This window comes from Bradyrhizobium sp. STM 3566 (assembly GCF_045571445.1).
Taxonomy (GTDB): domain Bacteria; phylum Pseudomonadota; class Alphaproteobacteria; order Rhizobiales; family Xanthobacteraceae; genus Bradyrhizobium; species Bradyrhizobium vignae.
Genome location: NZ_CP120692.1, coordinates 5997456 through 6112798 on the forward strand (window position 1 = coordinate 5997456; position 115343 = coordinate 6112798).

The 115343-nt window shown below is 62.1% G+C and carries 93 protein-coding genes, 1 tRNA gene and 14 pseudogenes (2 of these 108 cut by a window edge); 32 read left to right on the plus strand and 76 right to left on the minus strand.

The annotated features are described in order from the left end of the window. Positions 1-91, minus strand: partial view of a transglutaminase-like cysteine peptidase gene (locus P6U27_RS28900; RefSeq protein WP_407192948.1) — the beginning only. The gene continues 536 nt to the left of window position 1, outside the view; 91 of the gene's 627 nt are visible here — the first part of the coding sequence; its start codon is at positions 89-91; its stop codon lies beyond the left edge, outside the window. A gap of 193 nt (positions 92-284) precedes the next feature. Between P6U27_RS28900 and P6U27_RS28905 the strand changes: the two genes are divergently transcribed. Both P6U27_RS28905 and P6U27_RS28910 read left to right on the plus strand, forming a co-directional pair. Next, positions 285-1022: a metallophosphoesterase family protein gene (locus tag P6U27_RS28905; RefSeq protein WP_122405042.1), complete on the plus strand. Its 738-nt coding sequence runs from the start codon at positions 285-287 to the stop codon at positions 1020-1022. Further along, the gene (locus P6U27_RS28910; protein ID WP_407121650.1) at positions 1022-1720 is read left to right on the plus strand and encodes a hypothetical protein; all 699 of its coding nucleotides are present in this window, start codon (positions 1022-1024) and stop codon (positions 1718-1720) included. Before P6U27_RS28905 ends, P6U27_RS28910 begins: the two co-directional genes overlap by 1 nt. Position 1721: 1 nt before the next feature. On the opposite strand, the gene P6U27_RS28915 is transcribed toward P6U27_RS28910, so the two are convergent. Next, on the minus strand, positions 1722-2168 hold the full coding sequence (locus P6U27_RS28915; RefSeq protein WP_407121649.1) for a hypothetical protein: 447 nt from the start codon (positions 2166-2168) through the stop codon (positions 1722-1724). Between the two features lie 369 nt (positions 2169-2537). Between P6U27_RS28915 and P6U27_RS28920 the strand changes: the two genes are divergently transcribed. After that, positions 2538-2915, plus strand: coding sequence for a hypothetical protein (locus P6U27_RS28920; protein WP_122405044.1), 378 nt, complete (start codon positions 2538-2540; stop codon positions 2913-2915). A 29-nt stretch (positions 2916-2944) separates the two neighbouring features. Here the strand turns inward: P6U27_RS28920 and P6U27_RS28925 are convergent, their stop codons facing one another. Both P6U27_RS28925 and P6U27_RS28930 read right to left on the minus strand, forming a co-directional pair. Further along, positions 2945-3187: a hypothetical protein gene (locus P6U27_RS28925; RefSeq protein WP_129145935.1), complete on the minus strand. Its 243-nt coding sequence runs from the start codon at positions 3185-3187 to the stop codon at positions 2945-2947. 117 nt (positions 3188-3304) lie between these two features. Continuing rightward, on the minus strand, positions 3305-3550 hold the full coding sequence (locus P6U27_RS28930) for a hypothetical protein (RefSeq protein ID WP_122405045.1): 246 nt from the start codon (positions 3548-3550) through the stop codon (positions 3305-3307). A 185-nt stretch (positions 3551-3735) separates the two neighbouring features. On the opposite strand from P6U27_RS28930, the gene P6U27_RS28935 reads away from it, so the two are divergent. After that, the gene (locus P6U27_RS28935; RefSeq protein WP_209294442.1) at positions 3736-4923 is read left to right on the plus strand and encodes a hypothetical protein; all 1188 of its coding nucleotides are present in this window, start codon (positions 3736-3738) and stop codon (positions 4921-4923) included. 17 nt (positions 4924-4940) lie between these two features. Here the strand turns inward: P6U27_RS28935 and P6U27_RS28940 are convergent, their stop codons facing one another. The 3 genes from P6U27_RS28940 to P6U27_RS28950 all read right to left on the minus strand — a co-directional run bounded on the left by P6U27_RS28940 (position 4941) and on the right by P6U27_RS28950 (position 6269). Beyond that, positions 4941-5174 carry a hypothetical protein gene (locus tag P6U27_RS28940; protein ID WP_245162647.1) on the minus strand — a complete coding sequence of 78 codons (234 nt, stop codon included), beginning with the start codon at positions 5172-5174 and terminating at the stop codon, positions 4941-4943. 346 nt (positions 5175-5520) lie between these two features. Continuing rightward, positions 5521-5937: a hypothetical protein gene (locus tag P6U27_RS28945; RefSeq protein WP_122406856.1), complete on the minus strand. Its 417-nt coding sequence runs from the start codon at positions 5935-5937 to the stop codon at positions 5521-5523. Between the two features lie 41 nt (positions 5938-5978). Further along, the gene (locus P6U27_RS28950; protein ID WP_122405048.1) at positions 5979-6269 is read right to left on the minus strand and encodes a hypothetical protein; all 291 of its coding nucleotides are present in this window, start codon (positions 6267-6269) and stop codon (positions 5979-5981) included. A 1258-nt stretch (positions 6270-7527) separates the two neighbouring features. On the opposite strand from P6U27_RS28950, the gene P6U27_RS28955 reads away from it, so the two are divergent. The 3 genes from P6U27_RS28955 (at position 7528) to P6U27_RS28965 (ending at position 10728) form a co-directional block, all read left to right on the plus strand. Then, a complete protein-coding gene (locus P6U27_RS28955; RefSeq protein ID WP_164936902.1) occupies positions 7528-7701 on the plus strand; it encodes a hypothetical protein in 174 nt (57 codons plus the stop codon). 996 nt (positions 7702-8697) lie between these two features. Next, positions 8698-10290, plus strand: a complete 1593-nt coding sequence (locus P6U27_RS28960; protein ID WP_407192949.1) for an EAL domain-containing protein — start codon at positions 8698-8700, stop codon at positions 10288-10290. A gap of 72 nt (positions 10291-10362) precedes the next feature. Further along, on the plus strand, positions 10363-10728 hold the full coding sequence (locus tag P6U27_RS28965; protein ID WP_122405052.1) for a VanZ family protein: 366 nt from the start codon (positions 10363-10365) through the stop codon (positions 10726-10728). Positions 10729-10772: 44 nt separating this feature from the next. Here the strand turns inward: P6U27_RS28965 and P6U27_RS28970 are convergent, their stop codons facing one another. From P6U27_RS28970 to P6U27_RS29025, 12 genes are all read right to left on the minus strand, one after another. Further along, on the minus strand, positions 10773-11201 hold the full coding sequence (locus P6U27_RS28970; RefSeq protein WP_129143594.1) for a CHRD domain-containing protein: 429 nt from the start codon (positions 11199-11201) through the stop codon (positions 10773-10775). A gap of 76 nt (positions 11202-11277) precedes the next feature. Continuing rightward, entirely contained in the window at positions 11278-11739 is a 462-nt protein-coding gene (locus P6U27_RS28975; RefSeq protein ID WP_129143595.1) for a hypothetical protein, read from the minus strand. 150 nt (positions 11740-11889) lie between these two features. Continuing rightward, on the minus strand, positions 11890-13617 hold the full coding sequence (locus tag P6U27_RS28980) for a chemotaxis protein (protein ID WP_407192950.1): 1728 nt from the start codon (positions 13615-13617) through the stop codon (positions 11890-11892). 5 nt (positions 13618-13622) lie between these two features. After that, complete coding sequence (locus tag P6U27_RS28985) at positions 13623-14714, minus strand: chemotaxis response regulator protein-glutamate methylesterase (RefSeq protein ID WP_122405055.1); 1092 nt, start codon at positions 14712-14714, stop codon at positions 13623-13625. 16 nt (positions 14715-14730) lie between these two features. Beyond that, positions 14731-15585, minus strand: a complete 855-nt coding sequence (locus tag P6U27_RS28990) for a protein-glutamate O-methyltransferase CheR (protein ID WP_122405056.1) — start codon at positions 15583-15585, stop codon at positions 14731-14733. Positions 15586-15724: 139 nt separating this feature from the next. Next, positions 15725-17524, minus strand: coding sequence for a methyl-accepting chemotaxis protein (locus P6U27_RS28995; protein WP_407192951.1), 1800 nt, complete (start codon positions 17522-17524; stop codon positions 15725-15727). A 61-nt stretch (positions 17525-17585) separates the two neighbouring features. After that, positions 17586-18074, minus strand: coding sequence for a chemotaxis protein CheW (locus tag P6U27_RS29000; RefSeq protein ID WP_122405058.1), 489 nt, complete (start codon positions 18072-18074; stop codon positions 17586-17588). Between the two features lie 45 nt (positions 18075-18119). Then, on the minus strand, positions 18120-20207 hold the full coding sequence (locus P6U27_RS29005; protein WP_407192952.1) for a methyl-accepting chemotaxis protein: 2088 nt from the start codon (positions 20205-20207) through the stop codon (positions 18120-18122). Between the two features lie 38 nt (positions 20208-20245). After that, a complete protein-coding gene (locus P6U27_RS29010; protein ID WP_407192953.1) occupies positions 20246-20707 on the minus strand; it encodes a chemotaxis protein CheW in 462 nt (153 codons plus the stop codon). Beyond that, positions 20707-22803, minus strand: coding sequence for a chemotaxis protein CheA (locus P6U27_RS29015; protein WP_407192954.1), 2097 nt, complete (start codon positions 22801-22803; stop codon positions 20707-20709). Before P6U27_RS29015 ends, P6U27_RS29010 begins: the two co-directional genes overlap by 1 nt. Then, positions 22800-23165, minus strand: a complete 366-nt coding sequence (locus tag P6U27_RS29020; protein ID WP_122405062.1) for a response regulator — start codon at positions 23163-23165, stop codon at positions 22800-22802. The genes P6U27_RS29015 and P6U27_RS29020 overlap by 4 nt, the downstream gene beginning before the upstream one ends. Then, positions 23165-23488 carry an STAS domain-containing protein gene (locus P6U27_RS29025; RefSeq protein ID WP_407192955.1) on the minus strand — a complete coding sequence of 108 codons (324 nt, stop codon included), beginning with the start codon at positions 23486-23488 and terminating at the stop codon, positions 23165-23167. Before P6U27_RS29025 ends, P6U27_RS29020 begins: the two co-directional genes overlap by 1 nt. 264 nt (positions 23489-23752) lie before the next feature. Between P6U27_RS29025 and P6U27_RS29030 the strand changes: the two genes are divergently transcribed. The 3 genes from P6U27_RS29030 (at position 23753) to P6U27_RS29040 (ending at position 27901) form a co-directional block, all read left to right on the plus strand. Next, complete coding sequence (locus tag P6U27_RS29030; RefSeq protein WP_407192956.1) at positions 23753-24880, plus strand: HD domain-containing phosphohydrolase; 1128 nt, start codon at positions 23753-23755, stop codon at positions 24878-24880. Positions 24881-25065: 185 nt separating this feature from the next. Further along, the gene (locus tag P6U27_RS29035) at positions 25066-25734 is read left to right on the plus strand and encodes a hypothetical protein (RefSeq protein WP_407121640.1); all 669 of its coding nucleotides are present in this window, start codon (positions 25066-25068) and stop codon (positions 25732-25734) included. Positions 25735-25753: 19 nt separating this feature from the next. Further along, complete coding sequence (locus P6U27_RS29040) at positions 25754-27901, plus strand: CHASE2 domain-containing protein (protein WP_407192957.1); 2148 nt, start codon at positions 25754-25756, stop codon at positions 27899-27901. Between the two features lie 85 nt (positions 27902-27986). Here the strand turns inward: P6U27_RS29040 and pobA are convergent, their stop codons facing one another. Beyond that, on the minus strand, positions 27987-29159 hold the full coding sequence (pobA, locus tag P6U27_RS29045; RefSeq protein ID WP_407192958.1) for a 4-hydroxybenzoate 3-monooxygenase: 1173 nt from the start codon (positions 29157-29159) through the stop codon (positions 27987-27989). Positions 29160-29209: 50 nt separating this feature from the next. On the opposite strand from pobA, the gene P6U27_RS29050 reads away from it, so the two are divergent. Then, positions 29210-30115, plus strand: a complete 906-nt coding sequence (locus P6U27_RS29050; RefSeq protein ID WP_407192959.1) for a helix-turn-helix domain-containing protein — start codon at positions 29210-29212, stop codon at positions 30113-30115. A gap of 361 nt (positions 30116-30476) precedes the next feature. Then, entirely contained in the window at positions 30477-31088 is a 612-nt protein-coding gene (locus P6U27_RS29055) for an NYN domain-containing protein (protein ID WP_407194492.1), read from the plus strand. A 24-nt stretch (positions 31089-31112) separates the two neighbouring features. Here P6U27_RS29055 and pcaG read toward each other — a convergent pair whose 3' ends face one another. After that, a complete protein-coding gene (gene pcaG, locus P6U27_RS29060; protein WP_122405070.1) occupies positions 31113-31739 on the minus strand; it encodes a protocatechuate 3,4-dioxygenase subunit alpha in 627 nt (208 codons plus the stop codon). A gap of 5 nt (positions 31740-31744) precedes the next feature. Beyond that, positions 31745-32533, minus strand: a complete 789-nt coding sequence (pcaH, locus tag P6U27_RS29065) for a protocatechuate 3,4-dioxygenase subunit beta (RefSeq protein WP_407192960.1) — start codon at positions 32531-32533, stop codon at positions 31745-31747. Positions 32534-32635: 102 nt separating this feature from the next. Between pcaH and P6U27_RS29070 the strand changes: the two genes are divergently transcribed. Further along, on the plus strand, positions 32636-33556 hold the full coding sequence (locus P6U27_RS29070) for a LysR family transcriptional regulator (protein ID WP_407192961.1): 921 nt from the start codon (positions 32636-32638) through the stop codon (positions 33554-33556). A 143-nt stretch (positions 33557-33699) separates the two neighbouring features. Next, on the plus strand, positions 33700-35004 hold the full coding sequence (pncB, locus tag P6U27_RS29075) for a nicotinate phosphoribosyltransferase (protein ID WP_129143609.1): 1305 nt from the start codon (positions 33700-33702) through the stop codon (positions 35002-35004). Positions 35005-35090: 86 nt separating this feature from the next. Here the strand turns inward: pncB and tcuB are convergent, their stop codons facing one another. After that, entirely contained in the window at positions 35091-36191 is a 1101-nt protein-coding gene (gene tcuB, locus P6U27_RS29080) for a tricarballylate utilization 4Fe-4S protein TcuB (RefSeq protein WP_407192962.1), read from the minus strand. Next, entirely contained in the window at positions 36178-37557 is a 1380-nt protein-coding gene (tcuA, locus tag P6U27_RS29085) for an FAD-dependent tricarballylate dehydrogenase TcuA (protein ID WP_407192963.1), read from the minus strand. The genes tcuB and tcuA overlap by 14 nt, the downstream gene beginning before the upstream one ends. Positions 37558-37708: 151 nt before the next feature. Here tcuA and P6U27_RS29090 point away from each other — a divergent pair, with 151 nt between their 5' ends. Continuing rightward, positions 37709-38392 (plus strand): GntR family transcriptional regulator, encoded by a 684-nt coding sequence (locus P6U27_RS29090; RefSeq protein ID WP_122405076.1) that lies wholly within the window; start codon positions 37709-37711, stop codon positions 38390-38392. Between the two features lie 10 nt (positions 38393-38402). Here P6U27_RS29090 and ybaK read toward each other — a convergent pair whose 3' ends face one another. The 9 genes and pseudogenes from ybaK to mobB all read right to left on the minus strand — a co-directional run bounded on the left by ybaK (position 38403) and on the right by mobB (position 51408). Then, positions 38403-38876 (minus strand): Cys-tRNA(Pro) deacylase, encoded by a 474-nt coding sequence (ybaK, locus tag P6U27_RS29095; protein ID WP_122405077.1) that lies wholly within the window; start codon positions 38874-38876, stop codon positions 38403-38405. Between the two features lie 140 nt (positions 38877-39016). Next, the gene (gene fdhF, locus P6U27_RS29100) at positions 39017-41782 is read right to left on the minus strand and encodes a formate dehydrogenase subunit alpha (protein WP_407192964.1); all 2766 of its coding nucleotides are present in this window, start codon (positions 41780-41782) and stop codon (positions 39017-39019) included. Beyond that, complete coding sequence (locus P6U27_RS29105) at positions 41779-43482, minus strand: NADH-ubiquinone oxidoreductase-F iron-sulfur binding region domain-containing protein (protein WP_407192965.1); 1704 nt, start codon at positions 43480-43482, stop codon at positions 41779-41781. Before P6U27_RS29105 ends, fdhF begins: the two co-directional genes overlap by 4 nt. A gap of 293 nt (positions 43483-43775) precedes the next feature. Further along, positions 43776-45428, minus strand: a complete 1653-nt coding sequence (locus tag P6U27_RS29110; protein ID WP_209294453.1) for an OFA family MFS transporter — start codon at positions 45426-45428, stop codon at positions 43776-43778. 337 nt (positions 45429-45765) lie between these two features. Next, the gene (locus tag P6U27_RS29115) at positions 45766-47790 is read right to left on the minus strand and encodes a cache domain-containing protein (RefSeq protein ID WP_122405081.1); all 2025 of its coding nucleotides are present in this window, start codon (positions 47788-47790) and stop codon (positions 45766-45768) included. After that, positions 47783-49211 (minus strand): annotated as a pseudogene (locus P6U27_RS29120) (sigma-54-dependent transcriptional regulator). Before P6U27_RS29120 ends, P6U27_RS29115 begins: the two are co-directional and overlap by 8 nt. Before the next feature lie 124 nt (positions 49212-49335). Next, on the minus strand, positions 49336-49569 hold the full coding sequence (locus P6U27_RS29125; protein WP_122405083.1) for a sulfurtransferase TusA family protein: 234 nt from the start codon (positions 49567-49569) through the stop codon (positions 49336-49338). A gap of 45 nt (positions 49570-49614) precedes the next feature. Next, positions 49615-50871, minus strand: a complete 1257-nt coding sequence (gene glp, locus P6U27_RS29130; protein ID WP_407121632.1) for a gephyrin-like molybdotransferase Glp — start codon at positions 50869-50871, stop codon at positions 49615-49617. A 9-nt stretch (positions 50872-50880) separates the two neighbouring features. Further along, on the minus strand, positions 50881-51408 hold the full coding sequence (gene mobB, locus P6U27_RS29135) for a molybdopterin-guanine dinucleotide biosynthesis protein B (RefSeq protein ID WP_122405085.1): 528 nt from the start codon (positions 51406-51408) through the stop codon (positions 50881-50883). A 206-nt stretch (positions 51409-51614) separates the two neighbouring features. Between mobB and P6U27_RS29140 the strand changes: the two genes are divergently transcribed. After that, complete coding sequence (locus P6U27_RS29140) at positions 51615-52505, plus strand: formate dehydrogenase accessory sulfurtransferase FdhD (RefSeq protein ID WP_122405086.1); 891 nt, start codon at positions 51615-51617, stop codon at positions 52503-52505. Then, positions 52450-53142 (plus strand): molybdenum cofactor guanylyltransferase MobA, encoded by a 693-nt coding sequence (gene mobA, locus P6U27_RS29145; protein ID WP_407121631.1) that lies wholly within the window; start codon positions 52450-52452, stop codon positions 53140-53142. Before P6U27_RS29140 ends, mobA begins: the two co-directional genes overlap by 56 nt. Before the next feature lie 49 nt (positions 53143-53191). On the opposite strand, the gene P6U27_RS29150 is transcribed toward mobA, so the two are convergent. The 3 genes from P6U27_RS29150 to P6U27_RS29160 are packed head-to-tail and all read right to left on the minus strand — an operon-like array spanning position 53192 to position 57143. Then, complete coding sequence (locus P6U27_RS29150) at positions 53192-55141, minus strand: molybdopterin biosynthesis protein (protein ID WP_407192966.1); 1950 nt, start codon at positions 55139-55141, stop codon at positions 53192-53194. Between the two features lie 13 nt (positions 55142-55154). Continuing rightward, positions 55155-56261 (minus strand): molybdopterin-binding protein, encoded by a 1107-nt coding sequence (locus P6U27_RS29155; RefSeq protein ID WP_122405089.1) that lies wholly within the window; start codon positions 56259-56261, stop codon positions 55155-55157. A 54-nt stretch (positions 56262-56315) separates the two neighbouring features. Then, complete coding sequence (locus P6U27_RS29160; RefSeq protein ID WP_122405090.1) at positions 56316-57143, minus strand: substrate-binding domain-containing protein; 828 nt, start codon at positions 57141-57143, stop codon at positions 56316-56318. Positions 57144-57272: 129 nt separating this feature from the next. On the opposite strand from P6U27_RS29160, the gene P6U27_RS29165 reads away from it, so the two are divergent. Beyond that, complete coding sequence (locus P6U27_RS29165) at positions 57273-57575, plus strand: substrate-binding domain-containing protein (RefSeq protein WP_407194493.1); 303 nt, start codon at positions 57273-57275, stop codon at positions 57573-57575. 98 nt (positions 57576-57673) lie between these two features. Next, complete coding sequence (locus P6U27_RS29170; protein WP_129143619.1) at positions 57674-58888, plus strand: ABC transporter substrate-binding protein; 1215 nt, start codon at positions 57674-57676, stop codon at positions 58886-58888. A 119-nt stretch (positions 58889-59007) separates the two neighbouring features. Here P6U27_RS29170 and P6U27_RS29175 read toward each other — a convergent pair whose 3' ends face one another. After that, positions 59008-59958 carry a TAXI family TRAP transporter solute-binding subunit gene (locus tag P6U27_RS29175; protein ID WP_407192967.1) on the minus strand — a complete coding sequence of 317 codons (951 nt, stop codon included), beginning with the start codon at positions 59956-59958 and terminating at the stop codon, positions 59008-59010. Between the two features lie 119 nt (positions 59959-60077). On the opposite strand from P6U27_RS29175, the gene P6U27_RS29180 reads away from it, so the two are divergent. Then, a complete protein-coding gene (locus tag P6U27_RS29180; RefSeq protein ID WP_164936908.1) occupies positions 60078-61052 on the plus strand; it encodes a tripartite tricarboxylate transporter substrate binding protein in 975 nt (324 codons plus the stop codon). A 426-nt stretch (positions 61053-61478) separates the two neighbouring features. Further along, positions 61479-61554: transfer RNA gene (locus P6U27_RS29185), tRNA-Ile, on the plus strand. Positions 61555-61983: 429 nt separating this feature from the next. Here the strand turns inward: P6U27_RS29185 and P6U27_RS29190 are convergent. Both P6U27_RS29190 and P6U27_RS29195 read right to left on the minus strand, forming a co-directional pair. Continuing rightward, complete coding sequence (locus P6U27_RS29190; protein ID WP_407121627.1) at positions 61984-62295, minus strand: hypothetical protein; 312 nt, start codon at positions 62293-62295, stop codon at positions 61984-61986. 1588 nt (positions 62296-63883) lie between these two features. After that, complete coding sequence (locus P6U27_RS29195) at positions 63884-64105, minus strand: hypothetical protein (protein WP_407192968.1); 222 nt, start codon at positions 64103-64105, stop codon at positions 63884-63886. Between the two features lie 1420 nt (positions 64106-65525). Between P6U27_RS29195 and P6U27_RS29200 the strand changes: the two genes are divergently transcribed. Then, positions 65526-65738 (plus strand): hypothetical protein, encoded by a 213-nt coding sequence (locus P6U27_RS29200; protein ID WP_209294464.1) that lies wholly within the window; start codon positions 65526-65528, stop codon positions 65736-65738. 1896 nt (positions 65739-67634) lie between these two features. Here P6U27_RS29200 and istB (P6U27_RS29205) read toward each other — a convergent pair. The 8 genes and pseudogenes from istB (P6U27_RS29205) to P6U27_RS29240 form a co-directional block, all read right to left on the minus strand. Beyond that, complete coding sequence (gene istB, locus P6U27_RS29205) at positions 67635-68378, minus strand: IS21-like element helper ATPase IstB (RefSeq protein WP_407192969.1); 744 nt, start codon at positions 68376-68378, stop codon at positions 67635-67637. Positions 68379-68391: 13 nt separating this feature from the next. Further along, positions 68392-69929, minus strand: a pseudogene (gene istA / locus P6U27_RS29210) (IS21 family transposase). Between the two features lie 1332 nt (positions 69930-71261). Continuing rightward, positions 71262-71921, minus strand: a pseudogene (gene istB / locus P6U27_RS29215) (IS21-like element helper ATPase IstB). Positions 71922-72139: 218 nt separating this feature from the next. Next, a pseudogene (locus P6U27_RS29220) lies at positions 72140-72703 on the minus strand (Mu transposase domain-containing protein); the annotation flags it as partial. A gap of 764 nt (positions 72704-73467) precedes the next feature. Beyond that, complete coding sequence (locus tag P6U27_RS29225) at positions 73468-74436, minus strand: restriction endonuclease (protein WP_407192970.1); 969 nt, start codon at positions 74434-74436, stop codon at positions 73468-73470. A 767-nt stretch (positions 74437-75203) separates the two neighbouring features. Then, on the minus strand, positions 75204-76637 hold the full coding sequence (locus P6U27_RS29230; protein WP_407192971.1) for an NEL-type E3 ubiquitin ligase domain-containing protein: 1434 nt from the start codon (positions 76635-76637) through the stop codon (positions 75204-75206). Between the two features lie 691 nt (positions 76638-77328). Further along, a complete protein-coding gene (locus tag P6U27_RS29235) occupies positions 77329-78579 on the minus strand; it encodes a tyrosine-type recombinase/integrase (protein ID WP_162500423.1) in 1251 nt (416 codons plus the stop codon). 3241 nt (positions 78580-81820) lie between these two features. Beyond that, a complete protein-coding gene (locus P6U27_RS29240) occupies positions 81821-82630 on the minus strand; it encodes an effector protein NopP (RefSeq protein ID WP_283809907.1) in 810 nt (269 codons plus the stop codon). A 217-nt stretch (positions 82631-82847) separates the two neighbouring features. On the opposite strand from P6U27_RS29240, the gene P6U27_RS29245 reads away from it, so the two are divergent. Further along, positions 82848-83330 carry an Lrp/AsnC family transcriptional regulator gene (locus P6U27_RS29245; RefSeq protein ID WP_122405115.1) on the plus strand — a complete coding sequence of 161 codons (483 nt, stop codon included), beginning with the start codon at positions 82848-82850 and terminating at the stop codon, positions 83328-83330. A 15-nt stretch (positions 83331-83345) separates the two neighbouring features. Here P6U27_RS29245 and P6U27_RS29250 read toward each other — a convergent pair whose 3' ends face one another. Further along, entirely contained in the window at positions 83346-84569 is a 1224-nt protein-coding gene (locus P6U27_RS29250; protein ID WP_407192972.1) for a diaminopropionate ammonia-lyase, read from the minus strand. Positions 84570-84829: 260 nt separating this feature from the next. Between P6U27_RS29250 and P6U27_RS29255 the strand changes: the two genes are divergently transcribed. Then, the gene (locus P6U27_RS29255; protein WP_407194494.1) at positions 84830-86020 is read left to right on the plus strand and encodes an aminotransferase class V-fold PLP-dependent enzyme; all 1191 of its coding nucleotides are present in this window, start codon (positions 84830-84832) and stop codon (positions 86018-86020) included. Positions 86021-86178: 158 nt separating this feature from the next. On the opposite strand, the gene P6U27_RS29260 is transcribed toward P6U27_RS29255, so the two are convergent. Further along, positions 86179-87318: a TlpA disulfide reductase family protein gene (locus P6U27_RS29260; RefSeq protein ID WP_407192973.1), complete on the minus strand. Its 1140-nt coding sequence runs from the start codon at positions 87316-87318 to the stop codon at positions 86179-86181. A 1365-nt stretch (positions 87319-88683) separates the two neighbouring features. Here P6U27_RS29260 and P6U27_RS29265 point away from each other — a divergent pair. Further along, positions 88684-90003: a DUF3422 family protein gene (locus P6U27_RS29265; RefSeq protein ID WP_122405118.1), complete on the plus strand. Its 1320-nt coding sequence runs from the start codon at positions 88684-88686 to the stop codon at positions 90001-90003. Here P6U27_RS29265 and P6U27_RS29270 read toward each other — a convergent pair. Together P6U27_RS29270 and P6U27_RS29275 are read right to left on the minus strand one after the other, a co-directional pair. Then, entirely contained in the window at positions 89996-90328 is a 333-nt protein-coding gene (locus P6U27_RS29270; RefSeq protein WP_244607765.1) for a hypothetical protein, read from the minus strand. The two genes, P6U27_RS29265 and P6U27_RS29270, sit on opposite strands and share 8 nt — an antisense overlap. Positions 90329-90356: 28 nt before the next feature. Further along, positions 90357-91280, minus strand: a pseudogene (locus P6U27_RS29275) (TauD/TfdA dioxygenase family protein). Positions 91281-91846: 566 nt separating this feature from the next. On the opposite strand from P6U27_RS29275, the pseudogene P6U27_RS29280 reads away from it, so the two are divergent. Continuing rightward, positions 91847-92245, plus strand: a pseudogene (locus tag P6U27_RS29280) (hypothetical protein). Positions 92246-92817: 572 nt separating this feature from the next. On the opposite strand, the gene P6U27_RS29285 reads toward P6U27_RS29280, so the two are convergent. From P6U27_RS29285 to P6U27_RS29315, 7 genes and pseudogenes are all read right to left on the minus strand, one after another. Then, entirely contained in the window at positions 92818-93009 is a 192-nt protein-coding gene (locus tag P6U27_RS29285) for a hypothetical protein (protein ID WP_407192974.1), read from the minus strand. Positions 93010-93012: 3 nt separating this feature from the next. Continuing rightward, positions 93013-93243: a nucleoside monophosphate kinase gene (locus P6U27_RS29290; RefSeq protein WP_407192975.1), complete on the minus strand. Its 231-nt coding sequence runs from the start codon at positions 93241-93243 to the stop codon at positions 93013-93015. 79 nt (positions 93244-93322) lie between these two features. Beyond that, positions 93323-93388, minus strand: a pseudogene (locus P6U27_RS29295) (adenylate kinase); the annotation flags it as partial. Between the two features lie 87 nt (positions 93389-93475). Then, a pseudogene (locus P6U27_RS29300) lies at positions 93476-94525 on the minus strand (AMP-binding protein); the annotation flags it as partial. A 578-nt stretch (positions 94526-95103) separates the two neighbouring features. Next, positions 95104-96384, minus strand: a complete 1281-nt coding sequence (locus P6U27_RS29305; RefSeq protein ID WP_407121620.1) for a type II toxin-antitoxin system HipA family toxin — start codon at positions 96382-96384, stop codon at positions 95104-95106. After that, on the minus strand, positions 96374-96712 hold the full coding sequence (locus P6U27_RS29310; RefSeq protein WP_122405123.1) for a helix-turn-helix transcriptional regulator: 339 nt from the start codon (positions 96710-96712) through the stop codon (positions 96374-96376). Before P6U27_RS29310 ends, P6U27_RS29305 begins: the two co-directional genes overlap by 11 nt. A gap of 402 nt (positions 96713-97114) precedes the next feature. Continuing rightward, positions 97115-97404, minus strand: a pseudogene (locus P6U27_RS29315) (transposase); the annotation flags it as partial. Between P6U27_RS29315 and P6U27_RS29320 the strand changes: the two are divergent. Next, positions 97400-97703, plus strand: a pseudogene (locus P6U27_RS29320) (IS5/IS1182 family transposase); the annotation flags it as partial. The pseudogenes P6U27_RS29315 and P6U27_RS29320 overlap by 5 nt on opposite strands. On the opposite strand, the pseudogene P6U27_RS29325 reads toward P6U27_RS29320, so the two are convergent. Both P6U27_RS29325 and P6U27_RS29330 read right to left on the minus strand, forming a co-directional pair. Further along, positions 97700-97827 (minus strand): annotated as a pseudogene (locus P6U27_RS29325) (IS5/IS1182 family transposase); the annotation flags it as partial. The pseudogenes P6U27_RS29320 and P6U27_RS29325 overlap by 4 nt on opposite strands. A 66-nt stretch (positions 97828-97893) precedes the next feature. After that, positions 97894-98367: a MarR family winged helix-turn-helix transcriptional regulator gene (locus P6U27_RS29330; RefSeq protein ID WP_122405124.1), complete on the minus strand. Its 474-nt coding sequence runs from the start codon at positions 98365-98367 to the stop codon at positions 97894-97896. Between the two features lie 84 nt (positions 98368-98451). Here P6U27_RS29330 and P6U27_RS29335 point away from each other — a divergent pair, with 84 nt between their 5' ends. From P6U27_RS29335 to P6U27_RS29345, 3 genes are all read left to right on the plus strand, one after another. Then, the gene (locus P6U27_RS29335) at positions 98452-98832 is read left to right on the plus strand and encodes an antibiotic biosynthesis monooxygenase family protein (RefSeq protein WP_407192976.1); all 381 of its coding nucleotides are present in this window, start codon (positions 98452-98454) and stop codon (positions 98830-98832) included. Positions 98833-98862: 30 nt separating this feature from the next. Then, positions 98863-99309, plus strand: coding sequence for a hypothetical protein (locus tag P6U27_RS29340; RefSeq protein ID WP_122405126.1), 447 nt, complete (start codon positions 98863-98865; stop codon positions 99307-99309). Positions 99310-99555: 246 nt separating this feature from the next. Beyond that, on the plus strand, positions 99556-100071 hold the full coding sequence (locus tag P6U27_RS29345) for a hypothetical protein (protein WP_122405127.1): 516 nt from the start codon (positions 99556-99558) through the stop codon (positions 100069-100071). Positions 100072-100123: 52 nt separating this feature from the next. On the opposite strand, the pseudogene P6U27_RS29350 reads toward P6U27_RS29345, so the two are convergent. The 7 genes and pseudogenes from P6U27_RS29350 to P6U27_RS29380 form a co-directional block, all read right to left on the minus strand. Continuing rightward, positions 100124-100918 (minus strand): annotated as a pseudogene (locus P6U27_RS29350) (transposase). 244 nt (positions 100919-101162) lie between these two features. Then, a complete protein-coding gene (locus P6U27_RS29355) occupies positions 101163-101405 on the minus strand; it encodes a hypothetical protein (RefSeq protein ID WP_209296668.1) in 243 nt (80 codons plus the stop codon). Between the two features lie 2 nt (positions 101406-101407). Further along, positions 101408-103057 carry an IS66 family transposase gene (gene tnpC, locus P6U27_RS29360; RefSeq protein ID WP_407121193.1) on the minus strand — a complete coding sequence of 550 codons (1650 nt, stop codon included), beginning with the start codon at positions 103055-103057 and terminating at the stop codon, positions 101408-101410. Positions 103058-103102: 45 nt separating this feature from the next. Further along, on the minus strand, positions 103103-103450 hold the full coding sequence (gene tnpB, locus P6U27_RS29365) for an IS66 family insertion sequence element accessory protein TnpB (protein WP_209296670.1): 348 nt from the start codon (positions 103448-103450) through the stop codon (positions 103103-103105). After that, positions 103447-103854, minus strand: a complete 408-nt coding sequence (gene tnpA, locus P6U27_RS29370) for an IS66-like element accessory protein TnpA (protein WP_209296671.1) — start codon at positions 103852-103854, stop codon at positions 103447-103449. The genes tnpB and tnpA overlap by 4 nt, the downstream gene beginning before the upstream one ends. A gap of 185 nt (positions 103855-104039) precedes the next feature. Then, positions 104040-104418: pseudogene (locus P6U27_RS29375) on the minus strand (ectoine synthase). Positions 104419-105225: 807 nt separating this feature from the next. Further along, entirely contained in the window at positions 105226-105435 is a 210-nt protein-coding gene (locus P6U27_RS29380) for a hypothetical protein (RefSeq protein ID WP_407192977.1), read from the minus strand. Positions 105436-105827: 392 nt separating this feature from the next. Between P6U27_RS29380 and P6U27_RS29385 the strand changes: the two genes are divergently transcribed. Next, positions 105828-106031, plus strand: coding sequence for a hypothetical protein (locus tag P6U27_RS29385; RefSeq protein ID WP_209294474.1), 204 nt, complete (start codon positions 105828-105830; stop codon positions 106029-106031). Between the two features lie 645 nt (positions 106032-106676). On the opposite strand, the gene P6U27_RS29390 is transcribed toward P6U27_RS29385, so the two are convergent. Beyond that, entirely contained in the window at positions 106677-106883 is a 207-nt protein-coding gene (locus P6U27_RS29390) for a hypothetical protein (protein ID WP_209294475.1), read from the minus strand. Positions 106884-108036: 1153 nt separating this feature from the next. Here P6U27_RS29390 and P6U27_RS29395 point away from each other — a divergent pair. Next, complete coding sequence (locus P6U27_RS29395) at positions 108037-108240, plus strand: hypothetical protein (protein WP_209294476.1); 204 nt, start codon at positions 108037-108039, stop codon at positions 108238-108240. 223 nt (positions 108241-108463) lie between these two features. Here P6U27_RS29395 and panC read toward each other — a convergent pair whose 3' ends face one another. The 8 genes and pseudogenes from panC to bioB all read right to left on the minus strand — a co-directional run. Further along, a complete protein-coding gene (panC, locus tag P6U27_RS29400; protein ID WP_407192978.1) occupies positions 108464-109303 on the minus strand; it encodes a pantoate--beta-alanine ligase in 840 nt (279 codons plus the stop codon). 12 nt (positions 109304-109315) lie between these two features. Continuing rightward, positions 109316-110188 (minus strand): 3-methyl-2-oxobutanoate hydroxymethyltransferase, encoded by an 873-nt coding sequence (gene panB / locus P6U27_RS29405; RefSeq protein ID WP_407192979.1) that lies wholly within the window; start codon positions 110186-110188, stop codon positions 109316-109318. 357 nt (positions 110189-110545) lie between these two features. Further along, positions 110546-110755 carry a hypothetical protein gene (locus P6U27_RS29410; protein ID WP_407192980.1) on the minus strand — a complete coding sequence of 70 codons (210 nt, stop codon included), beginning with the start codon at positions 110753-110755 and terminating at the stop codon, positions 110546-110548. 708 nt (positions 110756-111463) lie between these two features. Next, positions 111464-112729, minus strand: coding sequence for an adenosylmethionine--8-amino-7-oxononanoate transaminase (locus P6U27_RS29415; RefSeq protein WP_407121607.1), 1266 nt, complete (start codon positions 112727-112729; stop codon positions 111464-111466). Beyond that, positions 112726-113361 (minus strand): dethiobiotin synthase, encoded by a 636-nt coding sequence (bioD, locus tag P6U27_RS29420; protein WP_407194495.1) that lies wholly within the window; start codon positions 113359-113361, stop codon positions 112726-112728. Before bioD ends, P6U27_RS29415 begins: the two co-directional genes overlap by 4 nt. Then, positions 113361-114512 (minus strand): 8-amino-7-oxononanoate synthase, encoded by a 1152-nt coding sequence (locus P6U27_RS29425; RefSeq protein WP_407192981.1) that lies wholly within the window; start codon positions 114510-114512, stop codon positions 113361-113363. The genes bioD and P6U27_RS29425 overlap by 1 nt, the downstream gene beginning before the upstream one ends. Positions 114513-114588: 76 nt before the next feature. Continuing rightward, on the minus strand, positions 114589-114942 hold the full coding sequence (panD, locus tag P6U27_RS29430; protein WP_122405139.1) for an aspartate 1-decarboxylase: 354 nt from the start codon (positions 114940-114942) through the stop codon (positions 114589-114591). Then, positions 114933-115343 (minus strand): annotated as a pseudogene (bioB, locus tag P6U27_RS29435) (biotin synthase BioB) (its annotated part continues 573 nt past the right edge of the window); the annotation flags it as partial. The gene panD and the pseudogene bioB, both read right to left, overlap by 10 nt.

Here is a 115343-nt window from a genome sequence, read left to right on the forward strand (position 1 = left end):
CACCGACGAAAGCGGCTTCCGCGCGCTGCTGCACCCCCGCAGCAACGACGATGGCGGCGGCAGCCGCCAGGAACTTTACAACTTTGCGCATGTCGCGCTCCCCGTTCTTGTTGGGGAGACGCTACGCGAGACGTCTTGAAATACGGCTCAAAGGCCGCGCAATGCTTGAATCAAAATGCGGGCCCGTTGGTCAGAGACAATTAAGAATACCGATGCGTGACTTGTTCTGCTAAGAGCGGGCACGACGTTCTGCTCGTGGCGCTAGAAGCGATTCGACCGACCTGATGGGCCTTTCCAGCCGCTTTCGCAAGAAGACCAAGCCTCGGCTTCCCGACGGCGTTCGCGTCTATGCGATCGGCGACGTGCATGGCCGCGCCGATTTGCTTCAATCGCTGTTAACCGTGATCGACGTCGATCTCGCCCGCTCGGCGCCCGAACGCGCCATTCAGGTCTTCCTCGGCGACTATGTCGACCGCGGCCCGGACTCACGCGCTGTTCTTGATCTCTTGATCGAACGCTCGAAATCGCACGAGACGGTTTGTCTGAAGGGCAACCACGAGGTCTTCCTGCTCGAGGTGCTCAAGGACCCCGCCCGCCTGCAGGAGTGGCGCCACTATGGCGGCCTCTTGACGCTGGTCTCCTACGGCATCACGCCGACCATGAATCCGTCCGCGGAGCAGCAGGTCGAGCTGATCGAGGGACTGAAACGCGCGCTGCCGCCGGAGCACTTGGCCTTCCTCCAGCAACTGCCTTCGTCCTTTACCTGCGGCGACTTCTTCTTCGTCCATGCCGGCGTCAAGCCGGGCGTCGCGCTCGATCGCCAGAAGGATGAGGATCTGCTCTGGATCCGCGAGGAATTCCTGAACTCGGAGGAGCGCTTCGGCAAATATATCGTTCACGGTCATACGCCGGTCAGCGCGCCCGATATCCGTCCGAACCGCATCAACATCGACACCGGCGCCTACGCGACCGGAAACTTGACGCTGCTAACGATCCAAGGCGATAGTCTGCTCGCAATTTAATGGTCTGGCCGAACCTCGGCCCCGTCAACTCCTCCATGAACCGCATCAACCTGCTTCGCGTCATCGGCATCTGCACCGCCATCGTGCTGGCGCTTCATGCCTGCATGACGTTCTATGGCGATCTGATCCGACCGAGCTTTCGCGCCAGCGACTTGTTCTCGGGCGAGATCCCGCCCGACAAGGAGAAGCTGGCAGCCGCCGGCGGCCTGGCATCTTTCTCATGGGATGGCGATCTGCTGGCGAATTACGCGGCAGCGATGGCGGCTGGCATTCTTCACTTTCCGTCGATCGACGCAGGCGGAAGGGCCAGCGAGAACAAGACGGTCCAAGCCGCGATCATCGCTGCCTTGAAAGTCTCACCGATCCGACCCGCGCTGTGGCTCACGCTCGGCACGCTGCAGGCGCAGGCCGGCGCGGCGGTCACGCCCGCCGTGAAGATGTCCTACCTGACCGGGGCGGTGCCGATCGACGTTGCCTTCTCTCGTGTCCAGACCGTAACCTCGGGCGCAGCTGCAACCGACGAAGAGGTCAGGCTGCTGGCGCAATCCGACATCCGGTCGGCGCTGGCCAATCGCTCGCGTTACGAGCCCCTGCTGATCGCGGCCTATGTGCAGGCAACTCCGCAAGGCAAGTCGCTGCTGCTCGAGACCACAGAAGTGACCGATCCCAAATTCAACGAGATCTTGCGGCGGTACTAGCTCAGCGCGCCGATTTCGGGTGAACGGGCACGAAGTCCTGATCCCGGCGCGGCTGGTCGGAACGGCCCTGATAGACGAACATGCCCTTCTTGGTCGCGACGATGTCGCCTCGCTGCAGGCTGTCGTCGCGGAGGAGACGTTCGGTCGCGACAAGATCCGGATCTTCCGGAATCGGCTTGTAGAGCTCCGGATGCTCCCGCCGCTCGCGCGAGACCTCCTTGGCCCGCCGCCGCGCCTCCTCGATCCGCTGCCGCCATTCGTGGCGCGAGACTTCCGGCTCGCTTGGTGGAAGATAGTCGTTGACCGACGGCTCCCGCTCGGTCTGAGCAAGGCATGAAAGCGGACAGGCATGGAGGACCAATCCGACAGCGGCGGCCACGGTCGCCTTGACCGGCGCGCGCCCCAGCATCCAGCGATCTGATACGGACTTGCGGCGAGTGGATCGCACTCCGATGACTCCCAAATGGGCCGAGCGGCCGCGAGGCCGCCGCAACTTCAGCTCATGAGGGCGCCAATTGCAATATTTTAAGAGCGCTGGGCGCCGTCCCATCAAAAAGCGAAAAACAACCCCATGCACAGTAGCGGACACCAGTCGAATCAATGAGTTACGTATTTCCCGAAATTCGATTTGATCCGTCGGGCAAAACAGGGCTAGGATGGCATGGTCTGGGAAAGGCCGACCGGATGGATTGGCGCACCCGAGATCCACGTCGTATGATCGGCCTAAGGGCGAACAGCTCCGTTCTAAGACCGTCGTTCTAAGACCGCATTAGGTCATTGCTGCTAACTTCGGCATCCGCTCCTGGAGTTACCGAGAATGCGTGCAAGGCCAGTATTGCTGTTGGGTGTTGCCGTTGCGGCGTCCGCCGTGCCTAGCCTCGCGGCGCACGCCAGTCCCCTCTGCATCAAGGAACGCACGCCGTTCGCCTTGTCGCACGATACGGTGAAATGGACGATGTCGATCGCCCCTGGGGCGGACTGCATCCAGGGCCTGCGTTGGTCGTACATGCAGATCTTCAAGGTATCGGTCGTGAGCGGGCCATCACGGGGACAATTGGCGGTGCTCGGATCGGGCTTCCGCTATTCGGCGGAAAACGAAACGCGCGGCAGCGACAAGTTCACACTGCTGATCTCGGGCAAGAACCGTAACGTTGCAGGGACATCGACAGTGGAGGTCGAGGTCAATCCGCAATAGCCCGCCCTGCATCCTGGTGTTCAGCGCGACTAACGGGGGCTCGAGCCGCTGCCCCGGGTTCTATTCCCGTGATAGGGCCGGGCGTATCCGCCCCTCGTCACGGGCGGCTCGATCCGGCTCGGGATATTCGGCGTCGCGTTAGGGGGCGAGGGCTGCGACGGGTTGACGATGATCACGTTGCGATTGGGCGTCGAGGGGTCATTGACGCCCTGGGCCCAGGCGCCGGCAGCAGGCCCGACAAGCGCGAGTGTGATCAAGACTAGTCGTTTCATGCGGGATCTCCCGAGCAAGAACGTCAGGGAGGCGAACAGCGTTCCTTCACGGCGGCATCACGGTTCATTGCGTGACCTCAGCGAGGCACGGGTGATCTCAGCGAGGCACGGGTGACCTCACCGAGGCACAGCGATCAGCTTGCCATCCCTCCAGACCCCTTGGGCCGCCCGCCCGGCAGGAAGGCTCCCCGTCACATTCCGGACAGCGGTAGGCCGCGAGGCAGCCTGGGTGGTCTGCTTCTTCTTCTCGGGCGTCGTCACGATGCTGGAGCTGGTGGTGTTGGCCTGATCCTTGACCCCTTGCGCAGAAGCAGACTGAACCAGGAAGGCCAAGAACATGATTGCTGTCAAAATGCCGCGCATGATCACACACTGGAAGAAGGAGCTAGGCGAAATGTCACAGGTTTCTAACCAAAAGCAAGCTCTTCGAGACGATCGCGTCGGACCCTTGCAGGTCGGATCATCAAAGCGATTCATCGCGGCCGGTGGGATCCGAAGGTGAAAAGCCCTAGCGAAACAGCACCATCCGGGCTAGTTGATCGGCCTTGATGACGGAGCCCGGCGACACAGCAGCCAGCGCCTCGCAGGCGCAAGAGATCCAGGCCGGACTGGTCCGCCTGCTGACGGAGCGGATCCGCGAAATCTCCGACGATCCCAGGCAGATGCGGGATGTCGTGTACGAGCTGGCCCGGATCAAGCTCCTGGAACAATTCACCCACACCGATGCGCGGGAAGCGCGAGAGCTCCAGCAAGTCCTCGAGCGCGCCATTCGGGAGGTCGAGCGGACCTTTGAACGAAGCGGAACATCCCCACCGCCAAAGGCCGCCCCCGCGACGCCGGTCAGCGTCTCTGTTCCGGCACCGGCTGCCTCGGCTTCAGCGGCCATTCCAACGGCTGCCGAGACGCCGCGCCATCCTGCCGCACCGCCACGATCGCCCGACCGAGCCAAACGGAGCGGCGCCTTCAATTCTCTGGTTCGATTGAGCCCCATCCTCCTGCTCATCGCGGGCGCCGGGACCGCGGCCATCTATTGGCCACGGCTGAAGACACAACTGACCGCATCGTCGCAGGTGGCGCCGCTGTCCGAGCGTGCGCCGAAAAGTCCGGAGCCTCAGCCGACCGCGATCCCGACTCGCTCGGCAGGCGAGACCATGGAACGAACGGCGGAGAGCACAAAGGATCCGGCGCCAGCTGCGCAACCCTCGATGCCTTTGCCGACGACGTTCGGCGTCTACGCCTTGAGCGAGGGCCAGCTCCATGAACTCAAGCCGGTTCCTGGAAAAATCCCGGACCGGCGCGTCGCGATCTCCGCCGCCATCAACACGCCGAGCGTGACCACATTGCCGGACGGTGACGTCAAGTTCATCGTGTTCAGGCCCGACGGAGGTGTCGATGCAAGCGGGACCGAAGTTCGGGTGGTCGCGAAGGTCTCCCGGGCCATGGGCGTCGATGCCACCGGGAAAGCCGCCATGGTCAGCGCCGGCGATTCCTGGGTCATCCGCAGCATGTCCTACCCCTACAAGGTAGGTCCGATCGAAGATCAGTCGAGAATGCTATTGCTGCAGCCGGAGCAAGACGGTTTTGCGCTTGCGCCGGGCCGCTACATCGTCGTCGTCAAGGGCATGGGCTATGACTTCACCGTGGCTGGAACGATCACTGATCCAAATCAATGCGTCGAACGCATCAATGCGACCAACGGCGCGTTCTACTCGCCCTGCCCGCCGCCGCGAAGATAACGCTGCGTCCCCCTTTCCTATTTGGCCGGCTTGTTGTCCTTTGGCGCATCCGCCGGCATGTCGTCGACCTTGCCGTTGTTGGCGACGCACTTTTGGAAGTATTCGCGCCGATCCTTGGCCGTTCCCTTGGCGCTCCCGGCCGCGGGGTTGCCGATTTGTCTGGGCGGAAAGGCCTTGGCGACCGCGGCATCGCATGCGCGCGCCACTTCGGCAGTGATGGCCGAAGCCGTCGCCGGCGCGACCAGCGTCAAGGCACCTGCCAATCCAACCAACGTCCGCAAATTCTTGACCGGCACCGCTTCGCTCCTTCAGTCCGTGAATGCTTGCCGGAACCATACCAAAAAGCAACGAAGCGCCAAACGGCAAAGCGATGCCGAGTTGTCACGCGGTCTGCCTGCAACGGCTATCGCAAGACTCGGCGGCGGCCTCAGCGCACGCCTCGTCCTTCGAGACGGCGCGTACGCGCTTCTCAGGATGAGGCTAATCGACGTCAGAGCCTATTGAAACTGCTGCCGCGCACGCCGTCCCTCATCCTGTGAGGAGACCGCGAAGCGGTCGTCTCGAAGGATGGCCGCAAAGCGCGCACCGAGGTCCCAACTAGCTGTTGAGCTGCGGCGGCTTGAAGTCCGGGAAACGGGTGAGCATTGCGGTCTTGACGAACTTCAAGTGGGCAATGGTGCTGGCCAATTCCTTGAGCCGTCGCTGGCCGTTCGAGATGTCGGCTGCAAAGAGATCCTGATGATAATTATCGAGCGCCTCGCGCTCGAGATATTCGTCGGTGCCGTTTCCGAAGGTGACGGATGCACGCGCAAGGGCATCGTCAACACGCCGGTTGAGCCCGACCTGTTCCCTCTCCGCCTCTTGCAACGCTGTTTCGATCGCCGCCAGGACGGCACCGATCCGCACGCGGTCGGTCTCGGCATCACGCTCGACGGAGCGGGCTTTGAAGCCTTTGTCCTCGCGGCGGGAGCCGAGAAGATTGTGTGCGCGCGCTCTCAGGAACAGCTGAAACATCTGGGCCATCCCACATTCGAGATTCAGACGGCTACCATCGGTCAGACATAGTTAACAAAGCTTAAATCCTGCGCTCGCCCTGCCTGGCTTTGTACGATCCACGCCCGCCAAGCTCCTTCGTGCTTGGCATAGAGCTCGCGCCAGCGAATTTCGTGCCTGGCAGCGGCGCCTTCGCGCACGCAGATCCCGGATGCGAGCTGCACTGTCTCGTCCGGTGCAAGATCGAGCGCCTCGAACTCTGCCGTCTCTTCCGCAGACAGGCCGATCAGAACACGATGTCCTTGGGCGTCGACGAAATATCTGCGGGGCGCGTTGTGCCTTTGATCAATCATTCGAATGGCCCTCGTTCAGGATCCAAGGACCCGGAAGATGTTTCAGCCGCCGATCAAAGCTACGAACAAACGCGATCGAAATAAGGACGCAAATCGCGCCCGGCAACGCAATCAAATGCGCCATTCACGCTACCTATGCGCGCCGCGAAAAATATCGAAGCAGCCAAATTCTCGCCATGAACTGATACGTTTTAGGTTGCCTTTCCGAAGCTCTCAAGGACCGCACCATGTTAACCTAACTGCACATGGTTATCCGATCTTTCGGCAAGGCAAGATCAACCCCAGCCGACACCGCGTCCATGGCTCTGCCATCACGATGGATGCTCATTTTGCCTGACGCCCATCGATGCCGGCGTGTAGGGCGCATAGAGACGATATCGGGCTGATCGCTTGCGCGAGCGCCACGCCCGCACACCATAGCCACAGCAAAAGCCAGCTGCAAAAATCGAAATCAAAACCAGAACTGCAAGCATTTGGAATGTTCCCAATTTTCGGAACGCACCTCCCGGTACATTTCAACGTGATGCTGTAACGAGTTCAAGATCAGCGGCGCTGAAACTTTTGTCAGACGAACATGAAGTTTGTGCAACGTGATGCTCGAAGCTCGGTCGTCATGACGGGGTTATGCATTTGATGGCTTTTCCCTGCGGCCATCCTCGAGCCGCCCGCCTTAGGGGGCTCCTTATTGAGTCAGGCTCTCAGGATGAGGACGGAGTGCGCGGCAGCAGCTTCAACGGGTACTGACGCCGATTAGCCTCATCCTGAGGCGGCGCGGAAGCGCCGTCCCGAAGGACGAGGCGTGCGCGCAGGCTGCCGTCGCGAGCCATATGCGATAGCCCCTGCAGAAGATGACGCAATCTCTCATTGTTCGAGAGCAGTATCCAGCGGGCGATGTTAACCCCTGTTTCATTTCGACAAGCAGCCTCAAACGAAGCGGCTGAACGCGCTGTGGTCGGGCACAGCTGCGATCTGCACGCTAATGTCTCCGGCACGTTCTCGAACACGTCTGGCAGCCGTCGCGGGTGACACCGCTGAGGAAAACACCCGTGGTTATACGGAGCGTCATGCACCAACTTCAGCGCGGTAAGGTTGAGAGGTTAGCTTAATCCCCGTTGTTTGTTGCGAACCCTCGCGCTTTGCTTATCCATCTTCCGCACCGGGCTCCCCCAAGCCCGGCCCCACCCAAGCAAAGCCGTCGAGCGAACATGGGTCCGCTTGGCGGCTTTGTCGTTGTGTCGACGAGAGGATCATTTCGGTTATGGCGCGCAGGCCCTGGTCGTTCAAGGAAGATCGCCGGCTCATGGAGTTGGCCAAGTCTTCAGCCTCGTTGGAGCAAGCGGCGAAAGCTCTCGGGCGCTCGCCCGATGCGATCAAGCGCATGGCGTTGCGCCTTGGTCTTTCGTTGAAGTCGAAGGCGGCTAAGAAAACCTGATTGCGAAAACGGCCGCGCTCGCCGCAGGCGGCGCAGTCTGCACGGCTTCCCTTCGGCGCAGGGCCATCGCATATGAGATCCTTTCCCTGCGGCCATACTTCGAGACGCCCGCTTGAGGCGGGCTCCTCAGCATGAGGACGGAGTGCGCGGCAGCAGCTTCAACGGGCACTGACGCTGATTGGCCTTATCCTGAGGAGGCGCGTACGCGCCGTCTCGAAGGACGAGGCGTGCACGCAGGCTGCAGCCACGACCCATATGCGATAGCCCTGCCCTCGGCGGGACGGAACCAAATCAACCTTCGGATGTTGGTCCCGATCTCGCAGCGAGGTCTGGCGGTGCTCCACTTTGCCATTTCCGCAATCTTGGTTTGGCTGGCGATCAACATCGCCTTCGTGCTGCTCCGGTTGCGGACGATTCGCCATTCCGCCGCGCACCGCATCGACGGACCTAACCGGTCCTATCCTGAGCTCATTCCCGTCCGCCAGCGCCCCGGGCAGTGAGCATCGATTGAGCGTCCTGCCCGGCGGCCTGGCCTGCTCAACTAGTTGTGCGTCCTCTTCTGGGAGCCCATCCCCGGGCTGGTGCCGTAGTTCGGCGTCCCCGTTCCTTTGAACGCACCCCCCATGCTGTCCGAACCGGAGTTGGTGCCCGTGCCGCTGCGCGTCGCGGAAGTCGGCTGCGTGCCCGATGGCGTGTCTTTGGTTCCCTGCGCCGAAGCCACAGAGATCCCGACGGCTAGCGCCAGGAGGAGGCTTAACGTCCTGATCATACTGCTCAACTTTCCATGCTCGTTTCTATCCGGGCCGCCGGACCATTGGTCAGGCCATCCTCGGGTCGGCCGTCCGGCCGGTCGCTCCGTTAAACCCTATCTTAGCCCTTGCTGGCTAGGATCAATCGCCAAGCCTTGCTCGAATTCAAGCCTTGGCCCAAATTCAAGCCTTGCCCGAATTCAAGCCTTGCCCGAATTCAAGCCTCGCCTGATTTCACCCGAGCCGGATGCGATTGCTGCGACCAACCTTTCCGTTTGCGGCGCTCGTGCTTGCGAGCACGATGGCGTTCGCCTTGGCGGGTCATTTCGCCGCTGAGGCCGTCATTCGCCGCCAGCAGGCGCATCAGCTCGACGAGCTGACCGAGGTCGTTCTGCGCCGGTCGGAATTTGCGGTCGATTTTGCCGCGGCCAGCCTGGACGAGCTCGCAAGGCGCAAGCTGGTCAGCTGCGAGCCGGGCGCACTGCAAGCCATCCGCCTGCACGTCTATCAGCGCTCGGCGATCAAGGACGTCCGGCTCGTCAAGCCGGATGGCTCCGTGATCTGCTCGGCCTATTCCGAGACGCTCGAATTCGACAAGGGATGGGTGGATCGTCGCGACATGCTGCCTTCGCGCGACAAGGCGCTTTCGCTGTTTCGCGTGGAGCAGTTCGGAGGCGCCGCCTTGGGCGTGCTCAGGGACATCGATGGCAGCTCCGCGCTCGTCGCCATTGTCGGCATCAACGCCAGCCTGTTCGACATCATGCCCGCCGAGCTGCGCGCACGCAGCGACGTGATCCTCGCCTTGGGCAATGGCGAGAAGCTCGGCAAATTCCAGAGCGACGCCGGTAAGTCCTTGCTGGAGCCGATCAGCTTCGAGCGGAATTCCGTTCGCCTCCCGCTTCATGCCACGATCCAGCTCGAGCGCGCGGTGCTTGCGAGCTGGAATAACGAGGCATATTGGCCCACAGTCGCGGTGGCCCTCGGACTTGGCGCAATCTTTGGCATCCTGTTGGCACGCAGCCGCCGCATGGAGGAGCCTGTCGCCGATCTCGATCGGGCGCTGGCAGCCGGCGAGTTCAAGCCATATTACCAACCGATCTTCGACCTGCGGACAGGTCAGATCAAGGGCTGCGAGATTCTGGCTCGTTGGCTGCGCCGAGACGGCTCGGTCGTCCCGCCGATGAACTTCATTCCGCTCGCCGAATCCAGTGGGCGCATCCAGGCGATGACCTGGCATCTGCTGGGATCGGCGCTGGCCGAACTGAAGCCGTTGCTGAAGACAGACAAGAATTTCAAGTTGTCCCTGAATGTCGTACCCAATCATCTCCTGAGTGCGGGCTTCGTCGAAACGCTGCGCCGCACGGTCCTGGCGGCGCGTGTCTCCGCGCGCCAGATCGTGGTCGAGATCACCGAGCGCGACGAGCTCGACGATCTCGCGCGCGCCGCGGCGGTCGTTGCCGAGCTGCGGGACCACGGCTTCCGCGTCGCCATCGACGACGTCGGCGTCGGCCATAGCGGACTGTCCCGGCTGAAGGGCCTCGGCGCCGACACGATCAAGATCGACAAGTTCTTCGTCGACACGATCACCGTGGACGCATCGACGACGGCGATCGTGGAAATGCTGGTGGCGCTCGCGAAGGACCTCAATATGACCGTGGTCGCGGAAGGCATCGAGACGGAGGAGCAGCTCCGTGCATTGATCGCGTCCGGCGTCGAGGAGGGCCAGGGCTATCTCGTTGCGCCGCCCCTGCCCTCCGCCCGCTTCAATGAGCTCGTGGTATCGCGCCGCGTGAGGCGGTCAGGCGCGGCGGTCTCCGGCGACACGGTTTTGGTGGCCTGATCCCGACGCGGGCCTTTAACGATATTTTCGGCTTTCGAACCAGACCGGCAACCAACCGGCTATGCTGGCGCCATGCGCAGAAACCACGTCATTGCAGCCGCGAGCATCTGCCTTGCCCTGATCGTCTACGCCACGCTGGCGAAACTATCGGGAAGGCCGGCGCTCATGGGGCATCACGAGGCGTACTGGGTCGTCGTGATCGAGCGCTTCAGCGCCTATGGTCTGCTCGGTTTTCTGCTTTCCTTCCTGCTGCCCGGACGAATCGGTTTGGCTTGCTCGCTCGTCATCGCGGTCGCAATGGGACTGGAGCTGATGCAAGCGTTCATCCCCGACCGGGATCCGGGCTTCCTCGACGTTTTGCAGAAGGCGGCAGGAGGCACTGTGGGCGTCATGCTCGCCCAGATGATCCTGGCGTTCCTTCCGAGACCCCCGTCCTGAGGCGGCCCGCATCTCCTTGGCGAGATGACCGGCGGACCGCGCTTTTACTTCATCATCTGACCGCGCAACTCACCGCCCGGATTCGCGGCCGTGTGGATGTTCGCGTACCATTTGCCGCCCAGCAGATCTGCCGCCTGCGCGTCGGTGAGCGTGGCATGGCCTTGGATCGGGCTTTGCACCGTCTTGAACGGCAGGACGATGCCGGCATTCTTGCCGGCCTCGCCGGGACCGTGAAAATGCGCCCCCATCGCCGGCCCCGTGAGCCCGGTATAGGTGACGACGTAAGTCAAAACTCTGGTTTCAGTGTCGTAGCTCGCCTCGGCCTTGCCCGACCCGGTCGAGCCGTTCGGAGGCACTTCATTGCTTCCCTTGAGCTCGGCTTGCAGCTTCACGACTTCCGCGTTTGCCGTTCCGCTCGCCGCAATGATGCCTCCGACGAGCGCAAGTGTCCCCAACAGTGCCACTTTGCTCATGCAGTCCTCCCGCACACTCCGCTCCCTATCGTGATCGAAACACCGACCGCAACCGGAAAATTCCGCCATGGAGGGATTATTGCCGATTTGGCTTTTGCTTGGGCGAGCCCGCCTTGAACGGAGGCCGCGGTCGGGAACGGCCGTCGAGTCCCTTGGGCAGCTTGTCGGCATTGAGCTTTACGACCGCGCTGCGGGCGTCGGCAGCCGGCGCGACTTCCTGGCTGTAGATCAGGGTCGCTTCGAACCTCACGTCGGGCGCTTGGCGAGCCGTGCCCGAACAGGTCGCCATCGCACCACTATACACGCCGGAGAGCTCGACCTCGACTTCGTCGAACCCGAACACGGTCGGCGGTCCGTCGGCATGTCGCCGTGTGGTCAGAACGGCCGTGAAACGCTGGTCGTCGTCGAACCGATAGGAGCCGCCATAGGTGAAGAAGCTGTCACTGCCCGAGATCCGACCCTGGGCCAGATGCACGATACCAGTGCCTTGTGCTTGCGCGGTTCTGAACCACGCCGCGTATTTGCCCTCTTTCAGCATGGAAACGTCCACCCATGAATTCCATGCGTATTTGCAACGAACCGTGAGGGCGCGACAATGACCGTCGCGGCGAGCATTCCGCCACGGTTAACGCCCTGCAAAGTCAATCCGTCAAATTTCCGCGGGCGCGAGGCGACGCCCACGGCAGCATCAAAACAATTCGATGCCGTCGTCCGCGCTCTCGATCGCCTCGACCCGGCGCGTGGTCGCGATCGACGCCAGCCCGAGCGTCTGCAGAAATTCCCGGTGGACGTGCCGCTCGCGCTCCATCGTGTAGCGCGCGAACAGCTGGTCGAGCATCGCTTGGTCCTGCGCTTGCGGCCGCGGCTTCTGCGCGCCAGCGCTTGCGGCTTCGAGCCGCGCTGCGACCGCGGGCAATGCCGTGGAGGCCTCGCCAAGCGTGGTCATCAGGCCTTGCGCCGAATTCATGAGCTCCTCGAATTCCGCACCTTCGTTGACCAGCCGGCTCATCAGCTTGCCGAGCCGTTCATTGCCGGCCTCGACCTCGCGCAGCGCCTGGAGAATCTGCGGTTCGAGCTTGGCGAGCTGGGTGGGATCGCCCTGCACGCGGAGCTCCTTCAGGTCCCTGGCCGAGCGCTCGATGCCGTCGAGCACGGGCCTCAGAGGCCCCGCCCCCGCCGAGACCTGGTCGGCGGTGGCCTTCAGCTCGTTGGCAATGACGACGAAAGCGCTGCCGCGGCTGCCGAGATGGCTTGCCTTGAGGCCCGCATTCATTCCGATCAGCGTGATGTCGACGGTCGCCTCGGCCAGCCCGGCGATGGCGTGGCGGAATTTCGTCAGCGTCTCCTCGACGATCGCGAGCGCCTCGTCCACCGAGCGGCCGGCGCCCTCGCAGGTGGCGATCAGGGTCGAGGCGTGCGCCAGCGTCTGCTTGATGCGCGCCAGGAACGATGACGACCCGCCCTCCTCGCCGCCGAACAGCGTGCGGCCCCGGCCGACGACACTGCCCGCATCGCGCAGGATTGCGGTCAGCGCGTGAACGATCTGGCCGATGTCGCCGCCGAACTCGCGTTGGGCATCTCTGAGCTGGGCCGCCTGCAATTGACAAATGGTGCGCACCCCGTCGTCGCTCGCGACGGGTTCGGGAACGAGGCTCGGGGTGGATCCCGAGGCGAGCGTGAGGCCATCGGAGACGTGCTCGAGACGCTGACGCGTGCTGTCGCCGGCCTGCAAGGAGATGATCGCACTGCCGACCGCCTCGGCGATCTTCCTCGTGCTGGCGCTCGCAAGATCGGCGAGATGGCTGCTGTTGCTGCGCTGATCGCGCAACCCGGAATAGGCGGACGCGAGCTCGACGCTCTCCGCCGCCAGCTGATTGCGGTAGCGGCTCTCGAACTCCTTCTGCCGGCCGAATGCGGTGGCGACCGCCTCGGACAGGCGCTGCTGATCCCGCGCGCAGCCCTCGATCGCGCCCTGCACGGCCTTGCCGAGATCGTAGGCCTCCTGCGTGAAGGCGAGAAAGCCCTCGCGGTCGCCGTCGAGCGAGGCCGCCTCGATCCGCGCGCTGCGCGCGATGATGGTGATCATCTGGATGTGCTTGAACAGCGGCTTGAGCAGCGAAGACGCCTCCGCCGTGCTCGTGCCGATGGTCTCCAGCAGCGCGGCCTCGGCCGGCAGCGCCTGCGCCAGGTCGTTGAGCCGCGCGGCGATCTCCTGGAGCGCCGTTGCAGCGCCTTCGATCTCGGCGCCGGAGAGCTCACCGGAAAGCGCCGCGAGACCCTGGTTCAGCTCCTTGAAGACGAGATGCCCGCGTCCCAGCTCGTTGCCGACGCGCGCGAACACGGCCTCGATTCGCGAGGAGACGTCCTCGATCCCGGCGATGGCCTCGGTGAGCATATTGGCTGGAATGAGCGACATTGCCATCAGCCCGCCACCGCTGGATGCCCGGCCTGATACCAGAGCATGATCTCGCGCGGGATGTGGTGCAGCGAAACGACCTTCTCGACGCCGCCATGGGCGATGGCTTCCTTGGGCATGCCGAACACCACGCAGCTCTCTTCGTCCTGCGCCCGCGTCGCGGCGCCGAGCTTGCGCATCTCCAGCATGCCGCGCGCACCGTCATCGCCCATGCCGGTCATGATCACGCCGAGTGCGTTGGCGCCGGCATGCTGGGCAGCCGAGCGGAACAACACGTCGACGGAGGGACGATGCCGGGACACCGGCGGTCCGTCCTTGATCGCGATCTGGTAGCGCAGACCGATGCGCTGGAGCAGCATGTGCCGGGCGCCGGGCGCGATATAGGCACAGCCCGGCAGCACCGGCTCACCGTCCTCGGCCTCCTTGACCCGGATCTGGCAGACGCTGTCGAGACGCCTGGCAAAGGCCGCGGTAAAGCCTGCCGGCATGTGCTGGACGATAACGATCGGCGGACAGTGGGCCGGCAGCATCTCGAGGACGTCGTTGAGCGCTTCGGTGCCGCCCGTCGAGGCGCCGATGCAAACGATGCGCTCGGTGGTCGGCCGGACCTTGCCCTGTACCGGCGGCGGGATGATGGCATCGGCAGTCAGCTTCTTCTCGATCTCCCGACGCTCCGCGCGCGGACGCACCCGGGCGCGGGCGGCCGATTTCACGGCCTCGCGCAACCGCGTGGAGCATTCGAGCAGCGCCTGCCGCGTGTCGATCTTCGGCTTCGGCACGATGTCGACCGCACCCGCCTCGAACGCCTCGAACATCACGTTGGAGCCCTCCTCGGTGAGCGAGGAGCAGATGATCACCGGGATCGGACGTTGCGCCATGATCTTGCGCAGGAACGTCATGCCGTCCATGCGCGGCATTTCGAGGTCGAGAATGATGACATCGGGCAACTCCTTCTCGAGCCGGCGCGCCGCGGCGAAAGGATCGGAGGCGGTCGCCATCACCTCGATATCAGGGTCTTCGGAAAGGATCGTCTGCAGGATTTGGCGCACCGACGCCGAATCGTCCACGATCAGCACGCGAACTTTCCCCCTCGGCATCGTGGTTGCGCTCCGGCTAGACCTGGAAGATGGTTGGCTGAACCTGCTTCAGCCCAGGCACGGTACTGTGAATCATCGATTCCGAATGCCCGACCAGCAGGTAGCCGCCCGGACGCAAATGGCCGCACAATTGCTCGACCACCTTGCGCTGGGTCTCGCGCTCGAAATAGATCAGGACGTTGCGGCAGAAGATGATATCGACGTCACGGTCGACGGGATAGGACTTGTCCATGAGGTTCATCCTCATGAAGTGTGTCATGCGCCGTAACTCGGGCACGATCCGCACTTCGCCGCGCGACCTGTCCCGCGACGACGAGAAATATCGTTTTGCGAATGGCTCCGGCACCGGGGCGAGCACATCGCGGGTGTAGATCGCCGTCCTGGCGAGGCGCAGCACCGCGGTCGAGATGTCGGTGCCGAGGATGCGGTACTGGAAGCGCGAGCCGTTCCGCGTCATGTCGTCCAGCACCATGGCGGTCGTGTAGGCTTCCATGCCGGTGGAGCTCGCCGAGCTCCAGATCTTCAGGTTCGCATTCTTCCGTCCATGCGACTTGAGCAGAGCAGGGACCGCGACGTCCCTCATGAAGGTGAAGTGCTGCGGCTCGCGGAAAAAATCGGTCTTGTTGGTCGTCACCACGTCGATGAGATGAGTAAGCTCGGTCTCGAACAGATCCGCCTCGAACAGGTTCTCGACATATTCATTGAGACCGGCGAAGTTCAGCGCGCGCACGCGCTTGTGCAGCCGCCCCTCCAGCATCAGCCGCTTGCCCTGCGGCAGCTTGATGCCGACCTGGCTCTCGATCAATTCGGCGATGGTCCGGAAGTGGCGGTCGGACAGATGCACGGCCGTATCCGGCATGGCGGGCATCATGGATGACGACCCTGCTTCGTAACGGCCGCCTGCACTGAATGTCGGGTCATCCTGGCCATGTTGAATCCCACGTGTTCACGTCACCGCTGAAGGCGGACGGGTCACCGAACGGACCGGTCCGCAGGAGCCTCGCGGGGGCCTAGCGCTGGAAATCGGCGTCGCGGTCGTCCTCGCCGTCATTCATGTCGAAAGTGAAGCCGCCGCCGGCGACCTTTGCGGCGCGTACCGGCTTGGCCTGCGGCTTCTTGGCCGGTCGTTCAGCCGCCGCCATGGAGGCCGCCTTGGCGCGCAGCTGGCTGACCGCCCGGTCGATCGGCGCGGGCGCCTGGCTCTTTGCGCCCTGTTCGATGCGGAAATAGGCGATGGTGGACTGCAGCTGTTCGGCCTGCGAGGCGAGCTCCTCCGAGGTCGAGGACACCTGCTCGGAGGCGCTGGCGTTCTGCTGGCCGACCTTGTCGAGCTGCTGGATCGCCTGGTTGATCTGCGCCGAACCGACGTCCTGCTCGCGGCAGGCCGCAGTGATCTCCTCGACCAGCTCGGCCGTCTTCTTGATGTCAGGAACGAGCTTGGCGAGCATCGAGCCCGCCTCCTGCGCCACCTTCACGGTGTCGGCCGAGAGCGTGCCGATCTCGGCGGCGGCCGCCTGGCTGCGCTCGGCGAGCTTGCGCACCTCGGAGGCGACCACCGCAAAGCCCTTGCCGTGCTCGCCGGCGCGCGCGGCCTCGACCGCCGCGTTGAGCGCGAGCAAGTCGGTCTGGCGCGCAATCTCCTGCACGATCGTGATCTTCTCGGCGATGGTCTGCATCGCGTTGACGGCGCGGCCCACGGCGGCGCCGCTGGCCTCGGCGTCCTTGGCGGACTGCGCGGCGATCTTCTCGGTCTGGTTGGCGTTGTCGGCGTTCTGCTTCACGTTCGAGGCCATCTCCTCCATCGATGAAGAAGCTTCCTCGGCGGACGAGGCCTGTTCGGCTGCGCCCTGCGAGAGCTGCTCGGCGCTCGCGGAGAGCTCCTGGCTGCCGGCAGAGACGTTCTGCGCCGCCGTCAGCGCCTCCGATACGATCTGCCGGAGCTTCTCCACCATGCGTTCGAGCGCGAGGCCGAGCGTGTCCTTGTCCGACAGCGGCTTGGCTTCGATCGTGAGATTGCCTCGTGCGATCTCGTTGGCGACCGCCGCGGTGGCATTCAGATTCACCGTCATCGCGTTCAGCGACTTGATGAGATCACCGATCTCGTCGTTGCTGGAGGATTCGATCTTTTGGCTGAGATCGCCGATCGCCACCGCATCGGCAAGGCCGACGGCCTGCCCCAGCGACCGGCTTATGTTGAGTGCGATCAAGACGGCGGCCACCGCCGCGATCAGGAGCGAAGCGATGACCAGGATCATCAACAGCAGCTCGGCGCGCGAGCCATCCTGCCTGGCCTGCTCGACCTGCTCGGCCATGTTCTTCTTGACGTTGTTGATGTAGGCATTGGCTGCTTCGAGCGCATCGGCGACGACCTTGCGGCCGTCATGCATCGAGCGGTCCATCGCCCTGGCCTTGTCGGTCTTCGCCAGCCTGACCGTTTCGTCCTGGTAAGCGTTCATCCTGCCATAGGCGGCGGAGAAGCCATCCATCAGCTTCTTGCCGCCTTCGCTGGCGGCTGCATAGATCTCGTCCTTGGACTTTGCGAGCTGTTCGCGGGTCTTGGCGAGGTCGGCGACGAATTGATCGTATTCGGCGTCCGATGCGAGGATCGAGTTCTTCTCCGCGCGAAGCTGGAGCAGGATGCCTTCCTTGAGCTCGGACGCCTTTTCCATGCGATTCGCGCGAGCGACCAGAGCCTCGGTGGTGCCGACCATATCGGACAGCTTCATGTAACCGACCCCGCCGGCGATCATGGACAGCAGGATGACCACACCGAATGCGCTGGCCAGCTTGGCTTTGACGGTGAATCTCATCTCAATCCCTTTTGGTTCGAATGGAGCTGCGTACGCTCGATAACGCCTAAACCGAACAAACTCAGGCGGCGCGGGACGCGTCCACGGCAGTATCGCGCCCGTCCGGGAACTCGTCCTTCGCCATCAGTTTGGCGAGATCAAAGATGATGACAAACTTTTCGCCCTTGCGCCCGATACCGGCCGCATAGTCAGACTGCCATTTGCCGCCGACCTCCGGCACGGGCTCGATCGCCTGTTCGTCGATGTCGGTGACCTCGAACACGCAGTCCGCGACGAAGCCGACGCCGACCAGGCGGTCCTTCATCGGCACGTCGAGGATGATGATGCGCGTCGCCTCGGTCGCCGAGACGCTTGGCAAGCCGAGCTTGGTCCTGAGATCGACGATCGGATAGCCGCTGCCGCGCACGTCGATCATGCCCAGCAGGAAGCTCGGCGCATGCGGCAGCCGCGAGATCGGCCGCATATCCAGGATCTCCCGGACGTTGCGAATGCTGATGCCGAACGTCTCGCCGGCGAGACCGAGCGTCAGGTATTGCGAGGTTGCGGCCATGGTGCGTCCATTCGATGTTGGGAGAGGCCCGTTCGGACCAGCCAGTTAGCGTTGAAACTCCGCGTCGCGATCGTCGCCGCCAGCATCCATGTCGAAGGCGAAGCCGCCTCCCGCGCCGGCAACCTTCAGGGCTCGGGCCGGTTTGGCAGCGGGCGCCTTGCCGCGGCGATCGACCGCCGCCATCTTCGCCGCCTGGGCGCGGAGCTGTCCAACGGCCCGGTCGATCTCCTGAGGTGCGGCCTTCGCTCCGCGCGCAGTGTCATCGATACGGAAGAACGAGATCGTCGACTGCAACTGCTCGGCCTGGGAGGCCAACTCCTCGGAGGTCGAGGAGACCTGCTCTGATGCGCTGGCGTTCTGCTGGCCGACCTTGTCGAGTTGCTGGATCGCCTGGTTGATCTGGGCCGAGCCGACGTCCTGCTCGCGACAGGCCGCGGTGATCTCCTGAACGAGCTCCGCCGTTTTCTTGATGTCGGGCACCAGCTTGGAGAGCATCTCTCCGGCCTCCTGGGCAACCTTGACTGTTTCGCTCGACAAGGTGCCGATCTCGGCGGCGGCGGCCTGGCTGCGCTCGGCGAGTTTGCGCACTTCGGAGGCGACCACCGCAAAGCCCTTGCCGTGCTCACCGGCACGGGCGGCTTCGACGGCAGCGTTGAGCGCGAGCAGGTCGGTCTGCCGCGCGATCTCCTGAACGATCGTGATCTTTTCGGCGATGGTCTGCATCGCCTGAACGGCCCGACCGACAGCGCTGCCGCTGGATTCGGCATCGCGCGCCGACTGTGCGGCAATCTTCTCCGTCTGGTTGGCGTTGTCGGCGTTCTGCTTCACGTTGGACGCCATTTCCTCCATGGAAGACGAAGCTTCTTCCGCCGAGGAAGCCTGCTCCGTCGCACCCTGCGACAGCTGCTCGGCGCTGGCGGAAAGCTCCTGGCTGCCGGCAGATACGTTCTGGGCCGCGGTGAGAGCTTCGGACACGACCTGACGAAGCTTCTCGACCATGACGTTGAGAGAGCGGACGAGATCTCCGATCTCATCGTTGCTCTTGACGGCGATCGTCTGGCTCAGATCGCCATTGGCGACCGCGCCGGCGAGGCTGACCGCGCGCGACAAGCCGCGGCTGATGCTGAGTGCCATCATGACTGCCGATCCTACGCCAAGCAGGAGTGACAATCCGATGACGCTGACCAACATGATCTTTGCGCGAGCGGCATTCTGCACCGACTCCGCGGACATCTCCGCCATCTGCTTCTTGACCAGCGTGATGTACTCGCCCGAGGTTGCGATCGCGTCCATGGCGTTCGCCTTCCCTTCGGTCGCGGCAAGCGTGGTTGCCCTGATATTACCGCCCTCCTTCACGATTTCCATCACGCGGGAGACGACATTGACGAGGCGATCCGTCTGAGCCACAAAGCTCGCGGGCGACACGCCGGCCGCGGTGAGGGGGGCGACGGCCTGCTTGGTTGCCGCCTTGAGCGCTTCGTCTCCTTCGCTGATTGACTTGATCGCGGCATTCAGCTCCTCGACGCTGGAGGCCGAGAACGACAAGGCGACCTGCCGCTGCAGGCGGACACCTTCGAGCCTGATGGCATGGATCGCCAGAACGGCGCTGTTCTTCTCGGCGGAAGGCGGCAGGCGATTCAGCTCGGCGAGAGACGCATCGAGCGAGTCGTTCCAATGCTTCAGAATCGGCATCGCGTCGGTGGTCCACAGCTGGCCGCCCCGATAGTTCGAATTCTTCATCGCGAGCCCGACGATGACGTCCTCTCCGGCATTCATCTTGTCGTAAGACGCCGAGAACTTGTCGAGCAGGTGCTTGCCGACGTCAGAAGCGGTCGCCTTGATCTCGGTAAGAAGACGACTCACCTCGGCGCGATACTTCTTGATCTCATCGGCCAGCTTCTGCATCTCCGCGTCCGTGGACGCGAGGATGATGTCGCGCTCCGCCCGGGTCTGATAGAGCACGTTGTTTTGCAGCTCGCCGGCCCTGTCGATGCGCGCCGCGCGCACCACGAAATCCGCGGAGACCTCGACCTGATCCGAAAGCTTCAGAAAAGCCAGTCCACCCGTGAGTCCCGAAAGCACGATGATAGCACCAAACGCGCAAGCCAGCTTTGCCTTGATCGTGAATCGCATATCGAGCCCCTAATTTCCCGGCCTTCTCGAGACCGCTCTCAATTCAAAATGCGTTCCATGTTGGGAACGATAACGAACTCTTCACGCCACTTCGCGATAAAACGAATGAACTCAGGCTTCCAGTGCATGCCGACACGCGGCGTCTGCTGCACATCGGCCTGCGAGATCTCCGTGACCTCGTAAACCTTGTCCGCGGTCACGCCGACCAGCACCGGTTCGTTATCGATCTCGATTTCGATCACGACGATGCGGGTGTCGGCGGAGTTGTCGAGCTGCGGCATGCCGAAACGGATGCGCAGATCCGCGAGCGGAATGACGTTGCCGCGCACGTTGATCACGCTGGGAACGAAGGCTCGCGCGCCCGCAACCTGGGTCGCGGGAACGGGATCGATGATCTCGCGCACGAGGCCCGCGTCCAGCGCGAACTTCTCCTCGCGGAGGCCGATCATCACGACCTGCATCGCACTCGACTGCTGCTCGCCCGCCAACCCGCCGTTCATCACGCCGCCTCGTTGATATGCTGCTTCTCGAACTTCGACTGCGCCAGCGAGACCAGCTGCGCGACGTCGAGGATCAGCGCCGCCGTGCCGTCACCCAGGATCGTCGCGCCGGAGAAGATCGTGACGTCCGAATGCAGCTTGGACAGAGACTTGATCACGGTCTGGTGGTTGCCGATGATCTGGTCGGCGACGAGGCCGACGCGGGTCTCGCCGGTCGAGATGATGATCGTCTTCTGGTGCTGGTCGGGCGCACCGGATGCGGCCATGAGCTCGCGCAAGCGCAAGAAGGGCACGAGGTTGCCGCGCACGTTGAGGAAGTTGCGGCCGCGCGAGCGCTCGTCCTCGGCCGTCAGCTCGACGCATTCCTCGACCGCCGACAGCGGGATGATGTAGCGGCCCTCGCCGACGCGGATGAGCAGGCCTTCGATGATCGCGAGCGTGAGCGGCAGGCGCAGCGTCACGGTGGTGCCCTGGCCGGGCCTGGTCGACAGGTCGATCGAGCCGCGCATGTTCTCGATGGTGCGCTTGACCACGTCCATGCCGACGCCGCGGCCGGACAGTGCCGAGATGGTCTGCGCCGTCGAGAAGCCCGGGTGGAACAGGAATTGATGGATCTCATGGTCGGTCAGCACGGCGCCGGCCGCGATCAGCCCCTGCTCTTCCGCCTTCGCGCGGATGCGCGCGGTGTTGAGGCCGCCGCCATTGTCCTTCACCGTGACCAGCACCTGCGCGCCCGAATGCACCGCGGCAAGCTCGATCCGGCCCTGATCGGTCTTGCCGTTGGCGGCGCGCGTCGCGGTGTCTTCGATGCCGTGGTCGATGGCGTTGCGGATCAGGTGCACCAGCGGATCGGCGAGGCACTCGATCATGGTCTTGTCGAGCTCGGTATCCTCGCCCGAGGTGACGAATTCGACCGGCTTGGACAGGTCGCGCGACAGATCGTGCACGAGGCGGCGGAAGCGGCCGAACAACGAGCCGATCGGCACCATGCGCGCGCCCATCGTGGTGTCGCGCAAGGAGGACGCAAGGCGCTCGATCTCCTCGGCGATCATCTTGATCGAGAGGTCGGAGCCGGAGGCGGCGAGCTGGGTCAGCCGCGCCTGGGCGATGACGAGCTCGCCGACCCGGTCCATCAGCTCGTCGAGGCGCTCGGCCTGGACGCGAACCGTGGCGATGCCACGCTCTTGCTTTCCGTCCTCGCGGCGCGCGGGTGCGGCCTCGCGCTTGATCTCCGGCTTCGTCTCCGGCTTCGTCTCCGGCTTGGCCTCAGATTGGGGTTCCGCCCTTGCGACGGGCTGCTCGGCAACAGCCTCCACCACCGGCGCAGCCATCTCGGCGATCACCGGCTCTTCCTCGGACAGCTGGAACAACGGGACCGGCGCGGGCGCTTCGACACGCTGCAAAGGCGAGAGCGTCAACTTCATCTCGTCCTGGACGAACATGAAGACGTCATCGATGGCGTCCTTGGTGCAGGCGGCGTGCAGCTTGACGTCCCACTTCAGATAGCAGTCTTCCGGCTCCATCTCGTCGAGGAACGGGATGCCGTCGGTGACGGGCACGACGAAGCAGGGACCGAGCTTGCAGAGATCTTCCAACAGATCGAGCGGATTCGAGCCGTTGCGCAGGATATGGGAATCGAACTCCAGATACAGGTGCCAGCCGGCCTGCTTGCTCTCGGGTGGAGACAGCAGCGGTGCCTCGACGACCGGAGCGGCAGGCTTGTCGGCGGAGACGAAGCGCTTGAGGTCGTCGAGGATGGCTTCGCCGATGATGTCATCGGTCGACTGCGGGTCCTCGATCAACGCGCGGATGTAGTCCTTGGCGGCGAGCGCGACCGAGATCAGCTCCTGCGTCGGTTTGATTTCGCCCTTCCTGACGCGGTCGAAGGCGGTCTCGAATTCGTGGGTGAAGGAGGCGACCTTGTCGAAGCCGAACATGGCGCCCGATCCCTTGATCGTATGCAGGGCGCGGAAGGCGGAATCGACCAGCTCGCGGTCGTCGGGACACTGGCCGAGATCGAGCAAGGCCCCTTCAAGAACTTCGAAGAGCTCGCTGGCTTCCTGACGGAAGACCTCGGCCGGGTCCATTGCGCTCATGTGCGCACCAGCTTGCCAACCACCGCGAGCAACTGCTCGGGCTTGAACGGCTTGGTGATCCAGCCGGTGGCGCCGGCGCTCTTGGCCTCCTGCTTTACGGCATCGTTGGATTCGGTGGTCAGGAACACGATGGGCATGCCGACCGCGCTCGGCAGCTTGCGCAGTGCCCGGATCAGCTCCAGTCCATTCATGACGGGCATGTTGAGGTCGGTGATGACGAGGTCGAGCTTGCCCGCTTGCGCCTTGGCGAGCCCTTGCGCGCCGTCGCCGGCCTCGATCACGTTGTGACCGGCCGGCTCGAGCACGACCTTGATCATTTGCCGGATACTGGGGGAGTCGTCGACGGTCAGAATCGTGGCCATTAGATGCCATCTTTCTTTTGCGGGAAATGCTGATCGATCAGCGCCTCGCTGGCGAAGCCGGCGCGGCGAAGGGTGTTGCGCAGAGACTGGGAGAAGGAGGTCAGGACCACCGGGCGGCCCTGGGCCTCGCCCGTCTTGGCGGTCGACAGCAGAAGCTGGATCGAGGTCACGTCGGCCTTATCGACGCTCGAACAGTCGATCTCGAGCCGCTCCTGGCGGCCGAACGCCTCGCGAACGAGGTCGTAGACGCTGCGAATGGCCGCAATGCTGCAGTCGGCGGGCAACCGTAACGACCACTTCGGCTCCGTGGGATTGAGCGCCATCGCTGCCCCGCCTTTGCGAAACTTCTGATACACGTTTGACGCGAATCAGATGAGCAAACCCCTAACGGAGGACTCCGTACGACTACGGGTCACATTCCCAAGGACTTCGCGCGAATGCCTGCAACCGTGCATAGCGTGGCGAAATCTCATGCAAGGTGCGCATGTCCATCGCCGCGTATCTGCACGATGCATTTGCTTCGCGTTAAATCGTGCGCGGTATGCAAGAGGCCGTGCCTTTGCCAGCGAAGAGAGCCCCGGCCGCCGATGCTGACCCAAGCGCTCCTGGTTGATGACAGTCGCTCCGTCCTCAACTTCCTGAAACGTCACATCGAGGCCGAAGGTCTGGTCGAGGCCACCGCCTTCCTCGATCCCGTGGAGGCGCTGGCCTGCGCGCAGGAGCGCGTCTTCGATCTGGTGCTGGTCGACTATGAGATGCCGCATATGGACGGCATCAGCTTCATCCGTGTCTTCCGGACCTTGGCCGGCTGCTCCGACATTCCGATCGCGATGATCACCTCGCGACAGACCGATGACGTCAAGATGGAAGCGCTGCAGGCCGGTGCAACCGATTTCCTGCCCAAGGCGCCGCAGAGCGTCGAGATGACGGTGCGCCTGCGGAATTTGATTCAGCTCGGTGCAGCCGTGCGCAAGCTCAACGATCGCGCCGCGCACCTGGCCAGCGAAGTCGCGGCCGCGACACGAAAGCTCGGCGAGCGCGAGGAGGAGATCATCCTGCGGCTCGCGCTCGCGGTCGAATACCGCGACAACGACACCGGCGAGCATACGCTGCGTGTCGCCCGCTACAGCCGCATCATCGCCGAGCAGCTCGGCCTGCCGCCCCGACTCTGCCGCGACATCTATCTCGCCGCGCCGCTGCACGACGTCGGCAAGGTCGCCATTCCCGACAATATCCTGCTCAAGCCAGGCAAGCTCACCGACGAGGAGATGGCGGTGATCCGGACGCACGCGACGATCGGCGAGCGAATCCTGGCCGATTCCGGCTGCGAGCTGATCCGGCTCGGTGCGCAGATTGCCGCAGGACATCACGAGCGCTGGGACGGCGCGGGCTATCCGAACGGCCTCAAGGCGGATGAAATCCCGGTCGCCGCGCGCGTGGTCGCAGTCGCCGACGTCTTCGACGCCCTGACGACGCGGCGGCCATATAAGGAGCCGATGCCGCTCGAGGTGGCGCGGACTTACCTCGCTGAGAACGCGGGCCGGCAGTTCGATCCCGCCTGCGTCGAGGCTTTCTTGTCGCGCTGGGACGAGGTGATCGAGATCGCCGCCGGTCAGCGGACGACCTCCTTTCAGAGGATCGAGTCCCCTCTCGTTCCAGCTATGGAGGGTGCGGCGGAGAGCCGTCCGGCCAATCGGCCGAGGCCGACCGCCTGACATGATCAGTTCGCGAACATCTTGCCGCGGCTTCATTTTTCTGCGGTCGCCGGTTTGAACCTGTTCCTGCTAGAGTGGCACCAACAGCTAAGAGTGATTCTGGTCACACTTGCCCCGGCGCCCTGCTGCTAGGCATCGAACCAGGACGGGGCACCAGAGCATCGTCGAATTGGATGAGAATTCCCATGAAATGCCTGATCGGCGCCTGTGTCGGCGCGTTTTTTGTTGCGGCCCCTGCTTTGGCGGAGACTCCTGCCGCGATCGTCGAGGACGTCCAGGGCAAGGTCGATGGCATCGCGTTCATGGACTATGTGGCGCCGGGCAAGATCATCAAGCTCGGGCCCAAGGCGAGCATCACGCTCAGCTACCTCAAATCCTGCCAGCGCGAGACCATCAGCGAGGGTGTCGTCCTGGTCGGCGCCGAGCAGAGCACCGTGCAGCTCGGCGAGGTCAAGCGGGAAAAGGTGCCCTGCGATACCAATGCCGCAAAACTGTCCGAGCGCGAGGCGAACCAGAGTGCCGCAACGACCTTCCGCACCATGCGGTCGGACGCGAAGGGCGTGCCGGCCAAGCTGCCGACGCTCTACGGCGTCTCGCCGCTGGTGCAAGCCAAGGCCGGCAGCACGCTGGTGATCGAGCGCACCGACGGCAAGGAGCCCACGATCAGCGTGCCGCTCAAGGGCGATGCCATGATCGGCGGCAAGTTCTATGATTTCGCCAAGACCGGGAAGGCACTGACGCCGGGCGGCAGCTATCTCGCCATTCTCGGTGCGAAGCGCTACACCTTCCAGATCGACGCGAGCGCCACCTCCTCGCCGACCCCGATCATCGGCCGCCTGCTGCGTCTCGAATAGGAAGCCTGGCGAAGGCGCGATGCGGCGGATCGGCAGGCGGGATATCGTTACGGCGATCCTGATCGCGCTCCTTGCGGGCGGGGTCTTCACGGCGCCCCCGCTTGAGACGCTGCAAGGTCTCTCCCTCGACATCCTCACGGCGCTGCGCGGCAAGATCATCGGCGATCGCCGCGATCCCGCGACATCACCCGTCGTCGTGGTGGCGATCGACGGGGAGACCTACGACACGCCACCCTTCAAGGGGTCGCCGACGCAGACCTGGACGCGCGAGATCGGCCGGGTGCTCGGGAGCATCGCTGAGGGCGGCGCCAAGGTGATCGGCTTCGACGTCATCTTTCCGAGCTCGATCGAGCAGTCCGAGATTCCCTTTGGCGAGGCGCCGCTCGGCGCGCGCATGAAGGGATTTGACCGGGACTATCTGATTGCGCTCAGGCGACTTTCCGACAGCGGCAAGCTCGTGCTGGGCGAGATTCTCAGCAACGACCATCCGGACAGGCCCGACCGCGCGCAGCAACTGGCGGTGAAGAACAACATCCGCGCGCTCAACGTCCATACCGACAGTGACGACGTCATCCGGCGGATGCCGCTGAGCTTTTCCATTGCGGGCCAGCCGGCGCCTGCAATGGCGGTCGAGCTTGCCGCGCGCGCCCTCGGTGCCAAGCCTGAGATCGGACCGACCGGAATGACGAACTTGTCGGGCTATGCCGTCCCCAGCGCGGTGCCCAACACGCTCACGCTCAACTTCCGCGGCCTCGGCCGCGACGTCCCGGCCTATTCATTCGCCGACCTGCGCGCCTGCGTCGAGAAAGGCGACCGTGATTTCTTCCGCCGCGCCTTCGAGGGCAAGGTCGTGCTGCTCGGCACCATCCTCAATTTCGAGGATCGCAAGCTCACCTCGATGCGGCTGTCCGGCGGATATGACGGCTCGCCGGGGTCGCGATGCGCGCTGCCCGCCCCTGCCAGCACCGCGAAGACCCGCAGCGACGTTGCAGGCGTGTTCGTGCATGCCACTGTGGTCCGCAGCCTGATCGAGCAGGACGCAGTGACCGAGCTCGGCTCTCCCATGCGGACCATTCTCACATTTGCGTTCGCAGCGATCATCGCCTGCGCGGCTTGCATGCTCGCGCCTTTCAGTGCGGTGATCGCCTGGCTCGCCCTCACCGCCGTTTACACGGCCGCGGCCGTCGGCGTGTTCGTGCATGCGCTGGCACTGCCGCTGACCGAGCCTGCGCTCGCGAGCCTTGCCGCGCTCGCCATGATGACCGGCTATCGCTTCGTGCTGGCCGACCGCGACGAGCGTTTCCTGCGCAAGAGCTTTGCGCTCTATCTCGCGCCTGAAGTGATCGAGACGATGGTCGCCTCCGGCAAGATGCCGGCGCTCGGCGGCGAGATGCGCAATGTCACCATGTTCTTCTCCGACCTCAGCGGTTTCTCCTCGATCGCAGAGACGATGACGCCCGGTGAGCTGGTCACGCTGATGAACGAATATCTCTCCGCCATGACCGACATCATCGAAGGTCATGGCGGTTACGTCGACAAATATATCGGCGATTCCATCGTCGCCATGTTCGGCGCGCCCGCCGACGATCCCGCGCACGCGCGCAACGCGGTGCGTGCCGCACTGAAGTGCCACGGGAAGCTGGCGGAGCTCAATGCCCGCCATCCCGCGTTCGCCGGCCATGGCCTGTCGCATCGCATCGGGCTCAACAGCGGCGAAGCCGTGGTCGGCAACATCGGCTCGCGGCGCCGCTTCAACTACACCGTGATGAGCGACACCGTGAACGTCGCCTCGCGGCTCGAAGGCGCCAACAAATATTACGGCACCGCGATCATGGCATCGGAGGCGACGGTCGCGCAGACCGGCGACACCTTCGCCTGGCGCGAGCTCGATGCCATCAGGGTGATGGGACGCGGCGAGGCGATCAGGGTGTTCGAGCCGCTGGCGGAGATGGGCGCGGAGACCGCCGCGCAGGCGAAGGTCGCCGCCGCGTATGCGGAAGGGCTGACGTGCTGGCGGGCAAGGGAGTTTGCGAAGGCGGCGGATGCGTTCGGAAAGACGGCAGAGACCGATCCGGCGTCGGCATTGTTCGAAAAACGCGCGAGAGCGCTTGCGGCAAGTCCACCGCCGTCGGATTGGACGCCGGTCAATATCCTGGAAGGGAAGTAGCGCAGAACCCCTCATCCGGCGCATCGCGCCACCTTCTCCCACAAGGAAAGAAGGGATGGCAGCACGCATCTTGCGAGAGCGCTCCCTAGAACGGCAGGCCCACGTAATTCTCCGCGAGCAGGCGCTGCGCTGTCTCGGACGAGAGCAGATAGTCCAGCTCCGTCTGTTGCAGCCGATCCTCATATTCGATCCGGTCGGGGAAGCGGTGCAGCAGCATCGTCATCCACCAGGAGAAGCGCTGCGCCTTCCAGATCCGCGCCAGCGCCTTGGCGGAATAGCCTTTGAGGCCGGAATCGTCGCCGTGCTGATAGTGCGCGAGCATGGCATGGTAGAGATAGTAGATGTCGGAAGCGGCGCTGTTCAGGCCGCGCGCGCCGGTCGGCGGCACGATGTGGGCGGCATCGCCGGCGAGGAAGAGCCGGCCATAGCTCATCGGCTCGGCGACGAAGCTGCGCAGTGGCGCGATGCTCTTCTCGATCGACGGCCCCGTGATCAGGCGTCCCGCGACCTCCTCCGGCAGGCGGCGCTTCAGCTCGGCCCAGAACGCATCGTCACTCCAGTCCTCCACCTTGTCGGTCAGCGGCACCTGGATGTAGTAGCGGCTGAGCACCTGCGAGCGCAGTGAGCAGAGCGCAAAGCCGCGCGCGTGCTTCACATAGATCAGCTCGGGCGACACCGGTTTCGTGCGCGACAGCACCCCCAGCCAGCCGAACGGATAGACCTTTTCATATTCACGCAGCACGTCCTTCGGGATCGACTTGCGGCTGACGCCATGGAAGCCGTCGGCGCCGACGATGTAGTCGCAATCGACGCGGATCGTTTCACCGTTCGAGTGATACGTCACATAGGGCCGGTCGGATGTCAGATCGTGCGGGGTCACATCCTCGGCGTTGTGCACGACCTTGCCGCCGAGCCGGTCGCGGGCCTCGTAGAGGTCCCGCGTCAGCTCGGTCTGGCCGTAGACCAGCACCGAATTGCCGCCGGAATGCTTGTGCAGGTCGATATGGGACAGCATGCCGTCATGGGCGATCTCGAACCCACGATGGATCTCGCCCTCGCGGTCCATCCGCTCGCCGCATTGCGCCTCGCGCATCAGTTTCGCAAAGCCGTGCTCGAGCACGCCGGCGCGGATCCGGGCCAGCACGTGATCGCGGCTGTATTTCTCCAGCACGACCGTATCGATGCCTTTGAGGTGCAGCAGCTGGGACAGCAGCAGCCCGGACGGCCCGCCGCCGATGATACAGACCTGAACTTTCATTTTTGCATCCTCCCGTCGGTACTTTTTTGCAGAATCGGCGCTGCAAACCGATGGAGGGTTTCGTCATTGTTTTGTACTATTCGAACATGAAGAATGCCGCCCCTGCTCCGCCGATCCGGGTCTACAATCTGTTCGGGGAGTCCGGCGATCTGCCGGATGTCGTGCATTGCGAGACGATCGCGTCCCGCTCGGTGCTGCACGACTGGACGCTGGCCGTGCACCGCCATGCCCGGCTGCACCAGGTGCTGCTGATCGAGCGCGGCGGCGGCGAGGCGACACTCGACGGGCGCCTGGTGCCCTTGAGGCCGATGCAGATCGTCAACGTGCCTGTCGGCCACGTCCATGGCTTCCGGTTCGTGCCCGGTACCCAGGGCTGGGTACTGACGATGGCGGCGGAGATTCTGGATGAGGCGTTGCTCTCGGCCGAGGGCCTGCGCGGTGTCCTGTCGCAATCGGGCGTGGTGCGCGGCACGCCGCAGATCCGCGCCATCATGAAGCAGATCTTCGCCGAACACGCCGCTCGCGATTTCGGCCGTGCGCACGTGCTCCGCGCCCTGTCGGCAGCCATGATCGGGCTCGTGGCACGCGCACTCACGGGCGAGCGCGGCGGCAGCGGTACGGCGGAAAGCGGATTATTCCGCCGCTTCGAGGCACTGCTGGAGCAGCACCACCTGGAGCGCTGGAGCGTCGCCGATTATGCCAAGGCGCTGTCGGTGACCCCGACGCATCTCAACCGGATCACGCGGGCGGCGACCGGCGACACCGCCTCGCATCTCATCCTCAATCGCCTGATCCGCGAGGCGCGGCGCAACCTCGTCTACACCAACCTGCCGGTCTCGACGATCGCCTACGCGCTCGGCTTCGAGGATCCTGCCTATTTCAGCCGGGTCTACGCCGCAGCCACGGGCGTATCGCCGCGCGCCTTCCGCGCCCAGCTCCATGGCAGCGAAAGCTGAGGCCCCGGAAGCCAAACCTCCAAACGTCGCAATCTACTAGGCCGCGGTGCGCGCCGACCGCCTCAATCCGGCGTCTTCGCGGCCACTTACCTTCGTATATGGCGTCCCATCCTTTGGATAGAGGCCCTTTACCTCCGTACAATTGAGCAGGGGATGCGAACGCCTTAGCGTGACTGCATTCGGCGCCCTGGCGCTGGTGGCATGGAACCTCCCTAACCTCGGCGCAAGGCGGCCAACCCTGTCCGGTCGTCTGCGCCGCTTTTTAGGCAAGCCATCGGCGCCTTCAGTATTTTCCGGCCGACACACCGAGCCATTCCGGCTGGACGGTCAGCTTTCGTGTCGAACTGGGGATTCGTGCACAATGTCTTCGTTTGGGAAGTTCGCGCTCTTCATCGACGGCTCCAATCTCTATGCCACCGCCAAGGCGCTCGGCTTCGACATCGACTACAGACGCCTGCTCGGCGAATTTCAAAGCCGAGGTACGCTGCTTCGGGCCTTCTACTATACGACCCTCATCGAGGATCAGGAATTTTCGTCGATCCGCCCGTTGATCGACTGGCTCGACTACAACGGATACACCGTCGTCACCAAGCTCACCAAGGAATTCGTCGACGCCACGACCGGCCGCCGCAAGGTGAAAGGCCGCATGGATGTGGACCTCGCCGTAAGCGCGATGGAGCTCGCCCCGCACGTCGATCAGATCGTGTTGTTCTCGGGCGATGGCGATTTCCGTTCGCTGGTTGAGGCCTTGCAACGCCGCGGTGTCCGCGTGACGGTCGTCTCCACACTGTCCACTCAGCCCCCCATGGTCGCCGACGACTTGCGCCGGCAGGCGGACGTCTTCATGGATTTGGCCGAACTGAGACCAAAGCTGGGACGAGATCCGGTCGAGCGCACGGGATCGCGCGAGCTGCGGCAGCCGCAGCAATTCCTCGCGCGCGGAACGATCAAGCGCGACGACCGGGTCGAGTGACCCTGCGAGACGACCGCAGGATACTCACACGTCGAAGAACACCGTCTCTTCCGGCCCCTGCAGATTGATCGTGAAGGTGTACACGATCTTGCCGGCACGCTCGCTGCGCTTTGCGATCAGCGTCGCGCGCCGGGCCGGCTGCTCGATCAGGTTGAGCACGGGATCGGCGGCATTGGCGGCCTCTTCGTCCGAGAAATAGAGCCGCGTGTTGAGACCGATATTGATGCCGCGCGCGACGATCCAGAGATTGACGTGCGGCGCGCATTTGCGCCCAGTCCTGTCGGTGATCGCGCCCGGTTTGATGGTCTCGAAGGTGACGAGGCCGCTGTCGAAGTCGGAGCCGGCGCGGCCCCAGCCGCGAAACTCTTCCTCCAGCGCACCGGCCGAACGGTCGGCCGGATGGTTGTAGCGGCCGGCCGCATTGGCCTGCCAGATCTCCAGCAGCACGTCGCGCAACGGCGTGCCGGCGCCGTCGAGCACCCTGCCCTCCAGCGTGATGCGTTCGCCCTTGGTATTCGGCGTCACCAGCACGTTGGAGAAATTCTTCTCGAAGATGTCGAAGCCGGCCATCGCCGGGATCAGGCCGATATGGACGTAGGGCCCGGCGGTCTGCGAGGCGGTTTCCTTGAGATAGTTGAGCGGCTGCGGCATGGGTTTTAGTTCCCCGCGGTGCGATTTTCGAAATAGGTGGAGCGCTGGCCACGCAGGACGATGTCGAAGCGGTAGGCCAGCGAGTCGAACGGCTTCGAGGCGTTGAGGTCGAGGGGCGCCACCAGGCGGTCGAGTGCATCCTTGTCCGGGATCGTCGTCAGGATCGGACAGACCGGGATCAGGGGATCGCCCTCGAAATACATCTGCGTGATCAAGCGCTGGGCAAAGCCCGAGCCGAACACCGAGAAATGGATGTGAGCGGGGCGCCAGCTGTTGACGTAGTTGCGCCAGGGATAGGGGCCCGGCTTCACGGTGCGGAAGTAGTAGTAGCCGGTATCGTCGGTGAGCGCGCGGCCGCAGCCACCGAAATTCGGGTCGATCGGCGCCACATACGTGTCCTTCTTGTGCCGGTAGCGGCCGCCGGCATTGGCCTGCCAGAACTCGACCAGCGTGTTCGGAACGCCGCGGCCGGTCTCGTCCAGCACGCGGCCATGGACGATGATGCGCTCGCCGACCGGATCGCCGTCCTTGGCGTAATTGCGGATCAGATCATTGTCGAGCGGGCCGAGATCATTGTGCCCGAACACCGGCCCGGTGATCTCCGAGATCGAGTTCTCCAGCGACAGCAGCGCCTGGCGCGGCGAGCGCAGCACCGAGGATTTGTACCCCGGCGCATGCGCTGGCGGATGAATGGAACGATCACGCTGAAAGAAGCCGCCGTCGCCGAGCGGCGGCGTAAAGGGCTCGGGTCGGTTGAGGCGGGGATCCCGCAAGGCTGGCGCCTGGGCATTCATCGGCGTTGTCTCTCCCTGAAGCGCCCAGGTCCGGGCGCGGCTTATCGGGAGATCATGGGCCGGCCTATTCCACAGATAAATAGATCGATTATAATATATTTCATGAATAAAATCGATCATTTGGCTCTCGACGGCCACGCCCTCGAACTGTTCCTCGCGGTGCTGGAGGAAGGTTCGGTGACGGCGGCGGCCACGCGGCTCGGCCTGACGCAATCTGCGGTCAGCCACGCCCTGAACAAGCTGCGGCGCATCGCGGGCGATCCGCTGTTCGCCAAGTCCGGCCGTGGCATCGTTGCGACGGCTCATGCCCAGGCGCTGGCCGGCAAGGCACGCGCGCTGATCGATGAGATGCGCAGCTTTGCCGGCGGCGTCAGCTTCGCGCCGGCCCAGGCCCAGCTGTCGCTGACGATCGCCGCCAACGACTTCCAGCGCGACCTGTTGCTGCCACGGTTCTTCGACCACGTCGCCGCACAAGTGAAGAGCTTGAACCTGCGCGTGATTCCCTCGCAATCGCCTTCGCCGGCGATGCTGCGCGAGAACCGCTGCGACCTCCTGATCACCCCGCTGCCGCCATCCGGCGTCGACATCGTGCAGAAACGGCTGCTGAGGGATCACTACGTCTGCTACTACGACGCAAAGGCGCGTGCCGCGCCGGCCAGCCGCAACACTTATCTCGCGGCGCGTCACATCACCGTGGTCTATACTGACAATGAGCGGCTCGACTTCGATCGCCGGCTGGCAGCCAACGGGCTCCATCGCGACATCGCGATCTCGGTGCCGAGCTTCTCCGGCGTCCCGTCGTTCCTGCGCGGCTCGCAGATGCTTGCGAGCATGCCGAGCCTGCTCGCATCCGGCGTGATGCGCGGCTTTGGACAAACGCCGATACCGCTGGCGTCCCGCGCGCGGACCCTGGCCGAGTTGCCGATGTTCATGGTCTGGCACCAGCGTTACCAGAAAGACCCGGCCCACCGCTGGGTCAGGAGCCAGCTCGAGGCCGTCGCGGCGACGGCCGGCAAGTCCTGACATCAAGTCCTGACATCGAGCCCCGATATCGAGCCCTGACATCGAGCCCTGATATCAAGTCCTGATGTCAGGTGCCGTCGTCTGCAAGACTGCCCTTCGCAAACCCACTGGTTGCGCAAGGGGAGCCGCGCTAAAATCCGCTCATGACAGTGACCGACATTGCGAGCCGGACCTACAATCACAGCTGGCGGCTGGATCCCATCATCCGCAGCCTGCTTGATACCGACTTCTACAAGCTATTGATGTTACAGATGATTCGGGAGGATTACCCGAGTCAGCAGGTGACCTTCTCGGTCATCAACCGCTCGCGCCATGTGCGGCTCGCCGAGATCATCGACGAGGGCGAGCTGCGCGCCCAGCTCGACCACGCCCGCACCATCCGCTTCAGCAAGAAAGAGCTGATCTGGCTCGCCGGTAACACCTTCTACGGCAAGACTCATATGTTCTCGGCGGACTTCATCCGCTGGCTGGCGGAATTCCGTTTGCCTGAGTACGAGCTGCGCAAGGTCGAAGGCCAGTACGAGCTGCATTTCCATGGCCCCTGGACCCACACCACGATGTGGGAAATTCCGGCGCTTGCGATCCTCAACGAGCTGCGCTCGCGCGCGGCGATGAAGGGCCGCGGCCGCTTCGAGCTCGACGTGCTCTATGCCCGCGCCAAGGCCAAGCTGTGGACCAAGGTGGAGCGGCTGCGCAAGCTGGAGAACTTGCGGCTCTCCGACTTCGGCACCCGCCGCCGTCACGGCTTCCTCTGGCAGCGCTGGTGCGTCGAGGCGGTGAAGGAAGGCCTGGGCTCATCCTTCATCGGCACCTCCAACGTGCTGCTCGCGATGGACAACGATCTCGAAGCGATCGGCACGAACGCACACGAGCTGCCGATGGTCGCAGCCGCGCTCGCCAGGGACGACGAGGAATTGCGCTGGGCGCCTTACCGGATTCTCGACCAGTGGCGCCAGACCTATGGCGGCAACCTCCTGATCGCGCTGCCCGACGCCTTCGGCACCAAGGCCTTCCTGCGCGATGCGCCGGAATGGGTCGCCGACTGGACCGGCTTCCGCCCCGACAGCGCGCCGCCGATCCAGGCCGGCGAGGAGATCGTCGCCTGGTGGCAGAAGAAGGGCCGCAACCCCAAGGACAAGCTCCTCGTCTTTTCCGACGCGATGGACGTCGGCTCGATCGAGGAGACCTATCATCACTTCGCCGGTCGCGTGCGGCTCTCCTTCGGCTGGGGCACCAACCTCACCAACGACTTCGTCGGCTGCACGCCGGATGGCTCGTTCGATCTCGATCCGATCTCGCTGGTCTGCAAGGTCTCGTCGGTGGACGGCCATCCGGCCGTCAAGCTCTCCGACAATCCGGAGAAAGCGACCGGCCTTCCCTCGGAGATCGAGCGTTACCTGCGCGTGTTCGGCGACGCCGGCCGCGTGCGCAAGCCGGTGCTGGTGTAGAGCACGTCACGGCGACGGCGATGGCCCGCGAGCAGGCTTCCGCGCCGGAGCGCGAGGTGGCGTAAGACGGCGAGCGGGTTCGCCGGTCATGCCGCCGTTCGCCGCTCCTGCGCGTAACGCACCAGCGCGGCGAAGCGATAGATGCCGTGCACGAACTTGCCGTAGGGCATGGTGATGAACAGAGCAAACACCGCACCGAGATGCAGCGCGAGCAGCGGGCCCATCGCGCCAGTCTCGCGCAGGAGCAGCAGCAGCATCCCGGTGAAACCGGTCAGGAACAGCATGGCGATGAAGCCGACATCCATGCCGTAGCGGCTCTCGTCGAGCAGCGCCGGATCGCGCTGCATCCTGGCCATGAACAGGCCGATCGGCCCGATGATCAGACCGATGCCACCGAGCGTGCCGAGCACGACCGGCAGATCCCACCACGGATACGGCGCCTCGCGTCCCCAGAGATAGTGATACAGCGTCGCCACCGACGTCGCGACAAAGCAGAGCAGGAAGCCATAGAACGTCAGATGATGATAGAGCTTGCGCCGGTCCGTCGGACGGTCGTCCTCGTTGTAGCAGCCGACGCCGCCGCCATGGAGATAGCTCAGCTCGCCGGCATCACGGATCGCCTGGAACATCGAGCCGCCATCGGCGCGGCCGCCGATCGGCGCACCAATATCGCGCCAGAACGCGCGCACGCTCATGGCGAGGGCTAGGATGGCATAGAGAAGTGCGGCGCTGAACAGCGCAGCCATCGCATTGTGCGGCATCAATTTGTAGAACGCACCCGGCCCGGTGTTGACGCCGAACAGCACGTTGCGATCGTTGAGCACGGCGAAGCCGAGGATGAAGGCCGCCATGCTCAGCGCGGCGATGATGCTGATGAGGAGGCCGTTGCGCGCGAACGCGCCGGACAGCATGCGCGGCCAGGCATAGGCCGCATAGGATTCCGCGCGTGCGACCGCAAGCGTCTTGGGAACGTTGACGTTGAACTCGTGCGGCGGCGAGAACTGGCAGTCGACGTAGCAGGCGCCGCAGGCATGGCAGAGATTGGCGAGATAGTTGAGGTCGCCGTCGGAGAAGGCGCGCCGCATCTCCATCGCCGGAAATACCGCGCACAGACCCTCGCAATAGCGACAGGAATTGCAGACCGTCATCAGACGGTCGGCTTCGTCCAAAATCCTAGTTCCGTGCATGTTTCGCCGCTTCCCGTCCTGCGATCCGCCCGAACACGCTGCCGATGGTCATGCCCATGCCGGCCGCATAGCCCTGGCCGAGCACGTTGCCGGCCATGATCTCGCCGGCGGCGAACATGTTGCCTGATGGCTTGCCGCCCTTCATCAGCATCCGCGCCTCCTTGTTCACGCGCGTGCCGAGATAGGTGAAGGTGATGCCGGGCCGCACCGGATAGGCGAGATAAGGCGGCGTTTCGATTTTGCGCGCCCAGTGCGTCTTGGGTGGCGTTATGCCCTCTGTGCGACAGTCGTCCAGAATGGTGTGATCGAACGTGCCGGGCCGCACCGCGGCGTTGAATTCAGTGATGGTCTTCTCCAACGCGGTCGGATCGAGCTCCAGCTTACCGGCAAGCTCGGCGACGCTCTGCCCGGCGATCGGCGGAAACAGCGTCGGCATGAAGCTCGTGACGACGGTGGAATCGAAGATGATGTAGGCGATCTGGTCGGGCTGCGCCGCGACCAGGCGGCCCCAAATCGCGTAGCGCTTCGGCCAGATGTCCTCGCCCTCGTCGTAGAAGCGCTGGGCATGCCTGTTGACGACGATGCCGAACACGACGGAGTCGTGGCGCGTGATGATGCCGCCGTCGAATTTCGGCGCGCGGGCGTCGATCGCGACCGCATGACATTGCGTGGGATCGCCGACCTCCTGCACGCCCTTGTCGAGCAGCAGCTTCAAGATCGAGCCGCGATTATAGGGGGTGCCGCGGATCAGGAAATTGTCGGCAGCCTCGCCCCAATATCGCTTCAGCCATTCGACGTTGGCCTCGAAGCCGCCAGCCGCCGCGACCAGCGAAGTCGCGCGGATCTCGGTCTCGCCCTTGAGGCGCGCGGCGAGGAACATGCCATCCTCGATCACGAGGTCGATGACCTCGGCGTCGTATTCGACCTCGACGCCGAGCCGTTCGGCCGTGAGATACAACGCGTTCAGCATGGCCCGGCCGCCGCCGAGAAAGAAGGAGTTGGTGCGGCCGAGGCTCAGCGTGCCGCCCAGCGAGGGCTGCCAGCGCACGCCCTGCTCCACGATCCAGTTCAGGATGTCCTTGGACTCCCGGATCATGTGACGGGCCAGCTCCTCGTCGGTCTGCCCGCCGGTGACGCGCAGCAGGTCCTCCCAGAATTCCTGTTCGGTATAGGGGCCAGTCAGGATTTCGGTCGCCGCATCGTGGGCGCAGCGCATGTTGCGGGTGTGGCGGGTGTTGCCGCCGCGATAGAACTTCGGCGCACCTTCGAGCACGAGCACCGAGGCGCCGCCGCGCCGTGCGCTGATCGCCGCACACAGGGCCGCGTTGCCGCCTCCGATCACCAGCACGTCGTATTTGCTGCCCATGCCGTCTGCCCGATGCGACGAAGTTGGAGACATTCTGCCGGCCGGCGGGCTCGATTGCCGCCGATCCGCCATTGCGTACTTTTGTATACAAAGATATACATAACAGGCGCAAGCGGCATCTCTGCATGGGCAGGATGCGCATCGAGGGATCATGGCCAGACGCCCGGCAAAGACAGGCGGATCGGTTTCGCGCGGCGCCGGCGTGGCGCTGGGCGAAGCCGTGTTCCGCTCACTGTGCGAGGCGCTCCAGGCCGGCAGCTACCGCGCCGGCGACCGCCTGCGCGAGGAGGAAGTGGCGCAGCGGCTCAAGGTCAGCCGCACGCCGGTGCGGGAAGCGCTGGGCCGGCTCGCGGCGCGCGGTTTCGTCGCGCCCGCCGGCGGCCGCGGGCTGATCGTCCGCAATCTCGACATCTCCGAGGTGCTCGAGCTCTACGCCATGCGCGAGATCATGGAAGGCGCTGCCGCGCGCCTCGCCGCCGCGCACGCTTCAATGACGGAGATCGACGCGCTCTGCGATATCGAGCAGGCCTTTGTCGAGACATCCGCGAGAGACGCAGCCGAAATGGCGCGGCTCAACCGCGCCTTCCACGAGGCCATCTGCCGCGCCGCACGCAACCGCTATCTCGACAACGCTTCGCGGGAATTGCAGGATTGGATCGCCCTGCTCGGCCCGACCACCTTCACCGTATCGGGCCGCCCTTCGACCAGCCACGCCGAGCATCAGGCTATCATCGACGCGATCGCCGCGCGCGACGGCGACAAGGCCGAGCAGCTGGCGCGCGCACACATCCGCGAAGCGCTGCGCTGCCGGCTCAAGCTGCTGCAGAAGCAATAGGCCGAGACGCTCACGCCAGCACGTCCGCGACGACCGCCTTCAAAACTTCCCTGACGTCACCGGGCTTCAGCCGCACCTGCAAGCCGCGCTGCCCGCCGTTGAGATAGACCAGGTCATGGGCGAGCGCGCTCTGCTCGACCACGGTGCGCACCGTCCGCCGCCGCCCGAACGGGCTGATGCCGCCGACCTTGTAGCCGGTGACGCGCTCGGCCTCGGGCGGCTTCATCATCTGCGCCGACTTGCCGCTCGCCGCCGCCGCCAGCTTCTTCATCGAGACCTCCTGGTCGGACGGCACGACCACGCAGACCGGCTTGCCATCGACCAGCGCCATCAGCGTCTTCAGGACGCGCGCCGGGTCCTCGCCAAGGGCAGCGGCCGCCTGAAGCCCGATACTCTCGGCGTCGGGATCATAGTCGTAGGTGTGAACGGTGAAGGCAACACCGGCGGCGCCAAGCGCACGTGTGGCGGGGGTGACTTTGGACATAAACGGTATTTACCACCGTCATTGCGAGGAGCGAAGCGACGAAGCAACCCGGAATCTTGCCGCGGAGGCAGTCTGGATTGCTTCGCTTCGCTCGCAATGACGGTGTGGGTGCAGATGCGCGCCCCACCCGCGACGCCCCCCTACTCCGCCGCGTCCCGCATCTCGGCGCGCTCGGCCCGTACTGCGCAGAACTTGAACTCCGGGATCTTGCCGAACGGGTCCAGCGCCGGGTTGGTGAGCAGGTTCGCCGCCGCCTCGGCGTAGCAGAACGGCATGAACACCATGTTCTCCGGCACGTCGCGGTCGGAGCGGACCTTGACCTCGACGGCGCCGCGGCGAGTCTCCAGGCGAATGAAATCGCCCGGCGCGAGGTTCTTCTTCCGCATGTCCTTCGGCGACATGAACGCGACCGCCTCCGGCTCGATCTGATCGAGCACCTGGGCGCGGCGCGTCATCGAGCCGGTGTGCCAATGCTCCAGCACGCGGCCGGTCGACAGCACCATCGGATATTCATCGTCCGGAATCTCGTCCGGCGGGATGACCTTGGCCGGCACGATCTTGCCGCGGCCGGTCGCGGTCGGGAAGCCCGTGGTGAAGATGATCTCGTTGCCGGGCTTGTCGGGAGCGTCGGCCGGATAGGTGACCGCGCCTTCGCGCACCAGCCGCTCCCAGCTGATGTTCTTCAGCGACGGCATCAGCTCCGCCATTTCGGTATAGACGTCGCCGGGGCCTGAATAATTCCACGGCAGCCCCATGCGCTTGCCGATCTCCTGGATGATCCAGAGATCCTGCCGCGCATCGCCCGGCGGATTGATCACCTGGCGCGCAAGTTGCACGCGGCGGTCGGTGTTGGTGAAGGAGCCCTCCTTCTCCGCAAAGGCCGAGGCCGGCAGGATCACGTCGGCATGGAATGCGGTCTCGGTGACGAAGAGATCCTGCACCACGAGATGATCGAGCATGGCGAGCGCTTCGCGGGCATGCTGGAGATCGGGATCGGACATCGCGGGATTCTCGCCCTCGATATACATGCCCTTGATCTCGCCGTCATGGATCGCGTTCATGATCTCGACCACGGTCAGCCCCCGGACGGGATCGAGGTCCTGCTGCCAGAGCTTTTCGAAGGCGCCGCGCAGGTCGTCGCGGCCGACCGGCTGGTAGTCCGGCAGGAACATCGGAATCAGGCCGGCGTCGGAGGCGCCCTGCACATTGTTCTGGCCGCGCAGCGGATGCAGGCCGGTGCCGGGACGGCCGACCTGGCCGGTGATCAATGCAAGCGCAATCAGGCAGCGCGCATTGTCGGTGCCGTGAACGTGCTGGCTGATGCCCATGCCCCAGAAAATGATCGACGATTTCGCGCGCGCATAGGTCCGTGCGACCTCACGCAGCGTCTGCGCCGGGATGCCGCAGATCGGCTCCATCCTCTCCGGCGTGAATTCCTTGATCTTCTCCTTGAGCTCCTCGAAGCCCTCAGTGTAGCCGGCGATATACTGGTCGTCGGTCAGGCCTTCGGTGATGATCGTGTTGATTATCGCATTCAACATCGCAACGTCGGAGCCGGGCTTGAACTGCAGATGCTTGGTCGCGTGACGCGACAGCGTCTGTCGCCGGGGATCCATGACGAACAGCTTGGCACCGTTCTTCGCCGCATTCTTGATGTAGGTCGCCGCGACCGGATGATTCACCGTCGGGTTGGCACCGATCACCCAGATCACTTCGGCGTCCATCGCGGCCGCAAACGGCGCCGACACCGCCCCCGAGCTCAATCCTTCGAACAGCGCCGCGACCGACGAGGCGTGGCACAAACGGGTGCAATGGTCGACGTTGTTCGAGCCAAAACCGGTACGCACCAGCTTCTGGAACAAATACGCCTCTTCGTTGGAGCCCTTGGCCGAGCCGAAGCCGGCCAGCGCCTTCACGCCCTTCTCGTCGCGAATCTTGACCAATCCCTCAGCCGCGATGTCGAGCGCCTCTTCCCAGCTCGCTTCACGGAAATGCGTGAAGGGATTGGCGGGATCGACCTGGTCGTTGGCATCCTTCTTCGCATTGGGCAGCCGCACCAGCGGCTTGGTCAGGCGATGCGGATGGTGGATGTAGTCGAAGCCGAAACGGCCCTTCACGCAGAGACGGTTGTGGTTGGCGGGGCCGTCACGGCCTTCCGCATAGATCACCTTCTCGTCCTTGACCTCATACGTGACCTGGCAGCCGACGCCGCAGAACGGGCAGAGCGAGTCGACCTTCCTGTCGGCATAGGTGACGCGGGTCTGCTTGTCGTCGAGCATCACGGCCGGCATCAGCGCCCCGGTCGGGCAGGCCTGCACGCATTCGCCGCAGGCGACGCAGGTGGATTCGCCCATGGGATCGTCGAAATCGAACACGATCTTGGCGCCGGCATTGCGATAGGCCATGCCGATGACGTCGTTGACCTGGACCTCGCGGCAGGCGCGCACGCACAGGCCGCACTGGATGCAGGCATCGAGATTGACGCGCATCGCCGGATGGCTGGCGTCGGTCGCCCAGCGTTCGGCGGCGGGGAAGCGGCTTTCGGTGACACCCGTGGTCTCGGCCCAGTGCCAGAACTTCGAATCCGGATCGTGCGAGGTTTCGCGTGCCGGCTGGTCGGCGACGAGCAGCTCCATCACCATCTTTTGTGCCGCAATCGCACGCGCGGATTCCGTCTTCACCTTCATCCCGACGGACGGCGTGCGCTTGCAGGATGCCGCCAGCACGCGCTCGCCTTCGATCTCGACCATGCAGGCGCGGCAATTGCCGTCGGGGCGATAGTCCGGTGCCGGCGAATAGCAGAGATGCGGAATGTCGCGGCCCTGGCGTTTTGCGACCTGCCAGATCGTCTCGCCGGGCTTGGCCTCGACCTGCTTGCCGTCGAGCTCGAACGTAATCTTCGTCATTCGGCCGCTTCCTTGAACTCGTCGGGGAAATATTTGATCACAGAGGACAGCGGGTTCGATGCCGCCTGTCCGAGCCCGCAGATCGAGGCGTCGCGCATCGCCTGGCTCAATTCTTCCAGCAAGGCGCGGTTCCAGACCGGCCTCTGCATCAGCAGCGCCGCCTTCTGGGTTCCGACGCGGCACGGCGTGCACTGGCCGCAGCTCTCGTCCTCGAAGAACTTCATCAGGTTCAGTGCTGCCGCGCGCACGCTGTCACTATGCGACAGGATCACGATCGCAGCCGAGCCGATGAAGCAGCCGTATTTCTCCAGCGTGCCGAAGTCGAGCGGGATGTCGTCCATCGAGGCCGGCAGGATGCCGCCGGAGGCACCGCCTGGCAGATACGCATAGAACTGATGGCCATCAGCCATGCCGCCGCAATATTCGTCGATCAGCTCGCGCACGGTGATGCCCGCGGGCGCCAGCTTCATGCCGGGATTCTTCACGCGGCCCGAGACCGAGAAGCTGCGCAGGCCATGACGCTCGTGGCGACCATGGCCCTTCCACCAATCGGCGCCCTTCTCGACGATGTCGCGCACCCACCACAACGTCTCGACGTTGTTGATCAGCGTCGGCAGCCCGAACAGGCCGACCTGGAACGGATATGGCGGCTTGTGCCGGGGCAGGCCGCGCTTGCCCTCGATGCTTTCCAGCAGCGAGGATTCCTCGCCGCAGATATAGGCGCCGGCGCCGCGGCGCATGTGCAGCGTCGGGCCGCCCGGAGGGAGCTTGGCGATCTCGCGCTCGAGGATCTCGCGCGATGCCGGGTATTCGTCGCGCAGATAGATGTAGATGTCGGAGGCCTGCACCACGTGCGCGCCGATCAGCATGCCCTCGATGAAGCGGTGCGGATCGGTTTCCAGGTAATAGCGGTCCTTGAACGTGCCCGGCTCGCCCTCGTCGCCGTTGATCGCCATCAGCCGCGGGCCCGGTTCGCCCAGTACCGCGCGCCATTTCCGTCCCGTCGGGAAGCCGGCGCCGCCGAGGCCGCGCAGCGAAGCATCGTCGAGCGCCTTGAGGAGATCGTCCTTCGACAGCTCGCCCGAGCGCAGCCGGCCCAGCAGCTTGTAGCCGTCGCCGGCGACATAGGCATCGTAGTCGACATATTTGGGCAGATGCGCGTGAGTGTCGCCAGCCTTGGCCGCCGCCATTACGTTGGCGACGGTGGCGTGATCGACGAAGTTGTGACCGACTTCCGCGGCAGGCGCGGTATCACAACGACCGACGCAGGGCGCGCGCACGACGCGGATGCCGGGACCTGACGCACTCTGCAGATCCTCGAGCAGCTTCTCGCCGCCAAGCATCGCGCAAGTCAGCGAATCGCAGACGCGGATCGTCAGCGGCGGAATGTCGGGCTCGCCTTCCTTCACCACGTCGAAATGCGCATAGAAGGTCGCGGTCTCGAACACCTCGGCGAAGGCGAGCTTCATCTCGTCGGCGAGCGCGGCCAGATGCGCAGCCGAGATTTGATGGTACTTGTCCTGGATCAGGTGCAGATATTCGATCAAGAGATCGCGCCGCCGCGGCCTGTCGCCGAGCAACTTCTCGATCTCGTGCGCGGCCGTGGGATCGACCTGCCGCCCCTTGGGAGTCGCCTTGGCGCGTCGGCGCCCCTCGCCGGGATGCTCGAACGGGCGGACCTTGTGCACGTCGTGGCTCATCGATTGGTCTCGATCTCGTCTTTTAGAACGGCTCCAGTTCTAGCTTCTGGCATGCCAGATGCCAAGTAAATTCTCATGCTCTCGGAAGCAGTTAAGCGCGGCTCGAAAGGCAACCTTGGAGTGCTGCCGGACACAGCCTTGCGTTCGTCTAACGCGCCAACTGATGGAACGAAGCCTGAATTGGTCTGGAGATCAATAAAGGCTTCCCATGCTGCGATAGCGAAATCGTATCGCGCTCCGGCTCCGAGGCTACGGCGGGAGCGCGCAAGCTGCGCTCCCGCCCGCGGCGAAGATCAGAAAATCTTGACCGCGCTCTCCAGCGTCTTCCAGACACCCCAGAGGAGAGGACCGCCGACGATCGCCCAGAAGAACGCCGCCTTGATGTCAAGCCCGCCAAATCCGATGCCGTAGGAGCCGTGCGGCCCCGCAGCCGCGGCGCTGGCGCTCGCCGCCTGCAACTTGGCGACGTCGGCCTCCTTCATGTGCCACTTCGAATCCACGGGCTTGATCAGGTAATTGCAGATCAGGCCCGCGATCAACATCGCACAGAGGATGTACATGGTGGTGTTGTAGAGTTGGTCGCGCGGCACGCCGGCCGCAAGTTGGAACTCGCGGATGTAGTTCACCACGACCGGGCCGATGATGCCGGCGGTCGACCACGCCGTCAGCAAACGGCCGTGGATGGCGCCGACGAACTGCGTTCCGAACATGTCGGCAAGATAGGCCGGCACGGTCGCAAACCCGCCGCCATACATCGACAGGATGATGCCGAATCCGGCCACGAACAGGAGCTTCGAGCCCATCGCCGCAAAGGTCGGCGCCAGCGCGTAGAGCACGATGCCGAGGATGAAGAACGTGTAGTAGGTGTTCTTCCGCCCGATCCTGTCCGACAGCGACGCCCAAAAGAAGCGGCCGCCGATGTTGAACAGCGACAGCAATCCGGCGAAGCCGGCGGCGATCGCGGCGATCTGCGCCTTCTGCCCGGCATCGAGCGCGTTGAAGCCGACTTCCGGCAAACCGATCAGCTTGCCGGCGAAGATCTCCTGAAGCATCGGCGAGGCCATGCCGATCACGCCGATACCTGCCGACACGTTGAGGCAGAGCACCCACCAGATCAGCCAGAACTGCGGCGTCTTGTGCGCGTCGTTGAGATGGACGTTGTTTTTCGAGATCATCGCGTTGGCCTTGACCGGCGGGGTCCAGCCTTCGGGCTGCCAGCCGGCCGGCGTCACGCGATAGGCGAAGGCGCCGATCATCATGAAGACGAAATAGACCACCCCCATCGTGACGAAGGTCTCCCAGACGCCGACGGAGGTCGGCGTCTTGAAGTAGTTGATCAAGAGATTGGCCAGAGGCGCTCCGATCATGGCACCGCCGCCAAATCCCATGATGGCCATGCCGGTCGCCATGCCGCGGCGGTCCGGAAACCATTTGATCAACGTCGACACCGGGGAAATGTAGCCGAGGCCGAGACCGACGCCACCGATCACGCCGCAGCCAAGCCACATGATCCAGAGCTGGTGGACGTAGACGCCGAAGGCACCGATCAGAAGCCCGCCGCCCCAACAGCAGGCAGCGACGACGCCCGCCTTGCGCGGACCGGCGCGCTCGAGCCAGCCGCCCCAGATCGCGGCCGAAACGCCGAGCAGGACAAAGAACAGCGTGTACATCCAGCCGAGGCTCGCAACCTTCCAGTCGCAGGTCGTGGTGAACAGCTCCTGCCACAGCGACATGTCGGGGCAGGCCTTCGGCGCCGCGACGCCGATTGCGCGCGACAGCGGCAGCCAGAACACCGAGAAGCCGTAGGCCATGCCGATGCACAGATGGATGCACAGCGCCGCCGGCGGCACCAGCCAGCGATTGAACCCGGCCGTCGCGATCGTGCGTTCACGATCGAGAAAGCCGGAAGCACCAACCGGTGCAAGAACGGTATCGGCAGTCGTCATAAGCATTACCTCCCAAGCGCGGCCTTCCGGCACATCGGTTTGAGACCGGTCATGCGTGCTCGCAGCCGCGCATGACGGGTCGGACTTCATGTCGAAGCGGAATGTCTGGTGCACATCGCCTCATGCGCACCGAGCAAGCAGCTGATCGCGGGTGATGTCCCTTCGCCTTGCGAGCAGCGTTGCAGTGACGGCTATCGCGCCCTCATCCCCTCAACACCCTGTCTTGAAATGAGCAACGCGCGTGCCAGAAATGGCATCGTGACAATTCAACGACTTCCCGCAGCGCAATGTGCTGCGTCGGACAGAATGTCCCGAGGTCCTTGGACAAAATGTCCAATCAGGTCGCTTCCGGCAGCCACACCGTGAATGTACTCCCGGAACCGACGCGGCTTTCGGCCGTGATCTGTCCGCCCTGGCGCTTGATCAGCGTCTGGCTGATGGAGAGGCCGAGCCCGGTGCCTTGCCGCCGCTTCGTCGTGTAGAAGGGGTCGAATATCTTTTCGATCACCTCAGCGCTCATGCCGATGCCGGTGTCGGCGACCTCGATGGCGACGCCCTGCTGGCCTTCGCGCTCGGCATCGAAGGAGCGGAGCGTCAGGGTTCCGCCTTCCGGCATGGCGTGGATCGCGTTGACGATGAGATTGACCAGCACCTGCTGCAACTCGTTGCTGTTCATCAGCACGAGCCGGTTGGCACGATCATCCCTGACCACGGCGATCTCGGTCTTGTTCAGAAGATGCTGCACCAGCGGCAGACAGTCGGAGATGACGCTTGCCGGTGCATGGCGCTCGACATAGCCGGCATATTCCTCCGGCCTCGCAAACTGCAACAGCTTGGTCACGATCTGACTGATGCGGTGAATCTGCTCGTCGAGCAGGCGAAACTCGACCTTCGCCTTGTCGGCATCGCCGCCGAACACGCTGCGGATGACGTCGAGATTGCCCTGCATCACCGCGATCGGATTGTTGATCTCGTGCGCAACGCCGGCGGTGATCTCGCCGATCGCAGCCAGCTTCTCGGACATGATGAGCTGCTTGGTGGTTGCCTCGAGCTTGAGATTGGCGTGCTCGAGGTCGCGGGTGCGCTCGCGCACGCGCACGTTCAGCTCTTCATTCCATTCGCGGAGTTGCCGGTCGCGTTCCTGGATCTGGTCGAGCAGGCTGTCGAGATGAACCGCGACGCGGCCGATCTCGTCGCCCAGTACCGGCATCTTGGTGCGGGCGGAGAGGTTCCCGCGCTCCACCTCGGTGATCGTCGCCGTAACGCGCTCCAGCGGCATGAAGATGGAGCTCGCCCAGCGCAGGAAGATCGGTACGGTCGCGGCGGTGATGATGATGAACGCCGCGATGATGATCACCAATGTCTGGTATTTGGCTTCGCTGAACGGCTTCTCCAGAAAGCCGACATAGAGCATGCCGACCCGCTTGCCGTAACTGTCCACCAGCGGCTCGTAGGCGGAGATGTACCAGTCATTGACCACGAAAGCGCTGTCGAGCCAGGTGCGCCCCTCGCCCAGCACGGCCGAGCGCACCGCCGCCGACACGCGCGTGCCGAGCGCGCGCCGTCCCTCGAACAGGCGGACGTTGGTCGATATCCGTACGTCGTCCAGGAACAGCGTCGCGGTGCCCTGGCTGCCCTCCGGCAGGCTCGCCGCGCGATAGACGAGATCGTTGATCGTGTCGATGAATTCGAGATTCTGGTTGAGCAGTGTGCCGCCGACCAGCGCAGCGGCGCCACCGTCAGGCAGCATCGCCCGGCTGGCCGCATGCACGACCATGCCGCGCGTCTCCGTGCTGCGGTCGGTCGGCACTGCGTTCGGGGTCGGCACGAGGTCCAAGCGCGCGCGCTCGGCCAGGGCCGGCGAAATTGCGGCGAGCTCGTCATTGCCGAAAATGTCGACGCCCGTCGCAGGAGCCTGGCCCGACAGCGCCGACATGATGATCGGCCAGTCACTTCTCGGTCGATGCTGCAGCGGCGGCGACGAGGCCAGGACGTCGCCGTGGCCGTTGGCCAGATACAGGAAATCGAGGCCGATTTCCTTGCGGGTCTCATCGAGCAGATCCTGCAGGGAGCCGCGCGCATCCGGCGCCAGCACCTCGTGGAAGCGGGCCGACAGGCTGAGCGCCCGGAGCTGGACGCCGGTCTTTTCGAGGATGCGGGCGAGATATTGGTGGGCGATGGTGAGATCGCCGTTGACCTTGGAGATCAGGGTCGCGTCGAATTTCGCGTTCCAGCGATAGATCGCAACGCCGAGCAGGAGCGGCAGGATGACCAGCATCGGCAGCAGCGCGATCGCGAGCAGCCGGAAGCGGACGGAGCGTCCCCGCACGGGCTCGCCGCTGCGGCCGCCAGCATCAGACATCCCACAACGCGCATTTGCGGTCGATGGTCTTGCGCGAGATGCCGAGGCGCCGCGCCGCCTCCTCGCGATTGCCATTGACCTCCTTCAGCACGCCGAGAATGTGACGGCGCTCGAGCTCCGCGAGACTGTCGGCAGGCGCCGACTGACCGTTGTCGCGGGGGCCGGCGAAATCGTCGGGGAAGGCGCCGAGGATCAGCGTGCGCTCGATCAGGTTACGCAGTTCGCGCACGTTGCCCGGCCAGTCATAGCTTGCGAGCGCCGCCCGCACCGAGGCGTCGATCGGCACCGGCGGCATGCCGAGCTGAGCCGAGAGCTTGCTCATGAAGATGGTGGCAAGCTCCTGCACGTCATCGCCGCTTCAGGAGCGGCAGGCGGATCTGCATCACGTTGAGCCGGTAGAACAGATCGGCTCGGAAACGTCCCTTCTCGACCTCCTTCTGCAGCTCGGCATTGGTTGCGAAGATGAAGCGCAGGTCGACCGGAACTTCGCGCTCGGAGCCGACCGGACGGACGCGGCGGTCCTCGAGCACGCGGAGCAGCTTGCTCTGCATCGGCAGCGGCAGCTCCCCGATCTCGTCGAGAAACAGCGTGCCGCCATGCGCATACAGGAACAGGCCCTCGCGCCCCGAATCGGCGCCGGTGAAGGCGCCCTTGATGTGCCCGAACAGCTCGGCCTCAATCATCTCGGGCGGGATCGCCGCGCAATTCACGGGCACGAAGGGCTTGTCGGCGCGATCGGACAGCGAGTGGATCGAGCGCGCGGCGACTTCCTTGCCGGTGCCGGATTCGCCGGTGAGGAGAACCGAGGTCGGCAGGCGCGCGACGCGGGCGATGGTCTCACGCACGCGCAGCGTCGCCGCCGACCGTCCGATCAGATTGTCACGCAGGAACGTGCGGTCGGACGAGGCACGCAAAGCGTAGCGCAGGACATAGTTCTCGCGCTGCAGGCGGACACGGTCGAGGCATCGTGCCACCGCGTTGAGGATCTGGTTGGAGCGGAACGGCTTCAGCACGAAATCGGCCGCACCGGCGCGCAGGGCCTGGATCGCGGTGTCGAGGTCGGCATAGGCGGTGATCAGGATGGCGTCGGCGAAAAAGCCGACGGCGCGCTGCTCGGCGAGCCAATCGACGCCGTTCTTGCCCGGCATGATGTTATCGAGAATGACGACGTCGTAGCGATTGGAATCGAGCTTGCGCGAAGCCTGGTCGGTATCGGCCGCCTCGTCCACCAGCTTGCAGCGCGGCGCCAGCGTGCGCACCAGGAAATTGCGCATGCCCGGCTCGTCGTCGACGATCAGGATGGAGGCCTGCGCCAGCGCGCTGAACTCCGGCCCTGCAGCTGCCTTGCCGAGCTTGACGGCAGGCTCGCGACCCACCGTGGGGTTTGCGGCTGCGCTTGCCCTCGATGTTGAGAAAGTCATGCCCGATGTTTAAGGTTTGAGATCATCCACCACAATAATCGGCGCCTTTCGCATTGCAGCGAAGCTCCGGCCGTTCCCCCAGGCGCAGCATAGTCAAACGTCCCCGCCGTGAATATTCGCCTTCCTACGGGGCGTCGCTCTTTTCGACCAGGAACACGATGCGCGTCTCGTTGCGCTCGGTGATCTCGACCTTGTCGCCGGTCTCGCGAATCAGGTTCGGAATGTCAATCACCGACAAGGGATCGGTACAGTGAACCTCGAGCTGATCACCCGGCTGCAAAGGCTTGAGCGCCTTGCGCGTCTTGAGGGCGGGCAGCGGGCATTTCAGTCCGGTGAGATCGAGCGTCGTTCTGGCCATGGCCGCAACATGGCGGGACGAAGCGATGGCGTCAACGGAAGGGCCCTAGAGCAGGTCGGCGTAGGACAGGAAGCCCACGTCCTGACCCGGCTCGACATTGGTGATGTCCTCGCCGAGTTCGACGAGTCCGTCAGTCTCGACCAGCGAGGACAACAGCCCGGCTCCTTCGCGCGGGAACTTGATCGCCTCGAGGCCGCCGTCCTCAGCGCGGCGCAGCGAGGCGCGCACATATTCGCGCCGCCCGGCCTTCTTCTTGTAAGTGAACGCCGCCCGCAGCGGGATGGGCGTCAGCGGCTCCGGTAGGCCTCCCCCCAGCGCCAAGGCCGTCGGTCGCACCACATGGACAAACGTCACGAAGCTCGCGACGGGATTGCCCGGCAATCCGATCAGCGGCACGCCGTCGATGATACCCATCGCCACGGGACGGCCGGGCTTGATCGCCATCCGCCACAGCACCAGCGAGCCGACGCTCTCGACCGCCGCCTTGACGTGATCCTCCTCCCCGGTCGAGACGCCGCCGGTGGTGAGGATCAGGTCGTGGTGACCTGCGACCTGCTTCAGGCCGCTCGCAAGTGACGTTCGCTCATCCCGCAGGATGCCGAGGTCGCTGACCTCGCAGCCGAGCCGCCGCAGCATCGTCATCAGCATGAAGCGATTGGAATCAAACAGCTGCGAGGCGGAGCGCGGCTCGCCAGGTGAGGCCAATTCGTCGCCGGTCGAGAACACGGCGACGCGGATGCGCCTGACGACGTCGAGCCTCGTCAGGCCGAATGCGGCGGCGAGCGCGACATGCTGCGGCCGCAAGCGCTGGCCGCCGCGCAGCGCGACGTGACCTTGCGGAATGTCCTCGCCTGCGGGACGGACATTGGCGCCGGGCTTCAGCCCCGGCGGCAACACGATCTTGCCGGACTCATCGATGCGGACGTCCTCCTGCATGAAGACGGTCTCGGCATCCGGCGGCATCGGCGCGCCGGTGAAGATCCGCGCGGTGTGGCCGGGCTTGATTGGCGCTTGCGCAAGCCCGCCGGCCTGGATGCGACCATCGAGCGGGAATGCCTGCTCCGCAGCTTGCGGAAGGTCGGCGTTGCGCACGGCGTAGCCGTCGACCGCGGAGTTGGTGAACGGCGGCAGCGGCAGTGGCGCCGCGATATCGCGCGCGAGCACGCGCCCGTCGGCATCGACCAGCGCAACAGTCTCGAGATCGGTGATCGCGTTGACGCGTGTCGTGATGAGGCCGACGGCTTCGTCGACCGACATCATCGGGCCGCCGAAGGCAAAGCAATCGTCCGATAATTGCGCCATGGTGCCTCGTCAGCGTATCGCGGTGCTTCTTGCCACCACTTCCTCGACCGGCATCGCCGCAAGCAGCAGCAACGCGGCTACAGCAGGGATATCATCGAGATGGACGGTCGGCAGCCGGGTTTCAACCGCGGTGTCGGTCGCAATCCCGGCAATTCCGGGATCGTCGGGAAAGAGCAGCGGTTTGCCGTTCGCGGCACGATGCACCTCGATCTTGCGATGCGGCTCGCGCTTGAAGCCCTCGACCACGACGACATCGACCGCGGAGAGCTTCTCGAGCAGCTCCGGCAGCCGCGGCTCCGCCGCCCCGCGCAACTCATGCATCAGCGCCCACCGCTTTGACGAAGCGACCAGCACCTCCGCCGCGCCGGCCTCGCGATGGCGCCAGGAATCCTTGCCGGGCACATCGACGTCAAACTGGTGATGCGCATGCTTGATCACGGAGACGCGCAGGCCTTGCGCCTTGAAATGCGGGATCAGCCGCGTCAACAGCGTGGTCTTGCCCGCACCGCTCCAGCCTGCAAGGCCGATGACTTTCATAACCGTTCGATCTCCGCCAACGGCTCGCCAGCCGATGGAACCCGCCGGCCGTCATTGCGAGCGCAGCGAAACAAATCCAGACCGTCACTGCGGATATTATTCTGGATTTGCTTCGCTGCGCTCGCAATGACGACGAGGCGGCATTTCGCTCTCTTGCCGCCATGCTTATATCGGCTTGACCCGAATGTCATGCTAACCTCGCCGCCATGATGAAGATCGACAAAGCCCCGGTGCCCCTGATCGTCCCCAATCCGGACGACCCGCGCCTGACCCAGAGCGTGACCGGCACTGACCAGACCGGCGCCAGGGTCGAGATCAAGGTCCCGATGGAGCGGCCACTGACGCTCTACCTGAATGCCCAGGAGATCGTCACCATGATGACGATCGGCGATTACCCCGAATATCTGGCGCTCGGCTATCTGCTGAACCAGAACATGCTGAAATATAATGACGTGGTCACCGAGGTCGAATACGACGACGACCTCCAGGTGGTCGTCGTGCGCACCGAGCACCACACCAATTTCGAGGCCAAGCTGAAGAAGCGCACGCAGACCTCGGGCTGCGCGCAGGGCACCGCCTTCGGCGACCTCTTGGAGGCGGTCGAGAGCGCCGCGCTGCCCAAGGCGGAGCTGCGCACCTCTTGGCTCTACCAGATGACGCAGACCATCAACACCATGCCCTCGCTCTACCTTGAGGCCGGCGCGATCCATGGCTGCGTGCTGTGCAAGGAGGGCACGCCGCTCTGCTACACCGAGGACGTCGGCCGCCACAATGCCGTCGACAAGATCGCAGGCTGGATGTATCGCCACGGCGTCGATCCCTCCGACAAGATCCTCTACACCACGGGACGCCTCACCTCGGAGATGGTGATCAAGACCGTGCGCATGGGCATTCCAATCCTGGTCTCGCGCTCCGGCTTCACCGCCTGGGGCGTCGACCTCGCCAGGCAGGTCGGGCTGACGCTGGTCGGCCGCACCCGCGGCAAGCGCTTCATTGCGCTCGCGGGCGAGGAGCGCATCGTCTACGACCAGAACCTCGCCTATGTGGAAGAGGAGTCCGCCAAGCACAAGCGCAAGGGTGAAGGCGGTGACGACTGACATCCCCGCCACGAGTGTTCCTTCGACTCTTGGCGTGCTGCTCGCCGGCGGTCTCGCGCGGCGCATGGGCGGCGGCGACAAGCCGATGCGCACCATCGGCGGCCGCACCATTCTGGAGCGCGTGATCGCGCGCCTTTCGCCCCAGTGCAGCGGGCTGATCCTCAACGCCAACGGCGATCCCGCCCGCTTCGCCGCGTTCGGCTTGCAAGTCGTCGCCGACGACGTGCCCGGCTTCCCCGGCCCGCTCGCCGGCATCCTCGCCGCGCTCGACTGGACCGCGGCGAACCGGCCGGAGATCGAATGGGTGCTCAGCGCCGCCGGCGACTGCCCGTTCCTGCCGCGCGATCTCGTCGCACGGCTACATGACGCGCGCGCGCGTGAGAACGCGCAGCTCGCGGTCGCCGCATCAGGCGAGCAGTCGCATCCGGTGATCGGCCTGTGGCGCGTCGCCTTGCGCGACGAACTGCGCCACGCCCTTGTCGTCGAAGACCTCCGCAAGATCGACCGCTGGACGGCACGCTATCCGCTGGCGACGGTGACATGGCCGACCGAGCCGCTCGATCCATTCTTCAATGCGAACACGGTCGAGGACATTGCCGAGGCCGAGCGGCTGGCGGCGCTGGATGACGCGTCCTAAGGCGGTGCATTGAGCTCTGGCCGTGACCCGGGATAGACCCAGCTGGTATCTACGCGGGCCGGAAGCCGGCGCGCTCGAGTGCTACGCGGGCCGCGTCCGAGCCGAGCGCATCGAGAAAGGCCTGCACTGCCGGCCGGTGTTTGCGCGCCGTCACCAGCGCGAAGTCATAATGCTCTTCCGCCAGCGGAATGAAGCCGAGGCTGGCCGCATGGGCGACCGGCGCGATCGTCATGCCCCAGTCCGCGCGGCGCTGGGCGACGGCCGCCGCCACCGCATTGTGCGAACGCGGCTGGTTCCAGTAGCCGTCCGGCCGTACGCCGCCGAGCAGCCGGTCGATCAGGATGCGCGTGCCGGCGCCCTGGTTGCGGTTGACCATGATGCAGCTGGAGTCCGCGAGCGCGGCAGCGACCGCATCCTTCGCGTTCAGGCCCTGGAAGCGCGTGTCGCCCTTTCGGAAGACGATGCCCTGCATCCGCCGCCAGCCTGGGACGAGCTCGAGCCCGTCGACGAGATAAGGCGTGTTGTAGGTCTCGCTCCTGTCGTCGAACAGGTGGATCGGCGCGAGATCGCATTCGCCGCGCTTGGCCGCTGCGAGGCCGCCGAGGCTGCCGACCGCAATGGAACGCACGGTCAGGCCGGCATGCGCGACTTGTGCGGTGACGAGATCGAGGCCGGTGCAATGGCTGCCGACAATGACGAGATCGGGCACGCGCACATGCGGCGTGAATAGCGTCACCTCTGTCGCGGTCCCAGCCGGCATCTGATCGGCGAGCGCGTCGATGCGCAGGAATCCATCGGCCTGTGCAAATGACGTGATCGCACCAGAGCCCTTGCCGGAGGGATAGGCAATCAGGCCATCCCTGCCCTGGACCAGCGAGACCATGACGAATTCGGTGCGGCCGAGCTCGGACGCAATGCGCACCGGCACGGTCGCGCTGACCTTGGCATCGGAGCGCGGCGGCAGGCCGGCCATCCTGCGCAGCACCGGCACGATCATATCGTGGAAGGTGAACATCGCCGAGGTTGGGAAGCCCGGCAGTATCACCACCGGCTTGCCGTCGCAGACCGCAAGGCAAAGCGGCTTGCCGGGCTTGAGCGCCACACCATGCGCAATGATGCCGGGCGCGCCGAGTCGGCCGATGATGCGATGGGAGAGATCGCCCGCGCCTTTCGACGTCCCCCCCGACAGCACCAGCATGTCGGCATCCGCAAGCGCGCTGCACATGGCGGCTTCGAGCCTGGCTTCATCGTCGGGAATGGCACCGAGGAAAACGGCCTCGCCACCATTCTCGTCGACCGCGGCCGCGACGATGGCGCCGTTGGTATCGTAGATTTCGGCAGGTCCGAGCGGCTGGCCGGGCTGAACCAGTTCGTCGCCGGTGGAGATCACGGCAACCCGCGGCCGGCGCGCGACACTCACCTCGGCAATGCCGCAAGCCGCCAGCATGCCGATCTCGCGCGAGCCCATGACGGTGCCGGCGCGCAGCAGCGCCTCGCCGCGCGCGATGTCGGATCCGGCGTATGAGACGAACTGCCCCGGCGAGACGGCGCGGCGGACATCGATCGCATCCGGCCCGGCCGGCTGGGTGTGCTCGACCATGACCACGGCATCGGCGCCGCGCGGCAGCGGACCGCCGGTGGCAATCGGCGTCGCAGTCCCGGCGGCCACCTGCAGCGACGACGCGGTGCCGCAATGAATTGTCTCGCCATTCAACGCAAGGCGCACGGGCGCGCCCTCGCCGGCCCCCGCGAGGTCGGCAGAGCGCACGGCAAAGCCGTCGACATTGGAGCGGTCGAACGGCGGCACGTCGATCGGCGCGGTAATGTCCTCGGCGAGCGCCGCGCCGAGCGCAGCGGCGAGCTTGCGCGTTTCGCTGCGAAGCGCGCGCGGCAACAAGGCCGCCTCGAAGCGCGCCAGGGCCTCCTCGCGCGAGAGGATCTTGAGGAACTGCTCCTGTTCGAGCGCGCTGCGGTCTGGTGATTTCGGGATCATCGTCATGCCAGGACCCATATCACTCCCGCATCGGATGGGCATCCACCGGCGTACCTGCCGCAAATCCCTCGTGACTGGCAGGAATGAGCAGCCATGCGTCCGCACCGGCGATGGCCTGAAGCGGCCATTCTCGCACGGCAAGCGGCAGCCAGGCACGATGTTCCTCGGCCAGCAAAGCGATCTCAGCGATGCCGACACTGGATGCGATTTTTCGCGCGAGCGGCAGGGACACTTTTAGTCGCGGCCGACGCGCCGACAAACGGTCGACGAGCGGCAGCACGAGCGCGAGCCACGCCGCAAGCGCAGAATCGGGCGAGCCGGGCAAGGCGACGACGGGAACTCGTCCGAGCCGTCCGACCGCGGCGGTGCGCCCGGGCTGGAGCGCAAGGCCGTGCGCCATCACCTCGCCGCGCTGCGCCAGGGCCGTGATGGCGGCGTCCTGTCGGCCGACGCCGCTACCGCCGATGGACAGCAGAAGATCGCAGGAGGACGCATCAAGCACGTCGGCAATCGATGCTGCATCGCGTGCACGGGCTTGACGCGTTTCCGCGTTCAATCCCGTGGCGCGCGCGATCCCGGCAATCAGATGCATCGTTGCCGTTGCGCCCGGCACGTTCACGATGTGCAGTCGGGGCCGCCGCACGCCGATTTTCTCCAGGCCCGCAACGCGCGCGAGCAGCAGATCCGTCGCACCGATCGGACAGCCCTCGGCACCGGCTGGCGTGCGTTCCACGATGTCGCTACCGGCGCGCCGAACGCCCTGCCCCGGCACGCCCTCCGCCAGCACCTGGGCGAGCGGCCCCGCCACCTCCACCGCGTCGGCATCGAGCACACAATCGCAGCCCGCAGGCATCGCGTCGCCGGCCTCGACCCACGACGGCACTTTAGTCAAAGGCAGCGGCGAGTAAGCGGACGCACCGACGAGATCATTGGCGGATAACGCCCAACCGTCTGCGGCCGCAATGTCGCGCGAAGGATAGGCGGCAGGCAGCGGAGTGCCCGCCGCGATGCAGCCGATCGCGTCCGCCAGCGGCACCTCCACCGGCGCCACGGGATCAACGCCTCGCAGCAAAGCGGCGAGCGCGGTGTCGAGCGGCGTGAGCGAGGATGGCAGGCGCTGGGTCATGCGCCATGATGGATCACGCATCGTCCGGTTTGGCAACCGCCGGCGACGACGGCCTCAGCCGCCGGACCTGTCCGAATTGGGGAAGAACAGCTGCTGCCCGTCGACCTTGTAGCCGGCGATCGCTGTCTGCCCCTCCGGCGACGTCAGCCAGTCGATGAAGGTCTGCGCGAGGTCCTTCTTCACGTTCGGGAACTTCTCGGGGCTCACGAGCATCACGCCATACTGGTTGAGCAGTCGCCGGTCGCCTTCGACGACGATGTCGAGATCGCCGCGATCCCTGAAGCCGGTCCAGCTGCCGCGATCCGACAGCACATAGGCGTTGGCCGCACGCGCGGCCTCGAGCGCCGCATCCATGCCCTGCTTGGCCTCGCGATACCAGGCGCCCTTGGCGCTCGCGATGTCGATGCCGGCGACGATCCAAAGCGCGAGTTCCGCGGCGTGAGTGCCCGACCGATCGCCACGCGTCACGAACGGCGCGCCCTTGGCTTCGATCGCTTTCAGCGCCGTCGCGATGTCCTTGCCCTTCACGCCCGCAGGATCGCTCTTCGGCCCGATCAACACATAATCGTTGTACATCACGTCGTAGCGCTTCACGCCAAAGCCGTCGGCAACGAATTTCTCCTCCTGAGGCCTCGCGTGCATCAGCACGACGTCGACCTCGCCCCGTCGCGCCCCATCGAGCACTTCGTCGGCGCGCCGTGCGATCACGGTGACGTCGATGCCGGTCTTGTCGCGGAAGATCGGCAGCAGATAGTTGAGCAGGCCGGACTCCTGCGTCGCCGTCGTCGTCGCGAGGACTATGCCGCGGTCCTGCGCGGACGACGCGGCAACGCCCGCAGCAAGGCCGCAGAGAAGCGCGGCGGCAACGGATAGGCGGCCCATGATCAAGTTCCCCACTGGCTATGACGCGATCATGATGATCGATTGCGCCGCGCTCGTGACGCGCTTGCGCTGCTTAGCCGGGAAACTTCGGCAACGCAGAGCGCTCTGGGATCGTTCACCAGAGCAGAAATCGCGCGTGCGGATGTGTTGCAAAGCAGCGAGATGATCGGGCATGGTTCCCGCGCCGAACTGGTCCACGCCGGCCAGGCCGATTGCGGCATTGCGACGCGCGCCGCGGCGCGCTCGGCCGGTCTCGATTTCGTGCCGCTGGTCTGGGAGAACTTTGACCTCGCGATGCGGCAGCGCAGCTATTTCCGCCCTGCCATGCAGGCCTTGCTCCGCTTCCTGAACGAACGGCGGCTGCGCCAGCGTGCCGAGGAGCTGACCGGCTACGATCCCTCGCCCGCACGGCTGATCCGCTTCGCGGCCTGACGTTGACGCCCGCCCCCAAACAGTTGCAAAAGAAACCAATTCAGCCGGGCATACCCGGACGCAACACCGGCCAACGAGCCGGCTCAGGGGAGGACAGCGTGAACCCAACCAGATTTGGACTGCCGGTCGCGGCCGCTTTGACTGCGGCGCTGCTTTCAGGTGCGGCGTCGGCGCAGGTTTCCGACGACGTCGTCAAGATCGGCGTGCTCACCGACATGAACGGCCCGGCCTCGGCGCCGACCGGCCAGGGCTCGGTGACGGCGGCGCAAATGGCGATCGACGATTTCGGCGGCACCGTGCTCGGCAAGCCGATCAGCGTCGTGATCGGCGACCACCAGCTCAAGGCCGATGTCGGCGGCGCGATTGCGCGGCGCTGGTACGACGTCGACCACGTCGATCTGATCGTCGACGTGCCGGTCTCGGCGGTCGGGCTCGCGGTGCAGAACATCGCCAACGAGAAGAAGCGGCTGTTCATCACCCACTCCACCGGCACCGCGGATTTCCACGGCAAGTTCTGCTCGCCTTACGCGATCCAATGGGTGTTCGACACCCGCGCGCTCGCGGTCGGCACCGCGGACGCCGTGGTCAAGCGCGGCGGCGACAGCTGGTTCTTCATCACCGACGACTACGCCTTCGGCCATTCGCTGGAGCGCGACGCCTCCGCCGTCGTCACCGCCAATGGCGGCAAGGTGCTGGGCTCGGTGCGGCCGCCGCTGGCAACGCCGGACCTCTCCTCATTCGTGCTGCAGGCGCAGGCCTCCAAGGCCAAGATCATCGGCATTGCTGCCGGCCCCCCCAACAACATGAACGAGATCAAGACCGGCGCCGAGTTCGGCGTGTTCAAGGGCGGCCAGCAGATGGCGGCGCTACTGGCGCTGATCACCGACATCCACGGCCTCGGCCTGCAAGCGGCGCAAGGCCTGCTCCTGACCACGTCGTTCTACTGGGACATGGACGACAAGACCCGCGAATGGTCGAAGCGCTATTTTGCCAAGATGAACAAGATGCCGTCGATGTGGCAGGCCGGCGTTTATTCCAGCGTGATGCACTATCTCAACGCCATCAAGGAGACCGGCACCGACGATCCGCTCAAGGTCGCGGCCAAGATGCGCGAGAAGCCGATCGAGGATTTCTTCGCCCGCAACGGCAAACTGCGCGAGGACAATCTGATGGTGCACGACCTCTGGCTGGTGCAGGTGAAGACGCCGGAGGAGAGCAAATATCCGTGGGACTATTACAGGATCCTCACGACCATCTCCGGCGACAAGGCGTTCGGTCCGCCGGACCCGGCATGTGCGCTGGTGAAGAAGTGACGAGGTAGCCGTCATTCCGGGGCAGTCCGCAGGACCGAACTACGGTGCGCAATTGCGCACCTGAGAATCTCGAGATTCCGGGTTCGCGCTTCGTGCGCCAGGGAATGACCGCTACGCGGTCACTTCACCACGCCGATCTCGCGAAAGTACTTCATCACGCCCGGATGGATCAGCTGCACCTTCGGCGCGGCCGCGACCGTGTTCGCGGCCGTGGTCTCGCAGGCCTGCGCGAGCTTCCTGCAGAACGTCGCCTCGATAGCGTGCAGCGTCTTCGCGAGCCGATAGGCGACATCGTCGGGCAGATCCTCGCGCGTCAGCACGAAGCTCCACGAGCCGAGCGAAGCGATCGGCTCGGACTGTTTCGGATAGCTGCCGGCCGGCACGGTGAGCGGCTTCAGGAACGCATGCTTGGCGCGGATGCGCGCGATCTCTTCGGCATTGGGCGCGATGAAGCGCGCGCCCGATGCGCTCGAGGCGACCGCGGCAAAACCGGGCCAGCCGATGCCGGCGCCCCAGAGCGCGGCGACGCGGCCGTCCTCGACCATCGCAGGGCCGTCGCCGGCGCGGTCGAGATAGATCGCCTTGAAGTCCTCGTCCTGGTTCAGGCCGAGGCCATCGAGTACATAGCGCGCCAGGATCGGCAGGCCGGAGCCTTTGGCGCCGAACGCGACGGGCTGGCCAACGAGATCGCGAATGGTCCTGTAGGGACTGTCCGCGCGCACCACGAACATGCCGGGGTTGGAATAGATCGCCGTGAGAATCTTCAATCGTACCGGCGCACGGCCGATGCCGGCGAAGGCCTCATAGGCCGGCTCGCCCGCGACCAGCGCAAGATCGAGCTCGCCTTTCTCCAGCAGCGGGATGTTCTCGTTGCTGCCCTTGGTGTTGCGCGGTGCGATGGAAATTTCCGGATCGGCCGCGTTCATCACCTCGGCGAAGGCATTGCCATAGAGCGGGAAGCCGCCGCCGGGTGTCGCGGTGCCGAGGCTGAGAGTAGTGGTCGGAATGGCCGTGCCTCCGGTTTGGGCGGCGGCGGAGCTGGCGAGCAGCGCCGCACTGATGAGCATCATCGCGAATCTCATGGTCGCTCCCGGCGGGCCTGCGTCAACATCGACTTGCGGCGATGTAGGCAGCCGCGCGTTTTTGTGAAAGCATGCCCTCCAACGACAATAAAGCAATGGGAGGCGTCATGTTGCGAATTTTGCGTAACGGTGTTTTCGGGCTCGCAGTTCTCTTAGGTCTTTTCAGCGCCACCCCTCCCGCCGCCGCCGGCTACCCCGACCGTCCCGTGCACTGGCTGATCGGCTTTGCCGCCGGCGGCCCGGTCGACATCGTGGCGCGGATCATGGCGCAGTGGCTGTCGGACCGTCTCGGCCAGCAATTCATCGTCGAGAACCGCACCGGATCCGGCGGCAACATCGCCGCGGCTGCCGCGATCAATTCGCCTCCGGACGGCTACACGCTGCTGTTCGTCGCGCCCAACAACGCGATTTCGACCTCGCTCTACAAGAAGCTGCCGTTCGACTTTTTGCGCGACACCGTGCCGGTGGCCAGCATCATGCAGCTCACCAACATGCTGGTCGTCTCCAACGCGTTTCCGCCGAAGACGGTCCAGGAGTTCATCGACTATTGCAAGGCCAATCCCGGCAAGATCTCCTTTGCCTCCTCCGGCAACGGCACCTCGGTGCACATGTCGGCCGAGCTGTTCAAGGTGATGACGAAGTGCGACATGGTGCACGTGCCCTATCGCGGCTCGGCCATCGCCTTCCCCGACATCATCTCCAACAAGGTGCAGCTGATCTTCGACAATCTGCCCTCGGCGATGGAGCAGGTGAAAGGCGGCAATGTCCGCGCGCTCGGCGTGACCTCGCCGCAGCGCTGGCCGAGCGTGCCCGACGTGCCCGCGATCGCCGAGACCGTGCCGGGATTCGAATCGGTCGGCTTCTACGGCATCTCCGCGCCGAAGGGCACGCCGCCCGAGGTGATCGAGATCCTCAACAAGGCCGTCGGCGAAGCGCTGAAGGACCCCAAGCTGGTCGCGCGCCTCACTGAGGTCGGCGGCCTCCCCAAGCCGATGACGCCCGCCGAGTTCGGCAAGCTGGTCGCGGACGAAACCGAGAAGTGGCGCAAGGTGGTGGAGTTCGCCGGGGTCTCCGTGGACTAGGCGGCGGCCCGTCCGCTTGCTTGCGAGACATCTGTGGGGACCGTGCGGTCCCCCTCAGACAAAAAGTCGAAAAACAACCCCATGCACAGTAGACGAGGCCAGCAATTACAAGGGGTTACGGAAGCACGAAACGAGCCTTGCCGTAAGCTCGATTTGACCCGTCGGGCAAAACAGGACTATAAGGGCATCATCGCAGATTTCGGGTATTCAAAAATTCGGGCGCTGGCGCTCCTTCCGCCGGCGCGATGAGATTTGGATGAATCGTCATCGCGCTTTAGGTTGTTGTTTACGCATGACCTTTCCGGAAAACCGCTTCGCACTTTTCCGGATCATGCTTTGGCGCCAGCATTGCACCCCCGCCTTCATCCCTGTAAACGAACCGCGCACCGTTGCCGGCCGCGTGTTCCCGCGAGCCGCCTCGCGGCGGGGCCTGTAGCTCAATGGTTAGAGCCGGCCGCTCATAACGGTCTGGTTGCAGGTTCGAGTCCTGCCGGGCCCACCAATGAAATCAGTGACTTATCAGGCCCAGTTTCGTTTCATCGGAAGCACCGCACCAGATATCGCACCAGATACGTGCGCTTTTCGTTCGCTGGCTGGGTAGCACTTGGCGATTCTGTCGACGGCATCGGACAAATCGTTGGGAATGTGATGGCCATACGTGTTGAACAGCACCTCAAGCTACATCCCGAGATACTCCGCTGCCTGCCACGGATCCGCGCCTCGCTGCATGAGCCAAGTCGCTGAGGCCTGTCGCAGCGTAGCACCGATGGATGCTCGTAACTGGACGCGGCGGTAATCGCTCCCTTGTCTCGAGGAGCCCTCGTCCAACGACAACGCAGGCATAAGGGAGGGACTCGTTCCCCAACATGCCAACGCGAGCACGGATACCTCGGTCCGGTAGCTTTGGCCGGCGCGACCCACGTTTCTGGTTTCAGCCTCCTGCAGGCCAAGCAGGCGGCCGCCGTCGACCCCGCCGAGCCGTCGTCGTAGCGCGGAAAAACTCGCGGCGAGCGTCGAAATTCGGAAGGTCGTCGACAGATCGCCCGTCGAGAACGCGCCGCTGCTTCCGCCGGCTGGCCCACGCCGCTTCGCTGACGATGTTTCCGGAGGCGTTCGCGTAGTCCCACAGAGCCGGGAAGGACGCCCGCGACAACAGCACGCCGTTTTCCTTGACGTAGCCGGGAGGCGCGCTCGTACTGTTGACGTAGATGGTCGACCCGACCGGCATCGCGTCGTTCGACATCGAAGGAGCGCCGTAGTCAGTTACAAGTGACGAGCGTCGTTTTGATGGAAAGCAGACGCTGTCGTTTGATAAGCTGGTTAATGAGGCGACTTGTTGGAAGGCAGAGGCTCGAGGGATTGGGATCTTTGGTATTGGGACGACGTTCGACTGCGATGCGACCTTTCACCCTATTCGGGATCTAAAGCTGATCAATAGAGAGCAGGTTGTTGATGGGAAGATTCAACCACGCAAGAGCTTCAAAGGCCTCTCATGGCTCGGTCCAAGCGGAAGAGTTTCGACTAACTTGAAGCAATGAGGAAAAGCAACTACGTGGCCTCGTGAGAGCCAGCGGCATCGGACAGCGCCAGTGAACCAAACTGGCCACGCAGTAGGCGCGCAAGCGGCCGGATCTCGTGCGGGAGGATCCGTGCCCAGGTGAGCCGACAACGAATTGCGCACTAAGGTGGAGTGCGCCACAACAATCCGCGCGAAATGTGGATTGCTCCACGGCCAGCACCTACACGATCACGTTGCGTCGGGTGGAGCGCGTGAGAACTGCACCCGCAGACAGCAAGCGTTTCCTCCAATTCGCTTGCAATAGGTTGCTGAAATGTTTTTTATGACTTTTTTTCGCGCCGAGTGACTTTATCTCCGCGCCATGGATCTCAGCGATACCCAGAACTACGCGATTCAGGCAAAGCTAGCAGGTGAATAGGCGCGACTGTGTGTTCGCCGGCGTCAGATTTGCTGAAGTCGACGGACCGCTCTTGTACGTCTATGCGAAGGACGAAGCACCGCTGCGGAGATTGAGGATGACTTCGCTTTGGTGATTGCTGACTTAGCTACAGAGATCTTGAAACAGGTGATTGAGGTCATCGTCGTGCTGCCTAAGAGTCCTTCAGTAGCAGCACCCCGCTCCCGTCGAAGCGCAAAGCATCGCTCAGATTTGTGCCCAGAACCATGCCCGTAATGAAACATAGCGCCAAGTCTCCATTGTGAACGTGGCCAGTCATCGGGCCCGCTAGGGGCGGATTGGATCTCGGAACATAATGCCGATTGGCTCGATTGCCGCGGCGGAGTCGAGCCGCAGTTTCCCCTGCCTGCGGACAATGCCTGGAGGTTTATTGATTGTCCCGACCGGCTCTTAGCTGGGATAAAGGCGTGCGCCCAAACTTCTCCTCTCTGCTGAACGACCACCTGGTAGGCGCCACCGAATCGGTCCCGGGAAGTGTTGCCAACGCTTAAAGCGCGCTCCTCGTCCGTCTCCAGAGCTATCTTTTGAGCGAGCATGACGTCGCCCTCGACCAAGCCACCCAGCGGGACGAAACACCAGCCCGTGCCGAGCCGCCCGTACTCGTCGAGCTCGTTGAAATTCCCGGATGTTCCCTGCCGGATGCGGTAACGCTTCCCGCTATCGCATCCTACCACATCGAAGTACCCCCTGGTATCGAACTCTGCCCTTTGCTCAGGCGAAAGCCAGGAACGCAGCAGTCGCAGCGCACAAGCCTGAATCGTCTTCTCGGCCTTAGCTGCATGATAAAATCTGCCAATCGCGACGCTTCGATGGAGCGACAGGCCGATGCGTTGAAGCCTTCTCGTCACCAGATCATCACCCGCCCACGAGCCGCGGGAAAAACAGTATCTCTTCGGCAGTCGGATCGAACGCGGTGATCCTGGTTATCTCACCGGGCCCCTTCCGCACCGCCGCTGTATATCCTTTGAAGGCAAATTGCAGAAAACGCTTCTCCGCCTCTGCCAATGCTTCTGCATTGGATTCGTCGAAGAAGTGCTGGCTGTCGCCGCTGTGATCCATCACGATTTGGATTGCCATGCTGAGGCTCCCGATTGCACTTCAGAAGGAATGTGAAAGCCGACGTCTCGTTCCTAAGTTCGCAATTGACAGCTGTGAGACTTTCCACATTGCGGGCACCGCGTTGCGCTGGGTGCGGATCGCTGGCCGAAAAAAACGGCCCCAGCGCAACCCGCCGGAGCCGTTGGAGGCCTCGACAGTAATGGGGGGCCGCCGAGGCATGCTAAGGTCTAGGAAGATCCGGCAATCGGGTATGTATGCCTTTGGATATAACCGGTGCCTCAATCGCTCTCTCCGAGTGACCGACAGGCTTTGCTTTTCCACACCCACAAGAGGCTGTAGCTCGCGCGGGTTCGAGGCCACCATCGATCTATAATTTGCGAGGTACTTGTGATGCCGCTTAAATGGCGGCATGCCTCGCCCAGTCCGACGCCCCGAGCCCACGCATGCTGACGGTCGGCCGTTCAAGATCACCCGCTGGGCTGATGACGTCCTGCTGTCAGATCTCGAGCCGCGGTTTGTCTGTCAGGGGTGCGGCTCTCGGGGAGCCGACGTTCGGCCCCGACTTCGAGTGCGGCGATGCACGACTTGCAATCCTAGACCACCCGGGCAGTGATCAATTCAGATCGAAGTCACAGGTGCAAACCGATAATAAACCGGATGGCGAAGAATGAGCCAACGGCGACAACAGCCGTCGCACTGATCGCAAACAGGACTCTCCAAGTCTCGTCCAATCGACGCCTCGTACGGAAACGGCGCCCGTGGTGGCCCCAGCATCGGGCCGGGGGGCATGATGATGCTGGGGCCTCCGGACAGGCTCTTGCCTCCTGGGACAGAGGCCGTCACCCGCGAGACACAAGCACATTTCCGATCAGCTGTTTCTTCGCTTTCCGATTATTCACGGATGTGTATCCAAATTCCCACAGCTCTGCTGATAAAGGGGAGGGCCGCAGGCGCCGCTCTGGTACGACCCTTGCGGCCGGCGCGGCGACGTTCCGCACAATCGGCGCGGCACTCTTCAGGGCTCTAAGATGTCGCTCGTGTCGGATCAAGCTTCCTGCGTTCCCGCAGGCGAACATACGGTTCCGAAATCAATGTCATTCGACGGATTGCACCTTGAGAGCGAACATGGCACGGCTTGTTTCCTAGCCCCAATGCTCCCGGCTGCCGATCCAATTGCGGGTCAGAGCGCCGGGGACGCAAAAGTTCCAAATTCCGAACTGGCGAAATGATTCGCGACTGGCAGCGTACATGTGTTAGAAAATTCCCGGAGCTGGCGCATATTCTACTTGTTCTACTTAGATCCTCTTTTACCCAGCAATGTTTTGAGAAGTGGCCGCAGCAGGACGACTGCTGCGGCGTTTTGCTGACAGCCGCTCCGGCCGAACGTTTTCCGTTCAATTGACAACTTTGTGGTTCGTTGCCGTTGGAGACAATACCTATGCCTGAAGAAAATTGCGTGATTGTCCGTGCTGCCGGGAGGCAACTGGACCTTTTGCGCGACGAAGCCTTTCGTATCGCGAAAGGTGCAAATGTTGGCTGGTGGACAGACCGCGCGCAGGTCGGCACTAAGTTCTGCTTTGAAGACGCCAAGGCAAAAGCGTCATTCGCGGCGGCCTGCAACAACCTCGGTATTCCGTACAGAGAAAACTAGTCCACGAAAAACCCGCCGGCCTCGATAGCCAGCGGGTTCTCAATGCCCATGCGTACCGCGGTACTCGTCACCAATCCGCGATGATCTATCGTAAGCGGGATCGGTTGATGCCCGGTTACCGCTCGACGCCGGTGGGTCATGAGGCGCTGCCAGTCTCGTTTTTTGGGTCCTCCGCCGCAGCAACGCGATACTTTGCCGATCGACCCCGCCGTGAGGGTCTCTGCCACTGGCGAGACATGCATGTGAGGCGAGTGATGGCCTGAGGATTGAAGCGGTAGCTGGCGAAAGAGCAATGCGAGGCGGTAAGGTTTAAACAATGTGCAACTACGGGAAGAATTTCCCGCTTGTTCTGCTCGCTTGCCACCGCTGCCTCTGAAAGCGCTGGAGGCGAGCGTAAACCGACCGACGTGTTCGACCCAGCCGTTCTCCAATTTCTCGGCAGTGGCTCCGTCGCCAACACGGGAGATTAATCGCCCCTCCTCTTCCGGTGACCAAGATCGGCTCAAGTTGCGGCTTTTCGTCGACGTGGCCTCGTCCGAGCTTTTGGGCGCGGGCCGACGCGATTTATCGAGAACTCGATTGGGCTGTTCAGCCCGCGTCGGGTGTGGCGATCGACTAGGCTCAGATGCGCGGTTAAACCGCACCATCCAAGCGGCTAGACCGGCATAGCTCTGTCTAAGAGCGGTCCCCCCCCCCGCAGGTACATCATCGTCGTCCATGCCACAAGAATAGCTCAGGACAGTTTAGAAGACGTTGCCGAAGGTCCGACCATAGAGACATCATGAACATGCCACATCGCTCCATTCCGGCCGACACTTTGTGCTGACCGTCCAATCCTTTTGCAGATCTGGACCCTATGATCTGCGTGTTTATGCACCTCGCTTCCGGGCATGTTGCTCAAGCTGCTGTTTCAGCAATTGCTGCAGTGGGCTCCAACAAATTTCGCATAGATCGCGGACTTCGTCCGGCATGACCTGCCGATCCCCATCGGCCCAATTGACACTGATATGAGCCCAACCAACACGATTATCCGCTTTCCGTAGGCAACAATCGCAGACGAACGTCGTCTCGGTGCTCATCACCCAACCTCCGGTTCGCTCAGCCGAACAACACAGGCCGGTAGCCCAGGTTCACGCAGAGGCAAGTGGTCCATGCACGTTTGGAGAGTGGGGCTCTTCGTGCTTCCCGGCCGCCGCTTCGGCCTCTCCGCCATGCCAGACGGCTATGTCGTGGAAACCAAGCGCCGCACCTAAAACGACGGCCCCAGCATCGGGCGCGCTGGGGCCGTGGAACGCTCCGGACGCAGGGGGGCTTGGGCCGGAGCAGTAGTACGCCAACCCGCGCGATTGCCGATTGTTCCCCATTCGTAAAAGCTTCGCAGTTCGGGCAGACAAAAAAGTGGCCGATTAACGGATCCGGAGTGTCTCGCACCAACTCCGAGCGGAACCATCTCATGGTGATCCGGCAATTCGTACAGTGCGGGACTTCGAGATGCGCCAGTGCGGCCAGGCGTCATGATGAGCAGCATTGTTCAGCATTAAACCGCCAGACGGCCCGGCGGCGAGGCATTTGGGGTGTAGGCCGGGGCCGCTGTGCTTGGTCTCGATTGCACAAAGCAGACGCGAGCCTACTCACATGGCTGCGCATTCCAGGGATGGTGATCAGTGGTTCCAGACGATGGTGATCACGGATTCCAGTGATCGTGATCATGTTCGGAAGCGGACACGACTGACGATTGCATCTGTGCTGGAAACGGCCTCCTGGTCAAGGTTGTTGGAGATCGTCCCGGCGGTCCATGGGAGGGCCCCGTGCGCGGCGCGGAGTGCCCCCACGAGCGACGGAGCGACGCGCGCGGGAGGGGCCTGTGGGCCGGCGGGACGATCGCGCGTGAGGTAATCACGTCTTTTTCCTTTCGCTGGCCTGCCGGCGCAGGCTGTCGCCTTTGAGCTCGAGGCGGTGCGCATTGTGAATGATGCGATCTAATATCGCGTCACCGAGAGTGGGATCGGCAATGACGTCATGCCATTGCGACACGGGGACCTGACTTGTGATCAATAAGGATCCCTTGTCGTAGCGATCGTCGACGATCTCAAGCAGATCACGACGCTGGTCGGTGGTGAGCGGTTCAGGTCCCCAATCGTCGAGGATGAGGAGATTGACACGCTCAAGCGTGGCGATCAGGCGCGCCAGACGGCCTTCGCCGCGCGCCTGGGCGAGATCGGCGAACAGGCGGGATGCCCGCTTGTAGAGGACGGAGAAGCCGTCGCGGCAGGCTTTGTTGCCGAGCGCACAGGCAAGCCAGGACTTGCCGGTGCCGGTTGGGCCGACAATGACCAGGTGGTTGGCATCACGGATCAATTGGCTGGTGGCGAGGTTCTGGAAGAGCGAACGGTCGAGGCCGCGCGCGGTGCGATAGTCGACGTTCTCGATGGCGGCAGCTTGACGGAGTTTGGCACTGCTCAAGCGGCGCGTGAGGCGGCGGTTGTCGCGGGCGGTGACCTCTCGATCCACGAGGAGGCCGAGCCAATCGGCGTGCGGCATCTCGGCCGCCTCGGGATTGTTCTGCAGTTCGACGAGGGTATCGGCCATGGCGGCGAGGCCGAGGGCGCGCAAGCGATCGACAGTGGGGTGAATGAGCACGATGATCTCCTGATCAGTTGTAGTAGCTGCGGCCACGGATGTTGGCGTGGAAGAGGATGGGCGCCTCCTCGGTGGGAGGAGCGGTTCTGTCGGTGCCGTTCTTGAGGATGGCGGCGACCGATTTGTAGGAACGGGCGTTGAGCAGAAGGGCACGGGCGCAGGCGGCGTCGACGCGTTCACGGCCGTATCGCTTGACCAGTCCGAGAATGCCGATCGCCGAGCGGAAGCCCTGTTCCGGATGCGGCCGCGACCGCAGGATGACGTCGATCAGCGTCTCGATATCGGGACCGACCTTGGCGGCTTCGGAACGAATGCGCTCATGGGTCCAGTCGCGATAGCGGCGATGTGAGCTCGGCATATGCTGGGAATCGTCGTCGGGCGATGCGGCAAGGTGCTGCGCAGATGCGACGCCACTCGCTTGCCGCGGAGGAAAATCTCGACGGTCTTTTGGGTGATGCGAGTCTCGACCTCCTGATGCACGAGGTTGTGAGGAACGCTGTAGTAATGCTTGGCGATCTCGACGTGATAATCGAGGTTGACCCTGCAGCGCTTCCACTCGGCATACTCGTACGGCTCATCCGGCAATGGGGTCAGCGCCGGGCGATCGAGCTCCTCGAACAGGTCGCGCCGACTTCGTCCCCAGCTGCGCAGCGGTCGATCGTTCAGCTCGACAAGGAGCGCGTGGATCGCCTCGTTGAGGGCGGCGAGCGAGAAGAAGCGGCGGTTGCGCAGGCGCGCCAGGATCCATCGCCCGACGATTTGGACCCCGACTTCGACCTTGGCTTTGTCGCGCGGCCGATACGGCCGTGCCGGCACGATGGCGGTGCGGTAATGGCGGGCGAGATCGGCATAGGTCCGGTTGACCATCGGCTCGTGAAAGCAGGCCCGGATGATGCCGGCCTTCAGATTGTCGCTTACCGTCTGCCGGGCCGTGCCGCCGAAAAAGCAAAAGGCCCGGACGTGCGAGGCGATCCAGTCCGGCAGGCTCTGTGTGAGGCTGGCCTCGGCGTAGGTGTAGTTCGAGGCGCCGAGCACGGCGACGAAGATCTGCACGCTGCGCACCTCGCCGCTGAGCCCGTCAACCACCTCCATGGTGTGGCCGGAATAGTCGACGAACAGCTTCTCGCCGGCGACATGAACCTGGCGCAGGGTTGGCTTGAGACGGCCGGTCCATTCCCTGTAGCGTTCGCAGAACCACGCGTAGCTGAAGCTGTCGGAGTTTGCGTCGCAATACTCCTCCCACAACAGCATCAGCGTGACGTTCGGGCGCCGCAGCTCGCGATGGACAAGCGCCCAATCCGGATGCGGACGCTCGTCGCTGGGCCGATCGGAAGGCGGTGGAAACAGGCGGTTCTCGAGCCGGACGTCGTCATCCAGCTCCGGCGGTAAAGGCCAGGTCAGGCTGGCGCGGCGGGCTCGGTTCACGTACTTGCTGACCGTGCCCTGGGCCAGACCGAGGCTGCGGGCAACGGCGCGTTGCGACATGCCGACGCTATAGTGCAGGCGTAGAACTTCGCGAATGTGGCGCATGGACAGTCTCTCTGTCGGCATCTCGATCCTCTGCGGTTGGGCAAAAGACCGAGCTACCCCGGTTGCAGACTGTCAGCGGTGTGCGCCTCCCGGTTGTCCCCGATCACGATCGCTGGAAATAGCGATCACGATCGGCTGGAAACCGTGATCACGATCGGCTGGAAACCGTGATCACGATGCTCTGGAATGGGTGATCACGATGGCCTGGAATCGGTGATCACGATCGGCTGGAACACGCACACATGGCGAAAAGCACCTCTGCTCACTTTCGCATATGGCAACAGATGTATGGGGTGGCGCGATCTCGGCATGTTCGGCAGTACGCACGCCGCCGTCCCCGCCCCATCGGGCGAGCATTAGGGCGACTGCCAGCACGAAAGCCAATATCGCATGCGCTGCATACCTTTAAACGCCTGGTCGGCCGGCTGGTTGCCGATCATCTAGGAACGGAGGGTGGCATTCACTCATTATCGCCCTATGGAAAACGCCCCCAACCCCGCCAGACGCCGGCGGATGACCCTCGGCAGCAAACCGGCGAGGCCACCCACAGGCAGACCAACGGGCAATCCCGAAAAGGACCAACTTCCGCCGGACCGGCCGGATCTCGATCTGGAGAAATGGCAGGAGTCCAACACCCACTGAGGCCTGAGTAGCGTGATGTATCAAACGAGAGAGTATCTGGGATGCGCCGAGAACTGCGCCGAGCTGGCGGAGGAGGCCGAGACCTCCTCCGCCGCGCGCCGCTTCCAGAGGATGGAGGCGGCGTGGCGCGCTTTGGCCGAGGAGCAGCAGTGGCTAGATGGAGAAGTGCCCCCGGTGCCACTCGTACATTCGCCGGTGTTACACTCATAATGGCGTCGCGGTAGCCTGCGACTAAGAGCGTCTTTTGAGTAGGTCAACGTAGCGCGCGTGCAATGTTACAAAGCGCTTGGCTCCGTCGAGGAGCACTTTGACCTGAGTCGCGGGTTGCCCCTTGGCCAACGATAATACCGATCCGACCACTCAGGCGCGGCCCGGCCGAAGCAGCAACAACGATCCTGCGCCCAGTCATCAGCTCTTCTTTGATGACAAATAGGTCTGCTGACTTCGGCAAGTTACGGTTTGTGCTCCGGGGCATGGCCCGTTCCTTACCACCATCTCTCGACGTTGAACCTGCGATTGACGGTGCACGCCTCGGTCGCGACCGCAAAGAGGCCGACAGGAGCGATCCCCAACATAAGGCGGTCCGCTACAGTTGTGACACCGCCTGCTTCGCGAGTAATCGGCGCATAATCTGACGAATCCGGTGCTACCATGTCAAACGCCATCAGAATTGCCCCTTTGCGTCACGAAGAACTGCCCCCACCATCGGGATTATGATCTCGGTTGAAGGTTGTTTCCGCCGGTGACGGGCCGAAGAGAGGCGGAGCCGACCGGAGGGCCGTCACCGGCGGTCGGCATCTTGATGAGGCCGCTTTTGCGCTTGGCGCGGAGCCGGTAGCTGTCGCCGCGGATCGTCAGCACGTGGCTGTGATGCAGGAACCGGTCGAGGGTCGCGGTGGCGACCACGGGATCGGCGAACACTGTACCCCATTCGGCAACGCTGCGGTTCGACGTGATCAGCATCGCGCCAGTTTCGTATCGCCGGCTGACCAGTTGGAAGAACAGATGGGCCGCGTCAGGTTCTAGCGGCAGGTAGCCGAGTTCGTCGACGATGAGCAGCTTTGGCTTCGACAGCGCGAGAAGTTTCTCGTCCAGGCGTCGCTCGCCGTGCGCCTTGGCAAGGCCAGCGACTAGCGTCGTCGCCGTGGTGAACTGCACCGTGTATCCGGCCAGGATCGCCTCTCGCCCGAGCGCGATCGACAAGTGCGTTCTACCTACGCCTGGCGGGGAGCAGCAGCACGTTCTCTCCGTTGGCTATCCAACGTGATGCGGCAAGACACGGATCTGCTTTGGATCGATTGACGGCTGCGCCTCGAAGTCGAAGCCAGCAAGCTCCTTCACCGCCGAGAAGTGTGCGAGCTTCAGCGCCATCTCTATGCGGCGATGGTCCTTGCCTGCGATCTCGCTCGCACAGCAGGATCAGCGTCTCACGCGACGACAGGTTCGCGCGCGCCGCCTCGTCGAGCAGGCTGTCGAGCTGATCGCGGATACCGGAGAGCTGCAGTCGCGCCAGCATGGCATCGAGCGGATCGGTCGTTGCTTCCATTATCTTCTTTGCCCGCTCCATCAGAAGCTTCCTCCAACCACGGCTCGTATTCGGCAAGAGGGCGCAACAGCGACGGCGGTGAGGACGGCGCCAGCACCGCCGCCGCGATCTCAGCCCGGCGGACCGCGCCATTGCGACCAGCAACACCATCGAGATGGGCGGTGTCGATGATCCGCAGCCGGCGTCCATCCGATTGCTTGTGGATCGCAACCTGGTGCAATCCATGGCGGATCCGCACTTCCCCGGCCGCGATCGTTACCGCCACGCGCTGGCCAATCAGGCGCCACGGCACTGAGTAGCTGTTCGTGTCGATCTCGACGGCGCAATCATGGCCGACGACGCGGGTCAGTTCACGCAAGGATCCGAACGACGGCTGCCCGCCGAGCGGCTTCAACCGATTTAGCTCGTCACGCGCAAAGCGAGCGATCGGCGCCTCGCCGGTCGTGCCGTGGATACGAACGTTCGCAACCTCACGCTCCCATCCGGCCAGATGCGCCTCGAATGCCTCCCAGCTCGCGAAGGAATGCCCCGCAATCGCGTTCTTCTTCACGTAACCGACGCCATTCTCCGTCTTGCCCTTCGTGCGCGCCCGATACGGCGCGCAAGCCGACCGCGCCACGCTCGAGCAGGTGACAGACGTGTTCTGCGCCTACCTCAAGGACACCCGTCGAAACGAGACGGCCTGCCGGCGATCATGTTCCCCGCCGCCCTGAAGAGGGCGTGGCCGTGTCCCGGACGGTGAGGAGCGATGGCTGACTTCGTGAGGAAGCGCCGCGCGCGGATGGAAGCGAACTCGCTGGCCGACATCATCGCCTGGCCCGGCGACAAGAGCGACCTGTTCCGCGATCGGGCGGTTCGAGGATAAGAATTGGCGCAAGTAAGTAAGGCGAGAAACCGAAGATTGACGTTCGCAACGCGCTCGCGGAGATCGTGGCGGCCAGAAAGGGTATGTTCGACCCTGTTCCGTATCTGCTGCTGAACTTGGACCGGAGAGCATCCGCGCATCGCTGGCCGTTGGGATAAGCCGGCACAAGTAGTAGCGGCTGCCTGTCAGGGTTTGAGCAAGCCGCTCGATGCGGCGCGAATTCTGACAGGTGGTCGTGTCTTTTTTGGGCCTTTTGGCGGGTTGCGCTCGGCTCAGGTCGCAGTAAGGCGCAACATTTTCCGCGAAACCGCGTTGCGGAATTTTCGGATGTCTGTCGCGGTAGCTGTTGACCAGGAACACAATCGTGAACCGCTGCTCTCGACCTCCGGATTCGGTTCTGCTCTGAGAACACAATGAACCTGCTCTTCAACAAGTTCTAGCATTCGCGAGGCGTACGGCGCTAACTCAAACTCGTTTAATCAGGTTCATTCGCCGGATCTCCCTTGTCAGTCAGCTCGGAGAGTTCTCTCAATCCACTGGTCAAGATCAGCCCGGTCAACTTTTCCGAGCAGATATTGATCGCGTTCAACGCGCTCCAGTGCACCACTCGTCAGAAATGACGTGGTTACGATGATGCCCTTGCTTGCACCATGTTCTAACCGCGTGTCGGCTAGCTCACGTACGAGCGAGAGTCCAACCTTCCGATCAAGACGGTGCTTCTTCGCCTGCCAAACGGACTTAAATAGCCCGGCCTCGCCGAGGTCTTTGATCGCAACGACGTCAACGCCGCCATCCTTTGAGCCCTTCAGTAGTTCGACCAAATAGCCGTCAGCCTCAAGCATGCTGGCTATTAGTTGCTCTAACTCTCGCCAGGAGAGATCATCGATCTGGATGAGTTTCCGTTGAATCCTCTGCAACAACCCGACGCTGGGAGCATACTGCTCAAGCCGGAACCGAGTGTCTGGTTCGGCGAGCGCGTCGCGCCCAAAGAACTGGAAAGTAAATTGAGTGTCCACCGCAACAGGCGGTGCCTCGCTCGCGACAACAAGCGCCCGAGAACCAGGGAAGCGGCTAAGCGCGTCAGCCACAATCGTTTCGACTTGAGGGCCAGCCCAATCAACTTCTTCAAAGAGAAACAGCCATCGCGTTCTTGGTGCCACATCCTTCCAAATCCCACCGGGATCTTCGGTCAACGCAGCGTATGTTGTGGCTACGAATGCGGATTCTGAGGCAGTCTCGTGCCCTAAATCACCGTTCTTGAGAAGGCGCTGCGACTGGTCTACCAGCACACGGTGACCAACAACGAGCAACACGCGGTCGACTAGACCTCGTGCCAACATCCGGACGCCAGCCATGTTGGATGTTACCGTTTTACCCGAGCCGGGCGCTGCCACGAGCAGAGTTCGTGCATCGTTCCGCCCGAGAAAGCTGTTCAGGAACTCTTCCTGCTGGGGTGCAAGCTGAAATGAGGGCATGATCATCCGGCTCAATGGCACAACGTGAGGGGGCGCGAGCTTCTGGCTAGCCATTGAGCACGGGAAGCCAAAAGGGGCAACCTTGTCCCGTAAAAGGGCCGCTGCGGACGCTCGCGGACCGGCGGCCTTCACGTGTGTGAATCTGGCAAGCTGCTTTTTCGTCGATCTGTCGCTAAATGATTTTGGGTTGTGCTGGACGGCCGAGCTTGGAATGTCTGGCGACCAGAGCCTGCGGAGTGCGGCTTCTAGGGCCCTGCAGGGGCGCAGCAACTAGCCAAAGCCTGCGAAGATAGGGGGCGCGACCGACAACACGATCGAGCGTGCGAACTCCATGTTGGGAAGCCGAGAGTAAGAACTACCGATTCCGCGCGCAGTTGCGCGCGCTTGCTCGGCTGCACGGGAACATGCTCAATCCTACGATCATGGCAGGTGCGGACTTTTCTGCAGTAGCCGACCAGGCGATCGCCCAGCTGAACTGGAAACACGCTCGGAAGCCGGTTCCGGCTGAAATGCACCTGTAGTTTCGCACCGGACAATTTGGCGGAATAGGCAGTGGGCGCGCAGGATCGAACTAGGGTCCTAGATGACCGCGCGCGGCGCGAATCCCTGCGGCTTGGATCCTCAGACTGACCGGTTCAATCGGGATGGGCAAATCCACCAAGCGTTCGCGAGGCCGGCGTGGCCGTCTACGACGCCGATGCCGCCCTCCATCAGCTCTATGAAAAGGCGACGCCGCGCCTGCATGATCGTGGCGGCGATCGCATCGATCAGGGCTCGAGACCGTGCTCCCGGAGAACCTTATGCATCAGCTCGCCTTTGATCTCGCGGGCGATTTCGCTGAGGATCTGGGCTCCGACTACCCGCCGGGCATCGACATCATCTGTCAGGCCATGCTCCGCGAGTCGTTCGTTCAAGCGCGTCGGAAACTCATCTTCCAGCGCATCGGCAAGCCGGTCTCGCATCGCGGCATGATCATCGGGGGCGATCCGCCTCACCACCGTATCCCAAGGTTCCCAGCGCGTTGCCAGAAAATCCGCCAAACCCGCCGCTTCCTGTTCCCGTACCGACGTCTCAGCCCTGGCAACGTCGTCGGGCGTGACGTCAGCGAGATTCAAGAAGCGCATATCCGTGGCGATGTGGCGCAGTTCCAGCTGATCCCGTAGTTGGGTCTGATAGGCAAGATAGACCTCGATTTCGTCGATATTTGCCTGCGGGTCGGCGCCACGCAGCGAGCTGACCGTCTTGCGTGCGATGTCGTCAAGCGCCTCCAAACGAAACATAACACGGCCGTGTTGGAGCAGTTGATCGAGCCGATTGTCATAGAGCCCTTCCTTGACATCAGCGTTCAGGCGTGCGGTCTGCATGCCGTTCCAGGTCAAAGTGATGCGGTCCTCGCACGACGCAGTCGATCCATTGGCCAGCTCGAAAAGCCGCTCGCGCAGCGCCGGCCTCATCGCGGCCTGTAGCAGATTCTCGGCCACCTGCTCGCGGAACGCCTGATGACCATAGTTTACGGTGCCCGCAAGTCTTTCGAGAAACAGAGCGAAGTCCTGCGCACCCGGCTCTGCGGCGAAGCCCTGCCACGCGTCCACTGCGCCAGGCTGGTCCGCGAGCCAGTCCGCGACAACCTCGTGCAGGGGCCGCGACTGGTGTTCCATCGGTTGTAGCGGCATGGACAGCAAGACTTGCGGGCCGGCATAATCCGCGCCACGCGTGGCTGACGCCAAATCGGCCAGCACCGGCGCCGGTATCGGATTAGACCGCAGGTCAATGCTGGACGCGCTGCCGAGCTGCGTTAGCACGGTCGCGGGCAGGCCGGTCAGCTGGTTGTTACTGGCGCCGAGCATTTCAAGCCCGACCGGGAGTGTCCCGGGCAGATCGGTCAACTGATTTTCGCTGACGTCCAGGTATCCAATCCTGGCCGGGATGTCGGGCAGGCTCGTGAGCTGGTTGTCGCTTGCGTCCAGGTAGCGCAGTCTGGCTGGAAGATCGGGCAGGCTCGTCAGCTGATTTTCGCTGACGTCCAGGCGGCGGAGCCTGGCTGGAAGGTCGGGCAAACTGGTCAGCTGATTATTGCTGGCGGAGAACTCCTCGATCGTTGCCGGAAGGGCAGGCAGATGGGTCAGCTGGTTGCCATCGACAGTCAAACTGCGGAGCCTGGATGGCAGCTCTGCCGGCAGGCTGACCAACTCGTTGGCCATGAGGTGGAGATGCCGGAGCCTGCTAGGGAGGGCGGGCAGACTAGTCAGCCGGTTGTCAGAGGCGTAGAGGTCCCGGAGTCCGCCCGGAAGCTGGGCCGGCAGGCTGCTCAACTGGTTACCGATGACATTGAGGGTTCGGAGCGTGGGCAGGAGTGAGGCTGGCAAGGCAGTCAGGGACAATGACGACAAATTCAGCTCGTCTCTGACATCACCCTCGTCCCGCCATGCCCTCGTCCGGCTGACCCCCTCTTGCCTATTCTCCCCTTCGCCCTGCCCCTCTTCCGCTGCCCAGCTCGCCAGGACGCGGTCTTGCGACGCGACGCGGTCGGCGGCGGCCGCTCCTGTGGCCCACCGAGTCAAGGCTGCCGCCCACTGGGGCAGGCAAGAGAGGGACTGCCCGGCGGCCGCAGAGGTTGGCTCGGTGCTTTCGGATTCGAAAGGTATACCAGCGCGAGGCTGGGCCCGTTCTGTATTCATTGAGCTCCATGACATGTTTGGTCTCAGCCGATAAGGCGGCTCTATCGGCTAAATCGAGACGTTCGCATGCTAGGAAGCTCAGCTGTCTATAAGCTGACGAGGTCACAGGTTATCCGATCGGCTTCCGCTCTTCTTTGGCGCCGAGTCCGGGTTGGCTACGATGCAGAACGTTCGATATGTGTCCCAAAAGGCGCACCAATATGCCAGTAACTTATCAGGCGTCATTTCGCCGGATCGGAATCACCGCACCAGATAAAGCCGGAGATACGTGCGCTTTTCTTTCCCCAGCCGGATCACGACTGGCGATTTTTTCCACGGCATCGGACAAATAGTCGGGATGGTGATGGCCGTAGGTGTTGAGGAGAACCTCAAGCGACATTCCGAGGTAACCCGCTGCCTGCCAGGGATCCGCCCCTCGCTGCATAAGCCAAGTCGCTGCGGTATGTCGCAAAGTGTGAGGGGAGATTCCCGGGCCGAGCCCTGCGAGCCTGACAGCACTCTTGAATGCCGTCTTGACCGAGGTAACAGCCTTCCCATTGTACTCCACGAAATGCTTCGCCTCTGGATTAGCTCGGTGCCAGCGCCGCAGGTGCGCGAGCAAGCGCAAGGGGATCGGCACGGTCGGTTGCCTTTTGTTTGTTTGCGCGCTGCCCTGCTTCAGGCGGTAGTAGCGGCCGCGCTCTAAGTCGACATAAGAGCGACCAATCGCGGGAATGGGAGATGCAGCTGCTATAGCTCCAGCACGAGTTCCGCTGTAGATCCCCAATAGAATAAACCGTGCAAGATGGCGCAGTGGACGCTTGCTTGTCGGGACCTTCAGGTCGTCGGTCGGCCGACGCGAGCCCTTTTGCATTTCGCGATAGCGCCAGCAGGTCCAAATCAGTTTGGCCGCATCGCTTCGCGTCAGCCACTTGTCTCTAGGTTGGCCCTTCTCTGGCAGCGATATCTTGACGATCTCCCGATGATATCCTTCGGCCGCATGGAGACCAATGGCTGCGCGGAGGTCTTCAAGGTCTCGGCGCGCGCCTCCCCTCTTGGCGCGCTTCTTGGCGTACGAGCGACAGGCCTCCCCATTTACCTCGCCCAGCATTTTTGCTCCCCACCAGTCGTTCAACCGCTCGATCCGCTTTTTGAACTTGCGGATATCGGGGATGGTATCTTCGCTCTCGCTATCAACATTGAAACGGGCGCGAAGCTTGTCCAATTGCGCATCCAAATAGATAGAGAGGACGTCCGCGACGGCGATATCGTCAATGTGACGAATTCGTCTCTTGGGCGTGTGTTTAGACGTTATGTAATCCCTTAGTTTTTCTTCCGCGGCCGCAATCTCATCTGCAGCGCAGCCCGTGCAGACATCCCGGCCGTTGTCTCTGATGATCCAGGTCGCTTGGTGGGTGATCTTTCCGCTCTTGTTTCGGCGGGCGGCCTTAAGCTGGAGTCTGGCCCCCTTGCTTCTTCGCGGCATAGCTCTCGCATCCGTTCGATATGAGCCAGGGTCGTAAATTCCTTCCCGGCAATCTTCTCGATAACCAATCGGTTACGATCGCGCTCGCGACGTAGGCCCGCGACCGTCATTCCTCCCAGAGGGAACGCGATCTTCACGGCATCAACAAGGCGAAGAGGAGTATCGGGTGTAATTTCAGGTTGCGCTCGATCTGACATCGACGCTTGTTCAGCTGTTGTGGGGGCTTACACGAGTAGTCCCACTATCTTCGCAAAGGCCAATCTCCGCATAAAGCCACCACGCTCCTTAGTCGCACAATTGAGTGCGTCCTCGACCAATCGCGTAGGTGAGCGTAGCCGCGAGCAGAACGGGCTTGAGTTGTGGACCGGCTGCATGTACCGGCCAAAATTTCTGCGACAGAGTGCGCTCAGCGCCCCACGTCGGGCGGACGTAGCAGCCCCCGTCTCTTCGTCGCCCACCTCCGGCTTCATGAAATACCTAATCGCGGTGTCCATCAAACCGGCAGCAGCTCAATTTCTGGGAGGATACGACGCATTCGCCCGCCAGCGGGTCGAATACTGACTTGTCAATCGTCTCGTTCGCATTCACATGGGCTCCGTCATCTCGGACGTGCGGCTCCAGGCCGATCGTCCGATAGAGCGGCTCGGTTAGCCTCGAGTATGGCCGTAGGCAAACTCTTTGTAGGAATCCGCAAGCGGCGCCGACAGTCCGTCACCGTCCAGATCCACCTCACTGCGGAATGCTTGTCCTCTGGGCCTTCTTCATGATCCCAGCGCAACGACACCTGAGGCAATAGGTCGGTCGCGTATCCACCTCCAACGTTGGGGTGCCGTTGCTCGACACTGGAGATGGCCTTGGGAGCTGCGATGGCTTTGGGGTCATTCGGGTGGTGGACGTCCCAGTGCGTCGGCGCGAAAATCGCCGCGATGTTCATCGATGGCCAGCGCATGGTATCCGTTGAGGATACAAATCCGAAGACCTGTTTCGAGTAAATCGAAGGTCGACCTGCTAACCATGCTAAATGCTTTAAGACGGCGACTTGGGATAACGGGCAGGTTTATCCCGACATGGTCACCGGAACGGCGAAGTGAAAGCGCGCGCCACTTCGTTTTCGTCAACCTGAGAGGCGGTGGCGGCGGCGCCGACGAGGCCTCCATCGAGATGCAGACTTGAACTTGGATGCCACCATCATGACGATATGCCTATCGTCGTCGTGCGTGACGAATACGCCAAGCATGCGATCTCGATTGGCGAGAAACGCGATACATTTAGGCAATCTGGGAGCAAATCATCGGCCAACGGTCGATTCTGTGATCGCTGCATTTCAGAATCAGATCGCAGAAGCCCGCGTTTAGACCTTCAGCAACTCGAGGCGCATCGCAATATCGGGCTGTGCTACGCATATCAAAAGGAGTTCCTTTAAAACCATAGAGTACCAGAACATCAATCTGGAAATTTCCCGGAGATCGGATTTCGGCCGGGCGAAGCGGTAGCTCTAGGCAACCTCGGAAATGTCTCCGCCGACCTAGACGACTTGGAGCAAGCTTCCGGCTTCTACAACGACCGCCTCGGCAGTGTCAGAGTGATCGGAGACAGGCTGGGCGAGGCGAACGCACTCGGCAATCTGGTCTGATCGCCATCGATATCACGGATGGTCGCGCTATCACACCATTCGAGCAACAACTAGCTATATGCCGGGCCGTCCGGGACAGAATTGACGAAGGCAACGGCCTTTCAGCTTGGGTAAGGTATATCACCTTGCGAGCGACACGACCCGCGCCATGAAAGTATATCGAGCTCGGGATCGCCATATTGGATGAGATGCGGCACCGCTTCACCGGCTAAGCTCGTGAGTTCCTTCGATCAATCACGTCCGGCTGTAAAGGCCGGGCCAAGGCCAGACCGCGATCGAGCATCTGGATTGCGGGCTGCATTCTATCGTCTGCGTACCGAGCGCGAATTCAGACGGCTCGGCTCGCACGAACTACAGCCCCGAATGGCCCCGCTCAAAAACTATCCATCAACAATTACTTTGTGCATCCTGCATAACACAACTATGATCTCCAACATAAACTTTTTTCCTGTACCAGCTTTCGAGCTGCTCGCACGAGCTGCTTTCAAAAAGCATTTCATAGTTTGTGCGGTTGTTTGTGGATTGGGGGAAATCAACGGAGAATGGCCCAACGCGGCGTTTCGTAGCAACGGCAGTAAACCCAAGGGTAAGCTGCTTTCTGGGGTCAAGGCAGCTCTTGAGCGTCTCGGACCGCTCGGATGGGAGGCGCTGCTAGAGCACCACGGGCTCGATCTCTCCGCGGATGATCTCGCACACGAGCTATCGCGACCGTTGCCCCGCATAGACCGGTCCTTCCCCGGCTTCGAAGATTTCGCCCACGAAGGCAATCGCGGGGTCGAGCCGGGCGCACCCGCCAGAAATCTCCTATTTTCCGCCTTTGCGTCCCCTCGGATCACGAGCTTTCGACATCGCGGACGCCTCACGAAGCTGAAGGGATTCCCACCCTCACGGAGATCGAAGCGCTCGAGAACACGTATTCGGCCATCAGCCGCCTTCAATCGACGATCTGCGCGCTCGAGCCCAAGGGGCCCGCTTGGCCATCGTGGTCTTCGCAACCGAATACAGGGCGGCTCTGGGACGAGACGAGGTCGGCGGCGGCCGCTCCTGTGGCCCATCGAGCAAGGCTTACGCCCACCGGGGCAGGCACGAGGAGGACTGTCCGGCGACCCCAGACGTTGGCTCGGTGCTTTCGGATTCGGAAGGTATGTCTGTGTGAGGCTGGGCCCTTTCTATGTTCATTGAACTTCATGGCATGTTTGGTCTCAGCCGATAAGGCGGCTCTATCGGCTAGATCGAGACGTTCGCATGCTAGGAAGCTCAGCTGTCGATAAGCTGACGAGGTCAGCTTATCCGATCGGCTAACATGTGCTGCGACGGTCTGCCGCTGTATATGCCGAAACTCGCCTGAGCAGGAGGCTCGGCTTCCGCGAGGCTCCTGACAAGCTTGTCAAAGGAAGCCGATCGACAACCAGGGCACGGCTGCGACGAGGACACAATGACGCTCGCGCATGCCATAGGCAATCCGCTTCTCCCGCCCGGGCCACAGTCGACAACCCCGGTTGGAAGCCGGGATCTTCTTTTGTGGCCATCCAACGCTCGATCGTAAGCCGCAGGTGTCGGCTGGTCTGCGCTCCTGCTCTAGCTCAATCGATTGGTGGAGATCTTACGTCACATAAAGTCTCCATCCGAATCGGACTCTGGTGAAGGTTCATCATCACTCGGCGTTTTGACTTTGGAGAGATACATCGGAGAATTGGTTGCACGTTGCCATTCACCATCCCTATATCTCCACTGTCTGGACTGGGTGGGATCGAGTACCATATCATCGTGATCTACATGAACGAAGCCCATTTGTTCTGCACGGGCTCTCGCTTCATCATTAGCAGGACGCCAGTTCACCAGCGGCCGTTCGCCGTCTTGCCGTAGTTGGTGCTCGAGCAGAATATCGCCGGCGTTGCCGACGAGCGGATGAGCAACCTGAAAATCCACGATTGATGTGACGTCGGTTCGTCCGGGGAACTGTTCTCGCCACCGTTGGCTGGTGAACTCAGTCGCCATAGGAAATCCGGCTTCCGTTCTTTGGAGGCCGACGCTCCTATTTCCCAGTTGGTAGCTGTAATATCGGGCGGCATCAGAATCCCTTCGGATCGCGTAACTGCTAGCGACATCGGCGGTGCGCCTAGCTCTTTCGGATACAAATTCTGAGTATTCCTGCGGATTGTTGGCGATGTGATTGATCTCGTCACCATGAAAACTCCTCACCCTTTCCCGGAATTCGGCTTGGTCGATCTCAACAACGGGAGATCTTGAAGTGAGGTAATAACTCGGCTGCGAGGATGAGCTGGCACCCGAATCCTGCAATCCCATTCTACCGAACGCGTCCGCGAAATAGTCAGCATTCCTGTGCTCCGGGGAGCTCGCGTAATGATACTCATCAGCGGATGGAATATCCGACCAATTATTAATTCGACCGCCCATGGCGACCACACTCCTATGGCTGTTGCATTGTGTTCAGGTCATTAGACCTGACCCCGCCGATAAGCAGCTTAGCTGTCCGTAAGCTGACGCCGACAATAAACGGAAAGCAAAATTCTCTGAAACGGTAGAGCGAGCCGGCGAGCGCGCGCAGTTCGACACCGCGCTCGCCGAAGCGTCTTCACCCAAAATGCCAGAAAGCTGCAAATCTAAATTTTAAATGGCTGTCACGCGCACCGACCTGGATCGGCTCGATCTGAAGCTTCTCATGCTGCTGCAGGAGAATAATCTGCAGACCGCTGAGGAATTGGCAGAACGCGTGGGACTTTCGCCGACTTCTTGCCTGCGCCGGCTCAGGCGGTTGCGCGAAAACGGGGCGATCATATCCGACGTCTCGATCATATCGCCTTCGGTCGCCGGCAAACGGGTCACGTCGATCGTGCTTGTGGCGCTCGAGCAAGAGCAGCTCGACCTTCTGCACACCTTTAAAAATCGAATGAGCGCCTATCCTGAGGTTACGCAGTGCTACTACGTAACGGGTTCGGCTGATTTCATTCTCGTCGTCAATACTGGCTCTATGGAGGAATATGGGGCTTTCACCGAGCGAGCATTCTTTCCCGACAAAAACATCAAGTCGTTCAACACATATGTATCGATGCAGACCGTCAAGTTCACCACCCGGATTAATCTTGACGTATCGTGATTGGCCGGGCCCTGTTCATGCCTTTTGCGTTCCGCTCCAAACCGAAAGGTCGGTAGGCCCTTCCGTGGCAAAGAGCAGAACCTTGGCGGACTGATCGAGCCCAAGCCCCTCTCGGTCCTTCTCTTCGGCCGCCCGTAAGAGGCCTGCCAATCCCGCCGCTCCCGATTCTCCGACACGAAGACGCTGATCGCCTGAAACGCCCTCATTAAGCAAACGTACCGCGTCCGCGGCCTCTTCATCCGTTATCGTGATGTAGCCGCTGCTCAGCTCTTGGATGATGGGCCAGACCAACAACGATGGGCGTTGGCATTCGAGCATCGACATGTTCGTCGCAGGCCCCGGCGGGAGTCGCACGGGCATCTTGGCTCGGGCGCTCTCGTAAAGGCATGCCGACAGTTCTGGCTCGACGATCCAAAGATGAGTATCGCCCCCGAATAGCCCCCGTGCCGAGCCATGGCCGAACACACTTGCAGCAAGACCTCCCACACCAGCCTGAACCAGAACATGCGTAAATGGCTTTGTCTGTCCTGCCGTGGCTGCAATAATTTCGTCGATCAGTATCGAATACCCCTGGACCACAAACGTGCAAGCAGTGTCGTCCTCCCCGGGGCCGACCGTATCGGGGACGGCGATCCAACCGTTCTGCGAGGCAGCCTTGGCCGCAGCCTCGACGGAGTCGTTGTAATCTCCAGCCACGCGCACGATTGCAGCGCCGAGCCGCGAAATATGAGCAGCCCGCTCGTCGCTCACACCCTGGTGGAGATATACAACAGCCCGCGCACCGATGAGGCCCGCTCCGGCCGATACCGAACGACCGTGATTGCCGTCCGAAGCACATGAAAATGTGAGCTCCGAAAGCATAGACCGCACGCCAGGCTCCGCCAGTTCTGCAGGCAAAATCGAGCGTCCAGTCCGCCTCTCAACGTGCTTCATTGCGAGCTTCAGCACTGCGTAGGCTCCGCCGAGCCCCTTGAAGCTGCCTATGCCAAGCCGCTGTGTCTCATCCTTGATCCAGATTTCGCCGAGACCCAGCTTTTCCGCCATATGCGGCAAAGAAATCAAGCTGGTCGGTGCATAGTGCGGACAGGCCCGAAGAAGGCGCAGAGGATCATTTCCTGCGTTGCGGTCGCACCACCAAGGAGCCTTTTTCAATTCGGGGGAGCGATTGCGCAGTAGAAGGGGTCGATGGTTCGCAAGCGTCTCCGACAGAGTTTCCGCGGGCTTTGAAGTGGGGACCAAGGTCATCCTCCTGGCAGGCAAGTACGGTCTTCGCAAACCACTTTTGCCAACCCGCGAGGCCGTTTGGCGCTATCTATGAAGCCGCAAATGACGGATTTTGGCGTTGTGGACCTTAAAATGGCGGGTTTGGGCTCTTCTGTCAGGCATGTTTCCAGAGATTTGCTGATCGAAGACCGGTAGTGCCTGCGAATCTCTCCATCTACCGTATCGCGAAGAATGGACTTCAGGTGCATAATATTCGAAAGCCAACTGCAAGCTCGATCAGCAATCTTTCCGATGCCGACGTCGTTCGCTTGCGAGCAGATACGCCTGGCGTTGCGCACCGAATCCACCTTAATAATGCCGGCGCTGCGTTGATGCCGAGCCCCGTCGTCGATGGCATGGTCGCATATCTCCAGCGGGAAGCCACAATCGGCGGCTACGAAGCGAGCGCCGAGAGCACGGCGCGTTTGCAGGGCGTATACGATAGCATTGCTCGACTAGTCGGCTCAAAGCGCGAAGAAATTGCACTGACTGAGAATGCCACTCTGGCATGGCAGCGCGCCTTCTATTCGCTCCGCTTTGGCCCTGGCGACCGAATTCTCATTAGCTCCGCAGAGTTTGCGGCAAACTATGTTGCGCTTTTGCAGGTTGCCCGCCGTACGGGCGCACGGGTCGAGGTTATACCGGAAGACGCATATCAGGTTCTGGACCCGGAGGCGCTGGAGCGCATGATTGATAAGCGCGTAAGGCTGATCGCCATCACGTGGATACCGACGAATGGCGGCTTAGTGAACCCAGCTGAAGCCGTGGGACGCATCGCACGCGCTCATAGCGTTCCCTACCTGCTGGATGCGTGCCAGGCTGTTGGTCAGATCCCCGTTAATGTCCGCGCACTTGGTTGCGATATGCTGACGGCAACAGGACGGAAATTCTTGCGTGGTCCGCGCGGAACAGGCTTTCTCTACATGCGAGACGATTTCCTCAAGGACATCGAACCCGCCATGATAGACCTGTTTGGCGCACCTTGGGTTGGACCTGAGCGCTACGAACTTAGGCCCGACGCACGACGATTCGAGACTTGGGAAGCGAACTACGCGGCGCGGCTTGGACTTGGTATCGCCGCGGACTACGCGCTTTCGATTGGTATCGAGAGGATCGAACAACGTTGCCGCCAGCTTGCGAACCAGTTGCGAGCAGCACTTGGCACCGTCCCTGGGGTCTTGCTTCACGATCTTGGAGAACGTCCGGCTTCAATCGTGTCGTTCACAGTACGGGGCGCAGGTGCCCGCGAGGTCATGTGCAAGCTTGCAAGGCACAAGATTAATGTATCCGTCTCGCCACCAGCAAGTACACCGTTAGATGCAGCGCGCAGAGGTCTGCCTGACATTGTTCGCGCATCCCCCCATTACTACAATACGATTGATGAGGTTCACACTCTCGCGTCAGCGGTCAGGGGAACTGCCGCGTAGTCGCAGGCTGCGAGCGGCGCCGATTGGTCAAACATGTCCAGTTTGCGATCGCGGCCTAGCATGTGGCTTATCGAGGGGTCGCCGTTCGGATCACGTCTCTCCATCCTCCATAGGCGGCCTCCGCGTCACTCTCTTTTTCATCTTTTCTCCTCCGGCGCTTACACCTTGGTAGTTTGCGGAACTCCGGGTTGTGGAGTTGCACAAAGAGCTCCATAGCAAGCTTTCTCACCCTTGTAGTTGGCGAGCGTTTGGACCAACGGCGACATAAGTTCTTGTTTCAGCTCGTTGGGGAGAGGCTCAGGACCGTCCAGCGACTTCAGCGTCACCTCGACCAACTCGATCGCACGATCCTTGTTGCCGCTCTCGTAATAGTACTGGGCGACCGCCGGATAGGACAGGAACTTGGGAGCCTGGCCGCGTTGCGGAGGATTCAGTGCCAGGATGTGTTCGGACAACTCCTTACCCATCGCAAAGCGCTCGGCGGGCGGCAAGTGGGAGTTGTCATTCGCCGGATCGAAAAGTGGGCGCATCGCCCGGGCCATCCACAGCTCGGATTTCTTGTCTATTGCATCGCGAACCAATTGGCTCATGACCGGCAAGCCGGTCTGCAAGTCGCGCACTTTGTGAAGCAACAGTTCCGCACGGAGCACGCGGAAGTCGACGTCGTCCGGCATCACCGCGACGGCCTCTTCGAGCACAGAAAGCGCCTTCGCCCAGTCCTCCGCCTCCATCGCTGGCGTAAGTTTAGCAAAGATCGGTTCAGTCAACGCTCGCTTGCGCGCCTCTTTTTCGCCTTCAGCGATCCGCTCTTTATCGGCGTTTCTAGCTTCATCGCTGGTGCGCCAGCCGCCGTTAAGGATTTTCGGCAGAACGCCATCGAGTTCCGTCGGAAAACCGATAAAGGCGATGTGGCCGTCACGGTCGACGACGAACGAGTTGGGAATCCCGACAGAAAGACTGGCATCCATCCAAAGCTTGTCCATTTTCTCTGAGTCGAATCCGACCCGGTAGTTGAGGTTCGGCAACTTTTCGCTCAACCATGCGTCCAAGTTGGTTCGGGCCTCGTCCGTCGTTCGAGCTTGTTCATAAGCTGCGACTCCGACGACCTCAACTCCGCTGTCTCTATATTTATCTTGCAGCTCCACCAGATGGGGCATGGCGGCGACACAGGGTTCGCACCAAGTTGCCCAAAATTCGACGATGTACACTTTTCCCGGCTGGAAGCTCGTGAGGGGCTCGCCACGCAGCCAGTTCTCCACCGTGATCGGAGGAGCAGGAGACTCTAAACCCAGCACCATGTTACTCTCCAAAGTTATTGTCAAAGGCTGCGCGGCGTTTTGCGCTAGCTGATCTCTGATCGGGACCGCTAGTGGGGCTGCCGGGGCTGCCTTGATGTAGACGCGCTGCCGCGAGCAAGATCCGCAGCGAATGTCGTGCCGCCGCGCTAAGGGCGACGACACACAAGATCATACGCAACAAGCTCTTCCTTTCACACGCGGGCCACATCGGTTCAAGGAAGGAGAGCATCGCTGGTCTCGCGTTCGGTGCGCTCAGCACGTTCAGTAGTGCTGCACCCCAGTAGCAACGTCCGTGCCACCATCGTCTTCGCGTAAGTTTTTGACTGCGCAATCGCCACGTATCTGCGTCCCTGCGACACACCGGTTGAGCCGCAACGCTTGCGCTGCTCTGAGTGACGCTTCAAAGGTGAGGAGAGCGCTCCAGCTCCGTGATCCGGTCAACCTCACTCGAGGTGAAGTTATCCGCGCATTGCCGAGCCTGCCCCCGGGGTTCCGGACCCGATCACTCGCATGGCTCTGCATCAACAAGTCCAACCAAAGCATGGCCGCTCAAAACAATGGCAGCGGCCTTCGAGCGATCACCTTCGAAAACAGACCCTTCTCTTTGGCCTGTGCCACGTGCGCATTTTGTCAGAATACACGCGCTCATGTCTGACCCCCCCCTCCGACTGTCTACGACGACACATTCCGTAAAAAGGAAGCGAGAGTGCCTTTTCTGTAGTGCTGGCCCAAATCCTGCAACGGCTCTCGGCGCCAGGAGGTTTGGTGCCGGCAACAGGATGGGAGTGGAGTTTGGGCCTCGATCCGTCAATCGACACTGCAGTTGCCGCACCGGAAGTCGTTTATCTGTACCACGCTGGGAGAACGACGTTCCCGCGTGCCACGGCCTCGCGCGGCATCGGTCATCCCACGGCGAAACTGCTTTTAGAAGAGGGCCGGCGTATCTTCAGTTGCACGCGGTCCCCTTTGGTGGCGAGGGATGTCAGTGGGATTCGGAGACAGACAACGATGTCCACGTAAATCTAGGCATTCGTCCAACTGTGCCGCGCGCCACCGCCAACGTCGGGGAACGGCTCGCTGACGCACCGTTACACCTATTGAGCGACAATGCGGCATTTCGCCATAGACACAGGACCATACGCTGATGGCGTCATTTCGAAAGCTGGATGAGGCGGCTGCATCTCAATCTGTCTGGCCTGATCTTCCTCCCGTAAGATCTCTTTCCCGAGTTCGAGGCGGCCTCGGTAGTGATCGTCGACATGACTCGATCGACAACCTAGCGGCTCTACCGTTTCGCAGCACCGCCATCGGCCTGCCACGTCAAGGCTGACGGTTGCCTGCTCACCTGAAGCGAGGCGTCAATACATGATCGATGAACTGGATCTGCGAACTTTCACACCACATCCGCAACGTGACGCTGTGCTCGGAGAAGTGCACGCGCGCCCCTTCATGCGCCTTGTTTCGCCGTTCAGCGTGATCCACTTCGCTTTTCTTGCACAGGGCGAGGCGGCCACCAGCGATCGCTGCCGTTTTATCGATTTTTGCCTCGAGCGCAATCTTACGCCGCCTGAGCAATCGGCAAAACTTCATCAGATTGTCATCGGGCCTGCTGCGCTACGCTGGGAGCAGCATTCGGAATTTACAACATTCACCTGGATCTGGAGTAACGCAAATTGTTCTGCCGCAGACCAATTTGACAAGGTTGACGGTACCGTCCGATCGCTGATCCGCGCGTTGCGTCAGACCGGACAGTTGCTGGTCGCGATCAGGCTAGAAGTGGAGCAGGACACCTCACCGACCAGGCGGGCCGAACAGATTTTTGACAAGAACAGCCTGGCCATGGTTGCCACAAAGAGCGGCGCAGCCGTTGCCGCCTCAGACTTCCGCGTAGACGAAAAAGGCTTCACGAAGATCCTCGTCTGCGACCTCGGGTTGACATCGCACGATCTCGGAGCGCTGGTGCAGCGGCTCCTGGAAATCGAGACCTACCGTCCATTGGCGCTGCTTGGCCTGTCGGCGGCCCTTGAGCTTGCACCATCTGTTGATCGCATTGACCGCCGTCTTGTTGAGGCGCTCGAGAAAATGCAAAGCGGTCAGGGGCTGCAGTTCAACAACCATCTGCTTGCAGAGCTGACGGCGCTGGCCGCATCCTTCGAAAGAGGCGCGACAAGCAGCCTGTTTCGATTCGGCGCCAGCAGGGCCTATAACGAGCTGGTCCAATCGCGATTATCCATTATTGAAGGCAGCGATGTGTCGGGGTATCCAACCTGGTCGTCGTTTCTGGCACGCCGAATGGCGCCGGCGATGCGAACCTGCGCAACTGTGGAGGATCGTCAGGCGACTCTGTCGGTCAAGCTCGCGCGTGCCACCGATCTGTTGCGAACCCGGGTCGACGTCGAAATCGAACGACAGAATCGTGACCTGTTGCAGGCTATCAACGAGCGCGCGAGACAGCAACTTCGGCTGCAGTGCACGGTCGAAGGATTGTCGGTCGGGGCGATAGGATATTATGTGGTCAGCCTGTTTAGCTATCTTGCCAAGGGCGCGCATGATGTCGGACTGCGAGTAGAGCCCTCGTTCCTGACCGCAGCCTTCGTGCCGATCGCGGTCGGTGTGATCTGGCTGGTGAGTTACAATGTTCGAAAGCGGCACCTCAAGCACGACGACGCGCCGTCAGTTACTTGAGACCAAAGCTGCTTGAGGTCAGCTTGAGGATCGCACCGTAGAACGCACCGCCGATGTTGATGTCGCCAGTCACGGTGGTCTGGATGTCTTGCGGGCCGCTGATGGTGTTGCCGACCCATTTCAGCTTCAGCGGCGCGAGATAGCCAAGATCGTCGGCGAGCTCGATAAACGTCACCTGCCCGGCCCAGCCCTGATAGCGGATTTCCGTCTTCTCGAGCGGCGGCTCGGCGAAAGCCGGCGCTCCGAGGCCGAGCGCCAAGGCACCGGCGAGCAGCAACTGCGCGGCGCGATGCCGCGCGCGGGCAAATCGAAGCAGGGAATTCATCCTGGCAAATCCGGTCGTTGGAGCGGACTCAGGCGGCCTTGGCCGTCTGCGGTTTCGACGCGTTGACGCGAGTCACGCTGCGACGGCCGTCGACGCTGAGCGGCACCTCGCCATCGATGGTGACGCGGCGCACAACGCGGTGCTGATCGCCGTAGTCATTGACCGCGTAGTGCTGGGTCGCGCGGTTGTCCCAAATCGCAATGTCGCCGGCCCGCCAGGTCCAGCGCACCGCATTTTCCGGCGTCGTGATGTGCGACTGGAACAGCTCGAACAGCTTTTGGCCGTCATATTTCGGCAGGCCGACGAAGCGCTGGACGAAATTGCCGAGCACGAGCGTGCGCTCGCCGGTTTCGGGATGGACACGCACCACCGGATGCTCGGTTTAGTAGATGGTGCCGGTGAACACCTCGTCGAAATGCTTCCGGTCCGCCTCCGTCGCCCGCGTCTTCACGGCGTAGTCGTAGGCGTTGCTGTGGACCGCCCAGAGCCCGTCGGCGAGCTTGCGCAGCGGTGCCGGCAGGTCGCGATAAGCCGCCGCCGTATTCGACCACACGGTGTCACCGCCATAGGGCGGGATCACCACGCCGCGCAGCACCGAAATTTTCGGATAGGCGTCGACGAAGTTGATGTCGGTGTGCCACTGATCGGCACGGCCGCCAACGCGGCCGGAGTCCAATTCCAAGATCGAGGACGTGCCATTGGTGGCGCCGACGGTCGGATGCGGTATAAGCTTGCCGAGCCGGACCGCAAAGCGCTCCTGCTCGGCATCGTCGCCCTAGTCGCGGAAGAAGATGACCTTGTGCTCGAGCAGCACCTGGTTCATGGCGCGGATGACGTTGTCGGACAGATCGCCCGACAGTTTTATGTTCCTGATCTCGGCGCCGATCCGTGCCGCGCGCTTGACGATGTCGGCGCGCGGAATGACGTTGTCGATGGTGGTCGTGCTGCTCATGTCCGTGGTCTCTCTTTGTGATTGTCTGGACAAAGCTCCGCCATGCGCCGGTCAGACCGGCGATAGCGAGTGATGGGGTATTTCCTGGATTTCGGTCCTGGGTGGGACCCGCTGCCATGTGCGCCGGTAGCTAGCTCGACAGCGCACAAGTCCCGGCGGTACAGCTCTCCGCCATCGTTTCGGCGCAACAGCGCCCGCACGGAGCCGAGATCAGCCGCGAACGAGTGGATCGGATCGCCGCATGGTGAACGACCTCGCTTGGACGTTGCCGATGGTAAAAGCGATTGCGATCCAGTCAATGAAACGAAACCAGCTTTGTTTTTCGTTGCGGGCAATGATCGCTTCGTTGGGAACACGGACATGGAAATATTTGCGGTCATGCGCGTCCCGTCGGCCGGTTCGCGCACTCCGCAGCAGCAAGATCGAACCAACCGGCGTACGAAACGACTTGAACGCACTCGTCTCTGATCGGCGATCGGTTCACGGGATTCATGCTCGGGGCCAGCACAACAATGCAAATTCATTTCATCGACCCCTTTGCGGCCGTCGACATAGAGTCTCGTCGCATGCGCAGGCGACAACGCCGACACCCGGCGCCAACCTTTGCGAGCCGGGCTACGGGCAAGCGGCAACTTTCTCTGAACTTCTTCATCTATCCGCCTTGTACTCCAGCCGGCGCGATGATTTTGATTGAGCAGGTCTGCGGCAAGGATCTCTCTGGATTGTTCGCCGTCGTCGTCGGTCGCTCGAACATCGTCGGCAAGCCCATGGCCAATCTCTTGCTAGCTGCCAATGCAACCGTAACGGTCGCCGCATAGCCGGACCAGGAATCTGGAAGCAGTTTGCCGTCACGCTGACATTCTCGTCGTGGCGTTGGCCTTGCACGCATGATCAAAGGCGACTGGATTAAGCCGGGCGCGACGGTAATCGACGTTGGCATCAAATCGGATGTCGGTAAGCGCTAAAGCGCTTACGGATGTCGCTGGGCGAGTCGCCTGGCAAGATTAAGCTGGTCGGTGATGTCGACTTCGACAACGCGGCGCCAACGCCGGCGCAATCACGCCTGTCCCCGGCGGTGTCGGCCTATGACAATCGCGATGCTGATGGCCAACACGCTACGCGCCACATGCCTGATAGATGGCCTGTCACCACCGTCGTTCTAAATAGGTGAACTGACCAGAAAAGCCGGACCGCAGCTGCGTGCGCTCGCAGCAACAAGGAACTGCACCACAGCGTGTTAGATTCGTCACGTCGGGTCCGGCATCGACATGCCTTGGACTGGACTGCTTCAGACCGGCGGAATGCGCTCTTGCGATTTGCACACAGGCACGACTCTGCAAGACGGTTTGAGTCGTCCTCCAAGCCTATTCTCCAGCCGGATCTGAGCAACTGCATGATCGCCCCGGACGGACGGCTAAAATTATCTGTTTTTGTCCAAAACCTAATCAATGCCGAGAAACGGGGTCGACTTTCGGTGGCCGTCGCGCCTCGGATGGCCACTTCATCGCTAATCCGTTCTGGTCCACAGCAACTTTGCTCACTCCATTGCCTGAACAAGCGCCGCCGTAACATAATCAACTGGGTGCGAGGCGTCGACGGTTCTGAGCAATCCCTTGGCAGCGTAACAATCGCTCAGCAGCCTGATCTCATTTGCGTAGGCTGTCAGCCGCACGCTGAGCGCCTCTTCATTGTCGTCGGCCCGCACCGGCTTCCCAACGCGAGCGTGCATGGCTCATCCCAGGATCCGGTCCAGCAACTGCTTCTCGCTGACCTTCAGCTCGAGGACGTGGCTCAATTCATGGCCCTTTAGGAGATGGTCAAGGCTTTCAGCTTGGGCAACCGTGCGCGGAAATCCGTCTAGGATGAAACCTCGATCCGAGGCAGGCTTTGCAATGCGCTCGGCGATCAACCCGATCACCAGACCGTCCGGGACGAGCTCGCCGCGCTCCATGATCTCCGCCACGTGTCACCCGATCGCGGCTCTCCCAGATACCGCTGCGCCGCAGCATGTCACCAGTCGAGAGCTGCGGGATCCCGAGCGTCTGGGATAGCCTGACCGCCAGCGTTCCCTTCCCGGCGCCAGGTGGTCCTAAGAGAACAAGCCTCATATCGTTCCTCCGTCAAAGTCGGCTTCGAATGGCTGCGCGGGTCAGTGGCGCATGCCGGATCACCATCACACCGATGTTCGTGGCCGATTAAGCCGGCCCGTTCTTCCCGTTCTGGCGGTTCTTGACGAGATCACCGACCACGGCGGAATCGGCCAGCGTCGAGGTGTCGCCGAAGCTGCCCGGCTCGTCCTCAGCGATCTTGCGCAGGATACGGCGCATGATCTTGCCGGAGCGGGTCTTGGGCTGGCCGGGCGCGAACTGGATCTGGTCGGGCGAGGCGATGGGTCTGATTTCCTTGCGCACCCAGGTCACGAGCTCCTTGCGCAGATCCTCCGTCGGCTCGACGCCGGCCATCAGGGTGACATAGGCGTACATGCCCTGCCCCTTGATGTCGTGCGGGAAGCCGACCACGGCAGCTTCCGAGACCTTCTCGTGTGCCAGCAGCGCGCTCTATCCGCGGTGCCCATGCGGTGGCCGGAGACGTTGATGACGTCGTCGACGCGGCCGGTGATCCAGTAATAGCCGTCAGCATCACGCCGGCAGCCGTCGCCGGTGAAATACTTGCCCTTGTAGGTCGAGAAATAGGTCTGCTGAAGCGGGCGTGATCGCCGTAGACGGTACGCATTTGGCCGGCCAGGAGCGGGTGAGGCAGAGATTGCCGGTGGTCTCGCCTTCCAGCACCTTGCCGTCGGCGTCGACGATTTCAGGCACCACGCCGAAGAACGGCTGCGTCGCCGAGCCCGGCTTGAGCTTGGTTGCGCCCGGCAGCGGCGTGATCAGGATTCCGCCGGTCTCGGTCTGCCAACAGGTGTCGACGATCGGGCAGCGATCGTCGCCGACGACGCGGTGGTACCATTCCCAGGCTTCCGGATCGATCGGTTCGCCGACCGAGCCGAGCAGGCGCAGGCTCGCGCGCGAGGTCTTCTTCACCGGCTCGTCGCCGCCCTACATCAAGGCGCGGATCGCGGTCGGCGCGGTGTAGAAGATGTTGACCTTGTGCTTGTCGATGACGTTCCAGAACCTGGAATTATCGGGATAATTCGGCACGCCCTCGAACATCAGCGTGGTCGCCCCGTTCGCCAGCGGGCCGTAGAGAATGTAGCTGTGGCCGGTGATCCAGCCGACATCGGCGGTGCACACAATTCATGCGGCGTAACCGTTCGCTGTCCAGTTTTTGCGCGCTGAAATGCGCCAGGATCAAAAAGCGGAGCCAGCGCTGTTGCCGATGCGATGAGCCGGTGGATTTGTTCGCCATATCCGAGAAGGCTTCAAGCGCCTTCGCTGCCTCAGGCGAAACCCACTCTTCAAGTGACTGCCGGGAGAAGACAGCTCTACGACGAAGCCGGTCGACAAGCTGCCGGTTTAACGATCAGGCGTTCGAATTCCTGCAAGTGGTCATTGTATTGCGCTTGAGTAAGCCGGCCGAGCTCTCTCGGAAGGATATTTGTAAGCGTGTACCCACCTTCACGAGACCAGAGCGTAAGCCGCGCCGCAGGCAGGCTCTTGTCGCTCTGCCGTTGAAAGACGAGGATATCCTCGCCGCGGCCATGCGACCAAGGTCCTTCTCGGCGTCTATCCCACGCTCCCTGGCGATGCTGCAGCGGCAAGAAGCGACTTCCGCAGCTCTGCACGCCTGGTTTCGGGACCAAGGATCGAGAGATCCTGGAAGACTTCGACCGCGTGTTTGTCGCTCATGTGTTTGGTCTCCGATCGAACTAGCTGATCAGGCTCGTTATGGCCTGCGGCGCGCCAATGAAGGCGTAAGGATTGAGGAACTGGCGGCCCCAAAACAAGTTTCGATCCACTTGTCCAAGCGCTGCTTCGTCACAAACCACCGACCAGCGATCCTTGATGGTCTTGATTTGATGCACGACAATCGCGACGGCATCCGCCTCGTTGAGAAGAAACGATGGCGCGCTTTTCAGGCAAAGCGCAATCTGACTGTGTCGATCCTGGCCCAATATCAGCATCGCTTGCGTCGCCTCGCCGCCCGTGCGGCTTTGCGGGCAAATATCATAGGCAGGTGTGAGCGTCAGATTCGCGCCATCCCAGAAGGCTGCGTGATTTCGGGCATGATCATCCGTGTTGCCGCAGAGCACGTTGAAGACAATGCGCGAAAACAACTCCCGTAGCGTCTCCTTGGGTTCCGTAAAACGGTGACGGATGGTCGTGGCGAGCTGTTCGTAACTGGCGTAACGGGCCATCATTTCGTCCAGCTCAAGCAATGTTAAGGCGGATACCATGGCCTTCCGGTACCATCCGCCGGTAGCCTTCGCACGATCGAAGCGCTCGATAAGGAGGATGTCCTTGCCCGCCACGCGTTGAAGGCTCACAGGCGCGACGCGAAGCCCGGCCGCCGCGGCCAAGCGCATTGCGATGAATTCCGCCTTCACCACGCTATAGAGGTCGGTTTGCGAAGAAAACTTCGCGATGAATTTCTTATCATCGGAGGTAATCGTCGCTTTCGGGCGCGCCCCGCCAATGGAGCTACCGTGGAGAAGCGCCCGGTCGAGCTCGGGCGTCAGCGGCGTTCCTTGTTCGACGAGTGCCGCCGCATTCAAAAGCTCAGCGAGAGAGGCGCCCTCGCCTTCACGCGCGACATAGGCGGAGGGCGAGGCTTGAAAATCGAGCGCGCCGATGCGATCCGACCCTGACTCGAGGAGAAAGGTCAGCTCATCAAGACTGCCCGCGTCAATCTCTTTCCCGCGGGCGCCGAACTTCCGATTGAGGATCACGCGCCGGCCCCAGGCATCGGGGCCGGCATCGCGAATACAGCTCGGCATGTTCAGACCCGCAAGAAGCGGAAGGATTCCGCTCCGCAGTGGCAATTCGGGCTGGTAAAGCGCGATGGCGTCCTTGCGCTCGATATAGCTCCGTCCATAGTTGAACAGGAGCTGTTCGCCACGCGCCGACAGAAGGCCTGCAACAACCGGTTTCGTCTGGCCCGGTAGCCAAGTCCAGACATAGGCCTCGGTGAATTTGGGATCAGAAGTCATCCTTGACCTCTTCACCCCGCCGGGCACGAATGGATTTAGGCAGAAGCGTCATGACTTCGCGATTGCTTTCGATCGCCTGAGACATTGTCGCCTGCTCGACGTCAAACAGCCTAACGCCGACAATCGCAGCGACTTCAAAGACAGCCCCAATGGTGGATCGCGGGTCGCCCGCCTCTATGCGCCGCAGCAGCCCGCGCGAGATCCCTGCCCGCTCGGCGACGTTGACCGTGCTCATCTTCCGTTCGATGCGGGCCTTGCGCAGAAGCTGCCCAAGCAGCACCGCAGCATCGGCTGCATAGACAGAAATCGGGTGATGGATCTTAGCCATGGGATCACATTGGTTCATAAATAGATCGTTAAGAGCTTCGTGGATCATATATAGACCAGAGCCGCAAAATTTTCAAACTGAGCTGGTGCATAAAAAGACCACAGCGGCTGTTATGGTCCATTAATGGACCAGGCAGGTTCCAGACAACGTAAGGAGCTGGCGAGGACGCCACCAATCCCAGATCGCCTCGTCCAAGCTTAAGAGCCTGCGCCGAACACCGTCATCCGCCCGAAAGACCTGAGCCCGTGGCGCTGTGAACATGCCGCTGCGCTTGGACAACGCAATCGCGTTGCCCACATGCCCACAGCAAAAGGCGCGCAGCTTGACCGATGCCATAAAACTAACCAGCCAGAACGTCTCGCCACTGGGCGAGATCAAATTGGAGAGGTGGGCGACATCGTCTCGGATTGACGCGAGTTGCACCAAGGCAAGGTAGTTGGCGGCGAGCCTGTCGTAGCGCGTTGCGACCCGACCACATTGCTTGATCCTGTTGAAGAATCTTTCGATCTGGTTTCGAGCGCGGTAAAGGTACGGGCTGAAGCAGATCGGATCATTGCGGTTGCATTTGGCGGGATGTTTGCCCATGCACCTTTCTTCATGGCAAGATCTCTGATCCAGTCAGCGGCGTAACCACGATCGGCGAGCAGCATCGATCCAGGCTTCAGACGAGACAGAAGTTTTCCGGCAAGTCGATTACCTTGGCGCGATTTGCCGGATCATTTTGGCCCTTACACTACCTGCTATAACCGCCTTGTTCGCTCGCGCTGGCCGGGTGTCTGGAGCCGAATCATAGCCGCTGCTCACGATGCGGCGGTCCAGATGATCGACGCCTCTATTGTTCACGTTCATCAGCACGGACGGTGCATCGCCAAGAACCAGAGGCAAATTGATAGGACGTTCACGCGGCGGGTTGACCAGCCAGATTCATGCGCTTGTAGGTGGCAATGGCCTGCCCGTACGGCTGGAACTGACGCCTGGTGAGGCCCGTGACAGCCCAGATCGCAGGACCCAGAAGATGCCATTGCGGACGCGTCGGTCAGAGGAACTCCACGCGGCTTGTTTGGTAGCATAGACTTGATAGCTGCCCATTCGTAGTCCGTCAGTTCATGGCGCATGATTCGAAGCCTCAGTTTGGGAGCTAGAATCACGGGCGCCGGGGCGAGCACAATGCTTTTGCCATGTCAGGCCGACTTGTCCTCACGGCTGCCCTCAAGCTTATCTCGCAAGGCCGTGATCACGCGATGGACAATCCGTATATCCTTGACAGACAGCCCTTCTGAAAGATCGTTGATCCAGGGAACCTGCAATTCCATTGCGGCTTCGAAGGCGCGCTGTCCATTCTCAGTGAGCACGACGAGCTGCGCCCGTCGGTGATGCGGGTTGACCTCAAAAGATACGAGGCCCTCCCTGTGCAGATCATTGATAATCCGCTGCACGTTTTGACGGTTGCCGCCGAGGTCGCGTGCGAGCCAAGCGACCGGTTGGGGACGTTCGGCGGACACGATGGCGCCAAGCACCTGCCAGCGTGCGCTTGTTAGGCCAAGCGGGGCGACCAGACGGTCGCCGGCCGTCAGAAGCAGGCCGTCGAGCCTGAATAGATCGAGAACAAGGTCGCTCAGGGCGTCACCCTCGGGGGTTCGCTCGGCTCTTTTCATTCGTCACCATTGTTTTATATTGACATCATGGTGTCAATATGCTTGTAACCATAATACCAATTAGGCACCACATGTTAAACAGCGATGGAGGCACTCATGTCGTTGCTACGCACACTAGACCCTTCCTTCCCGATCGACCGCCAGATCGCTATCGAGGCAAATTCGGTCATCCTGGTGAACCCATTCACTCTCGACAAAGCCGATGAGGCGGCTTTTCTCAAGACCTGGCAGGACGACGCAGCGTTCATGAAGCGACAGCCGGGCTTCATTTCCACTCAGCTGCACAGAGCTCTCGGCGACAGCTCGACCTATCTGAACTACGCCGTCTGGGAATCCACCGCACACTTCCGCGCGGCCTTCACCCATCCTGACTTTCTAGCAAAAATCGCCAGCTATCCGGCCTCGGCGATAGCTTCCCCTCATCTGTTCCAGAAAGTTGCCGTGCCCGGCATCTGCGTTGCCTAGCCCTGCTGCTTTTAGGAGGGGAAGATACCCATGATCAAGTTGATCCATCCTGTCGTTGGCGCCTTGGCTATCGCAACGATCGGCACATTTTGGCTATCGACGGTACTCAGTGAGCTGTTCGCGCCCCATGCCACAGTTGCAGCGGTTAAGAGCACCATACCGTGGGGTTTCTTGTTGCTGATTCCCGCGCTCGCTGCGACCGGTGGTACAGGTGTCATCTTGGCAAAGGGGCGCCGGGCCGGACTGATCGGGGCCAAATTCAAGCGCATGCCGTTCATTGCAGGGAACGGCATCCTGATTCTTATTCCGTCTGCGCTCTTCCTTGCGTCCAAGGCTCAGGCGGCAGAATTCGATGCCACGTTCTATGCTGTGCAGGCGATCGAGCTCGTCGCGGGCGCAACAAACATTACACTTCTTGCTCTCAACATGCGGGACGGTCTCAAAATGAAGGGATGGTTGGGCCGCAAACTCGCTTGATCACCTGAACCGGAACTGCGCGGACAACTGACCTGACGCCTGGTATTGTCGTGATTTAATGAGTGCGCGCCCTAGCAGTAGTGCTAGGCGTGTACTCATTAAGCGCAGATGCCTTGGCACATGAGCATATATTCACAAACTCACAATGAGCTGGCCGGAACGAGCTGGTTCGTCGCATCGACGTTGAAACGGCTCCCCCGGCCGACAGCGCCGAGGCGTTCTCATAACCCGCTAGAGGAGCGCGCTATGTCCTGGAAGTGGAAGCCGAGTTGGTACATCTTGAGCAAGGACAGCATCGTGCAACCGGCCCATCAATGTTTTGTCACAGAACGCTCGACTGTCTTTAAGATCGACGGCTGCCGCGTCCCCAAGCGGGCCCAGCCCGACTTGGTACTCGATCTGATCCGCAAGGCTGCAAACGCCCTTCTGCACCTAAGGCGGCGCAAGGTGCATCGCAGCCGGTTCAGCGAACCAAAAGGAAATCCGCGCAAGGCGAAGGGCGAAGCGCCATTGCAGACCTCAGCAGATTTTGTGTGCACCTATAGTGCTGTCGTCGACGCGCTCACAGCCACGATTCTCAATGCAGAGGCCGCCTTAAAATGGTTGGGCACTCAACCGCCAGATCTGGAAGAAGCCCGGCGAGCACTTAATACTATCGCTAAGGACGGTAAGCGAGCAGGCGAACTTATCGTTCGACTTCGAGCGCCGATGCAGGATGACGCTCTTGATCCCCATAGTACGCATACGACGAAGCCCGCCTGATTGACGCATGCGCGCGAGAGCCGGGTAGCGCTATGATAGCACCGCGTGACAGTTAGGCGGCTTGCTGATCGGTAGGTTCGTTGGCTTGGTGCGGGAGCTTCCATTCCCAGAGCAGCAGTTCGTGCAGACCCGAAGCGGGAAGATCGGCGATCCGGCGAGGACGTCGGAGAGACAGGCTTTGGGATCGACATCGTTAAGACGACAGGTGGTGATCATCGTCAGCATGATAGCGGCGCGGTGGGCGCCGCGCAGGCTGCCGGCGAAGGTCCAATTGCTGTTCCCAAGGCGATGCCGCGCAACGCTCTTTCTGCGGCGTTGTTGCTGAGGCAAATCCTGCCATCGTCCGAGGAAGCGGCAAAGTCGGCCCAGCGCCTGAGCATGTAATTCATGGGCTTCAGGACCTCGGATGAGCGCGAGAGGGTTTCTCGCTCGCGCAGCAGCCAGGCGTGCATGTCGTCGAACAGCGGCTTGCTTGTCTCCTAGCAGCAGGCGCAGCTCTTCGCGGCCTCGACAACGACGCGCTCGCGTTCGATGTCGTCCGGCCAGGGCTTGCGCACCGGCCGCTTGCGCGTGAAGGCGCGCACGCTCAGGGTTTTCGCCGCGGGGGCCCGCGCGGCAAGCTCATCCTCGCTCGCTTGGTAACCAGTTCTTCGAGCTCCAATTCCAATTGCTCGATCAGCCGCGCCGTGCGCTCGGAGCGCTGCCCGTACAGTTCGCGCTTGAGCTTCTCGATCCGCAGCTCAAGATGCGCGATCAGAGCCTCGTTGGCCGACAGCTCCGCCTGCGCGGTGGCAGCTACCGCCTCGGCTTGCAGCCGCGCCTCACGTTCGGCCTGCAGCGCCGCCATGCGGTCAATCTGCTTGGGCGCTAATCGAGCGACAGCAAAATGCCAGCGGAAGCTCCCATCCAGAGCGCAAACCTCATCGTACAACTGAGCGCGCTATCAATCGGCACAAGCCTCCGCTCGCCTGGTCTTCCGGACAGAGGAAAATGGACATGGAATGCCAAAATCATTCGTCAGCTCAGCCGAAGCGCATCGCGTGCGCATTTCGAAACACCGTATCCATCCGGGCTAGACCGCGGACAGGAGCTCACCGATCCCAGCGCTTGAGGAGCTCGGGGTCGTCCTTGTGCATCCTGATGAGCTCGGTCAGGTTCTCGATGCCGAAGTCGGTGAACGCCATGACCTGGTCGTCACCTATGCCGTAAACCCAGATGACGCCATCCTCAGTGTCCATTCCGTTGGCCACGTCCCAGAGCCAGTCCTCGTCTTCGCCGAGGTCTTTTGCGACGCGAGCGATGGTGAAGACGGCGTGAACCTTGTTGACGTGCATGGCTACGCCGCCGGGGCGGAGGACCTCGGCGCAGGAGGCGTCCAGTTCCAGGGCAGCAACTCGCGCAGGCGGTTCTGCGGCATGTCGGCGATGCGCGCGAAGACGTCGGCAAGCCAGGCTTTCGGGTCGATGTCGTTGAGACGCGCCGTCATGAGAAGCGTGGCCATCACGGCAGCCCGCTCGGCGCCGCGATCAGAACCGGCGAACAGCCATGCCTTTCTTCCCAGAGCAAAACCGCGCAACGCTCGCTCCGCTGCATTGTTCGTCATGCAGATCCGTCCGTCGTGGACAAGGCGGGCAAAGCCCTCCCAGCGGTTGAGCAGATAGTTGATCGGCTTAATCACGTTGGACGAGCGTGAGAGCCGGGCAGATTCCGCTCGGAGCCAAGCCTCAAGGTCGGTCAGCAGTGGCGCGCTTCTCTCCCGGCGGATCTGCAGCCGCTCCTCAGCGCTCAGCCCATAGATGTCGCGCTCGATCTCGAACAATTGGTCAATCCGACGAACCGCTTCCAGCGCAATGGGCGAGATCGCGGTCGCCGATCTTCCGCGGCGAGCGTTCTGGGCGATGTCGGCAAGTTCGAAGAACGCCCTCCGTCCATGTGCCCAACAGAAGGCGGGCGTGGCCGGCAACGCCTTGCGTCCGGGATCGAAGAGAGCGTTGAACCCGCTATAGGCATCGGCCTGCAGGATGCCAGCGAAGTTCTGAAGATGCCGCGCGGGATGCTCGCCGCGCCGATCACGTGAGGCGTAGAACAGCGCCGCCGGTGGATCTCGCCCGCCGAATGGCCGATCGTCGCGAACATAGGTCCAAATCCGGCCGGTATCTGCTTTCCCTTTCGCCAGGATCGGTATCTTGGTGTCGTCACCGTGGAGCCTGTCGGCGGAGAGCACATAGGCTTCGATCAGTTCAAAGAGCGGCCTGACCGCAAAGGCTCCTGCGCCCACCTGGTCCGCCAGCGTCGAGACCGACAGGTCGATCCCCTCGCATTTGAAGCGCTGGCTCTGTCGGTTCAACGGCTGATGCTGACCAAATTTGTCGTACAGGATCGTCGCCAGAAGCTGCGGTCCGATATAGCCCCGGGCTGTGGCATGGAACGGCGCCGGCGGCTGCGTGATCGCCTCGCAATCCCGACAACTGAACTTCTCCCGGACTGTGTCGATCACCTTGAACCGGCGTGGGATCTCCTCCAGTGTCGAGGTCACGCTTTCGCCGAGCTTCGACAGCCGCGTCGACCCGCAGCAGGGGCATTGCGTCGGAGCCGGCAGGATGACGCGTTCTCGCTCGATGTCGTCGGGGAAGGGCTGACGCACCGGCCGCTTGCGCTCAAACGAACGCACCGTCTGCGTCTTCTCGGCCGCCTTCTCGGCGGCCAGCTCATCCTCGGTCGCCCCCGCCTCGAGTTCCTCAAGCTCTAGCTCCAGCTGATCGAGCAGCCGCGCCGACCGCTCGGAGCGTGCGCCATATATCGTGCGTCGTAGCTTCTCGATCTCGAGCTTGAGGTGGGCAATCAGCGCTTCGGTGCTCGATTGCTTCGCCTGGGCATTGGCCGCTTCAGCAAGCCTGGCTTCCGCCGCAAGCCTGGCAGCGCGCTCGGCCAGGATCATTGCATGCGCGGCGACAAGATCGGGCGGCAGGTCGGCGCTGGAGTCCATAGCCAGATGGAATCACATTCGCGGCCAAACTCAAATAACAAAGTCTCAGCCCACACTGGTCGGACGCCAGGACTCCTGGGGATTGCGCCAGTCGATGCCGGACAACAGATAGCTCATCTGCGCCTGCGAGATCGACACTACGCCGTCCGCCAGCGACGGCCAGACAAAACGACCTCTCTCGAGTTTTTTCGTAAACAGGCATGCTCCCTGGCCGTCATGCCAGATCACTTTCAATAGATCGCCTCTGCGTCCGCGGAAGCAGAACAAATGACCACTCAGCGGATCGCGGCGCAGCACCTCTTGCACCTGCAGTGACAATGAGGCGAAGCCTTTACGCATGTCGGTGTGGCCCGTCGCCAGCCACACCCGAACTCCCGTAGGAACCGGAATCATCGCGGATCCAAAACCTCGATGATCCGGCGAAGCGCCTCAACGTCAACGCCCGCATCAACAATGACCCGCCGCCTGCCGGTTAGCTCGATCTCGATCCGACGCTCCGTCGAATGTACGGTCGCGCTCTCCGATGACGCCGCCACCGACGCCGCGGGCACCCCCTCGGCCACAACTGCCCTGACAAAGCCAGCCTCGGATTTGGTCCCCGTCGCCGCGAAGGCTCTTCGCCAGGTCACCAATAGAGAACGCGACAAGCCGTACCGCCGGGCTGTCGCCGCAACCAGGCGCGGCTCGGATAGGCTCTCCAAAACAATCCGCGCCTTCTCTTCCTCAGACCAACGCCGCCGCCGGCCCGTATCAACCACTTCCAGTCGATTCAACGTACTGATCGTATGGCTGTCCATACGTACAGTTCTCAACCATCAGGCCAGCCCGCCGCAAGGCGTCTCTCCTCGGAGGCTTACGAAACACCGGCACAAAGACTTTTCTGAGGTCCGCGCGTGTGGTACGAGGCAGTGCTGGATCGCTCGACCAACTGTTTCTCACCATTAGCGGCAGTTCATGTTGGATTGGCGCTTATTCGCATCGTTCAATATGTGGAGCCTGCCGGTTCGTCGAGCTTGTGGCGCTCGGTTCCGGTGAGCGGCGGGTTGAAGATGCTAACGAGGATCATGTCCTTGTCCCGTTCCCCGCGTAGGAAATGCTTGTCAAGCACATACATGTCACCCTTGCGAATGGGAAAGACATTGCCGTCCATGTCCTCGACCTCTCCCTCTCCGCCGATGCAGTAGCAGGCTTCGAGATGATTCCGGTATTGCAGAAGCGAAAACGGTGTTAGCGCGCACCACGGTGTGGCAGATGCTAAAACCCATGCCGCCCTTATCGGTCAGAAGGCGGTGGCTAGTATCATTGCCCCAATCGACGAAGTGATCGATCGCTTCGACGTCGTGCAGGCTACGCACAATCATAGTGTTCGATTGCTGGTGCCAGGTTGAAGTGATTGATCCAAAAGCTGGAGGCCGTTGTTTTGCCCCGGAACTGCGACTTCTCTGTCGCGCGGCCGACTGCGGTCTCCGTCGGAACAACCAACCGTCGGCCGCGGAGAACCCGCGCAATCGTCCTACGGGATCGGTTACACGCAAGGCCTGCCATTTGCCTGACGGCGACTAGTGAAAATATCGGCGAGGATCTTTCGGAGCCAAGCCCCATCGGCGCGTACCCACTTGTGTTCCACCTTTCGCGTGGGGCCGACGCTTACCTTTGTACTCCCCAGAATGCTGCTGGAGCTATTGCCGGCGACATAAACTGTCTCCAATCGCAAACTTGGCAAGTCGTTTCCTTCCTTGCTGTGCCTCTCGCCGTGAGTACGGTTCCGCAGCGTCTCAGCCAGTAGAGCAAATCTCATGCCGTGGTCGCAGACCGATGAAAAGATGAAGTTGTGGCTGTCTCAGCTGGCTAGCGACTGAGAACGATTTAGCTGGGCGCGTAGCCAATCTAACAAACTGCCGAGATATGGCCGAATACAAACAGGTCCGCGAGCGAGGACCCATCGAACAGTGCGGCTTTTTAATCCGCTATGGGCCAATGCCGATATAGATTGAGCACCTGATACGCGAGCCGAATGAACTCACGTGCAGGTCAGCAGATCAGGTCCTCAGGGCTAGGCCAACAGCAGGCGGATATCATCGATTATTTGCCAGGTTGCGAGCTCATGATGATGCCGCCGGCGAGAAATCGTGTAGTCCCGAACGCGCGCGTCGTTCGCGGCTCCGCGCCTAGCTTGCCGGCATGTCCGCCCCCTTCCGAAGGCTAAACGCGAGCGGGAAGGTCTCGGCCGAAAGAGACTCGAGCGCGGTCTGCTCTTCGATGAGGCGGTTTTCGATGAACTGGCGTTCGACATCCGACAGGTTCGACCTCAGCAGGCGACGATAGCGTTGGATGTTGCTGCGGTGAGCACGAATGCAGGCCAAAAATTCATCGAGCATCCTGGACGCTCCTTACGTCGTCGCAGTCCTTACGAAGAGATATTCAGGCGAGCATGTCATCGGTCAACGCGCCGCTAACATCGCATCGCGAAAGCCGCTCGGCAGGCGGATGAAGACCCTAGCAGTTCGTGAAATCATTCCCTTCTGACGCTACCATTTCCAACGCGACGATCCGCAGCGTTTTTGGCTCGCTACACGCCGTCTTTCTGCTCGTCTAGTCCTTCAAACAGAGCGGGACGCTTGTAACGTGCAAGGAATAGTCGGTCACGCCCCGCGTGCCGGACGCTTGTCGCTAACAAGCTCGCCTTAGTACTCTCCCCTGGCGGGCTGAACATCATTTGCTGATGTGCTATAGGCATGTTCGTTGAGAACCGCTTTGTTTGAGAGTTTCGATGTCTCTTTCGATTGGGTTGATTGTGGACGGCTATGTGAAACTAAACGACCGCAGCGCGCTGGAGAACCTTCTGACGCATCGGCGGGAGTTACTGCAGAAGTTGAACCGGGTTACCGGAATTGATGCGAAGGAAGCGATCGCTCAGGTCAGTCAAGAAATCACAGTGATCGAAACGGCACTTGCGGCGCTCGCACGGGAGTAAATAGCAAAGGGCGCACCGGCTCACGTGAGTTGACGGCGCTTGGGCGCCGAACACTGGTTTCGCCCGCGTTTGCGGATGAGTGTTACGGCACGACGCCTAACCGGCATCCTGGCGGGCAAGGATGCGTGCGCCAAGGCTTGGACGCACTGCCTTTTGTGCGAACTGCCCTTTTTCAACGCTCGGCCGCTCGCAGCGAGCAACGCGCCAACCGATTCACATATGCAAATGCGGGGCGGCGGCTTGCATGGGCCTATCGTGACGTATCGGGGTAATGAACTGGGGGGAACTAAGATTGACTGACGGCGCTTGTTCGCAAAACAGATTCTTTGTTCGGAAGGGCGGGAAGGGTTGGATGGTTTATGATCGAGAACGTAAGGGCCCAGCGCTGATTGGGACCAGCTTGGCAGCCAATCTAACCGTTGAACAAGCCGAACGGATAAAGCGGATGCTCACCGCTTCGCGGGAAGACAAGGTCTGATGTTGATATGTGAGACGTTAGCCGACATCTATTTGCGACCCACGATACACCCTGTGCGAGCTGGTCAGATCGCTGCGCCGCAGGCGACGCGAAGGCGCGCGAACCTGGATAAGAGGCCACGATCTTCAGCACTGTGGCTGACTTTCACCCCGATGACAAGCCATGTCCTAGATCTCTCGCCACATCGTTGGTGCTTTCGAAAGAGCTTCCTGACCGATCTGTTTAAGCAGATCGGGGCGCGTCTCACCCCTGGTGGCGGCCTCCAGGATTCTGGAGGCGACGTAGGCGCGGACGCCGGTGTCATACGGTGGGACGTTCTCGCAAACCTCATCCAGGATCGTGCGCAGGAGCGCGCTCGTGGCACCGTCCAGCATTGAGAGATCTCCCTCATCCCACCGAGAAAGATAATGGGCATTTGCTGGACCGCAACGCAAGTACATCAGATCGTATGAGACTTCGCGACCCAATTTTAACGGCGCTGCAATGTCCAGCATCTCTGAGATGGCTGATCAATTGCAGAGCTCGATCGAGCTGTTTTTGTTTTCTCGTCGCCCCTCTCGGTTTAACAGACAACCTTGGCCGGGCTCAGAGCCCAGGGTTACGCGCTGCCACCATGCTCTGCGATTATCTAAGGCATGCTCGGCCATCTATAGCGCGCTGAACTGGCTGGTCGGCTGCGGCAGACCAATGTTCGGACGGTGCTAGTTCGTTGCCGACCTGATCAGGTTCATTGCAGCTAGAGGATTTGCCGCCTATCGAGTGTGCTGCGTCCAACCAAGCCCGAGCGCTTCGCATCCTGCACTGTAGAGGGACATCGTGCGCAATTGTTTCGGTGAAGCATATCTTTGCGTCAAAAAACAGCTTCGGCCCCATGTCTGGCGAGGAAATCGCGCCGAGATCCGACGGCCACCCTCAATAACCCGTGACTCACCCCTAGCCGCTCTGGGCGATTTATGCAGCATCACAGTAAACTCATGGTCAGGGGCGCGTGGCCATGATCCATAATCGCAGGTATTGGCAGCAAACAATTTTGAGCGAGCGTGCTTTGGGAATGCCCGCTTGCAGGCGGATGATCTCAGTAACGTCCTGCGTTTTGGACATAAGCCTGGTGTAGAAGTGACCCCAGCACGGACATGCGAACGTCCTGTGAAAATTCATCGGGGGCGCTGCCGCAATGCAGGATTTGAGCGCGGGAGCGCGGCTCGTCGCATAAATCGATATTGCGATTTTGATACACTCTCCGCCCAGAGCAAACACATGCAACCGGGGGGCGGCATATTCCGCGGCTACATTGTGAGCCATTACTGCAACTAGCATGAGCCATGAGCGAGATGGCGTCGCGGAAGTTGCCGTCGCATCTGCGAATTGGGCGCGAGCCCCTTTGCAGGGAGTGAGCTAGCAAACCAGCCTGCCGCGGGCTGCATGTGAAACGCTCCGACCTGAGGCCAAGGCGCTTCATTCAGCGGGGAGAAGAGACTGGGCTGCTCAGATTTTCTGCTGTGTTTGTCGAATCAGAAAGGGAGCTACATGAATCATCTCGGCAGCAGCCAACGTCGCACAACATCTGTGATGACGGCCGAACAGCACGAGCTTGAGCGCTGCAAGCAGGAGAATGCGCGCCTCAAACAGCTGGTTGTACAACTTTCTGAAATTGCTTTGCGCCACGTCGCAGAAAGCGCGCATAGCGCTCAGAATGTCCCAGATCGTCTGAGCGAGCCACCGAAGTCATAATACGGAAAGCAAACTCGCACTTGGCTGCTCTCGGGAGCGTGGAGCGGTCCGGTCTTGCTCACTTGTCAGCGGCAGAGCCAAGATCATGAGCTCGAGCGTGGGGCAGTTGTTCAGGGGCAAAGGAGCAGTTTCGGATCGCGTTCGAGGGATGCTGAGGATTTCAGGGCCAACTGATCGGGTTCGACTACTTCTGAGCGCAGTCGCTTGCGGATCTGGCTACGCGCTAGGTCAGGACTACATTGTCGATCAACCGCGTCGAGCCCACATACGCTGCCACGCAGAGCACCGCCGGATAACGCAGAGGGCTCTCGGCAATCCTGAGGGTCCCAGCGTCGACAAGCTCAAGGTACTGGAGACGATCGACCCTTTGCAGATGCTTTCTTGCAAGCGCAATCAGCGTTGACGTCTCCCGCTCCCCTGAGGCAAACTCTTGGGATGCAGCGAACAAGCCACGGCTGATCGCAAGGCTCCGACCACGTTCTTCCGGGCTGAGATAACGATTGCGACTGCTCATTGCCAGCCCATCTGGCTCCCGCACGGTTGGCACGGTGACAATCTCGATCGGAAGATTCAGATCAACCGTCATGCGGCGTATCACAGCGCATTGCTGAAAATCCTTCTGCCCAAAGTACGCGGCGTCCGGCTGCACCATGTTGAATAGCTTGCAGACAACAGTCGCTACACCACGAAAATGTCCGGGCCTGAAGTCTCCGCAGAGCGGTTTTGCGAGTTCGCCCGGCTCGACAAAGGTCTCAAATTGAGCCGGATACATCTCCTCTGCACTTGGTGCGAAGATGATGGAGACCCCGGCACTACGGCACAAGGCTTCATCGCGCGCGAAGTCGCGAGGGTACCTGCTGAGATCCTCATTTGGTCCGAACTGAGTGGGGTTGACGAAGATGCTAACGACAGTGACGTCGCAGTGTCGACCGCTGGCCGAGATCAGGGACAGGTGGCCGTCGTGCAGGTATCCCATCGTCGGAACGAACCCGATGCGCTTATCGGCTTTGCGGACGTCTGCAACAGCCCGACGCAGCTCAGCGACCTTCGTAATTACTTGCATTTCTTACATTCTTCACGCTGAATTGGAGGGCACCCACTTGGCGATGGCATGCCGAAGCTGATCAGGAAGCCGATAGCACTCCTCTGCGCCCGGGAATGCACCTTTGCGGATATCGGCAGCCCAGCGCGACAGCGCCTCCTGCAACAGCTGGAATCCATTTGTATAGGCACGAACGAATTTGGGGCGATGGCCTTCGGTTAGCCCCAAGACATCATGGAACACAAGCACTTGGCCCGAGCAATCGGGTCCTGCTCCGATCCCGATGGTGGGTATCGTGAGAAATTCGGTCGCTCGCGCGGCGAGCTCGGCAGGAATCCCTTCCAGGACCAGAGCGAAACAGCCGGCTTCCTGCAGACGGTGGGCGTCATCGAGCAGACGCAAGGCGGTATCCGTTGTCCTTCCCTGCACCTTGAATCCACCCATGACGTTGACGCTCTGCGGGGTCAGACCGAGATGTCCCATGACAGGAATTTCGCAATCGACCAGGGCGCGCACCATCTGGACGCGTTTGGCGCCACCCTCTAGTTTCACAGCATCGGCGCCACGCTGCAGAAAACCTCCTGCATTGCGGATGGTATCCTCAAAAGCGACATGAAAGCTCAGAAAGGGCATGTCGGCCACAAGCAGGGCATGAGGCCTCGTGCGCGCAACAGCCTCCAGGTGATGATTCATCATGGCCACGCTGACGGGCAGAGTGTTGTCGAAGCCCAGGCAGACGTTTCCAACGCTATCGCCGACCAGGATGATATCAACAATGGGATCCGCGATGCGCGCCGCAACTGCATCGTAGGCGGTGGTCATCACGACACGACGTCCTTCACCCTTCCACTGCTGCAGTGCCGGAATCGTGACACGTTCTAGAGGCTGCTCTGAACTGTGGCTCATATTGGATCCGCTCCCACACACTTTCGGGGCTTCCTAGAGAACGCAGGAGAAACCTGTCAATGGCATGGAGGATGGAGAACTTAGTCTCCAGAACTGGAGAACAACGCAAAAACAGTCCAATGGTCGCGCAACCATCGGGCAAGACCTTCCTCATCGCCCTTTCGCCACCCGATGGCTCGTTCTTCCCGTACAGTTTCAGCCCTCGATCGAGGAGCGGCGCTCGCGACGGGCCACCATCCGCACGCGTTTCTGGGCTGATCGCAGTGTCTCCAAACGGTGAGGGCTCGACCGAAGCGCGCTGCAGATGCACGCAGCGAGAGGCTTCGTCTTTAGGGGCACATCTCCGCGTCTGCTGCCCTAGGGGTACTCGTGAGGCTCCTGCTTCGGCGCTGGCGCACCGAGCAATGCAAACGGATCCCAGGCCAGGAACGTCCAGAGGTGACAGGCCGTTGTAAGCGCAGTGAGAACGGCGGTCGAGTAGATGTCGTCGGGAACGCGCTCAGACCGCGCCAGCCTGCCGGCCCTGTAGGTCCTGAAGTCGATTATTTTTGCCGATGTTTCTGTCACTTGATTGTCCACGCGCTGGCGAATCGAATTCGCAACAAGTCTGACCAGGGCGGTACCCACAGCTCGGTCTAGCCCTAAGCCGCTCGCAACCATCGAAGCCATTTCTGATCGGCCTCTCGCCGCGCCTTGAAGCGGTTGACGCATTTCTTGGAGCAAAGGGCCGTTCGCCAGCAGTAATAGCGAATCAGCCCAAACTTTCCGCCGCATATCGCGCAGCATGTGGCTGAATGGTCGAGTGAATTACGGAAGCCAATGTGCATTCTCGCCTCCTGTCAGACATTCACTTGGGAAGCCCCGCTACCCTCTCACCGCGGCACCACGATCGCACCAAAGGAGCGGCCGCCCGACGGTCCGTCTCGATGGCCTTGCAGCCATCAAGAGCCTGACTGTGATTGCAGCGATTGCGGCTGCCTCACGAAGCAGTAATTTTCGCAGAATGCCTCGCCGAGAAGCTCAAGATAATGGATTTCTCCGCCGTGATTACGGCAATTCGCCCCGGCATTTCGGCCAAATGCTGCGCGTCTCATGGCTAGTCCGCAGGATTGCTGCGGCAGTTGGATCAGGAGCGAGTAAAGCAACTGCTTAAAGCACGATCAGCCTGCGAGCCGTGGGCGCTGCATCCCCCTTGCATTATTAAACGGCAGCAATACGGACGCTTCCGCCTTGCAAGACCCTGTCACAGCAGACGATTGCAGCACTGATGCACCCTCACATCAGCAAGTCAGCAGCGTCGCGGATGGCAGCATAGATTTCATCAAGATCGGCCGCCGTCACGCAGTAAGGCGGCATCACGTAGATCGTATTACCAAGCGGGCGTAACAGCAGATTCCGCGATTGGAAGAAAGCCAAAAGCTTCGGCCCGATGTCCGCCAGATAGCCGGCATCGCTCGTGTTGAGTTCAAGCGCTGTGACTGTTCCTGTGCGCCGGACGTTTGCGAACCGTGAATCGTCGCAAAATGGCGCGAGTGCCCGTTCTTGCATCTTGGCCAAGGATGCGACCCGCCGGCGATAGTCCTGATCCTGCCATAGGTCGAGATTGGCCTTGGCGGCGGCGCAGGCCACTGGATTGGCCGTATATGAGCTCGAATGAAAAAACGTACGCCTGCGATCTTCCGAATAATGCGCATCGAAAATATCGGCACGACAGAGTGTGACGGCGAGCGGCAGCGCCCCAGCCGTGAGGCCTTTCGAATAGCAGGCAATATCGGGCGTGACATCGGCCTGCTCACACGCAAATAAGCTACCCGTCCGGCCCCAGCCCGTCATGACCTCGTCGGCAATTAACAGGACGTCGAAGGCTTCGCAGATCCGCTTCATCTCCCTTAGCACCGAGGGAGAATACATCAGCATTCCACCGGCACCCAATATTAGCGGCTCCACAATAAAGGCTGCGGGATGTTGGTTTCGACAGGCGTTTTCAAGCGCATCGAGCGCTATTTGCTCACGATCTGTTGCCGGGAACGGAATCGAGGTCACCTCGAACATCAGCGCCCCGTAGGCCGCATTGAAGACGCCTCGGCTACCTACCGACATCACCCCGATCGTGTCGCCATGGTACGAGTGCTGCATCACCACGATTTGGGTTCGCTGTCTTCCGGTATTGTACCAGTAGCCAAGCGCCATTTTCAGCGCGACTTCGACGCTGGTTGACCCGCTATCGGAGAAGAACACATGTTCGAGCGCCGGGGACGTCACCTTCAATAGTTCCGTCGCAACTTGCTCAGCCGGTTCGTGAGTGTATCCAGCGAAGATGATCTGGTTGAGCTTGCCTGCCTGTTCTCGGATCGCGTTCACGATGCGTGGATGGCAATGGCCGTGGGTCACGACCCACCAGGAGGAGATTGCATCGATAAGGCGTCGGCCATCTTTGGTGTAGAGATAAGCCCCCTCTCCCCGCAGCACCTTCGTCATGTCCTGCTGTAGAGCATGCTGCGTGAACGGGTGCCAGATCGGCGACCTCTTGGCCATCTTCATAGGTTCAGGAAATCACTGCCAACAAAGGAGACTTTGAAAGCGGCCTGCAGCCCATCGTTCGTGAGGGGATCAAGCCACGGGAGCCGTCCCAACCAACGCACTCTCCCGATCTCGCAAACCGCGCTTTCAGTTTCTGCGTTTCTTTCGCCAATGAACGCAATTCCAAGGATCTGAATCTGACGCTTCCGCAGAGCCTCTATGGAGAGCAGAGAGTGGTTGATTGTGCCTAGTCCCGTCCTTGCGCAAAGCACGACGGGAAGCTGCCAGCGTTCGAAGATGTCGATGTAAAGAGTGCGCGCTGCCAACGGCACCATGAGCCCGCCGGCGCCCTCGATCACGAGTGGCCGCTCGCCCATGTCCGGCAGTCCAAGTGTCTCTGTGTCTATGCGAACGCCGTCAATCTCCGCGGCGTAATGGGGCGAGGCGGGCGTCCGAAGTCGATAGAGCTCCGGGACAATGCGATCGGACGAGAGGCCGCCGAGGCGGCAGACGCACTCGGAATCGGTCTCTTGTTCGAGTCCAGCCTGGACCGGTTTCCAGTAATTCGCGCCGAGCAGGCCAGCGAGTCCTGCGGAAAATACCGTTTTGCCGACCCCGGTGTCCGTACCGGTCACGACGATCCGATTATTGATCAAAACGACCCCCTCGTCACCTCAACAAGCGCATCGAGCATTGCGCACACGTCCGCTTCCCCAACATTGAGCGTCAACGAAATTCGCAAACGGGCGGTGCCTGCTGGGACGGTTGGCGGCCGAATTCCGCGGATGTCGAAGCCGCGCGCCTGCAGAGCAGAGGCAATTCGCATTGCATGAGCATTGTCACCGACGATATACGGCACGATCTGAGAGGTCGACGGCGTGTGCAAACCAAGGGAGGTGATCTGCCGATGCGCGAACGCAACGAGCTTGGCCAGCCGTTGCTGCCGCTCCGGCTCCTTCTGTAAGATGAGGAGTGCCTCTCGAACGGCAACGGCCATCAATGGTGATGGGGCAGTAGTAAAAATAAATGGACGGCAGCGGTTGACCATGAAATCGCGCAGGATGCCGGAGGCCGTAACAAGTGCACCCGCCGCACCGAGCGCTTTGCCGCAGGTATGAACGACGATGAGATTGTCGCGCCTGTCATAAGGAGCCGTGAGCCCTCGTCCCTGATGCCCGTAAGCACCTGTGGCATGAGCCGCATCGACGATCAGAAACGCGTCATGGCGATCGGCGATTGCCACCAGCTCTTCGAGTGGAGCGAAGTCGCCATCCATGCTGTAGAGACTTTCGGCCACAATCCAGATGCGGCCCGCTCCACCATTGGTTCGCCACTCGCGAATTGCGTCTTCGACTGACTGGGGATCATTGTGCGCGTGAACTCGGTACTCTGCGCGGCCGGCTCGCGCCCCTTCGTGAATACTGGCGTGCACGAGGGAATCGAGAACAAGCAGATCGCCGCGCTGCGGCAGCGTTGTCAGGAGGGCAAAATTTGCGATGTAGCCGCCTCCAAAGAAAAGCGCCGCCTCCGCGCCAAAGAACTGAGCCGCTTCCGTTTCGAGCCGTTCATGCTCCTCGCAATTGCCGCGCAGAAGCCGCGACCCGCCGGCGCCAACCGGAGTGCCCGCCTCGAGCGCGGCGACCATCGCCTCTTTGATGCGCGGGGCGCTCCCGAGCGCCAGATAGTCGTTGGATGCGAAATCGATCCCCACGCGCGGCCTGAGGCAGCGCAGCCGTTTATCTTCGTTCAAGGCCTTCAGCGCTGCGACGTAGGGACTAAGTCTAGCTGTTTGGATTGACCGCATTCATCTCTCCCAAGATCGCATCAAGTCACGTAAAAGATCCGTTGGCCGCTGAAGAAGGAAGGATGGCCGTTGAGGCTCAACTTGCCAGGATGCGATTGTCTCGGTCCACACGCACAATGCGTGGCTTGAATATCTTTGCTTCGGCCGCGTCGAATGAGGCATATGCAACGATAATGATCTTGTCTCCGGGCATCGCCAGTCGGGCGGCCGCACCGTTCAGGCTTATCGTGCCAGACCTCGGCGGCGCCTCGATCACGTAGGTGGCAAAGCGCGTTCCAGTTTCGACATTGTAGATTTCGACGCGCTCGTTGATCACTATTCCTGCTGCCTCCAGGAGCGTACGATCTATCGAGATCGAGCCTTCATAGTGCAGATCAGCTTCAGTCACTGAGGCGCGATGGATTTTGCCCTTCATCAAAGTTATCTGCATTTCTCGCCTAGGCTGGATGTAGGGGCAACATATTGCGCGCACTGCTTCCCTCCGGCGAGCCCGGACGTGATGCCGAGCCGGGCCAGCAGATCCGCATCGCGATCAACTCTCGGGTTTTTGGTGGTCAAGAGCACGTCGCCTATGAAGATCGAATTTGCGCCAGCCAAGAAGCAAAGCGCCTGCAATTCATCCGTCATGTATTGCCGCCCGGCGGACAACCGAACCACACTCCGCGACATCATGATCCGCGCGGTCGCCACCAGCCGGACCAGCGCGATCGGGTCGGGAGGTTCCGCGGTGTCTTCCACCGGCACCCCCTCGGTCTTGTTCCATAGGTTGATCGGCACGCTTTCGGGATGGCGGGGGAGATTGGCGAGCAGCACGAGCATACCGAGGCGGTC

What these genes read in the sequence shown, in the direction of transcription:
- P6U27_RS29200 (WP_209294464.1), top strand. Translation starts at nt 65,526, where the DNA reads ATGCCTGAAGAAAATTGCGTGATTGTCCGTGCTGCCGGGAGGCAACTG.
- P6U27_RS29245 (WP_122405115.1), top strand. Translation starts at nt 82,848, where the DNA reads ATGGCTGTCACGCGCACCGACCTGGATCGGCTCGATCTGAAGCTTCTC.
- pobA (WP_407192958.1), bottom strand. Translation starts at nt 29,159, where the DNA reads ATGAAAGTTCAGGTCTGTATCATCGGCGGCGGGCCGTCCGGGCTGCTG.
- P6U27_RS29425 (WP_407192981.1), bottom strand. Translation starts at nt 114,512, where the DNA reads ATGCGGTCAATCCAAACAGCTAGACTTAGTCCCTACGTCGCAGCGCTG.
- tcuA (WP_407192963.1), bottom strand. Translation starts at nt 37,557, where the DNA reads ATGGGCAGCAAATACGACGTGCTGGTGATCGGAGGCGGCAACGCGGCC.
- P6U27_RS29240 (WP_283809907.1), bottom strand. Translation starts at nt 82,630, where the DNA reads ATGGGCGGTCGAATTAATAATTGGTCGGATATTCCATCCGCTGATGAG.
- P6U27_RS29010 (WP_407192953.1), bottom strand. Translation starts at nt 20,707, where the DNA reads ATGAACGGCGGGTTGGCGGGCGAGCAGCAGTCGAGTGCGATGCAGGTC.
- P6U27_RS29140 (WP_122405086.1), top strand. Translation starts at nt 51,615, where the DNA reads ATGATGAAGATCGACAAAGCCCCGGTGCCCCTGATCGTCCCCAATCCG.
- P6U27_RS29125 (WP_122405083.1), bottom strand. Translation starts at nt 49,569, where the DNA reads ATGGCCAGAACGACGCTCGATCTCACCGGACTGAAATGCCCGCTGCCC.
- P6U27_RS29090 (WP_122405076.1), top strand. Translation starts at nt 37,709, where the DNA reads ATGGCCAGACGCCCGGCAAAGACAGGCGGATCGGTTTCGCGCGGCGCC.
- pcaG (WP_122405070.1), bottom strand. Translation starts at nt 31,739, where the DNA reads ATGCCGCAGCCGCTCAACTATCTCAAGGAAACCGCCTCGCAGACCGCC.
- P6U27_RS28950 (WP_122405048.1), bottom strand. Translation starts at nt 6,269, where the DNA reads ATGATTGATCAAAGGCACAACGCGCCCCGCAGATATTTCGTCGACGCC.
- P6U27_RS28990 (WP_122405056.1), bottom strand. Translation starts at nt 15,585, where the DNA reads ATGATGCCCGCCATGCCGGATACGGCCGTGCATCTGTCCGACCGCCAC.
- P6U27_RS29385 (WP_209294474.1), top strand. Translation starts at nt 105,828, where the DNA reads ATGTCTCTTTCGATTGGGTTGATTGTGGACGGCTATGTGAAACTAAAC.
- tnpB (WP_209296670.1), bottom strand. Translation starts at nt 103,450, where the DNA reads ATGATTCCGGTTCCTACGGGAGTTCGGGTGTGGCTGGCGACGGGCCAC.
- P6U27_RS29070 (WP_407192961.1), top strand. Translation starts at nt 32,636, where the DNA reads ATGAATAAAATCGATCATTTGGCTCTCGACGGCCACGCCCTCGAACTG.
- P6U27_RS29235 (WP_162500423.1), bottom strand. Translation starts at nt 78,579, where the DNA reads ATGCCGCGAAGAAGCAAGGGGGCCAGACTCCAGCTTAAGGCCGCCCGC.
- P6U27_RS28905 (WP_122405042.1), top strand. Translation starts at nt 285, where the DNA reads ATGGGCCTTTCCAGCCGCTTTCGCAAGAAGACCAAGCCTCGGCTTCCC.
- P6U27_RS29330 (WP_122405124.1), bottom strand. Translation starts at nt 98,367, where the DNA reads ATGAAAAGAGCCGAGCGAACCCCCGAGGGTGACGCCCTGAGCGACCTT.
- P6U27_RS29020 (WP_122405062.1), bottom strand. Translation starts at nt 23,165, where the DNA reads ATGGCCACGATTCTGACCGTCGACGACTCCCCCAGTATCCGGCAAATG.
- P6U27_RS29005 (WP_407192952.1), bottom strand. Translation starts at nt 20,207, where the DNA reads ATGCGATTCACGATCAAGGCAAAGCTGGCTTGCGCGTTTGGTGCTATC.
- P6U27_RS29190 (WP_407121627.1), bottom strand. Translation starts at nt 62,295, where the DNA reads ATGTCGAACGACGCGATGCCGGTCGGGTCGACCATCTACGTCAACAGT.
- P6U27_RS29025 (WP_407192955.1), bottom strand. Translation starts at nt 23,488, where the DNA reads ATGGCGCTCAATCCCACGGAGCCGAAGTGGTCGTTACGGTTGCCCGCC.
- P6U27_RS29180 (WP_164936908.1), top strand. Translation starts at nt 60,078, where the DNA reads ATGTTGCGAATTTTGCGTAACGGTGTTTTCGGGCTCGCAGTTCTCTTA.
- tcuB (WP_407192962.1), bottom strand. Translation starts at nt 36,191, where the DNA reads ATGCACGGAACTAGGATTTTGGACGAAGCCGACCGTCTGATGACGGTC.
- P6U27_RS29155 (WP_122405089.1), bottom strand. Translation starts at nt 56,261, where the DNA reads ATGACCCAGCGCCTGCCATCCTCGCTCACGCCGCTCGACACCGCGCTC.
- P6U27_RS28945 (WP_122406856.1), bottom strand. Translation starts at nt 5,937, where the DNA reads ATGTTTCAGCTGTTCCTGAGAGCGCGCGCACACAATCTTCTCGGCTCC.
- P6U27_RS28970 (WP_129143594.1), bottom strand. Translation starts at nt 11,201, where the DNA reads ATGAGCAAAGTGGCACTGTTGGGGACACTTGCGCTCGTCGGAGGCATC.
- P6U27_RS29395 (WP_209294476.1), top strand. Translation starts at nt 108,037, where the DNA reads ATGAATCATCTCGGCAGCAGCCAACGTCGCACAACATCTGTGATGACG.
- P6U27_RS29340 (WP_122405126.1), top strand. Translation starts at nt 98,863, where the DNA reads ATGATCAAGTTGATCCATCCTGTCGTTGGCGCCTTGGCTATCGCAACG.
- tnpC (WP_407121193.1), bottom strand. Translation starts at nt 103,057, where the DNA reads ATGGACTCCAGCGCCGACCTGCCGCCCGATCTTGTCGCCGCGCATGCA.
- P6U27_RS29335 (WP_407192976.1), top strand. Translation starts at nt 98,452, where the DNA reads ATGGAGGCACTCATGTCGTTGCTACGCACACTAGACCCTTCCTTCCCG.
- P6U27_RS28935 (WP_209294442.1), top strand. Translation starts at nt 3,736, where the DNA reads ATGACGGAGCCCGGCGACACAGCAGCCAGCGCCTCGCAGGCGCAAGAG.
- P6U27_RS29310 (WP_122405123.1), bottom strand. Translation starts at nt 96,712, where the DNA reads ATGGCTAAGATCCATCACCCGATTTCTGTCTATGCAGCCGATGCTGCG.
- P6U27_RS28925 (WP_129145935.1), bottom strand. Translation starts at nt 3,187, where the DNA reads ATGAAACGACTAGTCTTGATCACACTCGCGCTTGTCGGGCCTGCTGCC.
- panC (WP_407192978.1), bottom strand. Translation starts at nt 109,303, where the DNA reads ATGCAAGTAATTACGAAGGTCGCTGAGCTGCGTCGGGCTGTTGCAGAC.
- P6U27_RS29390 (WP_209294475.1), bottom strand. Translation starts at nt 106,883, where the DNA reads ATGCTGGACGGTGCCACGAGCGCGCTCCTGCGCACGATCCTGGATGAG.
- P6U27_RS29040 (WP_407192957.1), top strand. Translation starts at nt 25,754, where the DNA reads ATGCGGCGGATCGGCAGGCGGGATATCGTTACGGCGATCCTGATCGCG.
- mobB (WP_122405085.1), bottom strand. Translation starts at nt 51,408, where the DNA reads ATGAAAGTCATCGGCCTTGCAGGCTGGAGCGGTGCGGGCAAGACCACG.
- fdhF (WP_407192964.1), bottom strand. Translation starts at nt 41,782, where the DNA reads ATGACGAAGATTACGTTCGAGCTCGACGGCAAGCAGGTCGAGGCCAAG.
- pcaH (WP_407192960.1), bottom strand. Translation starts at nt 32,533, where the DNA reads ATGAATGCCCAGGCGCCAGCCTTGCGGGATCCCCGCCTCAACCGACCC.
- P6U27_RS29230 (WP_407192971.1), bottom strand. Translation starts at nt 76,637, where the DNA reads ATGGCCAACGAGTTGGTCAGCCTGCCGGCAGAGCTGCCATCCAGGCTC.
- P6U27_RS29105 (WP_407192965.1), bottom strand. Translation starts at nt 43,482, where the DNA reads ATGAGCCACGACGTGCACAAGGTCCGCCCGTTCGAGCATCCCGGCGAG.
- P6U27_RS29115 (WP_122405081.1), bottom strand. Translation starts at nt 47,790, where the DNA reads ATGTCTGATGCTGGCGGCCGCAGCGGCGAGCCCGTGCGGGGACGCTCC.
- P6U27_RS29380 (WP_407192977.1), bottom strand. Translation starts at nt 105,435, where the DNA reads ATGCTCGATGAATTTTTGGCCTGCATTCGTGCTCACCGCAGCAACATC.
- P6U27_RS29355 (WP_209296668.1), bottom strand. Translation starts at nt 101,405, where the DNA reads ATGCACGTCAACAAGGTTCACGCCGTCTTCACCATCGCTCGCGTCGCA.
- P6U27_RS29305 (WP_407121620.1), bottom strand. Translation starts at nt 96,384, where the DNA reads ATGACTTCTGATCCCAAATTCACCGAGGCCTATGTCTGGACTTGGCTA.
- tnpA (WP_209296671.1), bottom strand. Translation starts at nt 103,854, where the DNA reads ATGGACAGCCATACGATCAGTACGTTGAATCGACTGGAAGTGGTTGAT.
- panD (WP_122405139.1), bottom strand. Translation starts at nt 114,942, where the DNA reads ATGCAGATAACTTTGATGAAGGGCAAAATCCATCGCGCCTCAGTGACT.
- P6U27_RS29415 (WP_407121607.1), bottom strand. Translation starts at nt 112,729, where the DNA reads ATGAAGATGGCCAAGAGGTCGCCGATCTGGCACCCGTTCACGCAGCAT.
- P6U27_RS29000 (WP_122405058.1), bottom strand. Translation starts at nt 18,074, where the DNA reads ATGGCCGCAACCTCGCAATACCTGACGCTCGGTCTCGCCGGCGAGACG.
- P6U27_RS28910 (WP_407121650.1), top strand. Translation starts at nt 1,022, where the DNA reads ATGGTCTGGCCGAACCTCGGCCCCGTCAACTCCTCCATGAACCGCATC.
- P6U27_RS29225 (WP_407192970.1), bottom strand. Translation starts at nt 74,436, where the DNA reads ATGCCCTCATTTCAGCTTGCACCCCAGCAGGAAGAGTTCCTGAACAGC.
- P6U27_RS29175 (WP_407192967.1), bottom strand. Translation starts at nt 59,958, where the DNA reads ATGATGCTCATCAGTGCGGCGCTGCTCGCCAGCTCCGCCGCCGCCCAA.
- panB (WP_407192979.1), bottom strand. Translation starts at nt 110,188, where the DNA reads ATGAGCCACAGTTCAGAGCAGCCTCTAGAACGTGTCACGATTCCGGCA.
- P6U27_RS29345 (WP_122405127.1), top strand. Translation starts at nt 99,556, where the DNA reads ATGTCCTGGAAGTGGAAGCCGAGTTGGTACATCTTGAGCAAGGACAGC.
- P6U27_RS28975 (WP_129143595.1), bottom strand. Translation starts at nt 11,739, where the DNA reads ATGCTGAAAGAGGGCAAATACGCGGCGTGGTTCAGAACCGCGCAAGCA.
- P6U27_RS29110 (WP_209294453.1), bottom strand. Translation starts at nt 45,428, where the DNA reads ATGACGACTGCCGATACCGTTCTTGCACCGGTTGGTGCTTCCGGCTTT.
- P6U27_RS29260 (WP_407192973.1), bottom strand. Translation starts at nt 87,318, where the DNA reads ATGGTGCTGGGTTTAGAGTCTCCTGCTCCTCCGATCACGGTGGAGAAC.
- P6U27_RS29265 (WP_122405118.1), top strand. Translation starts at nt 88,684, where the DNA reads ATGATCGATGAACTGGATCTGCGAACTTTCACACCACATCCGCAACGT.
- P6U27_RS29055 (WP_407194492.1), top strand. Translation starts at nt 30,477, where the DNA reads ATGTCTTCGTTTGGGAAGTTCGCGCTCTTCATCGACGGCTCCAATCTC.
- P6U27_RS29160 (WP_122405090.1), bottom strand. Translation starts at nt 57,143, where the DNA reads ATGGGCCGCCTATCCGTTGCCGCCGCGCTTCTCTGCGGCCTTGCTGCG.
- P6U27_RS28985 (WP_122405055.1), bottom strand. Translation starts at nt 14,714, where the DNA reads ATGCCGAGGGGGAAAGTTCGCGTGCTGATCGTGGACGATTCGGCGTCG.
- P6U27_RS28920 (WP_122405044.1), top strand. Translation starts at nt 2,538, where the DNA reads ATGCGTGCAAGGCCAGTATTGCTGTTGGGTGTTGCCGTTGCGGCGTCC.
- P6U27_RS29030 (WP_407192956.1), top strand. Translation starts at nt 23,753, where the DNA reads ATGCTGACCCAAGCGCTCCTGGTTGATGACAGTCGCTCCGTCCTCAAC.
- P6U27_RS28995 (WP_407192951.1), bottom strand. Translation starts at nt 17,524, where the DNA reads ATGAGATTCACCGTCAAAGCCAAGCTGGCCAGCGCATTCGGTGTGGTC.
- P6U27_RS28930 (WP_122405045.1), bottom strand. Translation starts at nt 3,550, where the DNA reads ATGCGCGGCATTTTGACAGCAATCATGTTCTTGGCCTTCCTGGTTCAG.
- P6U27_RS29270 (WP_244607765.1), bottom strand. Translation starts at nt 90,328, where the DNA reads ATGAATTCCCTGCTTCGATTTGCCCGCGCGCGGCATCGCGCCGCGCAG.
- P6U27_RS28955 (WP_164936902.1), top strand. Translation starts at nt 7,528, where the DNA reads ATGGCGCGCAGGCCCTGGTCGTTCAAGGAAGATCGCCGGCTCATGGAG.
- mobA (WP_407121631.1), top strand. Translation starts at nt 52,450, where the DNA reads ATGTGGAAGAGGAGTCCGCCAAGCACAAGCGCAAGGGTGAAGGCGGTG.
- ybaK (WP_122405077.1), bottom strand. Translation starts at nt 38,876, where the DNA reads ATGTCCAAAGTCACCCCCGCCACACGTGCGCTTGGCGCCGCCGGTGTT.
- P6U27_RS28965 (WP_122405052.1), top strand. Translation starts at nt 10,363, where the DNA reads ATGCGCAGAAACCACGTCATTGCAGCCGCGAGCATCTGCCTTGCCCTG.
- P6U27_RS29150 (WP_407192966.1), bottom strand. Translation starts at nt 55,141, where the DNA reads ATGACGATGATCCCGAAATCACCAGACCGCAGCGCGCTCGAACAGGAG.
- P6U27_RS29015 (WP_407192954.1), bottom strand. Translation starts at nt 22,803, where the DNA reads ATGAGCGCAATGGACCCGGCCGAGGTCTTCCGTCAGGAAGCCAGCGAG.
- P6U27_RS28960 (WP_407192949.1), top strand. Translation starts at nt 8,698, where the DNA reads ATGCGATTGCTGCGACCAACCTTTCCGTTTGCGGCGCTCGTGCTTGCG.
- pncB (WP_129143609.1), top strand. Translation starts at nt 33,700, where the DNA reads ATGACAGTGACCGACATTGCGAGCCGGACCTACAATCACAGCTGGCGG.
- P6U27_RS29050 (WP_407192959.1), top strand. Translation starts at nt 29,210, where the DNA reads ATGGAGGGTTTCGTCATTGTTTTGTACTATTCGAACATGAAGAATGCC.
- glp (WP_407121632.1), bottom strand. Translation starts at nt 50,871, where the DNA reads ATGGCGCAATTATCGGACGATTGCTTTGCCTTCGGCGGCCCGATGATG.
- P6U27_RS29195 (WP_407192968.1), bottom strand. Translation starts at nt 64,105, where the DNA reads ATGGCAATCCAAATCGTGATGGATCACAGCGGCGACAGCCAGCACTTC.
- P6U27_RS28980 (WP_407192950.1), bottom strand. Translation starts at nt 13,617, where the DNA reads ATGTCGCTCATTCCAGCCAATATGCTCACCGAGGCCATCGCCGGGATC.
- P6U27_RS29285 (WP_407192974.1), bottom strand. Translation starts at nt 93,009, where the DNA reads ATGCACGCTCGCGTTGGGAAGCCGGTGCGGGCCGACGACAATGAAGAG.
- P6U27_RS29035 (WP_407121640.1), top strand. Translation starts at nt 25,066, where the DNA reads ATGAAATGCCTGATCGGCGCCTGTGTCGGCGCGTTTTTTGTTGCGGCC.